104 protein-coding genes, 3 tRNA genes and 2 other RNA genes (2 of these 109 running past the window's edge) are annotated in these 115,343 nt (G+C 37.1%); 44 read left to right on the top strand and 65 right to left on the bottom strand.

The annotated features are described in order from the left end of the window. A protein-coding gene (locus ACICP9_RS02270; protein ID WP_395498505.1) for an anhydro-N-acetylmuramic acid kinase crosses the window boundary here: on the top strand, nucleotides 1-561 show its 3' portion. Its footprint begins 558 nt before the window's first position; only the last 561 of its 1,119 coding nucleotides appear in the window; its start codon lies off the left edge, out of view; its stop codon occupies nucleotides 559-561. Here ACICP9_RS02270 and erpA read toward each other — a convergent pair. The 6 genes from erpA to ACICP9_RS02240 form a co-directional block, all read right to left on the bottom strand. After that, nucleotides 558-938 carry an iron-sulfur cluster insertion protein ErpA gene (erpA, locus tag ACICP9_RS02265; protein ID WP_395498904.1) on the bottom strand — a complete coding sequence of 127 codons (381 nt, stop codon included), beginning with the start codon at nucleotides 936-938 and terminating at the stop codon, nucleotides 558-560. The genes ACICP9_RS02270 and erpA overlap by 4 nt on opposite strands. Nucleotides 939-1,095: 157 nt before the next feature. Beyond that, nucleotides 1,096-1,524: a protein YgfX gene (locus tag ACICP9_RS02260; RefSeq protein ID WP_395498503.1), complete on the bottom strand. Its 429-nt coding sequence runs from the start codon at nucleotides 1,522-1,524 to the stop codon at nucleotides 1,096-1,098. Continuing rightward, complete coding sequence (locus ACICP9_RS02255; RefSeq protein ID WP_395498501.1) at nucleotides 1,514-1,762, bottom strand: succinate dehydrogenase assembly factor 2; 249 nt, start codon at nucleotides 1,760-1,762, stop codon at nucleotides 1,514-1,516. Before ACICP9_RS02255 ends, ACICP9_RS02260 begins: the two co-directional genes overlap by 11 nt. Before the next feature lie 34 nt (nucleotides 1,763-1,796). Continuing rightward, complete coding sequence (locus tag ACICP9_RS02250) at nucleotides 1,797-2,339, bottom strand: hypothetical protein (RefSeq protein ID WP_395498499.1); 543 nt, start codon at nucleotides 2,337-2,339, stop codon at nucleotides 1,797-1,799. 84 nt (nucleotides 2,340-2,423) lie between these two features. Beyond that, nucleotides 2,424-2,822 carry a cytochrome c maturation protein CcmE gene (ccmE, locus tag ACICP9_RS02245; protein WP_395498497.1) on the bottom strand — a complete coding sequence of 133 codons (399 nt, stop codon included), beginning with the start codon at nucleotides 2,820-2,822 and terminating at the stop codon, nucleotides 2,424-2,426. Nucleotides 2,823-2,877: 55 nt separating this feature from the next. Next, a complete protein-coding gene (locus tag ACICP9_RS02240) occupies nucleotides 2,878-3,942 on the bottom strand; it encodes a GMP reductase (RefSeq protein WP_071662414.1) in 1,065 nt (354 codons plus the stop codon). Nucleotides 3,943-4,228: 286 nt separating this feature from the next. Between ACICP9_RS02240 and polA the strand changes: the two genes are divergently transcribed. From polA to ACICP9_RS02200, 8 genes are all read left to right on the top strand, one after another. After that, nucleotides 4,229-6,928, top strand: coding sequence for a DNA polymerase I (gene polA, locus ACICP9_RS02235; RefSeq protein WP_395498495.1), 2,700 nt, complete (start codon nucleotides 4,229-4,231; stop codon nucleotides 6,926-6,928). A 321-nt stretch (nucleotides 6,929-7,249) separates the two neighbouring features. Continuing rightward, the gene (hfq, locus tag ACICP9_RS02230) at nucleotides 7,250-7,531 is read left to right on the top strand and encodes an RNA chaperone Hfq (RefSeq protein WP_071662520.1); all 282 of its coding nucleotides are present in this window, start codon (nucleotides 7,250-7,252) and stop codon (nucleotides 7,529-7,531) included. Then, entirely contained in the window at nucleotides 7,524-8,732 is a 1,209-nt protein-coding gene (gene hflX, locus ACICP9_RS02225) for a ribosome rescue GTPase HflX (RefSeq protein ID WP_395498493.1), read from the top strand. Before hfq ends, hflX begins: the two co-directional genes overlap by 8 nt. Before the next feature lie 517 nt (nucleotides 8,733-9,249). Then, nucleotides 9,250-10,434 (top strand): FtsH protease activity modulator HflK, encoded by a 1,185-nt coding sequence (gene hflK / locus ACICP9_RS02220; RefSeq protein ID WP_395498491.1) that lies wholly within the window; start codon nucleotides 9,250-9,252, stop codon nucleotides 10,432-10,434. After that, on the top strand, nucleotides 10,431-11,357 hold the full coding sequence (gene hflC / locus ACICP9_RS02215) for a protease modulator HflC (protein WP_395498489.1): 927 nt from the start codon (nucleotides 10,431-10,433) through the stop codon (nucleotides 11,355-11,357). Before hflK ends, hflC begins: the two co-directional genes overlap by 4 nt. A 96-nt stretch (nucleotides 11,358-11,453) precedes the next feature. Further along, a complete protein-coding gene (locus ACICP9_RS02210) occupies nucleotides 11,454-12,740 on the top strand; it encodes an adenylosuccinate synthase (RefSeq protein ID WP_395498487.1) in 1,287 nt (428 codons plus the stop codon). Nucleotides 12,741-12,884: 144 nt separating this feature from the next. Next, nucleotides 12,885-13,682, top strand: a complete 798-nt coding sequence (locus ACICP9_RS02205; RefSeq protein ID WP_395498485.1) for a class I SAM-dependent methyltransferase — start codon at nucleotides 12,885-12,887, stop codon at nucleotides 13,680-13,682. A 14-nt stretch (nucleotides 13,683-13,696) separates the two neighbouring features. After that, on the top strand, nucleotides 13,697-14,599 hold the full coding sequence (locus ACICP9_RS02200; protein WP_395498483.1) for a class I SAM-dependent methyltransferase: 903 nt from the start codon (nucleotides 13,697-13,699) through the stop codon (nucleotides 14,597-14,599). 16 nt (nucleotides 14,600-14,615) lie between these two features. On the opposite strand, the gene ACICP9_RS02195 is transcribed toward ACICP9_RS02200, so the two are convergent. The 8 genes from ACICP9_RS02195 to ACICP9_RS02160 all read right to left on the bottom strand — a co-directional run bounded on the left by ACICP9_RS02195 (nucleotide 14,616) and on the right by ACICP9_RS02160 (nucleotide 22,575). Further along, a complete protein-coding gene (locus ACICP9_RS02195; RefSeq protein WP_395498481.1) occupies nucleotides 14,616-15,554 on the bottom strand; it encodes a transketolase family protein in 939 nt (312 codons plus the stop codon). After that, nucleotides 15,551-16,330 carry a transketolase gene (locus tag ACICP9_RS02190; protein WP_395498479.1) on the bottom strand — a complete coding sequence of 260 codons (780 nt, stop codon included), beginning with the start codon at nucleotides 16,328-16,330 and terminating at the stop codon, nucleotides 15,551-15,553. The genes ACICP9_RS02195 and ACICP9_RS02190 overlap by 4 nt, the downstream gene beginning before the upstream one ends. A gap of 14 nt (nucleotides 16,331-16,344) precedes the next feature. After that, nucleotides 16,345-17,403, bottom strand: coding sequence for an NAD-dependent epimerase/dehydratase family protein (locus tag ACICP9_RS02185; RefSeq protein WP_395498477.1), 1,059 nt, complete (start codon nucleotides 17,401-17,403; stop codon nucleotides 16,345-16,347). 15 nt (nucleotides 17,404-17,418) lie between these two features. Further along, on the bottom strand, nucleotides 17,419-18,393 hold the full coding sequence (locus tag ACICP9_RS02180; RefSeq protein WP_395498475.1) for a glycosyltransferase family 2 protein: 975 nt from the start codon (nucleotides 18,391-18,393) through the stop codon (nucleotides 17,419-17,421). A gap of 64 nt (nucleotides 18,394-18,457) precedes the next feature. Further along, on the bottom strand, nucleotides 18,458-18,865 hold the full coding sequence (locus ACICP9_RS02175; protein WP_395498473.1) for a GtrA family protein: 408 nt from the start codon (nucleotides 18,863-18,865) through the stop codon (nucleotides 18,458-18,460). 7 nt (nucleotides 18,866-18,872) lie between these two features. Next, the gene (gene rfbG / locus ACICP9_RS02170) at nucleotides 18,873-19,925 is read right to left on the bottom strand and encodes a CDP-glucose 4,6-dehydratase (protein WP_395498471.1); all 1,053 of its coding nucleotides are present in this window, start codon (nucleotides 19,923-19,925) and stop codon (nucleotides 18,873-18,875) included. A 14-nt stretch (nucleotides 19,926-19,939) separates the two neighbouring features. Continuing rightward, entirely contained in the window at nucleotides 19,940-20,743 is an 804-nt protein-coding gene (gene rfbF, locus ACICP9_RS02165; RefSeq protein WP_395498469.1) for a glucose-1-phosphate cytidylyltransferase, read from the bottom strand. A 47-nt stretch (nucleotides 20,744-20,790) separates the two neighbouring features. Next, the gene (locus ACICP9_RS02160; RefSeq protein WP_395498467.1) at nucleotides 20,791-22,575 is read right to left on the bottom strand and encodes a glycosyltransferase 87 family protein; all 1,785 of its coding nucleotides are present in this window, start codon (nucleotides 22,573-22,575) and stop codon (nucleotides 20,791-20,793) included. 214 nt (nucleotides 22,576-22,789) lie between these two features. Here ACICP9_RS02160 and ACICP9_RS02155 point away from each other — a divergent pair, with 214 nt between their 5' ends. Next, nucleotides 22,790-23,632: a methyltransferase domain-containing protein gene (locus ACICP9_RS02155; protein WP_395498465.1), complete on the top strand. Its 843-nt coding sequence runs from the start codon at nucleotides 22,790-22,792 to the stop codon at nucleotides 23,630-23,632. 38 nt (nucleotides 23,633-23,670) lie between these two features. Here ACICP9_RS02155 and rfbB read toward each other — a convergent pair whose 3' ends face one another. The 4 genes from rfbB to ACICP9_RS02135 are packed head-to-tail and all read right to left on the bottom strand — an operon-like array spanning nucleotide 23,671 to nucleotide 27,433. Beyond that, nucleotides 23,671-24,687 (bottom strand): dTDP-glucose 4,6-dehydratase, encoded by a 1,017-nt coding sequence (gene rfbB / locus ACICP9_RS02150; RefSeq protein ID WP_395498464.1) that lies wholly within the window; start codon nucleotides 24,685-24,687, stop codon nucleotides 23,671-23,673. After that, a complete protein-coding gene (rfbD, locus tag ACICP9_RS02145) occupies nucleotides 24,677-25,567 on the bottom strand; it encodes a dTDP-4-dehydrorhamnose reductase (protein WP_395498463.1) in 891 nt (296 codons plus the stop codon). Before rfbD ends, rfbB begins: the two co-directional genes overlap by 11 nt. A gap of 17 nt (nucleotides 25,568-25,584) precedes the next feature. After that, nucleotides 25,585-26,526 carry a glycosyltransferase gene (locus ACICP9_RS02140; protein WP_395498462.1) on the bottom strand — a complete coding sequence of 314 codons (942 nt, stop codon included), beginning with the start codon at nucleotides 26,524-26,526 and terminating at the stop codon, nucleotides 25,585-25,587. Between the two features lie 28 nt (nucleotides 26,527-26,554). Then, the gene (locus ACICP9_RS02135) at nucleotides 26,555-27,433 is read right to left on the bottom strand and encodes a glycosyltransferase (protein ID WP_395498460.1); all 879 of its coding nucleotides are present in this window, start codon (nucleotides 27,431-27,433) and stop codon (nucleotides 26,555-26,557) included. Between the two features lie 105 nt (nucleotides 27,434-27,538). On the opposite strand from ACICP9_RS02135, the gene rfbA reads away from it, so the two are divergent. Together rfbA and rfbC are read left to right on the top strand one after the other, a co-directional pair. Beyond that, the gene (gene rfbA / locus ACICP9_RS02130) at nucleotides 27,539-28,411 is read left to right on the top strand and encodes a glucose-1-phosphate thymidylyltransferase RfbA (RefSeq protein ID WP_395498458.1); all 873 of its coding nucleotides are present in this window, start codon (nucleotides 27,539-27,541) and stop codon (nucleotides 28,409-28,411) included. After that, nucleotides 28,408-28,956: a dTDP-4-dehydrorhamnose 3,5-epimerase gene (gene rfbC, locus ACICP9_RS02125; RefSeq protein ID WP_395498456.1), complete on the top strand. Its 549-nt coding sequence runs from the start codon at nucleotides 28,408-28,410 to the stop codon at nucleotides 28,954-28,956. The genes rfbA and rfbC overlap by 4 nt, the downstream gene beginning before the upstream one ends. Here rfbC and ACICP9_RS02120 read toward each other — a convergent pair. The 6 genes from ACICP9_RS02120 to ACICP9_RS02095 all read right to left on the bottom strand — a co-directional run bounded on the left by ACICP9_RS02120 (nucleotide 28,948) and on the right by ACICP9_RS02095 (nucleotide 34,729). After that, on the bottom strand, nucleotides 28,948-29,754 hold the full coding sequence (locus ACICP9_RS02120; RefSeq protein WP_395498454.1) for a glycosyltransferase: 807 nt from the start codon (nucleotides 29,752-29,754) through the stop codon (nucleotides 28,948-28,950). The two genes, rfbC and ACICP9_RS02120, sit on opposite strands and share 9 nt — an antisense overlap. Nucleotides 29,755-29,826: 72 nt before the next feature. After that, nucleotides 29,827-30,609, bottom strand: a complete 783-nt coding sequence (locus ACICP9_RS02115; RefSeq protein WP_395498452.1) for an ABC transporter ATP-binding protein — start codon at nucleotides 30,607-30,609, stop codon at nucleotides 29,827-29,829. Beyond that, a complete protein-coding gene (locus ACICP9_RS02110; protein WP_395498450.1) occupies nucleotides 30,584-31,393 on the bottom strand; it encodes an ABC transporter permease in 810 nt (269 codons plus the stop codon). Before ACICP9_RS02110 ends, ACICP9_RS02115 begins: the two co-directional genes overlap by 26 nt. A 62-nt stretch (nucleotides 31,394-31,455) precedes the next feature. After that, nucleotides 31,456-33,126, bottom strand: a complete 1,671-nt coding sequence (locus ACICP9_RS02105) for a CTP synthase (protein ID WP_395498448.1) — start codon at nucleotides 33,124-33,126, stop codon at nucleotides 31,456-31,458. Further along, the gene (locus tag ACICP9_RS02100) at nucleotides 33,127-33,909 is read right to left on the bottom strand and encodes a putative DNA-binding domain-containing protein (protein WP_395498446.1); all 783 of its coding nucleotides are present in this window, start codon (nucleotides 33,907-33,909) and stop codon (nucleotides 33,127-33,129) included. After that, nucleotides 33,893-34,729, bottom strand: coding sequence for a DUF692 domain-containing protein (locus ACICP9_RS02095; protein WP_395498444.1), 837 nt, complete (start codon nucleotides 34,727-34,729; stop codon nucleotides 33,893-33,895). The genes ACICP9_RS02100 and ACICP9_RS02095 overlap by 17 nt, the downstream gene beginning before the upstream one ends. A gap of 204 nt (nucleotides 34,730-34,933) precedes the next feature. Between ACICP9_RS02095 and ACICP9_RS02090 the strand changes: the two genes are divergently transcribed. Beyond that, complete coding sequence (locus ACICP9_RS02090; protein WP_071662439.1) at nucleotides 34,934-35,137, top strand: hypothetical protein; 204 nt, start codon at nucleotides 34,934-34,936, stop codon at nucleotides 35,135-35,137. A gap of 139 nt (nucleotides 35,138-35,276) precedes the next feature. Here ACICP9_RS02090 and ACICP9_RS02085 read toward each other — a convergent pair whose 3' ends face one another. The 5 genes from ACICP9_RS02085 to ACICP9_RS02065 all read right to left on the bottom strand — a co-directional run bounded on the left by ACICP9_RS02085 (nucleotide 35,277) and on the right by ACICP9_RS02065 (nucleotide 43,679). Then, complete coding sequence (locus ACICP9_RS02085) at nucleotides 35,277-36,323, bottom strand: MraY family glycosyltransferase (RefSeq protein ID WP_395498442.1); 1,047 nt, start codon at nucleotides 36,321-36,323, stop codon at nucleotides 35,277-35,279. A 171-nt stretch (nucleotides 36,324-36,494) separates the two neighbouring features. Next, a complete protein-coding gene (gene msbA / locus ACICP9_RS02080) occupies nucleotides 36,495-38,243 on the bottom strand; it encodes a lipid A export permease/ATP-binding protein MsbA (RefSeq protein WP_395498440.1) in 1,749 nt (582 codons plus the stop codon). A gap of 12 nt (nucleotides 38,244-38,255) precedes the next feature. Further along, nucleotides 38,256-39,701, bottom strand: coding sequence for a metalloprotease TldD (gene tldD, locus ACICP9_RS02075; protein ID WP_395498902.1), 1,446 nt, complete (start codon nucleotides 39,699-39,701; stop codon nucleotides 38,256-38,258). Between the two features lie 78 nt (nucleotides 39,702-39,779). Then, on the bottom strand, nucleotides 39,780-40,565 hold the full coding sequence (locus tag ACICP9_RS02070) for a hypothetical protein (protein WP_395498438.1): 786 nt from the start codon (nucleotides 40,563-40,565) through the stop codon (nucleotides 39,780-39,782). A 96-nt stretch (nucleotides 40,566-40,661) separates the two neighbouring features. After that, nucleotides 40,662-43,679 (bottom strand): YhdP family protein, encoded by a 3,018-nt coding sequence (locus ACICP9_RS02065; protein WP_395498437.1) that lies wholly within the window; start codon nucleotides 43,677-43,679, stop codon nucleotides 40,662-40,664. Nucleotides 43,680-43,936: 257 nt separating this feature from the next. Here ACICP9_RS02065 and ACICP9_RS02060 point away from each other — a divergent pair, with 257 nt between their 5' ends. Then, nucleotides 43,937-44,761 carry a glycosyltransferase family 2 protein gene (locus ACICP9_RS02060; RefSeq protein WP_395498435.1) on the top strand — a complete coding sequence of 275 codons (825 nt, stop codon included), beginning with the start codon at nucleotides 43,937-43,939 and terminating at the stop codon, nucleotides 44,759-44,761. Here ACICP9_RS02060 and ACICP9_RS02055 read toward each other — a convergent pair. The 9 genes from ACICP9_RS02055 to ACICP9_RS02015 form a co-directional block, all read right to left on the bottom strand. Next, nucleotides 44,758-45,987, bottom strand: a complete 1,230-nt coding sequence (locus ACICP9_RS02055; RefSeq protein WP_395498433.1) for an O-antigen ligase family protein — start codon at nucleotides 45,985-45,987, stop codon at nucleotides 44,758-44,760. The genes ACICP9_RS02060 and ACICP9_RS02055 overlap by 4 nt on opposite strands. Beyond that, nucleotides 45,977-46,744: a glycosyltransferase family 2 protein gene (locus ACICP9_RS02050; protein WP_395498431.1), complete on the bottom strand. Its 768-nt coding sequence runs from the start codon at nucleotides 46,742-46,744 to the stop codon at nucleotides 45,977-45,979. Before ACICP9_RS02050 ends, ACICP9_RS02055 begins: the two co-directional genes overlap by 11 nt. 140 nt (nucleotides 46,745-46,884) lie before the next feature. Continuing rightward, nucleotides 46,885-47,976: a glycosyltransferase family 9 protein gene (locus ACICP9_RS02045; protein ID WP_395498429.1), complete on the bottom strand. Its 1,092-nt coding sequence runs from the start codon at nucleotides 47,974-47,976 to the stop codon at nucleotides 46,885-46,887. A gap of 156 nt (nucleotides 47,977-48,132) precedes the next feature. Continuing rightward, entirely contained in the window at nucleotides 48,133-48,342 is a 210-nt protein-coding gene (locus ACICP9_RS02040) for a hypothetical protein (RefSeq protein WP_071662448.1), read from the bottom strand. 1 nt (nucleotide 48,343) lies between these two features. Continuing rightward, a complete protein-coding gene (locus ACICP9_RS02035; protein ID WP_071662449.1) occupies nucleotides 48,344-48,592 on the bottom strand; it encodes a hypothetical protein in 249 nt (82 codons plus the stop codon). A 596-nt stretch (nucleotides 48,593-49,188) separates the two neighbouring features. Beyond that, on the bottom strand, nucleotides 49,189-50,400 hold the full coding sequence (locus ACICP9_RS02030) for an N-acetylmuramoyl-L-alanine amidase (RefSeq protein WP_395498427.1): 1,212 nt from the start codon (nucleotides 50,398-50,400) through the stop codon (nucleotides 49,189-49,191). Between the two features lie 113 nt (nucleotides 50,401-50,513). After that, on the bottom strand, nucleotides 50,514-50,999 hold the full coding sequence (gene mreD, locus ACICP9_RS02025) for a rod shape-determining protein MreD (protein WP_395498425.1): 486 nt from the start codon (nucleotides 50,997-50,999) through the stop codon (nucleotides 50,514-50,516). Nucleotides 51,000-51,008: 9 nt separating this feature from the next. After that, nucleotides 51,009-51,806, bottom strand: coding sequence for a rod shape-determining protein MreC (gene mreC / locus ACICP9_RS02020; RefSeq protein WP_245756774.1), 798 nt, complete (start codon nucleotides 51,804-51,806; stop codon nucleotides 51,009-51,011). Nucleotides 51,807-51,902: 96 nt separating this feature from the next. Continuing rightward, entirely contained in the window at nucleotides 51,903-52,943 is a 1,041-nt protein-coding gene (locus ACICP9_RS02015; protein ID WP_071662453.1) for a rod shape-determining protein, read from the bottom strand. 228 nt (nucleotides 52,944-53,171) lie between these two features. Between ACICP9_RS02015 and gatC the strand changes: the two genes are divergently transcribed. Genes gatC through ACICP9_RS01975 form a run of 8 tightly spaced genes read left to right on the top strand, consistent with a single transcriptional unit; the run spans nucleotide 53,172 to nucleotide 61,484 of the window. After that, complete coding sequence (gene gatC / locus ACICP9_RS02010) at nucleotides 53,172-53,459, top strand: Asp-tRNA(Asn)/Glu-tRNA(Gln) amidotransferase subunit GatC (protein WP_395498422.1); 288 nt, start codon at nucleotides 53,172-53,174, stop codon at nucleotides 53,457-53,459. A 21-nt stretch (nucleotides 53,460-53,480) separates the two neighbouring features. Beyond that, nucleotides 53,481-54,938 carry an Asp-tRNA(Asn)/Glu-tRNA(Gln) amidotransferase subunit GatA gene (gatA, locus tag ACICP9_RS02005; protein WP_395498420.1) on the top strand — a complete coding sequence of 486 codons (1,458 nt, stop codon included), beginning with the start codon at nucleotides 53,481-53,483 and terminating at the stop codon, nucleotides 54,936-54,938. Beyond that, nucleotides 54,935-56,431: an Asp-tRNA(Asn)/Glu-tRNA(Gln) amidotransferase subunit GatB gene (gene gatB / locus ACICP9_RS02000; protein ID WP_084028716.1), complete on the top strand. Its 1,497-nt coding sequence runs from the start codon at nucleotides 54,935-54,937 to the stop codon at nucleotides 56,429-56,431. The genes gatA and gatB overlap by 4 nt, the downstream gene beginning before the upstream one ends. Nucleotides 56,432-56,440: 9 nt before the next feature. Beyond that, on the top strand, nucleotides 56,441-57,772 hold the full coding sequence (miaB, locus tag ACICP9_RS01995; RefSeq protein ID WP_395498418.1) for a tRNA (N6-isopentenyl adenosine(37)-C2)-methylthiotransferase MiaB: 1,332 nt from the start codon (nucleotides 56,441-56,443) through the stop codon (nucleotides 57,770-57,772). After that, nucleotides 57,769-58,749, top strand: coding sequence for a PhoH family protein (locus ACICP9_RS01990; RefSeq protein ID WP_084028717.1), 981 nt, complete (start codon nucleotides 57,769-57,771; stop codon nucleotides 58,747-58,749). The genes miaB and ACICP9_RS01990 overlap by 4 nt, the downstream gene beginning before the upstream one ends. Beyond that, a complete protein-coding gene (gene ybeY, locus ACICP9_RS01985; protein ID WP_395498415.1) occupies nucleotides 58,715-59,188 on the top strand; it encodes an rRNA maturation RNase YbeY in 474 nt (157 codons plus the stop codon). The genes ACICP9_RS01990 and ybeY overlap by 35 nt, the downstream gene beginning before the upstream one ends. Further along, nucleotides 59,169-60,026, top strand: a complete 858-nt coding sequence (locus ACICP9_RS01980; protein ID WP_071662459.1) for an HlyC/CorC family transporter — start codon at nucleotides 59,169-59,171, stop codon at nucleotides 60,024-60,026. Before ybeY ends, ACICP9_RS01980 begins: the two co-directional genes overlap by 20 nt. A 12-nt stretch (nucleotides 60,027-60,038) precedes the next feature. Further along, the gene (locus ACICP9_RS01975) at nucleotides 60,039-61,484 is read left to right on the top strand and encodes an NAD-dependent succinate-semialdehyde dehydrogenase (RefSeq protein WP_395498413.1); all 1,446 of its coding nucleotides are present in this window, start codon (nucleotides 60,039-60,041) and stop codon (nucleotides 61,482-61,484) included. 3 nt (nucleotides 61,485-61,487) lie between these two features. On the opposite strand, the gene ACICP9_RS01970 is transcribed toward ACICP9_RS01975, so the two are convergent. Then, nucleotides 61,488-62,399 (bottom strand): hypothetical protein, encoded by a 912-nt coding sequence (locus tag ACICP9_RS01970; protein WP_395498411.1) that lies wholly within the window; start codon nucleotides 62,397-62,399, stop codon nucleotides 61,488-61,490. A gap of 182 nt (nucleotides 62,400-62,581) precedes the next feature. Beyond that, on the bottom strand, nucleotides 62,582-63,040 hold the full coding sequence (gene dut / locus ACICP9_RS01965; RefSeq protein WP_395498409.1) for a dUTP diphosphatase: 459 nt from the start codon (nucleotides 63,038-63,040) through the stop codon (nucleotides 62,582-62,584). 165 nt (nucleotides 63,041-63,205) lie between these two features. Between dut and ACICP9_RS01960 the strand changes: the two genes are divergently transcribed. The 6 genes from ACICP9_RS01960 to ACICP9_RS01935 all read left to right on the top strand — a co-directional run bounded on the left by ACICP9_RS01960 (nucleotide 63,206) and on the right by ACICP9_RS01935 (nucleotide 72,551). Beyond that, nucleotides 63,206-63,445 (top strand): glycine zipper 2TM domain-containing protein, encoded by a 240-nt coding sequence (locus ACICP9_RS01960; RefSeq protein ID WP_395498407.1) that lies wholly within the window; start codon nucleotides 63,206-63,208, stop codon nucleotides 63,443-63,445. A gap of 332 nt (nucleotides 63,446-63,777) precedes the next feature. Further along, nucleotides 63,778-67,311, top strand: a complete 3,534-nt coding sequence (smc, locus tag ACICP9_RS01955) for a chromosome segregation protein SMC (protein ID WP_395498405.1) — start codon at nucleotides 63,778-63,780, stop codon at nucleotides 67,309-67,311. 161 nt (nucleotides 67,312-67,472) lie between these two features. Further along, nucleotides 67,473-68,117, top strand: a complete 645-nt coding sequence (locus tag ACICP9_RS01950) for a cell division protein ZipA C-terminal FtsZ-binding domain-containing protein (protein ID WP_395498403.1) — start codon at nucleotides 67,473-67,475, stop codon at nucleotides 68,115-68,117. Then, nucleotides 68,110-70,146 (top strand): NAD-dependent DNA ligase LigA, encoded by a 2,037-nt coding sequence (gene ligA / locus ACICP9_RS01945; RefSeq protein ID WP_395498401.1) that lies wholly within the window; start codon nucleotides 68,110-68,112, stop codon nucleotides 70,144-70,146. The genes ACICP9_RS01950 and ligA overlap by 8 nt, the downstream gene beginning before the upstream one ends. A gap of 294 nt (nucleotides 70,147-70,440) precedes the next feature. Then, entirely contained in the window at nucleotides 70,441-71,112 is a 672-nt protein-coding gene (locus ACICP9_RS01940) for a response regulator transcription factor (RefSeq protein ID WP_071662467.1), read from the top strand. After that, nucleotides 71,112-72,551 (top strand): ATP-binding protein, encoded by a 1,440-nt coding sequence (locus tag ACICP9_RS01935; protein WP_395498399.1) that lies wholly within the window; start codon nucleotides 71,112-71,114, stop codon nucleotides 72,549-72,551. Before ACICP9_RS01940 ends, ACICP9_RS01935 begins: the two co-directional genes overlap by 1 nt. A 47-nt stretch (nucleotides 72,552-72,598) precedes the next feature. Here the strand turns inward: ACICP9_RS01935 and ACICP9_RS01930 are convergent, their stop codons facing one another. Together ACICP9_RS01930 and ACICP9_RS01925 are read right to left on the bottom strand one after the other, a co-directional pair. Then, a complete protein-coding gene (locus ACICP9_RS01930; protein ID WP_395498397.1) occupies nucleotides 72,599-74,254 on the bottom strand; it encodes a hypothetical protein in 1,656 nt (551 codons plus the stop codon). A 131-nt stretch (nucleotides 74,255-74,385) separates the two neighbouring features. Further along, nucleotides 74,386-76,044, bottom strand: coding sequence for an AMP-binding protein (locus ACICP9_RS01925; RefSeq protein WP_395498395.1), 1,659 nt, complete (start codon nucleotides 76,042-76,044; stop codon nucleotides 74,386-74,388). 94 nt (nucleotides 76,045-76,138) lie between these two features. Here ACICP9_RS01925 and minC point away from each other — a divergent pair, with 94 nt between their 5' ends. Further along, nucleotides 76,139-76,855, top strand: coding sequence for a septum site-determining protein MinC (minC, locus tag ACICP9_RS01920; protein ID WP_071662471.1), 717 nt, complete (start codon nucleotides 76,139-76,141; stop codon nucleotides 76,853-76,855). A 20-nt stretch (nucleotides 76,856-76,875) separates the two neighbouring features. Here the strand turns inward: minC and ACICP9_RS01915 are convergent, their stop codons facing one another. Continuing rightward, nucleotides 76,876-78,462 carry a peptide chain release factor 3 gene (locus tag ACICP9_RS01915; protein ID WP_395498393.1) on the bottom strand — a complete coding sequence of 529 codons (1,587 nt, stop codon included), beginning with the start codon at nucleotides 78,460-78,462 and terminating at the stop codon, nucleotides 76,876-76,878. A gap of 154 nt (nucleotides 78,463-78,616) precedes the next feature. On the opposite strand from ACICP9_RS01915, the gene ACICP9_RS01910 reads away from it, so the two are divergent. The 5 genes from ACICP9_RS01910 to recR all read left to right on the top strand — a co-directional run bounded on the left by ACICP9_RS01910 (nucleotide 78,617) and on the right by recR (nucleotide 81,766). Beyond that, nucleotides 78,617-78,706, top strand: a tRNA-Ser gene (locus ACICP9_RS01910). Nucleotides 78,707-78,716: 10 nt separating this feature from the next. Further along, nucleotides 78,717-78,813: signal recognition particle sRNA small type (gene ffs / locus ACICP9_RS01905), an RNA gene on the top strand. Between the two features lie 43 nt (nucleotides 78,814-78,856). Then, on the top strand, nucleotides 78,857-80,428 hold the full coding sequence (gene dnaX, locus ACICP9_RS01900; protein WP_395498391.1) for a DNA polymerase III subunit gamma/tau: 1,572 nt from the start codon (nucleotides 78,857-78,859) through the stop codon (nucleotides 80,426-80,428). 244 nt (nucleotides 80,429-80,672) lie between these two features. After that, nucleotides 80,673-81,014, top strand: coding sequence for a YbaB/EbfC family nucleoid-associated protein (locus ACICP9_RS01895; RefSeq protein ID WP_071662474.1), 342 nt, complete (start codon nucleotides 80,673-80,675; stop codon nucleotides 81,012-81,014). Nucleotides 81,015-81,169: 155 nt separating this feature from the next. Further along, on the top strand, nucleotides 81,170-81,766 hold the full coding sequence (gene recR, locus ACICP9_RS01890) for a recombination mediator RecR (RefSeq protein WP_071662475.1): 597 nt from the start codon (nucleotides 81,170-81,172) through the stop codon (nucleotides 81,764-81,766). Nucleotides 81,767-81,817: 51 nt separating this feature from the next. Here the strand turns inward: recR and ACICP9_RS01885 are convergent, their stop codons facing one another. The 7 genes from ACICP9_RS01885 to uvrB all read right to left on the bottom strand — a co-directional run bounded on the left by ACICP9_RS01885 (nucleotide 81,818) and on the right by uvrB (nucleotide 88,215). Next, a complete protein-coding gene (locus ACICP9_RS01885) occupies nucleotides 81,818-82,633 on the bottom strand; it encodes a hypothetical protein (protein ID WP_395498388.1) in 816 nt (271 codons plus the stop codon). Nucleotides 82,634-82,817: 184 nt separating this feature from the next. Continuing rightward, on the bottom strand, nucleotides 82,818-83,174 hold the full coding sequence (gene rplT, locus ACICP9_RS01880) for a 50S ribosomal protein L20 (RefSeq protein ID WP_071662477.1): 357 nt from the start codon (nucleotides 83,172-83,174) through the stop codon (nucleotides 82,818-82,820). Between the two features lie 33 nt (nucleotides 83,175-83,207). Next, nucleotides 83,208-83,402 carry a 50S ribosomal protein L35 gene (rpmI, locus tag ACICP9_RS01875; protein ID WP_071662478.1) on the bottom strand — a complete coding sequence of 65 codons (195 nt, stop codon included), beginning with the start codon at nucleotides 83,400-83,402 and terminating at the stop codon, nucleotides 83,208-83,210. A 35-nt stretch (nucleotides 83,403-83,437) separates the two neighbouring features. Next, nucleotides 83,438-83,923, bottom strand: a complete 486-nt coding sequence (gene infC, locus ACICP9_RS01870) for a translation initiation factor IF-3 (RefSeq protein ID WP_245756779.1) — start codon at nucleotides 83,921-83,923, stop codon at nucleotides 83,438-83,440. A 98-nt stretch (nucleotides 83,924-84,021) separates the two neighbouring features. Next, nucleotides 84,022-85,950, bottom strand: a complete 1,929-nt coding sequence (gene thrS / locus ACICP9_RS01865) for a threonine--tRNA ligase (protein ID WP_395498385.1) — start codon at nucleotides 85,948-85,950, stop codon at nucleotides 84,022-84,024. An 18-nt stretch (nucleotides 85,951-85,968) separates the two neighbouring features. Further along, nucleotides 85,969-86,043 (bottom strand) — tRNA-Val (locus tag ACICP9_RS01860). Between the two features lie 162 nt (nucleotides 86,044-86,205). Then, nucleotides 86,206-88,215, bottom strand: a complete 2,010-nt coding sequence (gene uvrB / locus ACICP9_RS01855) for an excinuclease ABC subunit UvrB (protein WP_071662481.1) — start codon at nucleotides 88,213-88,215, stop codon at nucleotides 86,206-86,208. A 194-nt stretch (nucleotides 88,216-88,409) separates the two neighbouring features. On the opposite strand from uvrB, the gene ACICP9_RS01850 reads away from it, so the two are divergent. Beyond that, complete coding sequence (locus ACICP9_RS01850) at nucleotides 88,410-89,603, top strand: pyridoxal phosphate-dependent aminotransferase (RefSeq protein WP_395498383.1); 1,194 nt, start codon at nucleotides 88,410-88,412, stop codon at nucleotides 89,601-89,603. 25 nt (nucleotides 89,604-89,628) lie between these two features. Here ACICP9_RS01850 and ACICP9_RS01845 read toward each other — a convergent pair whose 3' ends face one another. Further along, nucleotides 89,629-90,900, bottom strand: coding sequence for an MFS transporter (locus ACICP9_RS01845; RefSeq protein ID WP_084028719.1), 1,272 nt, complete (start codon nucleotides 90,898-90,900; stop codon nucleotides 89,629-89,631). A gap of 102 nt (nucleotides 90,901-91,002) precedes the next feature. Beyond that, nucleotides 91,003-91,251: a 50S ribosomal protein L31 gene (gene rpmE, locus ACICP9_RS01840; RefSeq protein WP_071662484.1), complete on the bottom strand. Its 249-nt coding sequence runs from the start codon at nucleotides 91,249-91,251 to the stop codon at nucleotides 91,003-91,005. A gap of 308 nt (nucleotides 91,252-91,559) precedes the next feature. On the opposite strand from rpmE, the gene ACICP9_RS01835 reads away from it, so the two are divergent. The 3 genes from ACICP9_RS01835 (at nucleotide 91,560) to ACICP9_RS01825 (ending at nucleotide 95,512) form a co-directional block, all read left to right on the top strand. Further along, complete coding sequence (locus ACICP9_RS01835; RefSeq protein WP_071662485.1) at nucleotides 91,560-92,078, top strand: acyloxyacyl hydrolase; 519 nt, start codon at nucleotides 91,560-91,562, stop codon at nucleotides 92,076-92,078. Between the two features lie 220 nt (nucleotides 92,079-92,298). Next, nucleotides 92,299-94,560, top strand: a complete 2,262-nt coding sequence (parC, locus tag ACICP9_RS01830) for a DNA topoisomerase IV subunit A (RefSeq protein ID WP_395498380.1) — start codon at nucleotides 92,299-92,301, stop codon at nucleotides 94,558-94,560. Between the two features lie 19 nt (nucleotides 94,561-94,579). After that, nucleotides 94,580-95,512, top strand: coding sequence for a DMT family transporter (locus tag ACICP9_RS01825; protein ID WP_395498378.1), 933 nt, complete (start codon nucleotides 94,580-94,582; stop codon nucleotides 95,510-95,512). Between the two features lie 156 nt (nucleotides 95,513-95,668). Here the strand turns inward: ACICP9_RS01825 and ACICP9_RS01820 are convergent, their stop codons facing one another. Together ACICP9_RS01820 and dsbD are read right to left on the bottom strand one after the other, a co-directional pair. Further along, a complete protein-coding gene (locus tag ACICP9_RS01820) occupies nucleotides 95,669-97,138 on the bottom strand; it encodes an ankyrin repeat domain-containing protein (protein ID WP_395498376.1) in 1,470 nt (489 codons plus the stop codon). 281 nt (nucleotides 97,139-97,419) lie between these two features. Continuing rightward, nucleotides 97,420-99,069 (bottom strand): protein-disulfide reductase DsbD, encoded by a 1,650-nt coding sequence (dsbD, locus tag ACICP9_RS01815; protein ID WP_395498374.1) that lies wholly within the window; start codon nucleotides 99,067-99,069, stop codon nucleotides 97,420-97,422. 397 nt (nucleotides 99,070-99,466) lie between these two features. On the opposite strand from dsbD, the gene fis reads away from it, so the two are divergent. The 3 genes from fis (at nucleotide 99,467) to ACICP9_RS01800 (ending at nucleotide 101,980) form a co-directional block, all read left to right on the top strand. After that, nucleotides 99,467-99,754 (top strand): DNA-binding transcriptional regulator Fis, encoded by a 288-nt coding sequence (fis, locus tag ACICP9_RS01810; protein WP_084028721.1) that lies wholly within the window; start codon nucleotides 99,467-99,469, stop codon nucleotides 99,752-99,754. Between the two features lie 63 nt (nucleotides 99,755-99,817). Beyond that, nucleotides 99,818-101,689 carry a DUF3413 domain-containing protein gene (locus ACICP9_RS01805; RefSeq protein WP_395498371.1) on the top strand — a complete coding sequence of 624 codons (1,872 nt, stop codon included), beginning with the start codon at nucleotides 99,818-99,820 and terminating at the stop codon, nucleotides 101,687-101,689. A 214-nt stretch (nucleotides 101,690-101,903) separates the two neighbouring features. After that, nucleotides 101,904-101,980, top strand: a tRNA-Met gene (locus ACICP9_RS01800). Between the two features lie 49 nt (nucleotides 101,981-102,029). Here the strand turns inward: ACICP9_RS01800 and radA are convergent. Together radA and gmhB are read right to left on the bottom strand one after the other, a co-directional pair. Continuing rightward, nucleotides 102,030-103,418 carry a DNA repair protein RadA gene (gene radA, locus ACICP9_RS01795; protein WP_395498369.1) on the bottom strand — a complete coding sequence of 463 codons (1,389 nt, stop codon included), beginning with the start codon at nucleotides 103,416-103,418 and terminating at the stop codon, nucleotides 102,030-102,032. Continuing rightward, nucleotides 103,411-103,983, bottom strand: coding sequence for a D-glycero-beta-D-manno-heptose 1,7-bisphosphate 7-phosphatase (gene gmhB, locus ACICP9_RS01790; protein WP_395498367.1), 573 nt, complete (start codon nucleotides 103,981-103,983; stop codon nucleotides 103,411-103,413). Before gmhB ends, radA begins: the two co-directional genes overlap by 8 nt. Nucleotides 103,984-104,064: 81 nt before the next feature. On the opposite strand from gmhB, the gene ACICP9_RS01785 reads away from it, so the two are divergent. Further along, nucleotides 104,065-104,496, top strand: coding sequence for a hypothetical protein (locus ACICP9_RS01785; protein ID WP_395498365.1), 432 nt, complete (start codon nucleotides 104,065-104,067; stop codon nucleotides 104,494-104,496). Here the strand turns inward: ACICP9_RS01785 and ACICP9_RS01780 are convergent. From ACICP9_RS01780 to ACICP9_RS01760, 5 genes are read right to left on the bottom strand one after another with little or no spacing between them, the layout of a single operon-like run. After that, the gene (locus ACICP9_RS01780; protein ID WP_395498363.1) at nucleotides 104,486-105,688 is read right to left on the bottom strand and encodes a UbiH/UbiF/VisC/COQ6 family ubiquinone biosynthesis hydroxylase; all 1,203 of its coding nucleotides are present in this window, start codon (nucleotides 105,686-105,688) and stop codon (nucleotides 104,486-104,488) included. The genes ACICP9_RS01785 and ACICP9_RS01780 overlap by 11 nt on opposite strands. After that, entirely contained in the window at nucleotides 105,685-107,391 is a 1,707-nt protein-coding gene (locus ACICP9_RS01775; protein ID WP_395498361.1) for an NAD-dependent malic enzyme, read from the bottom strand. Before ACICP9_RS01775 ends, ACICP9_RS01780 begins: the two co-directional genes overlap by 4 nt. Nucleotide 107,392: 1 nt before the next feature. Continuing rightward, complete coding sequence (locus tag ACICP9_RS01770; RefSeq protein ID WP_395498359.1) at nucleotides 107,393-108,652, bottom strand: FAD-dependent monooxygenase; 1,260 nt, start codon at nucleotides 108,650-108,652, stop codon at nucleotides 107,393-107,395. Next, nucleotides 108,649-109,947 carry a Xaa-Pro aminopeptidase gene (pepP, locus tag ACICP9_RS01765; RefSeq protein ID WP_395498357.1) on the bottom strand — a complete coding sequence of 433 codons (1,299 nt, stop codon included), beginning with the start codon at nucleotides 109,945-109,947 and terminating at the stop codon, nucleotides 108,649-108,651. The genes ACICP9_RS01770 and pepP overlap by 4 nt, the downstream gene beginning before the upstream one ends. Before the next feature lie 25 nt (nucleotides 109,948-109,972). Beyond that, complete coding sequence (locus tag ACICP9_RS01760) at nucleotides 109,973-110,551, bottom strand: UPF0149 family protein (protein ID WP_395498355.1); 579 nt, start codon at nucleotides 110,549-110,551, stop codon at nucleotides 109,973-109,975. Between the two features lie 211 nt (nucleotides 110,552-110,762). Between ACICP9_RS01760 and ssrS the strand changes: the two genes are divergently transcribed. Continuing rightward, a non-coding RNA gene (gene ssrS, locus ACICP9_RS01755) (6S RNA) lies at nucleotides 110,763-110,961 on the top strand. Nucleotides 110,962-110,978: 17 nt separating this feature from the next. Beyond that, entirely contained in the window at nucleotides 110,979-111,566 is a 588-nt protein-coding gene (locus tag ACICP9_RS01750; RefSeq protein WP_395498353.1) for a 5-formyltetrahydrofolate cyclo-ligase, read from the top strand. Nucleotides 111,567-111,581: 15 nt separating this feature from the next. On the opposite strand, the gene dacB is transcribed toward ACICP9_RS01750, so the two are convergent. The 4 genes from dacB to dnaB all read right to left on the bottom strand — a co-directional run. Further along, nucleotides 111,582-113,042, bottom strand: coding sequence for a D-alanyl-D-alanine carboxypeptidase/D-alanyl-D-alanine-endopeptidase (gene dacB, locus ACICP9_RS01745; RefSeq protein ID WP_395498351.1), 1,461 nt, complete (start codon nucleotides 113,040-113,042; stop codon nucleotides 111,582-111,584). A 141-nt stretch (nucleotides 113,043-113,183) separates the two neighbouring features. Further along, a complete protein-coding gene (locus ACICP9_RS01740) occupies nucleotides 113,184-113,594 on the bottom strand; it encodes a hypothetical protein (RefSeq protein WP_395498349.1) in 411 nt (136 codons plus the stop codon). Beyond that, nucleotides 113,572-114,678, bottom strand: a complete 1,107-nt coding sequence (gene alr / locus ACICP9_RS01735) for an alanine racemase (protein WP_395498347.1) — start codon at nucleotides 114,676-114,678, stop codon at nucleotides 113,572-113,574. The genes ACICP9_RS01740 and alr overlap by 23 nt, the downstream gene beginning before the upstream one ends. Then, nucleotides 114,675-115,343: the final stretch of a replicative DNA helicase gene (gene dnaB, locus ACICP9_RS01730; RefSeq protein WP_071662503.1), read on the bottom strand. It continues 696 nt past the right edge of the window; 669 of the gene's 1,365 nt are visible here — the last part of the coding sequence; the start codon falls outside the window, past its right edge; its stop codon occupies nucleotides 114,675-114,677. Before dnaB ends, alr begins: the two co-directional genes overlap by 4 nt.

Genomic DNA, 115,343 nt, shown 5'->3' with positions numbered 1-115,343 from the left:
GGCTTTGATACGGGTCCTGCGAATTGTCTACTCGATCAATGGATACAATATCATCTTAAACGCTGGTTTGATGACGAGGGTGCTTGGGCAGCAAGTGCCTCTTTTGACCAAGCCTTGTTAAACCAATTTTTATCTGATCCTTATTTTCAACTAAAACCCCCAAAAAGTACTGGGCCCGAATATTTCAATTTCAAATGGATACAGACACAACTTGCTTTGCTAAATCAACCGCCCGCACCTGCTATAGTGCAAGCAACTCTTTGCGAGCTGATTGCTGTCAGTATTTCGAAAGCTATATTAAGCTTTAAAAGTACGCATGGCGTGATTTTACTCTGTGGGGGAGGAAGTAAAAATACTTATTTAAGAAAACGCATCCAACAACATTGCCGCCACCATCCTATCTTATTAACCGATGATCGAGGAGTACCCAGTGATTGGCTAGAAGCAATGGCATTCGCATGGATTGCAAAACAAACTTTAGAAGGCAAATCCAGTAACCTCCCCGAAGTAACCGGCGCTAAAAACGCAACCATACTCGGTGGAATTTACTTAAAAACTTAAGCGGCAAAAGAAGAACCGCAACCGCACGTGGTTTTAGCATTCGGATTACGGATAATAAACTGTTCCCCCGTTAAATCCGATTTATAATCTATTTCTGCACCGACTAGATAAGCAAGGCTCATAGGATCAACGAGTAACTGAATGTTGATAGGGCAATGATCTCCAGCATCTTCTTTAACGATAGCTTTGGTTATCACCGTATCATCGTCATTGATAGTCTCATCGAAACTAAATCCGTATTGAAAACCAGAACAACCACCACCCGTAATAAATACACGTAGTTTTAACTGAAAATTCCCTTCTTCAGTAATCAGCTCCCCTATTTTGTTGGCTGCATTTTCAGTCATAACAATCGGCTGCATTTCAGACAGAGACATCTCTGGAGGCAAATTTTGTGTCGATGTTATTTCTGACATAAAGACCTACTCGTATGGGGAATTGGGTAAAAATTATACATCATTTTGCGAGCTAGGCCTATCCTAAGCCTATCTATTCGTAGAAATAGCTGAGCCCTGAGAACATCCCTTTGAGCATTTAATTAACACTCTGTAATTGTCTTCTCAACTGCTTAAAATCCTTAAAATTTAAACTATCCGGCAATAAAACTAAAGAAATTTTAGTTTTTTTCTTATTTAAAGCAACAAAATTTAATAGCACAAAATAGCGGGTACAAATGCTATCATCCGCCAAATGTTGCATACTCACTTCACCAAGATTATTCCTTAATTGCCAACAACCGATGCTTTGTTGTTGCCAAAATTCAATGATAGAATAAGGATTATTTAATAAGACATATTGGCAAAAAAGCGTCACAAAACTCATCAAACAAGCCAAACTTAACAGTAATTTAGTCCACCAGGGCCAGGGCAAAAAGCACAAGCAAGCGATAGCGCCACCATGAACCACCAGGAGTAAAATAGCTAAATAATAAGAAGATTTTAAACGATAAAAATTAGCCGCCACAACTTATCCGTTCCATTAAAGCTTGCATCGCTCTATCTGTCATGGGCTGACGCTTAATTAAATAAGAATAAAGTTCTTGATCAGGATAAGTTAACAATCGTTCAAATAAATCTTGATCATCAGGCACTAAAGTTAGATAGTTTTTATCGAAAAAATCCTGTAAAATGAGATCTAATTCTAGCATTCCGCGCCGACATTGCCAACGTAAACGTTGTCGTTTTTCTTGCAAATTTTTCATAACGAGAAGTGATAATCTCTGCCAAAATCAAAAGTTAGTTAACTAGAATATCACGAATTTGCCGCTGACTACTATCACCCATAATAGCATAGCCTGCGGCATGAGGAAGTTTATCCTGATAGATTTTGGAAAAATTGCTGAGATAGTTAGGATTAAAAAAAATACTTTTCACACCTAAGCTGGATAAAGTCACATAATTAGCACGTAACCCTAAAGGCGTTTTTTTCAAAAAAAGTAATTCTAATTCTGGATAAAGAGGGTCCCTGTCTTGTATCGTATTTTTGTTAGTTTTTTCAACCAAAGCAAAAATATCACGGGTTTCAAGAAGATCATCCCGATGATCTTCTGCAGATTGGGTCGGATGAACCACTAAGAATCCAGAATTTTCAGGCAAAAAGCTAGGATAATCAGTATTTTTAATACTGAGATCCAACACTAAGGCTCGAGTTAATGGTCGAAATCCCATAAAAAAAATTTCTTCGCTGGGAAAAAATCGAGTCAATAAAATATACGCTAGACTAGCTATCGCCACTAACAAAACCGCTATCAGTATTTTTAAGCTAGTCATTTTGGTCATTTTATTTCCCTATCATTTCGACAAAAAAGATAAAAATTAATCTAGTATACTGTTCGTATCTTGATGACTACGCGTTCAATAAGTTTATTTGGCAGGCCGATATCGTTCATCATGTTTTGCCAGTACTTGTTTGGCTTGCATAATACCCCCCGGATCCAAACTCCCTTCAACCACCACTGACTGTCCCTCACGGAACAAATCCGGTAGCACCCCTTGATATTCAACTAGCACATTATGCGACGCATCACTCACTACAAAAGAAACTAACAATTGTTGCTCATTTTGTTTCACGGTGCCTTTTTTAACTTGCCCCCCTAAACGAAAAAGTCGACCTGGGGTTACGTGTCGTTCAGCGAGTTGGGTAGGTGTATAAAACAAATTAATGTTTTGTTTTAACGCATAGAGAGATAAACCAATAACAAATGCAGCCACCATTATCATGAACAAAACGAAATTTAAACGTTTTCTTTGGAGCACATTCATTGCATTTTTTTGTCCGTAGTCCTAAAAGAAATAGCGACTCTATTTTAGAGAACAACTAAGTATTAGTAATCCGTTCATTGACTTGTAACGCTGCAAAAACTTCATTGAATTGTTGAGTAACACGCAAAAAAGTGGTGCGTTTAGAAAGTTCTTTCAAACGCTGCGCACCCACATAAGTGCAGGTAGAACGTAATCCGCCTAAAATATCAAGTAGGGTATTTTCGACCTTACCTCGATAAGGAATATTAACTGAACGACCCTCACTAGCACGATAGTCATTCATCTTACCATGATGTTTATGCATCGCCTCACTTGAACTCATTCCATAAAATCGCATAAACAATTGGCCATTTTCCTCTACCTTTTCACCCGCACATTCTTCGTGACCGGCCAGCATACCCCCTAGCATAACAAAGTCTGCTCCTGCAGCAAATGCTTTAGCGACATCACCCGGTGAAACGCAGCCACCGTCTGCACACAAATGCCCGCCTAAACCATGTACTGCATCTGCACATTCTATGATAGCGGATAATTGAGGATAGCCTACACCTGTTTTCAAACGGGTTGTACAAACAGAACCCGGACCGATACCGACTTTAACAATATCAGCTCCTGCTAAAACCAATTCTTCAGCCATTTCAGCCGTCACTACATTACCCGCGATTAATGTTTTTTTAGGATATTTTTTTCGTAATGCTCGAATACTATCAACAAAACGTTGCGTATAACCATTAGCAACATCAATGCAAATAAAAGGACTCGGTGCACTTTTAATAATTTTTGCCAGCATATCGGCATCTTCCGGTTTAATTCCTGTCGTCGGGAAACAATAAGAAGTCAGTTTAGCGTGTTGAGTAGAAAATTTTTTCCAGTCTTGTAAGCTTGCAAACTTATCAATCGCGGTAAGTAATTTATGATGTGCTAAGCTTTTCGCCATAGCAAAAGTACCCGTATGATCCATATTCGAAGCAATAATAGGAATACCTTTCCATGAAAGCCGTGAGTGCTTAAAGGTATAGTCACGAGTTAAATCCACATCGGCACGCGTTTGCAACGTGCTGCGTTTCGGCCTAATTAACACGTCTTTAAAATCTAATCTTATTTCGTGCTCAATGCGCATAGTGTAACCTCATGACTTATTGACAGACTCGCTGCATAGCGCCACACAGCGAGTTTAATCACTTTTTACCAGGATCTACAAAAATAAACCGCGTGTAGATATAGTAAGCTTTAAAATGGGCTATGTTATCATATCATTGAACACGACAACGAAACTGCTAGCTTAAATTCTAACGCCTAACTTTCAATACGCATCGTTTTGGTTATGAAAATGCTGCTTTCTAAACACTAGACTTGCGCGTTTATCCGTACAAGCAAATCTATCAATACTGCTGGAAAGAAGTCTTATGAAAAAACCCCTGGTCCTAGTCGATGGCACTTCCTATCTATACCGTGCTTTTCATGCACTTCCGCCGTTAAGTAATTCTAGAGGGGAACCCACCGGCGCCGTTTATGGTGTCATTAATATGCTACGCAGATTAATTAAAGACACTAACCCAGAGTATATGGTAGTGGTTTTTGATGCTAAAGGTAAAACTTTCCGTGAAGAATTATATACGGAGTACAAAGCTCATCGCCCTACGATGCCAGATGACTTACAATTCCAAATAGAACCTCTCTATGCCATCGTGCGTGAATTAGGCTTACCACTCATTATCCATTCAGGCGTTGAAGCCGATGATGTGATAGGGACTTTAGCCGCTAAAGCAGTACAACAACAGCTACCGGTTTTAATTTCTACCGGTGATAAGGATTTTGCGCAATTAGTTTGCGAACACATTACCTTAGTGAACACCATGACCAACTCTCGATTAGACTATCAAGGTGTCGTTGATAAATTTGGTGTCACTCCAGAACAAATAACCGATTATTTAAGTTTGATTGGTGATACGGTGGATAATGTCCCTGGAATTCCCAACGTAGGACCAAAAACTGCAGCAAAATGGCTGAATCACTATGGAACTCTGGAATCACTGATAAAAAACGCCCATGAAATTAAAGGCAAAGTAGGAGAAAATCTTAAAGCCCATCTCGACAAACTCCCCTTATCGCGTCAATTAGTTACGATTAAAACTGATGTCGACCTCGAGTTTGACTTAGAAAAATTTCGGCCCCAAGCTCCTGATACTTTAGCGTTAATGAATAGCTATAAAAAACTAGAATTCAAAGGATGGATGCGCGAATTAGAAAAAAATTTAGATTTAAGCAGCCAAGCCAACGATAAAAACCTATCTACACAAACCGCTTATTCATTAATTCTCGACGAAGAAGCTTTTCAAGTACTTTTAAAACAATTAATAACAAGTAAACTCTGGGCATTCGATACTGAAACAACGAGCTTAGACGTCATGCAAGCCGAACTGGTCGGTCTATCTTTTGCCATTCAATGTAAAAAACCTGTGTATATCCCCCTGGCCCATAATTATCCAGAAGCACCCAAACAATTATCTAGAGATTGGGTTTTACAACAATTAAAACCTTTATTTGAAGATCCTAAACAACTAAAAATAGGTCATAACTTAAAATATGATAGCGGCATACTGGCGAATTATGAGATCCCACTACAAGGGCTTCACTTTGATACCATGTTAGCGTCTTATTTACTCGATAGTGCAAGTAATTCACATAGCCTCGATAGTGCGGCAATAAAACATCTGGACCATAAAACCATACGTTTTGAAGAAATCGCTGGTAAAGGGTCAAAACAAAAAACATTTAATCAAATCGATATCCAGGAAGCCGGTCCTTATGCTGCCGAAGACGCCGATATTGCTTTACGGTTACATGAAATTCTTAAACCGCAATTACAGACTTTAGCAGGTTTATCTAAAGTTTTTAGCGACATTGAAATGCCGTTAATACCCGTATTATCCCGCATTGAGCGCCACGGGGTGTTAGTCGATGCACAATTACTAGAAAAACAAAGTCGTTCGATTGCAAAACGTTTATTAAAACTTGAAGAAGAAGCCTACCAATTGGCCGGTAAAACCTTTAACTTAGGATCTCCAAAACAATTACAAACGGTGTTATTTGCGGAGCAAGGCTTACCTATTTTAGAAAAAACACCCAAAGGCCAAGCTTCAACCTCTGAAAGTGTTTTGCAAGCACTCGCTATAAAATTTCCGCTAGCTAAAGTCATTTTAAGGCATCGAAGTTTAAGTAAATTAAAATCAACCTATACAGACAAACTTCCATTACAGATTAATCCAAAAACCGGTCGTATCCATACCTCTTATCATCAAGCTGCCGTCGTAACAGGACGGCTCTCGTCCTCAGATCCTAATCTACAAAATATTCCAGCACGCACAAAAGAAGGTCGAAAAATCCGACAGGCTTTTATTGCTCCAGCGGGCTATAAAATCCTTGCTGCGGATTATTCTCAGATCGAATTACGTATTGTTGCCCACTTTTCACAAGATAAAGGCTTATTGGATGCGTTTGCACGAGGTCTTGATATTCACAAAGCCACTGCAGCAGAGGTTTTAAATATTCCCTTAGATCAAGTGTCACATGAACAGCGTCGTAGTGCTAAAGCGGTCAATTTTGGCCTCATTTATGGAATGTCTGCCTTTGGCTTAGCCAGACAACTAGGCATTTCACGTGAAGAAGCTAAAAATTATATCGATCGCTATTTTGCTCGTTACCCTGGCGTAAAAGACTATATGGAGCGAACACGGCAACAAGCTCATGAACAAGCTTATGTCACGACCTTATTTGGACGTCGTTTGAATTTAGCCTTTATTAATTCCAGTGATCCTTTACAACGTCGAGCCAGTGAACGTGCTGCAATTAATGCTCCCTTACAAGGTAGTGCAGCAGATATCATAAAAAAAGCGATGATCACTATTGATCATGCTTTAACTCAGCAAGCTCTTAAAGCACATATGATTATGCAAGTTCACGACGAACTGGTGTTCGAAGTCGCCGATGAGGATCTTAAGTCAGCAAAACAACTGATTGAAGATTTAATGGTCAATACCACACAGCTGTCCGTTCCCCTCATGGTCGATACTCAGATAGGATCGAATTGGAACAAAGCCCTTTAACTAGAAGAGCGTCATTTTATCTTAAATATACCAAAAATTACCTATTAGGTATAAAATGACGGACCTTAAAAAAATCCGAAATTCATTTTTTATCACTATTTTTATGGGAATATCCTGTTCTCTTGAGCGGATGAACCGATAGACTACACGCTTACATTCTCCCTGACTCCCCACTGACCGGACAAACTCTTAATGTTCAGGGCTATGCCCTATGCATTTCCCATGCTAAACTTACTGCGCTTGGTTATAAGCTAAATAAATTTAAGACCAAGGCTTTTTGAGATTATATTTATATTTAAAATTTGCATGGAGAAGCTAATTATGTCTAAAGGGCAACTACAAGATCCTTTTCTAAACGCATTGCGTAAAGATAAAGTTCCTGTTTCGATCTATCTTGTTAACGGGATTAAACTTCAGGGTTTAGTCGAATCATTTGATCAGTTCGTAGTGTTATTAAAAAACTCAGTTAGCCAAATGGTCTACAAACATGCTATTTCAACAGTCGTTCCAGCAAAGAATGTTAAATTAGCAAGTATTGATGAAAGCAATGATCTACAAAATTGTAATGTGACTGACGAGGAACTAGAAATCAGTAATGCTTGAACGTCCCCAAAGCGGTGAGCTAGCGCTTTTAGTCCATATTTATTTTAAAAAATATGAACAAGAAGAAATAGTAAAAGAATTTCAGGAGCTAGCTCTAGCAGCGGGCGCCCAACCGATGGCTCTCATCACTGGGCGACAACGTCGGGCTCAAGTAAAATATTTCATTGGCTTAGGTAAGCTTGAAGAAATAGTCACTGCCGCCATTGCACACCGATCGCAGTTAATTCTATTTAATCATGATCTCAGCCCCGCTCAAGAACGAAATTTAGAACAAAAATTACATTGTCGTGTATTAGGGCGCACCGGATTAATCCTCGATATTTTTGCGCGACGTGCACGTACTTTTGAAGGGAAATTGCAGGTTAAGCTTGCGCAATTAGAACATCTCTCCACTCGGCTGATCCGTGGTTGGACACACTTAGAAAGGCAACGCGGTGGTATTGGCTTACGCGGTCCTGGCGAAACACAATTAGAAACGGATAAACGTTTAATTCGACAACAAATTAAAGTGATAAAAAAACGTTTAGAAAAAGTTCGCTCGCAACGTGCGCAAAGTCAGCGTGCAAGAAGAAAATCTCACACACCCTATATCTGCTTAGTCGGTTACACCAATACCGGAAAATCTACATTGTTTAATCGGTTAACTAAATCAACCGTTTTCGTTGCCAACCAGCCTTTTGCGACATTAGATCCCAGTATACGTCGTATGCCTCTTAATGACGGACAAATAGCCATTTTGGCCGACACGGTGGGTTTCATACGTCATTTGCCTCACCCTCTAATAGCCGCTTTTCGTGCAACATTAGAAGAAACCCAACAAGCCGATCTATTATTGCATGTAGTCGATGCCACTAATACAGAAAAGAACGAATGTAACCAAGCGGTTCATGACGTTTTAAAACAAATACACACGGATCACATTACTCAATTAGTCGTCATTAATAAAATCGATCGACTTGAAAATTACTCGCCTCGCTTAGAACGCAATGCAGTAGGCCTACCGACTAAGGTTTGGATATCTGCTCAATCGGGCATAGGTATCAAGCTATTAAAACAGGCAATCATCGAATGTCTTGCATATCAAAGCAGTACCGAAAATTCTTATCGGTTTAATCTCCCGCTAGCAGATCTAGATGCCTCCCTTAGCCTCACACGACGGGATGAAAAAAACTCAATAATGCCTAAAATGCCGTTTATTTAGAGTTTATTCGGTTTTTCTAGCACCAAATTAAACGATAGCTTAAATGCCGTCTCAGACTTTTAACCACGCATTTCTGAATTAATAGTTGCTAGAATGGCTCAGCATGCCTAAAATGCTCCTCTAAGTGGAGGTTATCTATAGTTAGATTAGTCAATCCGTTAGGTTCATTAATACAAAATCTAGCGTAAAATCTAATGAAAAGTGAAAATACTTAACACCGACCGACTAAAAAGCGGTAAACTGTGCTGTAAAAACAATAGATTCGTATACTCGCCGTTATTTGGATATTTTGACAAATACCGTGAAAAAGATGACAAATTGAGCAGTAACAGACAAAAATTCAAGTGTAAAAAAGAGTATAGCTTCTTAAGTTTGTAGGTTTCTAAATATAAACTAGTTTGTTTTAAAGAATCGTATTAATGCTTCCAAAACAATTCCTAGTCAAATCGCAAGAATATTGCGATAGAAAAATATAAGCTTTGGAAAAATCTTAAAAAGCTAACAATTGGAGCATACTATGCCCTGGAACGAACCGGGTGATCCCAGCAAAAACAAAGATCCGTGGACAGGACGACCCAAACAGACTCCTCCCGATCTCGAAGCCTTTTTGCGTGATTTATTTAAAAAAATTATTGCTTTATTCAAATTAAGAATTTTGAATAATAAATCGGGACTTGCTCGCCCATTGATCCCCACAAAACTTAATGCAAAGGCAATCGGTCTAATTTCGATCTTCTGCTTACTCGCATGGCTTGTGATCGGTTTTTTTAAGGTTAATCTGGATGAGTCCGCCGTTATTACACATTTTGGAGTGTATCGCGCTACGGAAGGTTCTGGCTATCATTGGATTTTAAAGCCATTCCAACACGTTACCATAATCAATTCCGGGAAAGTCAGTAAACTTTCTACTACGGTTAAGCTGCTAACACACGATGAAAGCAAAATTGCTGTTGATGTCAACATTGATTACTCAATTGTTAATCCACACAATTATCTTTTTAACAGTGCTCATCCTTTACTCAGTTTACAAGCAATCATACACAGTGCAGTTAATCACACGCTCAGCCAATTTACTTTAAATCAACTGCTCACCACTTCACCTCTTGCATTGGCCAATAATTTACAAAAACAACTCAATACATCAATGATAAAAGAACAAACCGGCTTAGCTATCAAAAATATTGAATTAGGATCCATTCAAATTCCAAAACAACTACACGCTGCTTTTACGGATGCCGCTAATGCTAAACGGGATCAAGAGCAACTTGAAAAATTGGCTAATGTTTATGCGCTTCAAGTAGAACCACGTGCTAAAGCAGAAGCACAACGACTGATAGCGGATGCCAAAGCTTACCAACAACAAACTGTTTTAAACGCTAAGACAGAAATTATTCGTTTTTTAGCTTTATTACCTCCTTATGAAGCCTCTCCTTCATTGACAAGGAAACGGCTTTATTTAGATGTCTTACAAACGATGATGGCACATAGCAATAAACTGGTTGTTGCTAATAGTGCTCACACCAATTTTTCCTTAACACTCAATCAATCCAGTACCCTACCCTCTATAAACACAACTAAATTAAGCCCTATCAGTGCGGCAGATACTAACGATAAAAAAGAGATTACTGCTAATAAAGAACCTAGTAATAAAAAAAATAATACTATCCCCAGTAGTTACAATATTTCCGGAGGATATGAATGATCATTCTAAGAAAAAAAATTCATTTGCTCTTAGGCTTTTTAGTCTGTTTATCTTTTATTCTTTACCAAAGCATCACTATCGTACCCGAAGGCCATCGGGCTTTATTAGTGTCTGAAGAAAAATTAATGTCTAATGGACAAGAATCAGATTCGGTTCTTAAACCGGGTTTACACTTTATAATACCCTTTTTCATGCGACCGATATTGCTCGATAATCGCTTGCAAACACTAATATTTAGTGAAAAAAGTGATGAAAAGAACTCGCCAGAAAACCCCCTTACTATCGACTATTTTGCGAATTGGCACATTAGCGATCCTATACGCTATTATCAACAAACAAAAAATAATTTCCAACAAATTAAATTGTTAATCGGCCAGCAATTAGCTAGCTTATTCAATAACAAGAATACGCCTATTCCTTTTAGCCAACTTATCTTACAGGGGACAACGACGCAACAAAACTCCGTTTTGTCTGCAGCGAATAAACAACTCAAAACAGCAGGTATTCAGCTTACACAGATTGGTTTTAAACAGCTCCACTTATCTGCTAACGCCAATACACGATTACTAAACAGTATGAGTACTGAGCAGGAAAATAGTGCCATTACCCAACGTGCCGAAGGCAAAGCCCATGCCGAGTTGATTCGTGCCAACGCGGATAATTCAGTGAGCTTAATTTTAGCTAAAGCAAAAGAAGAAGCGGCACAAATTCGTGCGCAAGGAGATGCCGAAGCCGCTAAAATATATAATAAAGCCTATAATAAAAATCCAGAATTTGCTGCTTTTTATCTCAATCTACAAGCCTATCAACAAGGCTTTAATCAAACTCCAGTGAATAATTTTTTATTATTAAACACGAAAGATGAACACTTCAAATTAGAAAAAGATCAAATAAATAAAAACAAAATTAAATTAACCAATTAAACTAACCGCATGAAGAAAGTACGAATTATGCCACTATCTTTTCTCTTTAGTTTAATTAACGTATCAAAGTATTTGTTATTGGGTGTTTTTTAAATCATGACAAAAACGATCATTATAGTGGGTTGCCAATGGGGCGACGAAGGGAAAGGAAAAATTGTTGACTTGCTCACACAACATGTTAAAGCAGTCGTACGCTTTCAGGGAGGACACAACGCCGGACATACTTTAGTTATCCAAGGAAAAAAAACTATTCTACGTTTAATTCCCTCTGGAATTTTACATGCAGGAGTAGAATGTTTAATTGGGAATGGCGTGGTGATTTCACCGGAAGCTCTACTCAAAGAAATGGAAGAATTAGAACAGCAAGGCATTCCTGCACGCCAACGTCTCAAACTCAGTGCAACCTGTCCTATTATCTTACCCACACATATCGCACTCGATGAAGCACGCGAAAAAAGCGGAAAAAATGCCATTGGAACAACAAAACGTGGGATAGGACCTGCCTACGAAGATAAGGTAGCGCGACGTGGTTTACGGCTTTGTGATTTTTTCCATCCGCAGCAATTCGCTGAAAAATTAAAAATACTTTTCCACTATCACAATTTTTTACTTGATCATTATTATCAGGCTCAAACGATAGATTACGAGAAAGCTTGTACGCATTTATTAGCATTAGGTAAACAGTTAGTTCCTCTCATTACCGATATCCCTGCACTCTTAGCAAAATATCATGAAGAAAAGAAAGCCTTATTATTTGAAGGGGCACAAGGTACCTTTTTAGATATCGATCAAGGCACTTATCCATTTGTCACTTCATCGAATACCATTGCCGGTTCTGCAGCTACAGGTAGCGGTTTAGGAATCCGTTGTTTTGATTATGTATTAGGTGTCAGCAAAGCCTATAGCACGCGTGTTGGGAATGGCGTCTTTCCCACGGAATTGCAAGATCAAGACGGAGATACTCTTAGAGATCGCGGGAATGAATACGGGAGTGTTACCAAACGTCCACGTCGTTGTGGATGGTTAGATACAGTTTTATTGCGCCGTGCAATCCAGCTAAGTAGCGTCTCTGGCTTATGTCTGACTAAACTGGATGTATTGGATACATTACCTTACATTAAAATTTGCACTGCCTATCAATTAGGATCTCAGGTACTCACCGACTTACCTTTAAATCCAGAAGATCTCACACAATGCATTCCACTGTACGAAGAACTCCCTGGGTGGCAAACACCGACAACGCCGATTAAAGAATTAGCCAAATTACCAAAAAATGCCCAGACTTATTTAAATCGTATCGAAGCATTGGTTGGCGTACCGATAGTCATTATTTCCACTGGTGCAGATAGAGATGAAACAATTATTTTGGAGAAAATTGTTTAACTTCTCCAATTCTAAACTTTTTATTTTGGTTTCGGAAACTATTATGGAATCCGCTTTACTCCCAAGGAAATTGTATAATATAAGAATTTAGGAAAAAAATTTTTGGCTTCAATTTTTTATTTAAAGGATGAAATGGTAAATTGTATGCGTCTTAAAAAAAAATCTTTTAACCCTGAAGAGCAATTAAAACCCATTCCAGTCACTTCTCCCATAGATAATCCTATCCTTTTCTACATCCGTTGCTTATTTGATTTACAGCTCAAAACTATTACTGACTTTCTACGCCCTAAATTAGGTAATATTTGTAATTCAGTGCTTGACATTGGCGCTGGAAATTCTCCATGGAAAAGCTTTTTAGGTAAGGATGTTAACTATATCGGTTTGGATACTCATGCCTCTAAAGATTTCAATATGAAAAAAAATGACGAAATCATTTATTATTCGGGTGGAATTTTTCCATTTTCTGAAAACAGATTTAATCATGCGTTATGCATAGAAGTTTTAGAGCATATTTTTGATACAGAAACTTTTTTAAGTGAAATTTTTAGGTGTTTAGCCCCCAATGGTAAACTTATATTAACCGTTCCTTGGTCAGCTCGAAGGCATCACCTACCGTATGATTACTTTCGTTTTACACCTGAAGCTCTCGAGCAACTTTTCTTCGATAAAGGTTTTGCTGATATTAAGATAGAAACAAGAGGTAATGATTTTGCTGTAATTTTTAATAAAATTTTATGTGTAGTTCAAAGTATGCTTTTACCGAAAAAGAAAAAACTAATGTTACTTAGCTTTCCTATTGGATTAATTCTTTTACCCAATTTATTATTATTTTTTATTCTGGCGCACCTAACAATAAAATTGAAAATTAAATCTCACTTTGATCCACTAGGATTTTCAGTCACGGCTACCAAACCTACCAATACTACGACATTCAAACCATAGATAAGAGTTTTTTTATGTCCTCCCAACGATCTTGCCCTGTTTGTAAATCTTCTAGCAAAGATGCAATACTTTTTCAAAAAGAAAATATTGATGAAAAACGAATCTCTAGATTTAGTTACGCATCGCGTAAAGAGCCTGAATTTATGTGTCATCATTTGATTCGTTGTAAGCTCTGTGAGCTAGTTTATGCTAACCATCCACCTAATGAAAATCATTTGGCTAATGCCTATCATATTTCTGAGTATGATAGTGCCGAAGAAGCGGATGACGCAGCATTTGCTTATATTAAAACAATACAGCCTATCCTAGAAAATTTAAAAATTAAACAGAAAGTACTTGAAATCGGTTCAGGCACAGGAATATTTCTGGAATTATTAAAAAATCAGGGGTTTGTAGAACTAATCGGCATCGAACCTTCTTCTGCAGCAATTGAATCTGCCCCTAAACACCGCCAAGCTTGGTTACGAAAAGAAATTTTCCAAGAAAAAAACTTTGATCCTGGTTCATTTGATCTTATCTGTTGCTTTATGACAATGGAGCATGTCTATGATCCATTGATAATAGCGTGCGCAGCGCAACGATTATTAAAACCCAATGGGGCTTTTGTTACCGTCACTCACGACTACAATAGTTTTATAAATCGAATTCTCGGTAAGAAATCTCCAATAATCGATATTGAACATATGCAATTATTTTCCAAGAAAAGTATTTGCGAACTTTTTAAGCGTGCTAATTTTGATAACATTGGCTCAAAAGCATTTATCAACCACTATTCTTTTAATTATTGGTTACGTCTCACCCCTTTACCATTAACTATCAAAAAACAATTAAAATGGCTAAGCTCTTTAATTGGCTTTGATAAAATTAAAATTGGATTAAATGTTGGGAACCGGATAACTGCAGGATATAAATTATAATGAAAGTTAAGTAATCCTAAACTTCTAGTTTGGCAGAAATAGATAAATCCCTCAAAATAGATTCTAATAAACTTTCAGCATTTAATCCAACAGAGCAACGTAGATATGCTTGATCGCCCACTAAATGCACAACTTTTTCATCTAGGGCATAACTATGAATATGAGGACAATCTGGACCCAAACTGACAGCTAAGCTTGCCACCAAACTATTCATTCCACCAAACGGCATATGCTCTTCAATAAGAAAAATATGTCTGCTACGTCGAAGTAAATTCAAGCAGTTGCTGATTGGAAAAGGTTTTAGTAAAGGCATAGAAAACACGCCTACATTCAAATTATAACTTTCTTTTAAAAGAAGCTTTGCTTTTATAACCTCAGATAGTACCGTTCCATGACAAATAATATTAATCTCGGAAAATATATCACTTTTGAAACTTGCTTCAATATCAAAATAATCTGAATGCAGCAGAGGTTCTCCTCCCTTAGATAATCTAAGATAACTCGGACCAGAATTTTTTTTTATATAGCTCATACAAGCATCTAATTCAAAATTATCGGCAGGACTGAACACCTTCATTTTTGGTAAGGGTAACATAGCAGCCAAATCTTCTATGCCAAAATGTGTGTAACCATTTAGCCCATAAGCCAACCCTGCGCCGACAATAGTAACCACCACATTAGCGTTGTGATAACAAATATCATTGCGAATTTGCTCGAGGCAACGTAAAGTTCCAAAATTGACAATACTGTAAACAAAAACTTTTTTTCCTCTTAATGATAAGCCCGCTGCAATTCCAATCATATTTTGTTCAGCTATACCCACATTAATGAACCGCTTGGGAAATTCTTGGGAAAAAGGTTCAAGTACTGAAAAACCCAGATCGGCAGTTAAGAGATAAATAGTTTCATCTTCTCTTGCCCAGGTACATAAAAGTTGAATAAATTGATTTCTCATTGCGAAAGCTCTTTGTATGCTGCTTCATATTGCATTTCGTCAGGTGATCGATAATGCCAAATCAAAGTATTTTCCATAAAACTAACTCCTTTACCTTTAACCGTGTGAGCGATAATGACTTTAGGTAAATTCGCTTGATAAACAAAAGCTCGTTCCAATGCATCATAATTATGTCCATCCACTTCTAAAACTTCCCAGTTAAATGATCGCCATTTATTTGCAAAAGGTTCTAAATTTAATACCGCGTTAGTTAAACCAAAACTTTGTATTTTGTTATAATCAATGATAATGGTTAAGTTTTTTAAATTATGGTGAGGTGCAAATAAAGCAGCCTCCCAAATTGAGCCTTCATCACATTCTCCATCACTTAGAATGACATAAACCTTTTTATGAGTCGCTAAAGCAATTCCACAACCGACAGATAATCCATGACCCAATGCACCTGTCGATAACTCCACACCTGGAACATGAGTGGTTATATGTCCAGCAAGTCGACTACCATTCTTACAATATTCTACTAATTCTCGAATAGAAATAAAATTATAATAAGCTAAGATTGAATAGAGGGCAGCGGCCGCATGGCCTTTGCTCATGATAAGAAAATCTCGATCTGGTTTTTTAGGATATGCTGGATCAACATCCAAAATTTTCGCATATAAAATATTCAAAATATCCACTACCGAAAAGCAACTCCCTATATGAGAAGCGCGTGTAGTATAAATCATTTCTAAAATATGTTTTCTAACCGATTTTGATTGTTGAATAAGATCATGCATAAAAAATTTATAGATTAAATTAAAAATTCATTCAATTGATATTTTTTACGAAACCATTCCATAGTCAAATTTAAGGCATTCACAAAGTTAATTCGTGGTGCTAAATTTAAATGCTGTTTAATTAAAGTAATATCTGGAATGTAATTATCCTCGGCAATGCTAGATTTTATATTATTGTTAACTATCTTAATCATAACTTTTGGTTCCATACAATTCGCTATCCTATGAGCCATTTCTTCTATGGAATATTTTTCGTGGGAACCGACATTATAGGCGGTTAAATTTTTACCCTGAAAAAGAATAGTCCATAGCCAAATGCATACATCTGCGATATATAAGTAAGATCGAAAAGAGTGACCATCACCCTTTATAAGAATAGTTTCATTTTTCAAACGATTGTGAATAAAATTACCAATTGCAAAATGCAAATTCAAAGGCACATAAGGGCCAAAAAAAGAAAAACAGCGTGCAATTTTTAGATCAAATTGATACTCTCTCGCATATAAGTTACTCATATATTCAGCAATAAACTTACCTATCGCATAGGAAGGCATTAATCCAGTTGCTTCTAATCGTGAAAGATGGCTTTCATTAATTACATCCACTCCAGATTGCTTTCCATAGATAGCACCTGAACTAATAAAAAGAAATTTTTTAACACTACTATTTTTTGCAAATTCTAACGTATGTTTAGTACCCTCAATAATCGTCTCCAACATCTCCCACGAAGAAACTCTTGTATAATTGCTATCGGTTGCAGCATGTATTACATATGAAAATTTACCTTTGGGATATTTAAAATCTAGTATATTCCCTTCATAAAACTGGAGTGATTTATCATTGATTAAATGAGGACATTTTTTTAAAAAACTTTCAGCATCTCTTGTCAAAATAACTGCTTCTGCATTTAACTTTAATTTTTTATTTATCCAAACGAAACTTTCTAAAATCCAAGTTCCTAAAAATCCTGTTCCTCCAGTGATAAAAATACGTTGATCTTTTAATTCATTCCATATGGTTAATGTTTGTGAAAGTATGTCATTTAAGTCTTTACTTAGCAGATTATCAGGCATAAAAATATTTATCGATTATGAAGTGACTTTTTCATTTTGACTATTATTTTTCTGATTTATACTAAAATTAATTCGCTCTTCCTCAACCACTAAAGGTCGTTTCATTATTTTAGTATGTATCGATCCTATATATTCTCCTAATAATCCAATAAAAAATAACTGCACTGAGAAAAAAAAGAATAAGCCACATAAAATAGGCGCTATCCCCATACTAAATGCGCTCCAAAAAAATAATTTTGCCAACAAAAAAAATATCGCTAAAAAAAAGCTAAAAATTGATAAAAAAAATCCACCAATCGTCGCCAAACGAATAGGCAATTTTGAATAATTAGTAATACCCAGCATAGCCGTATCATACAAACTGTAAAAATTATTTTTTGTCACGCCATGTTTTCTAATGGGTTGAGTATAAGAAATCTCCTTTCTTACAAAACCAATATCAGATATAAAACCTCTAAAATAAGGATAAGGATCATCAATTTTTTTTATTATATTCAAAAAGGCTCGATCATATAAACCAAACCCGGTAAAATTTTTGACTAAATCAACTTCGGCAATAGCGGTAACAAATTTATAATATAGCCTTCTAATTGCAAACATAATTTTTGATTCTTCACTTTTTTCTTTAATACCAATCACAATCTTATAGCCTGACTCCCAAGCTAAAATAAAATCATAAATCATTTTCGGTGGATCTTGCAGATCCGCTGCAATTAAGATCGAAGCATCTCCATTGGTTTGTAATAATCCATAGTAAGGTGATCGGATATGTCCAAAATTACGTGTATTAATTATTATTTTCACATGGCAATCCTGAAGCGCTAGTTGTCTTAATCTATCTACCGTTTTATCTTTTGAATCATTGTCAATAAATAGATATTCATATTGGTAATGAGGGAATTGTTTAAAAATTTCTTTTATTTCCTCATATAGATAAACCACATTATCTTCTTCGTTATAACAAGGTATGACAATAGAAATTAATTTCATTGTGATCGCTGAATTATTAATTTATTAATTACTGGATAAGTCATTTTTTCTCTCCATAATTGATTTATAAAAAAACCAAATATTTATTGATTAAGTAAGATAGAGTTGCCATTAATCCACTTGCTATTAAACCACTTATATACGCATTAACTCCAAATAAACTAATAAGTTTAATTAACAAAATAAATAACAAATAAGTAATAATATTAAACACAATAAATTTTTTAATCCGTTTTATCTCTAATTTATTGAAAACTAATTTACCCATTGTAAAAAAACTAAATATAAATCCAAATAATTTTGAGAATAAACTTGCATAGAGATAATGAAATCCTATAAAAATAAAAAAAGCATAAATTCCATACCCAAATAAAGTGTTTATTCCCCCAACCACTATAAATGCTATTAACTGTTTTCTTGCTTCAAAATTTTCTTTTAGAAATTCAAAAAATAGAATCGGTTTAGCTAACATTATGAAATTAAACGAAGTTTTTCTGAAATTCATCTATTTGTGCCAGTGTGATTTCTTGCATATTTTTTTCCTTTAAATAATTTTTATACCATTCAATCGTCTTGACTATCGCTGTTTCTATAGGCCACTGACTTTTCCAAGCCAGAAACTCTTTTGCTTTAGTGGAATTTAAGCGAAGTAAACTCGTTTCATAGGGCTGTTCACTCGTATTTTGAATCCATTTTATTCCACTTTCCCAATGTTTGATGAGTGCATCAGTAAGCCAACTCACGGTTCTATCCTGCTCTTCATTAGGTCCAAAATTCCAAGCTTGAGTAAAGGAGGGTGGAGATTCAAATAATTGTTTAGCCAATGTAAGGTATCCATACAATGGCTCTAATACATGTTGCCAAGGCCGTAAAGCATTTGGATAACGTAGAAAAATATTTTTTTGTTTTATACAAGCCTTTACGACATCTGGAACGAGACGATTCTGACCCCAATCTCCGCCTCCAATAACATTCCCTGCTCGAGCAGTAGCAATATTAATTTCTTTATTTTTTAAATAGGAATAGGAATAGGCTTGTGTCACTAATTCCGAACAGGCTTTACTGCTACTATAAGGATCATAACCACCTAAACTATCTTCTTCATGATAACCTCGATCTAATTCTTGATTTTGATAACATTTATCACTAGTAACATTAACTATTGCTTTAATCGAATCTGTGAACCGTGCCGCCTCCAAAAGATTAGTCGTTCCGATGATGTTTGTGGAGTAGGTCATTAATGGTTCTTGATAGGAAAAATTAACCAATGGCTGAGCGGCCATATGGATAATAATTTCTGGCTGGTGTTTTTTTAATACCCTTTGAACTAATTCAAAATCTCTTATATCTCCAATGATACTCATCATGCTCTTGCAAAGCTGAACACTATCAAAAAGGTTAGGTTTAGTAGGCGGTTCTAGTGAAAAACCGACACAATTAGCGCCTAAAGACTGTAACCATAAAGAAAGCCAAGTTCCTTTAAAGCCCGTATGTCCTGTGATTAATACATTTTTTCCATTCCAAAATTTCATCGTAGTATCTGTCATTAGACCGAAATAGTATTTTTTGCAACCGAGGGTGTTTCCCAAATTTTCCAAGGTGCTTTGCCTTGAGACCAAAATGTTTCTAAAGTCTGTTTGTCACGTAAGGTATCCATAGGATGCCAAAATCCATTATGGAAAAAAGCCGATAACTGACCTTCTTGAGCTAACGCTTCTAAAGGTTTTTGTTCCCACGCAGTATAATCGTTATCAATATATTGAAATACTTTGGGAGATAAAACAAAAAATCCACCGTTAATCCAAGCACCTTCATCTCTTGGTTTTTCTTTAAAAGCGTTTACTTTATTACCAATAATGTCCAAAGCACCAAATCTGCCTAATGTTTGTACTGCCGTTAAGGTCGCTAAAGTTTTTTGTTGCCGATGGTAATGAATGAGAGATTGAATATCAATATTTCCAACACCATCACCATAGGTAAAACAAAAATCTTCATCATCAAGGTAAGGTAACGATTTTTTTAGACGCCCCCCCGTCATAGTATGCTCACCCGTATCCACTAAGGTTACTCGCCATGGTTCAGAATTGTTTTGATGGATTATGGTGCGATTTTGATTCATATCAAACGTAACGTCTGATGTATGCAAATAATAATTAGAAAAATATTCTTTAATTAAGTATCCTTTATAGCCTAAACAGATAACAAAATCATAGATCTCAAAAGTTGAAAAAATTTTCATGATATGCCAAATAATAGGTTTGCCCCCTATTTCGATCATCGGTTTGGGTCGCAAGCTGGTTTCTTCACTAATCCGCGTACCTGCACCTCCCGCTAATATAACCGCTTTCATAATCCTCCTTTCTATTAAAAAATATCCTTATTGCCAACTATCGTAACTTAACTATTTTCGAATCTTAATTTAAATGTAAAATCAGTATTTTGTTGAACTCCATCAACGATAGCTCCTCGTATATATTGGGGCTTTGCAGAAGCCAACCATGTAATGGCATTATTCTTAAAACTTTTGGGTGCGGTTAATCGTAAAAAATAAAGTTTTCCTTTTTTTAATTTAATCGATGTAAATGTAAATGTTTCCCAAGCATTATCTTGCAAAAGCATTTCTCGGCGTTTAAAAACAGCTAATTGTTTACGATCTCCATTCAAAATTTCTAACTGAATAAAATTATGATTCTCTCTTAAAGGAGCAGAAATAAATAAATCTATCTGTTTAAGTTTTGTTTTTTTAGCAAAAAATTTCTGTTCAAAAATTCTACCCGATGTTAGCTCACCAAAAGTTTTTCCTTTATTAGTACTTACTATATAAAAATCGTTATTATTGATATTAATTATAATCATAAAAATCGCAGGAATAAGAAAAATAAATATCCCTATATAATACCTTTGTCTAATCATACGATATGAATAAGCCGCATCGATATCTTTATTATAAATTAATTTAAATTTAAGAATCAGTTGTAAAATTAAATAACCCCAAAATAAAGATAAATAAACATTGGCACTAAATCCTTTAAATAGCTTAAATAGAACGCCTAAATTCTGAAACTGTACAAAAGATAAATTTAATAATTCAGCTCTAAACATTTCTAAATCGACATTATCTTGAAACGCTAGAACAATATAGGCTATAAAAAAAAACATAGCGCATAAATCAAAAATTAAAAATTTTGAAATTTTAAATGGGTTACTTAAAACGGTAGTCAATGCGATGGAGGGCGTAATAAATATTAGCCACTGAGGGTGCCATAACATAAATAGAAATGGATAGATACTTGAACATAGAAAAATAAATGCAGCTATTTTTTTATAATTATGAGCGTTATCTAAATAATACGAAATACCCGCTAATACCGAAAAAATTGCAAAGATATAATATATTTTTTGTCCATTATATATTAAGCCTGAAGAAAAAACACGGGCAATTACAGGAAAATCCAATACACCAGAAACATAGATTGGCGAGTGAAAATATAATATCTGAATCAAAAACGTAGGTAATGAAAAAATCAATCCACATAAAATTAACTTTAAAATTTTTTTTTCGAAAAAAAATAATAATGGAATAAAAACAAAAAAAGGGAAATATTTAAATGTAATTGCTAATCCAAATAAAAAAGAGGCCCAATAAGTTTGTTTTTTTAAAAAAGTGAAAAACCCAAATAAACTTAAAAATACATAGAAAATATCATATTGCGAAAAAATGAATTGTGAAAATATTGCTATAGGTGAAGTTAGCCAAAGCCAAGCGGCATAAATTCCCCATTTTCTACTTTGCTGATATAGTTGTGTTATTTGATAAAAAATTACGGCCGTAGCAATATAGAATAATGTGGTTAAGAGTTTAAGCCAATAAACTAAATAATAAGAGAAATAAAAGGGAGATTTTATTAGGCCTAAAAATTTAAATGGATAAAGCCACACTGCAAATATTGCATAGATGGATGGCGGATAATTAGCATACGCCAGAACACCTTGACCTTGAATTTTTTTACAGTTCTCATAAAAATCAAGTGGTTTGCCATATAAATAATTTAAGGAATTCCAGCCTGTAACAAGTATATCAACATGAAAAAAAGCAAAATAGCAGAAAAAAAGTAGCATTCCTCCCAGAAAATAATCTGTCCTACCTAATCGATAATGTGGAAAAATTGCTTTTTGATTCAATTTTTAAAATCCTTTTAGTTAAATAAAATTTTGCTAAAAAAAATACATATTTCCTGCTCTATGCTATAATTCTTATACGATGATTGCAATAATTTCCTTAAGAGCTTAACGTTAGCCAGACTAACCATTTCTTAAACGAAGTAAAATCTAGTTATTAACAATAATTAAGATTTTAAAAAATTTTAAGTTTTTTTTACCCTTGGATGAAAAAAATATGATCAAAATTTTTAAACGTTTTTTTAAATCTGCTCATAGAACACTTGGTAAATTTTTACCTTTTTTTAATTACACCCCCGATACTTCATATTCCACTATTCCCTCAAAAAACTTAAAATTTAAAGATATTTTTTATCAACACAATCAAAATGTTTCAGACAAATGGGTTAATTATTTTGATATTTATGATAGCTGCATGGAACGATATAGGGGCAATAATTCAAAAATTCTAGAAATAGGAATTCAAAATGGTGGTACTTTACAGATTTTTAATAAGTATCTGCAAAATGCTGAACTTTTTGGAGTAGATATTGATCCTAACATTGCTAATCTAAGCCTAGAAAATAACATACATATTTTTAATTTTGATATTACTGATGAACAAGCAATTGCCAAACACTTTAACAAAATAAAATTTGACATCATTATTGATGATGGTTCACACATCAGCTCAGATATCATTAAAACATTTAGATTACTTTTCTCTAAGTTAAAACCTGGCGGTATTTTTTTGATAGAAGATTTACATGCTTCTTATTGGAAAAGTCATGGTGGTTCTTACTTAGGTGACAACTCAGCAATTGAATTTTTCAAAAAATTTGCTGACTTACTTAATTTTTACCATATTAATGATCCTCAATTCGACCAAATTTTTTCTGAATCAGATAAATTTATATTTCAATGGCTACAATCTATTAGTTTTTATGACAGTGTGGTTGTAGTCCATAAGTTACTTTCTCCAAGAAAAAAACACTACGAAAGAGTCATGGTGGGTAAAATAGAACCCGTTGTGCCAGTAATTAAAATTGCAAAAGAAGAAGATTGGTACCACCATTCATAAATTGGCTAGTGATCCACCATAGGAATTGAAAAACAATATTAACATATTGCAGTTTTAGCATATTTGGACAATGTCTTTAAAATGCCTGAAGAAAAGGTCTCTTGGGGTTGCCAGTCTAATTCTTTTCTAATTTTTTCTGCATTAATTGCATAACGCCAATCATGCCCAGCCCTATCCTTTATAAAAGTTATTAGATCTGTATATTTATAGCTCATAGGTCTAATATTGCTTAATACCTTGCAGATAATACCTATTACTTCTAGATTAGTTAATTCAGTATTGCCACCAATATTGTAACTTTCTCCTAATTTACCATAACGAATCACTCTATCTATTCCACGACAATGGTCTTTTACATAAAGCCAATCCCGGATGTTAGAACCATCACCATAAACAGGAATAGATTTTTGTTGTAAGCAACAATCTATAACGGTAGGAATAAATTTTTCATTGTGCTGAAAAGGTCCATAATTATTCGAACAATTAGTTAAACTAATAGGAAGTCCATAGGTCTTATAATAAGCCCGCACCAGATAGTCAGAAGAAGCTTTGCTGGCTGAATAAGGAGAGTTAGGTCGGTAAGGCATTAGCTCAGTAAAAGCAGGCTCATCTTTCTGTAAACTTCCGTATACTTCATCAGTAGAAATATGATGAAAACGACAATCCCATTTACCTAAACCTAAATTTTCTAACCAATATTTGCGGCATGCTTCTAATAAAATAAATGTACCCGAGATATTAGTTTGTATAAATTTCTCGGGTGAGTTAATCGAACGATCGACATGAGTTTCCGCTGCAAAATGGATCACTGTATCTACTTTAAAATCGTTCAATAAACTCATCACTAAATGACTGTCGAGTATATCTCCTTGTACAAAATGATGCTGAGCAGGAAAGATTAAATTTTTTAAATAATCTAAGGATCCTGCATAAGTCAATTTATCAAGGTTAACAATAAATATTTCCGGATAATGGGTTTGATAATAACGCACAAAATGACTGGCAATAAAACCCGCACCTCCGGTGACTAAAATATTTTTAGGTTTATATACCATAGTAAGACTTTACTACCTTTTTCAAACCTAAAAACCAATTATTGGGTTTAATATCAAATACTCGTGTAATCCTATCGCAAGACAATTCAGAATTAGCCGGTCTAAGTGCAATACTAGGATAGTCTAATGTAGCAATAGGTATCACTTTTTTTACCATTAAATGATTTAGTTGTTGCGCGTCATCGATTATTTTCTTAGCAAATTCATACCAGCTCAATGCAGGTGTTCCCGTATAATGATAAGTGCCCCATTCAAACTGATTACTATATAAAAATTTTACTATTTTTAGCAAGGTTTGTGCAATATCCCCTGCATAGGTGGGAGCGCCTTTTTGGTCGGCAATGATTCTTAGCTCGGTTCGTTCGTTTGCCAAACGAAGAATAGTTTTAACAAAATTATTACCGTAAGACCCAAATACCCAACTTACTCGCAAGATGATATGCTTATGCCAAATTTCCCTTAACAAATTTTCACCACTTAATTTACTTTTACCATAAACAGACAAGGGTTGAGCCTCATCTTCTTCAAGATAAACATTTTTTTTTTGACCATCAAAAATATAATCCGTAGAAATATGCAATAAAGGTATGTCGTATTCTTGAGCAATTTTTGCTAAGTTTTCAACCCCTAAACTATTTATACTAAAAGCAAGTTTATTTTCCTTTTCAGCTTTATCAACTGCCGTATAAGCTGCAGCATTAATAATATAATGGGGTTTAATTGTCGCTAATACATACTCAATTTGTTCGAGATTTGTAATATTAAGTTGCGTGCGCGTAAAAGAATATAATTTTAAGTTACGATTTTTTGCTAAATTGACAATTTCATTACCTACTTGCCCATTTGCACCTGTTAATAATATTTTTCCAGAAAAAGACACTAAAATAATCTCACTAGTTAATTTATCTCGCTAGATTTTTTATAAATACCATCTTTTATACCTCTGATAGCAGCTAATAAACTTTTTTTAGGTTCAGGAACAAAGGGTATTTTTTTAATTTCCAATATGTTCCGAATCAATATAAAAAAACGAAAATCAAACGGATATTTTTTCTCTCTAAAAAGAAAAAAGCTATTCCGTATTGCATAATAATACCGCATGGGGTTTTGATAAAGCATAAAGCTATTTTTTTTTATTTTAATTTCACCAATAGTATGTTGAATCTGAATTTTTTTTAATCTTTCAACATGATAATCTTTAGAAAGTGCACGCAAACACCACTCTAAATCAACTAAATCAATAAAATACTCTTTTTTAGGATAGCCAATATTCTTTAAAGACTTCACTAAAACTAACATCCCAGAACTAATAATAACATTATTTACCCTATATATATTATCTATTTTGCTTGTAATTTTAAATCTTTTGTTCAATACTTTTTTCACAAATTTCTTAAATTTCTTAAATTTCTTAAATTTGTTAAATTTGTTAAATTTCTTTTGATACCAATCATAAACTCTAGGATCTTTCCATAAAGGCCCAATGGCTACCAAACGAGAATGTATTTTTTGTAATTGATAAAATTCTAATATCATACTATTAACAAAATATTCGGGAAGTTGAGTATCTTGATCTAAAAAAAGCACAAAATCAAAATTCTCTGATTCAGCCATTTCACAAGCATAATAATGTGCGCCCGCGATTCCTACATTTTTAGTACTCTTATATAAAATAACTTTTTCAGAATCAATGTAATTCAAGCTATGATTATCAGATGCATTGTCAAATAATAAAATCTTTACCTGCTCATAGTCCAAACAAATACGAATAAGCTCTAATATTTTATTTTTATCTGAATTATAAAGTACAATATTAATTAATATGCGGGGTTCAGACATGCAATTTTTTCCATGGGATAATATTTAACTATTTAGCTGATATTTTTTTTAATAAAAATCCATCCTTAATACCTCGACAAGCTGCAATAAAACTTTTTATAGGTGCCGGTGAAAAAATTATTTTTCTTAATTTAAACAAATTTCCTAGTAAAATTAAAATTTTGTAGGAGAGCAGGATATTTTTTTCATGAAACAACAACAAACTATTCCGTAGAGAATAATAATAACGAATAGGTTCTTCATATTGAACACGTAATTTACTCCATTTTTTGACTTCACCTATTCTATGCAACATCTGTACATCAGATAACATAAATATCTGGTAATTTTTGTATAAAGCCCGTAAACACCATTCGGTATCTACTAAATCGATAAAATATTCTTTTTTTGGATAGCCAATATATTTTAAAGTAGGTACCCAAATTAACATTCCTGAACTAATTAATACCTGTTTTAAATTTGGTGCTTTTAAGAAGGTTCTTATCTTATCTTTTAATAATGCTCTAGTTTTTGACTTTCCAAGCTCAGGATCACTCCATGAGGGACCAATAGCACACAAACGAGAGTGGATTTTTTGTAATCGATAAAATCCTGAAAGCATATTCTTTAAAAATCCCGAGGATAACTGACTATCCTGATCTAAAAATAGCAAAAAATCAAAATTTTCTGCTTCCGCCATTTTGCAAGCGGTATAATGTGCCCCTCCTACACCGACATTTTGGGGGCTTTTAAATAAGATAATATTCTTATTGTCATCGATCTCAAAGGATTGTGAATCTTCACTATTATCAAATAGTAAAATTTTCGTTTTTTCATATTGAGAACAAACCTCAATGAGGTCTAATATTTTGTTCTTGTCGGCGTGATAAAGGACGATATTAATTAATACCGAAGGTTTAGACATCATGGTCATAAGCTATTTTAATAAGGTTCAATATACCTTACACTAGAAAACATTTAAAACTCACGTTAAAATTTTTATTTAAGCAAAAATTAACAAGGAAAATTAGCAGTGAAAGGTATTATATTATCAGGCGGCTTAGGTACTCGTCTACATCCCATAACCAAAGGAATTAGTAAGCAATTATTACCAATTTATGATAAGCCCATGATCTATTATCCGCTTAGCGCTCTCATGTTGGCCGGCATTCAAGAAATTTTAATCATTACCACCGTTGAAGCGTTGTCCCAATATCAGAGTTTGCTTGGGACGGGTGAACAATGGGGGATCGATCTCCATTATTTAACCCAAGAAAATCCTGATGGTTTAGCCCAGGCTTTCGTTATAGGTGAAAAATTTATTGGCAAAGATTCAGTAGCACTTATTTTAGGTGATAATCTATTTTATGGAGAAAAATTTTCCGAGATCTTAAAATCTGCTGCTGGACAACAAAAGGGGGCTAAGATTTTCTGTTATTTTGTCAATGATCCCGAACGTTATGGTGTCGCGGTGTTTGACAAATACCATCACTTAATTGATATTGAAGAGAAACCCAAGCTCCCTAAGTCCAATTGGGCGGTTACGGGTCTTTATTTTTATGATAATCAAGTCATTGATATTTCTAAAAATATTAAGCCTTCTAAACGTGGTGAATTAGAGATTACCGATGTCAATCGTCAATATTTAATGCAAGGTCAACTTTCACACCAACTGATCCATCGTGGCAGTACCTGGTTAGATACCGGAACCCATGATGCTTTATTGGAAGCTTCCCATTTCGTGCAAGTAGTCGAAAAACGACAAGGCTTAAAGATAGCTTGTTTAGAAGAAATCGCTTGGCGCAAAGGGTTTATCAGTGATGAAATCCTAGAAATTTCTGCACATAAATTACTCAACAGTAGTTACGGTAATTATTTACTCGATATCCTTAAAAGAGAATTATGAAAATTATTCCCACATCGATCCAAGATTTAATTTTAATCGATCCTAAATCGTATCCAGATGAACGAGGCTTTTTTTTAGAAACTTTTCAGGCAGAGCGTTATCAACGTCTACTAAAAAAAGATATTTATTTCGTTCAAGATAATCTATCTCGTTCAAGGAAAAATGTATTACGTGGTCTACATTATCAGATTAAACAACCGCAAGACAAATTAATCACGGTCATCCGTGGAAGCGTATTTGATGTTGCTGTGGATATCCGAACTCAATCGGCTACTTTCGGGCAATGGTTTGGTGTAATTTTAAACGATGAAAACCATTACCAGTTTTTTATACCCAAAGGGTTCGCTCATGGATTTTGTGTACTGAGTGACATAGTCGATTTTCATTATAAATGTAGTGATTACTATAATCCTGACGCTGAACAAGGGATACTTTGGTCTGATCCTAATATAGCGATTGATTGGCCTTCGCAAGCACCAATAATATCCTCCAAAGATAAAAATTATACTTATTTAAAAAACTTACCGTCTACTTTATTATTTTAACAACCATTTCCAGGAGTAATATAAAGCTGATTTACTTGCAATCCATGCCATCTGTTTATCTTGATAAGCCGCTCTTTGCCAAACATGTTTAATTCTAACGCTTGGTGAATAAGCTATTTGGGAAATGCTTGCCATACGCCGACCCAAATCGGAATCATCATAATACATAAAAAATTTCTCATCAAAACCTCCTAAACGTTTGAGCAGATCCAATCGACAAAACATAAAACAACCGGTAGGATTACTTAGCTTAAACATCACTTCGTTATAATTTTTATCTTGCATTTCAAAGTGATTTAACTGTTTATGAAATATTTTTTTAAAAAAATTCGGCGCAAAACGACGCAAAAAACTTATCCAAAGACTAGGGTTATGTCGACAAAGGTGTACTCTTTTCTCGTTCATATCATAAACATCTGGAACTAACATACCAACGTACGGATGTCGTTGCATAAAATCAAATGCGTTTTTCAGTGAATCCGGCATTAAATAAACATCATTATTAAGAATAAGGTGATATTCGGCATCACTTTTAAATATAGCTTGGTTATGACCATAGCCATAACCGCCATTTTTAGAGGATACAATATAATCAATAGGTAAATTCACAAAAAAATTTTTAATGCTTATCGCCAAAGCATTATTTTTTTGTAATTCTAAAGCGCCATTATCTACTAACGTAATTTCATAAGAAATAGCTGGTGGCATTGCACTCAGTAGGCTTAAAAGACAATCTTTAATTTGTAAAAAGCTTTCTCCATACACAACAATGCTGATTGAAAGTTTGATTCGATACATTAATTTATCTATCTTCCTATTGTTTAGCCATTATGGTCGCAATAGAGGTTCTTGTTGAAACTAAGTCTAAGCTTAGTTAACTTGAGAATAAAACTTTAAGCCTTCTTCTAGGTTACCCACGTATTTAAGCTTTCCCTTTTCTAACAACACGACTTTATTACAAAGCCTTTGAATCGTTTCGTTAGAATGTGAGGCTAAAACCATAATACTGGATTGTTCAATAAACTCTGCTAAACGTGCTTCTGCTTTTATCTTGAACGCCGCATCTCCAGCCTCTATCATCTCATCCATCAATAGAATATCTGGCTTTATACAAGTTGCCACTGCAAAAGCTAAACGCAGTTGCATTCCTGCAGAATAAGTACGTATAGGTACTGACAAATATTCGCCTAACTCCGTAAAATCTGCAATTTCCTGCATTTTCGCTTTAATCTCTTTTTGACCAAGACCTAACAAAAGTCCGCGCACTAAAATATTTTCATAACCTGTTGATTCTTGATTAATCCCTAACATGACATTCAAAAGAGGAGATACGCTACCCTGTATATGGATACTTCCTTGCGTAGGCTCATATATCTTAGCAAGTACACGTAGTAAAGTGCTTTTTCCTGCGCCATTATGCCCAATCAAACCCACCCGATCTCCATGCTCTAAAGTAAAGCTGACATTATCTAAGGCTTTAACAACGACGGTATGCGCTGTCTCCTTACGTAAAGCGCCGCCCGTTAGACGCAGGAAACGTTTTCTAATTGAACGAGCATTGAGATGATAGATAGGAAAATCAACCGTTAAGGAATTAAGTTGTATTAATGCCATTACAAAATACTCATTACAACCAATAGGCAATTCTAGCACGATAGCGGCTAAAAATTATAAAGGCAGAAAAAATACCTAATATAGTCAAACCTAAAGTTGTGATTAACGTATAGTTTGAAGGTAATGCACCTAATAAAGGGCTTCTAAATAATTCCATAAATTGTGCAAAAGGATTTAAGTCAATAACGTAATGATAACGTGCGGGTAAAATACTCGGAGACCATAAAATAGGGGTTAAGAAAAAAACAACTTGTATTAAACTGGCTACTAATATCGGGATATCGCGAAACCGTGTCCCCAAAAGAGCCAATATAGCGCTATAACAAACTGCATTGATCCAGAGTATCAATAAACTGATAAATATAAAGAGTGTACTGAAATTAATTTTAAGAGAAAAAAATAATATTAAGGGAAGTAATACTAAGCTATTATGAAAAAATATAATAAAGTTTCGCGTAACAGACTGAAACAGAAAAAATGAGTACGGTTGTTTCATTTGTTTTATAAATTGATCAGCACTAACAAACGTTACTGTTGCATCATTAACGATCAATGAAATTAAATTCCAACCCAAAATTCCTGTTGCAAGAAAAGGGTAATAGACGGCTAAATTTATTTTGAATAGATGACCATAAAGTATCCCCATGGTATAGATAGTAATCGCCATACTGATGGTGATCCAAAATGGTCCTAATGTCGAACGGCGATAACGGAGTTTTACCGCATGCCAAGCAAGTAATAACCAAATTCGCCAGGATTTCAAGCCGTCTGCAATATCATTCCAAGCAAGATAATATTTTTTATACAATGCGGATTTAACCATAATTCTACTGTTATGTTATTTTAACTACATAAAATCTATGCATGAATAGAGAAGCTATTAAATTACAAAAAATTAGTGGGAGAATGGGTTGGGCTTTCAGTTAAATGTTTATGCTGCAACTTTGCTGCCTCAACAAAGCCTACAAATAATGGATGACCATCGCGTGGATTCGATGTAAATTCAGGATGAAATTGACATCCTATAAACCAAGGATGATTTTCTAACTCGATCATCTCAACCAAAGTTCCATCTTCGGAACGGCCAGAAACAACTAATCCAGCCTTTTCTAATGAAGGTAATAATTGATTGTTAACTTCATAACGATGCCGATGGCGTTCAATAATGCGATCACGACTATATAATTCTCTAGCCTGAGTTTCTTTTTTTAGACAGCAAATTTGGCCACCTAAACGCATCGTACCCCCTAAATCTGAATCTTTATCGCGTTTTTCAAGTTGGCCATCCACAGTAGTCCATTCTGTTACCAAAGCAACCACTGGATAAGGTGTATCCGCATCAAATTCAGTGCTATGGGCATTGGTTAATCCCGCGACATGACGAGCGAATTCGATCAAGGCCGTTTGCATACCTAAACAAATTCCTAAATAAGGTATGTTATTTTCACGCGCATATTGCGCCGCTAGAATCTTTCCAGCTATTCCTCGTTTACCAAAACCACCAGGTACCAAAATAGCATCCAAGGGCTCCAGTAGTTTGACGCCCTGTTGCTCTAAAGCTTCCGCGTCGATATATACCACATTCACATGCGTATGTGTTTTAATGCCTGCATGTATTAAGGCTTCACTCAAGGATTTATAGGAATCCGCTAGACCCATATATTTTCCAACCATCCCAATTTTAACTTCGGCGGTAGGATTTTCTTTGGCCGAAACGACTTCTGCCCAAGCTTTTAAATCGGCCGGCGGATAATCTTTCAAACCAAAACGTTGTAATACCCTTTCATCAACGCTTTGTTGGTGCAATAACAAGGGTATCCGATAAATATTATTCACATCGGGCAAAGATATGACGCCTGATAGTTCAACATTAGTAAATAAAGCAATTTTTTCACGTGCATGCTCTGGAATTTCTTCCTTGGAGCGACAGATAAGCATATCGGCCTGAATACCGATAGAGCGTAATTCTTTGGTGGAATGTTGGGTAGGTTTAGTTTTAATTTCACCTGCCGTACTAATATAAGGGACTAACGTCAAATGAATAAATAAGGTAAATTGACTACCCAGTTCAATACGTAATTGACGAATCGCTTCTAAGAACGGTAAAGATTCAATATCCCCGACCGTTCCACCAATTTCGACTAAAGCAATATCGGCTCCGTGCGCACCTTTTAATATTGCTTGTTTAATTTCATCGGTAACGTGTGGAATAACTTGCACAGTACCACCTAAATAATCACCGCGGCGTTCTTTACGTAATACTCGGGCGTAAATCTGCCCAGCAGTAAAATTATTGTCTTTAGTCATTTTTGCGCGAACGAAACGTTCATAATGACCTAAATCTAAATCGGTTTCTGCTCCATCTTCCGTAACAAACACTTCACCATGTTGATAAGGACTCATCGTTCCCGGATCAAGATTTAAATAGGGATCCAACTTGAGTAAGCTAACTTTCAGCCCACGAGACTCTAAAATAGCTCCTAAGGAGGCTGCAGCAATCCCTTTCCCTAAGGAAGAAACCACTCCTCCCGTAATAAATATATATCGTGTCGCCATTTAAGAGAGTTGAACCTCCGAAAATAAATGATTATTTAGCCAATTTGCTAACAAATTAGCGACAAAGCTAGCCGCTTGGGACTCACTCATAAAGCCTTTATCATAAACTGCTTCACAGACATCTGCAAAACAAAAACCTTGTTGTAATAGATGTAAAACTAATGCCTCCGCCTCAGTTAAAACCACTGCGTAAGACTGTAATCTTTTACGCCAAACTACGCAATGATTCTTAATCATCCGTACTTCTGGTAGGGGTTTTTCTTGAATTAAGGCTTGCCATATCGCATAGCTATTATAATTAAAGCTAAAATATTGTACTGAAGGATGAAATTTAAAACATAATGAGGGCCAGTTTTGTTCAGCAATATTCGCTAATACTTCAAAATTCAAACAAGGCGCATCGGCTGCTTCTAAACTCGTAATTAAGCCCTTAATTAATTGCGTTAATTCACTCAAATAGAGTTGTTCAGAATAAGGTTCTTGTTCGGTTAGAAATTGTACTAATGGCTCACTAAACTTTGCTATCGAATAAAATTGCGATGGATAGGTATCAATAAAGTCTTCTGCCAGCACGGTAAAGGCTTCATCACCTAATAGCTTAGCTAACAACCCATACTCTTGATGTAAAGCATCAATTAAACGCCAATCATAGGCATTACGATAGACGGCTAAGCGTTCGTATACCGTCCCTTTTACTGGCGATACTAGCTGGTTTAAAATTTGCTTATCTTCTCCCATTAAATGGGTTTGCAATCTATGTTGCAAATTAGCTAATGCAGACATTTTCCTTCCAAATATTTTTTGCTATCTTTTTGGCCTGTTGCAACTCAGCAAATAAAACTGGAAACTCAGGTATCTCGTCATCACGTTCTATCATGGTCGCAACTCTCCCAAATCGTTTTACTGCTTGCGCATAAAGAGACCAAACCCCATCGATAATAGGTGCATCATGTGTATCTATAATATAATCCCCACAATTTTTATGTCCTGCTAAGTGAAACTGCCGTACTCGATGGACAGGGATTGCATTTAAATAGTGTAATGGATCAAAATGATGATTTACAGAGCTCACATAAATATTGTTAATATCAAGTAAGATTAAGCAGTCCGCTTGTTCAGCGATAGTCGTTAGAAATTCCCATTCCGTTACCTTGGAATCACGATATTCGATGTAACTTGAAACATTTTCTAACAAGATCTGGCGACCTAAAAAATCTTGTACTTGTTTAACGCGATCAACCACGTGTTTCAAAGCTTCTTCAGTATAAGGTAATGGCAATAAATCATGCGTATTTAAGCCATCAACTCCTGTCCAACATAAATGATCGGAAATCCAAACAGGTTGTATTTTATCAGCCAGCGCTTTTACTTTTTTTAAATATTCCCTATTCAGGGGATCACAACTTCCTATCGACAAAGAAACGCCGTGCATCACCAACGGATAGTGCTCGCGTATACGATTAAGATAATGTAGTGGTTTACCACCGGGAACTAAATAATCTTCAGTAATTGCTTCAAACCAATCTATTTCAGGCCGATGTTCTAAAATGTAAGAATAATGTTGGGTTCGCAAACCAAGACCAAAACCTAGAAAAGCATCCATTGTGAGGAACTAACCTATAAAAAAAATCTTTTAATAAGAAAAGCCGCGTATCAATACGCGGCTTTATTGTACATAGTCATATGGCTAATGAACAGCCATAAATCACTGAAAACTAATTATTATCCATTCATTTGGCTGGTTGCATTTTCAGCGGTTCTGCAATGACGATGGTGGCGGTGATGTCTTTTTGGAGGACACGTTTGCTTGCATCGGCTCATACATTTACATGTATTACATGGAGGCACGCAAGGTGTTGCACAAGGTGTTTCACAGATTGGTGTATTTTCTGGAATGTTGCGCGCACCTGTTGCACAACCAGATAAAAATATAGCAGCTGCAGCAGCAGCGATAACTAAACCTGACTTTTTCATGATCATGATCACTATCCCCTGTAATAAAAATGGATAAGAAAAATTTTTCTGTCACTAATACCTACTGCTTATAGCATTACACCATAGAACAGCTAGTGACACTTAGTTTTTATACATAATTGTAAAAGAATGCAAGTATTTTTTAAATTTCATTAAATAAACGCACAAAAAATAAACTATTTTGAATTTTTTACTAACAAATTGCGACAATAATTGACAACAAAAAAATAAAAAATAAAAAATAGTAAAAAACTCATAAACATTACACTTTCATTAAATCGATAATAAAAAGCGCACAAGCCAACTAAACCTAATACAAAATTTGCACTCCCGAAAAGAATATTAATTTGTAAAGGAGAAAAATTTAAAGCTAATAATAAATGGTGCCCATGTTGTCTGTCTGAAAAAATAACCGATTGACCTTTTATTAACCGATAAAGCATCACGGCAGTCGCATCAAATAACGGGACCGACATAATCCACAACATCGTCACGGGCGTTATCGGCCGAAAGTTGCTTTGTGAAAGCTCAATTAAAAACCAAACTAAAGAAAAACCTAACAACATACTCCCCGCGTCACCCATAAATATTTGCGCATAGGCACGACCTGGAAAAGGAAAGTTAAAGCAAAGAAAACCTAACACACTGGCTACCAATAACAATAATAGAGTAGCCACTGGAAAATGCTGTGTCGCCATCGCGCAATAAATTAATAAGATTAATTCCACTAAAACTAAAGTTCCCGCTAAACCATCCACTCCGTCTATCATATTGATGGTATTAATAATTCCCAATCCGGCAATTAACGTCACTATTAAACTGGTGTAATGCCCTAAATAAATAGCTTTTAAAAAAAATAGATTACCGAGATAGGTAATATAAACATTCCCCCAAAAAATCATTAACAATACCGCAATAATTTGTGCAAAAAAACGACTTTTCGCTGATAACTCTCGAAAATCATCCAACATACCCACAAAAACTAATAAAGCCGATCCCGCAATAAAACTACGATAATTTTGCAGGGAAATAGGCAACGTTAACAAGCCGACTAATAAACCCATCAGCATTGCTAAACCACCAATCAAAGGAATATTTCCTTGATGTTGTTTTCGAATATCCGGCGTATCAATTAAATTTAATCGTAAAGCGAGTGGAGACAATAAAACAACACAGAAAATAGTAATAAAAAAAGTTATTATTACAGAAAAAAAAATCATCATATAATTGCCTACCTATTATAGGACTAGATCTCATTATATTTTAAAAATTAGTTGGGGATTATGATAGACTTGTATCTCATGGAGTTATTTTTCCATAGGTAGATAAATAAAATTTAGAAAAATAAATTTTATAGCAGTAATTTCTATTCCATTCCATTTTTTTTAAACTTATTAATCTCTAAACTGCATACTATAAAGTTTGGCGTAATAACCATTTTTTGTGAGTAGTTCCTGGTGTGTCCCTCTTTCTACGATACGACCCGCATCTAAAACTAAAATCTGCTTTGCTCTTTCTACCGTTGAAAGCCGATGGGCAATAACCAACGTAGTGCGATTATGCATAAGTTCTTCTAATGCCGCTTGAATATGGCGCTCAGCTTCGGTATCTAATGCAGAGGTTGCTTCATCTAAAATTAAAAAGGGGGCATTTTTAAGTAAAGCGCGTGCAATGGCAATCCTTTGTCGTTGACCGCCGGATAATAACACACCATTTTCACCAATTAAAGTATTAAGACCTTGAGGTAATTGTTCGATAAACTCAATGGCATGGGCTGCCCTAGCTGCACGTACTATCATTGACTCACTCACATCACTTAATTGTCCATAAGCAATATTATGTGCAATGGTGTCATTAAATAACGTAACGTGCTGGGATACTAAAGCAAATTGACTACGTAAATCTTTAAGTTTTAGTTCACGGATATCAACCCCGTCGATTAAAATTTTTCCTAAATAATTATCATAGAAACGGGGCAATAAATTCACCAAAGTAGATTTTCCACTCCCTGAACGCCCAACCAAGGCAATCGTTTCGCCGGGATTTATTTTAAAACTGATATCCTCTAAAATAGGTTGTTGAGATAAATAGGCAAAACTTACCTTTCGATATTCTAAACAACCTTTAAGTACGTTAAGTGTGTGTGTGCCTGCATCTAATTCATTTTTTTCATCTAATAAATTAAAAATGCTACCCGCTGCAGCAATCCCACGCTGTATGATGCTATTCACCGCCGCTAAATTACGCATGGGTTTTAGTAATAATAACATGGCCCCTACCATGGAAGTAAATCCACCCGCAGTAATATGTGTTAAATGTGAAATGGCTAAGTAAATAGTCACTACGGCAATGGCACCGGCAATAAGTTGCACACCGGAACTGGCAAGAGAATTCGTCACAACCACCTTTAATTCACGAAAACGATTCCTAGCTAATAAATTTTTAAATTTTTTAATTTCATATTCTTCGCCACCAAACGTTCTTATCACTTTATAACCATCGATAACCTCTTCTGCCACTTGCGTCATTTCACTCATTGATTCCTGAACGGCACTATTTAAGCTACGCATACGTCGACTAGAATAGCGAGCTATCCAAATCATGGTTGGAACCGTAATAAAAAACAATAGGCTCAACTGCCAACTCGCCATTAACATGACAACAATTAATCCCAGCACAAAAAAACTTTCTTGTACTAATGTAATTAACGCATCGGTACTCGCATTGGCCACCTGATCCACATTATAAATAATGGTAGAAAGTAATTGACCCGATGTTGTATTGTCATAAAATTTAGCGGGTAAACGTAATAATTTAACCAGTATGTCTTGTCGTATATTCATCACGACACTTCTTGCAACCCGTGCTAAGCAATAACTAGATGAAAAATTCGCTAAACCGCGAATTAAAAAAGCAAAAATTAAAATAAAAGGAAGGTAATGTATAAAATGTTCATCTTTATCGACAAAACCTTTATTCAGTAAGGGTTTTAAAAACCAAATAAGTCCGGCATCCGTGCTGGCTAATAAAATAGTCCCAATGATACCTAATAAAAACCAACTCCAATAATGGCGAAGGTAATACAATAAACGTCGATAACTATAAAAACCCGTATGATATTGCGATGTCTGTTGTTCTGTCATATCTTTTCTTAATTAAATGGCAGTACCACCCACGGTTAACGCATCAATTTTTAATGTAGGTTGTCCGACACCGACAGGAATACTCTGACCTTCTTTACCGCAACTGCCAATGCCATTATCTAATTTAAGATCATTACCAATCATAGAAACTTGTGTTAACACATCAGGTCCATTGCCAATCAAGGTCGCTCCTTTAACAGGCCGCGTCACTTGACCATTCTCAATTAAGTAAGCTTCACAAGCAGAGAATACAAATTTTCCTGAGGTTATATCCACCTGCCCTCCAGAAAAATTCACCGCATAAATCCCTTTTTTTACTGTCGCTATAATTTCTTCTGGAACATAAGGACCAGGCAGCATATAAGTATTCGTCATACGCGGCATCGGTAAATACGCAAACGATTCGCGACGACCATTTCCTGTCGATTGCGTTCCCATCAATCGCGCATTTAATTTATCCATCATATACGCTTTCAAAATACCCTTCTCAATTAAAACGGTACGTTGAGTAGGTGTACCTTCATCATCAATAGTCAGCGATCCGCGCCGATTAGGCATCGTTCCGTCGTCCACTACCGTACATCCCGCTGAAGCAACACGTTCACCCATTCGACCTGAAAATGCAGAGCTCCCTTTACGATTGAAGTCTCCTTCTAAACCATGGCCTACGGCTTCATGCAATAAAACGCCTGGCCAACCAGGCCCTAACACGACCGGCAGCGTACCTGCAGGAGCTTTCACTGCCTCTAAATTCAATAGTGCTAAACGGACTGCTTCTTTTGCTAAGTCAGTGGCTACCTGATCCGTAATAAAATAGCTATAACCGGTTCTACCACCCCCCCCAGCAAAACCTTGCTCACGCAGCCCTTTATCTTCTGCAATCACACTAATATTTAACCGAACTAAAGGACGAATATCAGCCGCCATACCACCCTCACTATTAATCACTAGGATCACTTCTTGTGCCCCTACTAAACTGACATTAACGTGTTTAATACGCGGATCACAAGCACGTGCCACTTCATCTACTTGACGGAGTAAGCTTAATTTTTCCTGTTCTGTCCAGGAAGAAATAGGGTTAATCGGTTGATATAATGACTTTAAAAGCGGATTTTTTTGCCAAGCGTGAATTTGGCCATGCTGTCCAACTTTAGCAATACTCGCAGCCATGGTGGCGGCAGACTCTAAAGCGGGTAATACAATATCATCGGAATAGGCAAAACCGGTCTTATCACCGCTGATGGCACGTACGCCAACACCACGTTCAATATTAAAGCTTCCATTTTTAACGATACTATCTTCTAATACCCAGCTCTCTAATTGACTGGCTTGGAAATACAGATCAGCCATATCCACTTTAGGCGTTAATAAGCGGCCTAAAATTACTTGTAATTGATTTTCAGTCAGTCCAGCGGGATCTAATAAGGTTTCACAGGCTAAAGTTAGATTATTTTTCATCATACTCGCCATCCTAACTTAGCTGAAGTCAGGATGCAATTTTACTCATCTCAACAAATTTAATAGCGATTACTCCCTCTATCTATAAGTAGATCGAGGAAATAAAATACTAGATTCAGATGGATTGAAGTTATTAATCTCTGGATAAATAAAAAAACCTCCTGTTTGGGTGTATGCAACTAATTCCAACCGATCGGTTTGTTTATCTGATTGTGTTTTTATTCTTTTAATGGGATTAATGAATTGTCTTTCATAATTTAAATATCTGAAACTACGCAAACCTATATCAATCGTTTCATTCTTTTTTACAAAGTCATTAATTTTCAATAATAAAGCTTGTTTAAAAATGGTAGGACTTTCTTTAATACACCCTTCTAATCGATCATAACCAATAACTTCTGTGACAAAAATCTCTGGGATACTAAAAAAATCGAAAGTTGAAAATAAGTATTCCAAAATTACAGTAGCTGTTATTGATTTTTTTTCTATTAATGTTGAGAATACGTGTAGTAAGTGAGGAAAATACCATTTATCGCCGTCATGACCAAATTCAGTTCTATTGAAATATCGCTTTAGCTCTGCATTTTTTAATTTTTCTAAAAGACTATCAGGGGATTTTTCTAACCAAATCGAAAAAAATTCGACTGCATCAGAAAAACTTCGATTCACATTAATACATTTCTTTAAAATAAATTTAAGATAGAATTCAAATTCAAGGTTAGAAATTTTTTTCAATTCAGTAAGCAAAAGATTAATTAATCCTTCACCTGCAGCACAATCTAGATAAAAAAAGAAACTATGCTTGTTTAGGTTTACGTTTCTATTTGGAAATAAAGAAAATTTTTTTTGTGCTCTTACTGGCATAATACCTCTTGTTAATCTTATTTTATAAAAATAAATGCAACAATTTATCGCAATATATTGTTGAGGTAAACTATGTTGGTTTTTTAGTTGATAGGCTTAAGCAGAAGTTTTAACTACATCCGGTTTACTCCAAGATCCAGTAATATGATAGGAGGTCTCAGCAATTTTTTGTACGGTAGAACCTAATACCGCATTGGCTAACCAGGTTACAACACCGGCAACCGGGCCACCTGCCAATCCAACTATCACCGGTAAACTGGATGTAAAATGCGGTACCACTTTAACCACTAAATCATAGTCCTTATTTAACATTCCAATTCGTCCAGCAATACTTATTGAAGCAACTGGACCTTCGATAGTCACATCACGCGTGATAGCATTACCATTTCTTAAAGTAAAATTACCTTGTAACTTAGTAAAATCAAAACCTTTAGTTTTTAAATCACTAAAATCCAACTGCAACCGTTTAGTTAAGCTTTGTATGCTTAAAAAAGTAAGTAATCGACCAAAGTTTAATTTAGCTTCGTTACTCGATCCAATATCAGGAATCTGACCATTGCTGGCCGTAAAAGAAAAATACCCTTTAAGTTTAGTAAAGCTCACCTGATAGGGGGCACCCTGCCAATTTAAATTAAATCGCATATGGGCCTGTTCTGCGATGATACTGGCTGGCAAACCCCAGCTGCGTAAAAAATTGCTTAAATTAGCGCTATCTAATTGTCCTCTCAATTCGGTGGAATGATCCGCATGCCATGCCCCGCTTGCTATAAGATGATAATTGGCATCCCCTGCATTTAATTCTCTAACTAACACGCCTCCAAGCATGGGACTTAATTTTAACTGCACTGCTCCAAAGCTCATCTCTTTATAACGCACTTCTCTAGCGTTTAAATGGATCTTAGGTAATTGTTTAAAATTCCACGTGTTGATTCCTTTAGACTCAATCGATGAATCTAAATTGATAATATCAAAATTGGCTACGATCGGTTGTAAACTACTTTTAGGTATCAAAACCGTGCCTTTAGCTGTTTGATTATCAATACTGAAACGCCAGCCATTTTGTTCAGGTTTTAAATGCGTCAAGAGATCATCATAATGAATCGTTATTTGCAAATTTGGTACGGAATGAATAGCCAATTCTATGGGTTTTTTCCATAATATTCCCGTCAATTTTTCGGCAGATATGCCATCCTGGTTAAAGCTGAAAGGTCCTATTAATTGTTCTAATTGAATATCATGCTTTGGAATTTTTAACTTAGCATTTTCAATCTGAGCTAGACCCAGTAATTTTAATTTTTGTTTTCCTGATTCGAGAGGAATAGCTATTTGCATACTAAGCTGCAAAGGGCCTGTTAATATTAAATTTTTTAATTGACTTAAAACTCCTTGAGCCAAAGGTGTTGCCAGCAAAAAGGCTTGGCCTTTTTCTAAACGAGTATCAATTTGACCACTAGCAATATGTAATATAGCTTGGACGTTTTTCTTAATTATCGGTATATTGGCCTTTATATTCTTCAATGCCGTATCTTGCAACTCGGCAGAATCCACTAAGACTTGCATTTGCCGGCCAGAAAAAATAAGTTCGCCATTAATTTTTTTCAAAATAGGCCAAGCTCGCTCGTAGTTTAAAGTAACCTCATTTATTTGTGTATCAATTAAAAAAGTTCCATTATGTTGATCAAAAGGAAATTGATTCACTGGCCCCTGTAATACTAAACTTCCTAAGCCTGATCCTTGACTAATAGCGGTACTAAGCCAATGATTGAGCTCTGGACCTAATAAAGTTTGCGGTAAATAATAGCTAATATGCGTTGAATGATTTATTTTCACGTGAGCTAATAAACTAATCTGGGACTGAATGGCATGTTTAGGAATTAATAACGAAAACTGTGAGTTAACCGAAATATCCTGATTAGCGGCTTCAAATTTAGGGACTTCGATTAGCCATGCATTATCTTTTTGCTGCCAATTCAATTGACTCGATAAACTATCCAAATGTATCGGAGCTTTAAATAGTTTATTAAAATCTAGGCTGAAATTGTTAGAATGCGCAATAAGATTTCCCCTGTGCGGTGTCATATGCAAATAAGCATCTAATCCTTGGATTCCTGGAGTTTTTTTCCCCGCTTGCACACCGAAATGATGAACCATCGCCCCTATACTCCAGCTATTCTGGCTAGTAACTTGCCAAAGTATATTCATGAAAAAAGGAGAAAAGGAAAGCGTGGGTTGTTTATCAATTTTTACCGATGCTGCCTGTAAGTTAGTGATCAACGCTTGAAATTGCGTAAAATGATCCCATTGCCACGTGGCCCATATTTTAAAATTTGCTCTCGCATTTTGTAGCTGCAAGCTGGGTTTCCACTGATTAAACCATCGATCCAGAAAAATATTTTGGCCGTGTATATAAATAGGTCCCCTAAGATGGTTTTGAGAAGATGATAGCAGGGAACCACTCAGATTGACTTTAAAATTTAATTCAGAAAATTTTTCTTGTAAAAAACTCAATCGCCCACTTAATTGATGTCGATCACTGCTATTTTTTAATAGTAAATTTATGTGCATTGTCGGCCATACAGGACCCGATTTTGGATAAAATTTTAAATCCGCATTTTCTAAACTTAACTGGGGTTCAGCTAAAAACCATCCTATTAATTCATTCACGGCATTCGAATTAGGCGCAGAAGTTTGATCGAATAATGTGTTAATTCCATTAAAAATTAATTGATTATCTTTAGTTTGGTGAGCAACTAACTGAATACCATTCACACTAACCGCACCTAATTTAATACCTCCACTCAGTAAACTATTGAAGATATCAATACCTATATTAAGCTGATTAACACTTAATAGAGGATGGGTTCGAGCGTCATTCCAAATAATAACTTCAGAACTATGAAAAATAGGGGTTAAGCCCTGCCATGCCACAGAAAATTGCTTAATTTGTACGGGTTTATGCAATAGTTTAGCAGCTAAGTTTGAAACCGATTGTGCTTGTTTGTTTAAATAGGGTGTTAAAATTCGTCCTGCAATGACTATCAATGCAAAAAAAACGATACTACTCGTTAAAAACACGATGAGTAAGCGTAATATTGAATACAGTAATTGTTTCATTCGATGGATGCCAAATAAAATGAAAATCGAACGTTAGCTGGCCTATAAAATATCCAAATTCAAATTGTTAAAAACAAACTTAATATAGATGTTTTCTATTAATTTAATAACGTCTCATAAGCTTGTGATTAAATATATACTCATTATACTCATTGCACCTCAAGATGCGAGTTTACATCTTCAAGTGCGCGCGATATATATTTTATATAGTAAAATTTTTATTTTTTAACGCCAATGATAATCAGCTAGGGTCTATCATGTCATCAAAATTGCCAACTATTTCTGTGATTATAACTACCTACAATCGTCCTGATGCCTTGCATTTAGTTTTATCGGCCTTAGCACAACAAACACGGTTACCGAATGAAGTCATTGTGGCTGACGATGGCTCAACCGATGAAACTCGATTATTAATTAACCAATTACGAGGTCAACTTAATTATCCCCTCAAACATGTTTGGCAAAAAGATGAAGGTTTTCAAGCAGCTAAAATCCGGAATAAAGCAGTTCTACGCGCCCATCATAATTATCTTATTTTTCTGGATGGCGACTGTGTCCCCTTCTCCGATTTTATTGAAAATCATCACTTACTAGCCGAACCTCATTGGTTTCTTTCTGGCCATCGCCTACTACTAGAGAAAAAATTGACGCAAAAAATCCTGCAAGAATTTTTACCCATTTATAAACACACAACACTACAATGGGTATTACACTATTTTCATCGCCAGTCAAATCGTTTATTTCCTTTATTACGAATTCGATTAAATAAATTACGAAAATTACAAGCGAAGCATTGGCAAGGAGCAAAAAGTTGTAACTTAGGTTTATGGAAAGAAGATTTTTTGACCGTCAATGGTTTTGATGAAAGCTTTACAGGATGGGGATATGAAGATTCGGACTTAGTCATCCGCTTAATTCGCGCAGGGATTTATCGTAAATCAGGAAAATTCGCGGTTCCCGTTATTCATTTGTGGCATCAACAAACTAATCGCGAACAAGAACCAATAAATCTTAATTTGTTAAAAAAAGTAACTGAAAACCAACGAATTCGTGCCAAAATTGGCTTAAATAATGTAAATTAATTAGATTTGAAAGTAATTTTCTCAGATTTATAGGATAATCCCGCGAACAACAAAGCGGTGAAAATAACATAAAAACAACCTTGAGTGACATCCATAAGCCAAGAATTAAACAATGAACCCACCGCAATAGAAACCAAAACCGCTTGCGCAAAATATTGACGTATACCTTGCAATCGAAAACTTGCCCAGGCATGAACAATAAACAAGCTTAACAAAATAACCATCCCTAATAAACCAAATTGCACTGCAATATTGAGATATTCATTATGGGGATTTTGAGTCGCAAATTGTTTATTTTCAGCAACTGCTAAATAGTCTTGTGCAAAACTTCCTGTACCTGTTCCTATCCAAGGATGTTCTTTAAATAACTTAAAACTATTATGATAAAACTCTAAACGTAAACCTACCGATGTAGCAAAATTTCCCTGTTTATATTGGGTCACTTCACTCTGTGCTAGATTGAAGCGTTCTTTAAAATTAGCAGGTAAAAACAACAAGCTACCACATAAAAAAAATGAGATTAATAATCCCGCCAGGAGACCTTTCCAAGCAAATTGTTGCCAAGCTAATAATAACAACAAACTAACTAACACCACATAACCCGATCGACTTAGATTAATAAATAATACGTTATAAGCTGCTACTAAAAACAGCAAAACAAAAAACCAGCGCCAAGTTTTTTTAATTGAGAAAGCTAAAACAGCATAACAATAACTGGTAAAAGCTAATAAAAATCCTGTAAAAATATGATCCTTAAAAACACCTGAATCAGCAGTAAAGCGATGTACAAAATCCCAGTGTCCAAAAAATTTAATCAAAGAAAAAAGTAACGTGAGACTAGCCGATAATAAAAATGCAAAAAAAGCATACTGGGCTGTCTTGTCATGTCGAAAGGTACTAAACAAAAAAAATCCTAGCAAAAATTTACTATATTTTATTACGGTATGGAAAGCGATTGGTCGTTGCACCGTCGTATAAGTAAGACCTATTAAAAATAGTCCAAAAAATAAAATAAACATCAATGCCATCGGGTTATAACGCAAAACTAGATATTTTTCATGCCAATTCCCCGCTAATAAACAACAAAGCACCGTCGCTGAGAAAAAAATCATCAACGCCGCAGTTGATAGTGGTAACACAAATGCAGACGCCACCGCAAAAATTTGACTAAGTCGTTGAAAATAATTTCTGAGTGGACGAGATGGAGTCAATGCATCAACTGACATGGTTTATCCTGTGATAAAGATAGATTAATTTAACATAACGATAAAAAACACCTAAAGCATTGGAAACAGCTAATATAAAACCTTCACGTCCATCCAAAAAACCTAGCCTTAATAGATAGCCACGAATAAAACACCACATTGTATGCAAAATCGCTTTAAATAGAGAGGATTTTTTGTGCTGGTGATAAGCCATTAGAGCCCCAAAGCTAGAATAATGATCTAGCTTCACTAACACTTGGCTAATAGTTTCCATTGTCTTGTGAAACATAACTTCTTTCAAGCAACCTAAATGCACATACCCATTTAATTTTTCATGTATAATTGCGGGTGTAAATTGAATATGAGATAAGCGGCGAAACAACCTTATGACTTTATCCCTACCCCAATCTCCGTAACGAATCTTTTTTCCAATAAAAAATGAGGCTCTCTTAATCGCAAAAGCATCATGTTGCTCCTGAGTATTGCTTATAATCTGTTTTATTTCTTGAATCAAGCTCGCGCTTAAGGCTTCATCTGCATCGATAGACAACACCCATTTACCTTTCGCTTTATCTAAAGCTCGATTTTTTTGTAAACCAAATCCTGGCCAATCGGTGGAAAAAATTTTCTGTGTATATTGTCGACAAATTTCTAGCGTATTATCTTGGCTACCGGAATCCAAGATAATAATTTCATCCGCCCACTTTACTGATTCCAGACAACATTGGATATCTTTTGCGGCATCTTTTACTATCACAATCACGCTTAACGCAAGCATATACTTTTAAAAACCTTGTAAAGCTAGCAGAATATACCATATACGAATTAGGGAAGTAGCGTTAAAATGTTAAATTCATCTACTTTTTTCCAACTGCAGTCTTCATTTTTATATCACAGAAAGCAAAGATAAAAGATAGTTTAAACTGAAGGTATATCCGGATAATTAATTAAAATTCTGACTTTATTAATCACTTGCTGAGCAGTTAAATTTTCTAAACAACGACTATGACTTCGAATATGTTGCTCACAACCTTCTTGAAAGCAAGGGACGCAAACGCCTAAACCTTGCATTAAATAAACATTATTTCTATGTTGCGATCCAACTCGAACAAATGGATTGCTTAATGTCCAAGCTTTGGGCCAAGGACCCCATTTTACTGGATTACTTGGACCAAATAACGCGATCGTTGGAACACCTAGAGCCGCCGCCATGTGCGTTACTACGGTGTCCGGACCAATATAAATTTTAGCCTGACTCAATAAAAAACCAAGTTGATTCAAATTTAAGTAACCTACCCTATTAATAGCGCCTTCTGGTAAGCTATCGATTAGTTCGGCTGCAATTTTTTTTTCTAATTCATTTTTATCTCCAGTTAAAACCACCGTATAGCCGACTTGTAATAACCAGGTAGCGACGCCTATCCAACCTTCTTTAATCCATTCCTTGTAAGAAAATTTAGGCTGTAGGTGTAAAATAGCTAATTTTTTATTGATATCAACGAGTTGGCTTACTTTCTGCCTATCTTTTTCCTGCCAAGTGATAACAATCTCTGCGTAAGGATTTAACTGTAAAACTTCTGCCAAACGTAAATTCATTAATACGGTATGCGTAGCAATGTTATCAAACTCTACCGTTTCCGAGAGTAAACGCTGTTTCCACCAACGACTTTTATCCGCACCTAACATGCCTAAACGATATTTCGAAGCAACAAAAGCGTATAAGTTAGCTTTATCTCCAGGCAATGTAGATACCGCCATGTCATAAGCGCGAAAAATTTTTTTTATTAACTGGCAATGCTGATAAAAATCAGCATGTTCTTCAATGGTAATAATATTTTGTATATCGGGATTGGCGTTGAGTATCGATTCAGTCCCTTTAAAGACCAAAAGATCAATCTTAGCTTCTGGCCAATGACGTTTAAAGGTTCGAATTAAAGGAGTAACGAGTAAAACATCCCCAATGCGGCGAATACAAATAATTAGAAGGCTTCTTGGCGGTAAATTGAGCATATCCTTTACAAATACTGCGATTTGCTATGCAAATAGTATGGAGAGAAAAATAAAAATCCAATCCGTTTGACTTCGCAATCAAACATCCATTCCTTGAATAGTTAATTCAACTCTATCAAATAAAAGAAAACATTAAGATTATATAATTTATAATGCTTAAGGATTATCTTTAGAAATATCGATTTTTACATCGCCAAAACATTGTATATTATAAAATTCATCTTTTATATCTTTAAACCATTTTACTCGAGAATCAATACCAATTATTTCACGAATAATTTGAAACATCTCGGCATAATGATTATTACATCCAAAATCGTGCTCAAATTCTGTACCGTCAGATAATATTATCTTTACTTTACTCATATTAAGCCTTTTTAGGATAGAATTTTGCAAGCCTCTTTGAGGGCCGACCCGTCGCTAAAGTGATGTGTATGGGTAGAATCGTACTGAGATTTTCCATCAACCACTTATTTAAACAGGCATCTTCTCCGCTTAAAGAAACATCTATTGGTTTTTCAATATGAGCTGCTATTTTTGGTGCAATACGTTTTTTGAATGCTGCATTTCCTGAATAGCTTAATAAACTGCGCTTATTACTAGCTTTACTAAACATATATCCCCCTTGGAACCATTTTCTTTAGATTGCTAGTTAATTTTTTAATTAGATGACATTAATTTTATTGGATTAAAGCAATCTAGATACTCAATCGATACTCAGTATGCTTTTAATAATTACTCTTTTTCACTTGAATTTTTGTCTGTGTTGCCGCCAACTCGTCATTTTTTTCACGGCATTGCCCAAAACACGATTACGGTGAGTATTGTTTTTAATATTTGACTTAAGTTAATCTCTTATTGGTAAGATTTTTGAAACATTCGTTTTTTTCTAAAAATTTTGATGCATAAGTAATAAAATAAGCTTCACTAAATATAGTGGTTATAATTTTTAAAACAACAATATATAGTATATATCTATTTTACTTACGTTATTTTATACAATCACGTATAACAACTTTAGCAAAAGATTGCATTATCCACAAGTTTTCAAGGGCTTTTTCACAGCTTATACAACTAGTTACGCGCGGATAAGCAAATTATTAATCATAAGAAATAGTAAACAATACGCTTGCTAGATAAAAAAATAGCTACTTAAAAAGAAATCCGGTTGACCATTTAAAAGGGTCAACCAGATAATAGTAATAAGGCTTGCTAACTAATTACGCAACAATTAAAGGAAGTCGTTGGATTTGTTTCAGAATTTGCATCACTCCCTTTACCGGAAAAGAAATTACTTTTTTTTACACTGGATGAAATAAAAGAACGAGGATAATCCGATTGCTGGCTTGGGTAATATTTTTTAATTAATGCTTCTAAGATGCTTATCGTTTTTACACTAGGTTCTCCCGAATAGTTTTCAGGTTCAAAATGCATTTGAAATGCTCTGATGACTTCTTTGGTTTGGAGATCTAATTGACCTGTCACCTCTATTTTATACCCATAATGTCGTAGATTATTTTGTATCCATTTATAATCAATTCCTTGCTCAATGTAAATTTCCTGCTCAATAGCTGATACTTGCTCTTCATTAGGCCATGCGCCTATCTCTCGATCCGCTAATTTTTTCCACAAACGTGTGCCAGGATCCGTCTTTCTACCTGGTGCAATATCAACATGACCTGTTATAAACTGAGGAGCTATTTGGTAATAAACTGCTTTTTCATCTTTGATTGTTATTTGCTCTTGAATTCCTTTAATCAGATCGACCAGTGTATCAATTTGGTGATCGGTATATTCATCCCACTTAAGCTTCCCTTCCTTTTCTAATTGATAAAGTTTTTCTTGTTCAATAGGAAGAAAAACATCGTTAGTTTTTCGCCATTCTTCAGTTAACGTTTTATATTTACTTATCAAATCTTGCGAAACCTGTTCTTTATAAACTTCACGATCAGGCGGCGGCACTAAACCGCGTGTCATGTCGGATAAAAACGCAGTGAATAATTGTTCCTTTTCTAAAAGCTGATATAAACTTTCATCCTCTTTTTTTAAAGTTTCAACAATAAATTCTTTAAGTTGATTCTCAACTTGATAGGTAAATAATACTTCTCCAGAATCTTGGACTAAACCATAACCATAATTAACGATTTCTATACCTATTGACGTATCATTTAAACCACGTCTACCCGCAAATTCACTGATACCGGCATGCCAAGCACGATTGTTTATATCTACAAATTGATAATAATCAAAGGATTCTTCTCCCTCTTTAAAGGATTGTTTTGGAATTAAAAAGTGTGCGCCAACACCGCCGCGAGTTAATGTTTCTATGGAGTCCTTTTCTTCTAAAACGGTATAATGCAATATGATAAATCGTTGGTGTCTATCAAAATTTTGTTTATCCGCCGGTATAAATTTTTCTTTCATAAATATTTCCATTTTTACTTTAATTCAAATTATATTTTACTAAATATTTTTCTTAATATAAATAAAAAAATATTTTGAATAAAATTAACCAATTAACTTTTTATATTTAAAAATTAATGGCGCATATCTAAAGGGTTTATTCTTAGTACATTACCCATCAATGGCCAGACTAAAGCACTCATTAATAAAGATATCCAAGCCCAGCGAAAATCAACCGGAAATCCAAGCCAAGCGTGTATCCAAATAAGTATCATTTGATAGATCATTAACACAACAAAGATAAATAATAGTTGTTGCAGCAATGGGAACATCCGAAATTGCAAATGAAAACGGTAAGCCAAATAAGCAACCACACATAAAGCCAAACTATGTTCGCCCAAGCAGCTACCATATAGCACATCTATAAATAATCCGAGTATCCAGGCTAAAGTAAAATGAATATGCTCCGGCAATACCACGATCCAATAAATTAAGACTAAGGGTAACCATAAAGGAAAAAATAATGCTAAAACAGGAGGTAAAGGAATAATATTCAGAATTATCGCTGCAAAAAAGCTAATCGCAATGAGCAATAAGGTAGAAAAATAAAGTGGTTTCATTCTGCTATCCTATTTTTTAACCGCGCGTGAAAGTATTTTAGCCTTCGAATTAATTTCAGAAGTGGGTGTATTGACTGACGAAATTAATAAAACCGGCCGATTTCTATTTAATTGTGCACTCGGATCAACTTGTATACTCGCAAATTGTGTTGCAACATTCGTATTAATCGCACTAACGACACCGACAGGATAGCCGGCTGGGTAACGTCCTCCTAAGCCAGAAGTCACTAATAGATCATTCACTTTAATATCCACTGTACCGGGAATATCTTTTAATAAAAGTTTTGCGAGCCGTCCTCTTCCCACTAAAATTCCACGAGCATCGCTACGTACATCTTGGACAGGAATTGCACTACGAAAATCGGTCAGTAATAGCACGCGACTACTTAAAAAATCTACACTGATGACTTGACCCATCACCCCATTGGCATCCAATACCGGTTGACCTACTCTGACCCCATCCGATTGTCCTTTATCGACGATTACTTCGTTAAGTAAAGGATCGGCATTAACCAGTAATAATCGTGCCAAACGAACATGCTGCTTTTTGAGATGTTCAGTCGCAGCTAATAATTGGTTCAATTGCCTATTTTCACTTTCTAAAGCGGCATAACGTTGCAATCGAGCTTGTAATAATACTTGCTGCGTACGTAAAACGGCATTTTCAGATTGAATTTTTTGTCGCGTTACAAAGTTGCTGCTGATAGTGTGAAATAATTGCACCGGGGCATCAACCATGTATTGCAAAGGTGCCACAACGTTATTTAAGGTGCGCCGCAGTGACGGTAAATAATGATGATAATCCAATAAAATAAGTAATAGCGATAAAAGAACAAAAAAAACTAGCCTTAACCCTAAAGAGGTTTTTCCACGGTTAAATAATAGTTTAATAGCGCTTACCTGCTAATCTTTGACTAAAAAATCCCCACCCATTTCATCGATAATCTCGAGTGCACGACCACCACCCCGCGCAACGCAGGTTAATGGATCTTCTGCTACGACGACAGGCATACCGGTTTCTTCGGTAATTAGACGATCTAAATTTCTTAATAAGGCACCGCCACCCGTCAAAACCATTCCTCTTTCTGAAATATCAGCCGCTAATTCAGGTGGCGTTTGCTCTAATCCAGTACGAATGGCACCGATAATATTGGCTAAAGGTTCTTGCAACGCTTCTAAAATTTCATTGCTATTCAAAACAAAAGCTCTAGGAACGCCTTCTGAGATATTACGTCCGCGTACTTCAATTTCGCGTACTTCAGACAGAGAAAAAGCGGTACCAATTTCGTGCTTAATTCGTTCGGCGGTAGGTTCACCAATTAAACTTCCATAACTACGTCGAACATAATTGACAATCGCTTCATCGAAACGATCACCACCAATACGCACGGATTGAGAATAAACCACGCCACCCAAAGAAATGACAGCCACTTCAGTAGTTCCACCTCCAATATCCACCACTAATGATCCACGCGCTTCGTCAACGGGCATGCCTGCACCAATAGCCGCTGCCATCGGTTCTTCGATCAAATAAACCTCTCTAGCACCGGCACCTAAAGCCGATTCACGAATCGCTCTACGCTCAACTTGCGTTGATCCACAGGGTACACAAACCAAAATTCGAGGAGCAGGACGTAAAAAACGATTTTGATGGACTTTGCTAATAAAATGCTGCAACATCTTCTCAGTGACATAAAAATCAGCGATGACTCCATCTTTTAAGGGGCGTATCGCATTAATATTACCGGGAGTACGGCCTAACATGCGCTTAGCTTCCCAGCCTACCGCAAGTACACGGCGCTGATTTCCGTCTTCTAAACGAATAGCGACTACAGATGGTTCATTAAGGACAATTCCTTCGCCACGAACATAAATTAATGAATTGGCTGTGCCTAAATCGATGGAAATGTCTTTAGAAAATAAACCGCGGAATTTGCTTAGCATAAAGTTGACCACCTACGTATGAGCGTTTACCTACACAATATAGTGTGTGCCTAAGCACTTTAGCAAATCTAGAAGATTTTATGCAAGCAACCTGACAAGATAGGAAAAATAAAATCGCAGCAAAGTCTGGAGTCACTTCAACATAATATTTTCAGATTCGCAAATTTAAGCGTAATAGGTATAATACCGAGCTTTTTATAGTATTTTAGATTTGGAGTTTTGTTCGCTATGGTGATTACACTTGAAGATGTTAATAAAATTGCTGATCTCGCTAGGATACAAATCGATCCTAAGGAAGCTACTCGATACTTAATCAGTCTACAAGACATTTTTAAGCTAGCCAGTCAAATGGATGCGGTCGATACTGTCTCGGTACAGCCCGTCGCTCATCCTTTTGGCATCACGCAACGCTTACGTCCTGATAAAATCACTGAGATTGTACATAGAAAAGATTTTCAACAACTCACTGACTCTACAGAAGCAGGACTCTATTGCGTCCCCCTTGTTTTAGAATAACTTTAGAAGAGATTAACAACTATGCATAACCATACGCTCGCTGAGTTATCTACCGCCCTTCGAGCCAAAAAAATATCAAGCAAAGAGTTAACCCAACATTTTTTAGCGCGTATCGATAAATATGATAAAACCTTAAACAGTTTTATTACGATCACACCCACTGTAGCGCTAGAGCAAGCCAAACAGGCTGATCGACAACATCAAAATGGCAGTGCGGGGCCTTTGACTGGGATTCCTTTTGCACATAAAGATATTTTTTGCACGACAGGCATTAAAACCAGTTGCGCATCTAAAATGTTAGATAATTTTATTCCTCCCTATGACGCAACATTGGTCAATCGGCTGAATCAAGCAGGAACCGTGCTATTAGGGAAAACTAATATGGATGAGTTTGCTATGGGCTCATCCAATGAAAATAGTTTTTATGGTGCAGTAAAAAACCCTTGGGATATCTCGCGTGTACCCGGCGGATCTTCTGGTGGTTCGAGTGCTGCCGTTGCTGCTCGATTAACGCCTGCCGCCACAGGTACCGATACGGGAGGTTCCATAAGACAACCCGCTGCACTATGCAATCTTACTGGACTTAAACCCACTTATGGCCGGGTTTCACGCTATGGGCTTATTGCCTTTGCCTCTAGCTTAGATCAAGCCGGTCCAATGACACAGACCGCTGAAGATGCCGCGCTCCTAATGAATGCCATGGCAGGTTTTGATGAAAAAGATTCTACAAGCATCGACCAGCCGGTTCCCAACTATTTATTGACATTGAATGATTCTCTCGAAGGCTTAAAAATTGGTTTGCCAAAAGAATATTTTTCGCAAGATCTTGATCCTAAAGTTGCAGCAACCATCCAAGCCGCTATTAAGCTCTATGAAAAATTAGGCGCAAAAGTGAGTAGCGTCAGTTTACCTAATTGTCATTTAGGTATTCCGCTTTATTATATTATTGCATCCGCTGAATGTTCTTCCAACCTTGCTCGTTATGATGGTGTGCGTTACGGTTATCGCTGTAATAATCCGACTGATTTAAAAGATCTTTATGAAAGAACCCGCGGCGAAGGATTTGGTAATGAAGTAAAAAGACGGCTGTTGATGGGTACTTATGTCTTATCCGCTGGATCTTATGATGCTTATTACGCTAAAGCACAAAAAATTCGCGCTCTTTTAATTCAAGAATTTAAAGAAGCTTTTCAGCAGGTTGATATCTTATTAGGACCTACCACACCAACAACTGCATTCAAACTAGGTGAAAAAACCAACGACCCGGTGAGTATGTATTTATCCGATATTTACACGATCGCTATCAATTTAGCAGGCCTACCTGCTGTTTCAATTCCAGTAGGCTTTCTTGATGGACTTCCCTTAGGGATGCAACTCATTGGCCGACCTTTTACTGAAGCAAAATTATTGAATGCCGCACATCGTTATCAACAAGCGACCGATTGGCATCAAAAAGTACCGGAGAGTTTTAATCTATGACCTCGGCTATACACAAAAAATCATCAAAAAATAGCAAAGTCGAGCCTGAAAAACCTGCTGATGCATGGGAATCTGTTATAGGACTTGAAGTTCACGTTCAATTATCCACACTATCAAAGCTTTTTTCAGGGGCAGCAACCGCCTATGGCGCTGAACCCAATACACAAGCGTGCGCAATCGATTTAGCTTTACCGGGTGTACTACCCGTTTTAAATGCAGAAGCCGTGAATATGGCCATTAAATTTGGTTTAAGTATCCAAGCAGACATCCCTCATTATTCAATTTTCTCACGTAAAAATTATTTTTACCCTGATTTGCCTAAAGGCTATCAAATTAGTCAGCATGAAAATCCTATTGTCGGCCCTGGACACTTAACGATAGTCTTAGAAAATGGAGAACAAAAAATTATTCGTATTACGCGCGCTCATTTAGAAGAAGACGCTGGAAAATCGCTACATGAGGGATTTGAAAATATGACGGGCATCGATCTGAATCGTGCCGGAACTCCTTTATTAGAAATTGTTTCAGAACCCGATTTAACTTCACCCAAAGAAGCGGTTATCTATCTTAAAACATTACATACCTTGGTTCGTTACTTGGATATCTCTGATGGTAATTTACAAGAAGGCTCATTTCGCTGCGATGCCAATGTCTCTGTACGTAGAGCTAACCAAAAACAACTAGGAAAACGCGTCGAAATTAAAAATCTAAATTCGTTTCGTTTTATAGAAAAAGCGATTCAATATGAAATTGAACGCCAAATTGCGGTTTTAGAAAACGGTGGCCACATTGACCAAGAAACCCGTTTATATGACACCGATAAACAAGAAACTCGCCCCATGCGCAGTAAAGAGGATGCGAAAGATTATCGCTATTTTACCGACCCGGATTTATGTCCTGTCTTTATCAATGCTGATTTTATTGAAACACTCTATCAAACTTTACCTGAATTACCACAAAAAAAATTAGCTCGCTTTCAAACAGACTATAAGTTAAGTGCTTATGATGCGAGTTTACTGACAGCTACTTGCGAATTAGCTAACTATTTTGAAGAGGTTGTTAAAGAAAATGTTCCCGCTAAATTAGCCGTCAATTGGATCATGGGAGAACTTGCAGCCGCTCTAAATAAATCAAATTTCACCATTATTGAATCTCCCATTAGTGCCAAACGATTAGCTACTCTATTGCAACGAATTGCTGACAACACGATTTCTAGCAATATCGCCAAAAACGTGTTTGAAGAATTATGGAGCAGCAACAAAACCACTGATAAAATCATTCAAGAAAAAAATCTACAACAAATTACGGATCAAACCGCCATCTTGAGAATTATTGATGAGATTTTAATAAAATATCCTGAACAATTAGCTGACTATCGATCTGGAAAAAATAAACTATTTGGTTTTTTTGTGGGTCAAGTCATGAAAGCTTCAGGTGGTAAAGTAAACCCTCAACAATTAAATCATTTATTAAAAGAAAAACTCGATCAGTAAAGAAACTTTATGTTATTACAAAAAATTTACATTGAGACGCATGGTTGCCAAATGAATGCGTATGATTCAGAAAGTCTATACAACCTCTTATCTCATTCTCATGGCTTAATCTTGACTAAGGATCCACACGAAGCAGACGTCATCGTCTTAAATACCTGTTCTATTCGTGAAAAAGCGCAAGAAAAAGTTTATTCCCAGCTAGGACAATGGCGTAAAATTAAAGCCTTGCGAGCTCATATCATCATCGCTGTAGGTGGCTGCGTCGCGAGTCAAGAAGGCGCCGGTATTATTCAACGCGCGCCTTTTGTAGACATTGTATTTGGGCCTCAGACTTTGCATCGACTTCCGGATATGATCAATCAAGTTTTAAAGAAAAAGCAAACTGTGGTTGATATTTCTTTTCCTGAAATCGAAAAATTTGATCACTTACCCGCTCCACGAGCTGAAGGTCCCCGCGCCTATGTCTCTATCATGGAAGGATGTAATAAATATTGTAGCTTTTGTGTCGTTCCTTACACACGAGGTGAAGAAATTAGTCGCCCTCTAGATGATGTTCTCGCAGAAATTGTACAACTCGGTGAACAAGGTGTCCGTGAAATTACCTTATTAGGACAAAATGTTAATGATTATCAAGGTCCTCGCCATGAAGGCGGCATAGCCGACTTAGCGGATTTAATACGCTATATCGCCACAATAGACCCTATTTTGCGTATACGATTTACTACCTCTCACCCCTTAGCATTTTCAGAACGTTTAATTCAAGCGTATGCCGATGTACCAAAATTAGCCGATCATTTACATTTACCGGTGCAAAGTGGCTCCGATCGAGTTTTAGCGGCGATGAAGCGTGGTTATACCTCACTAGAATTTAAGTCTAAAATTCGTAAATTACGCAAAGTTCGACCCAATATTGCTATTTCTTCAGATTTTATTATTGGCTTTCCTGGAGAAACTGAAGCAGACTTTCAAGCCACTCTTAATTTAGTCGAATCTATAGGTTTTGATCATTCATTTAGTTTTATTTACAGTCGCCGACCTGGTACGCCGGCAGCAGAACTTCCAGATGATGTATCTCCCCTCGTAAAAAAACAACGTTTACAGATCCTCCAAAATCTCCTAGTATTTCAAGGACAGGCCCTAAGTAAAAAAATGTGCGGTAAGGTCCATCAAATATTGGTTGAAGGTCCTTCTAAGAAAAATAAAGAGGAATTTCAAGGGCGTACAGAAAATAACCGTGTGGTTAACTTCAGAGGTCACGCGCGCTTAATAGGTCAATTAGTTCCTATTACTATTACTGAGGTATTAAGAAACTCTTTACGAGGAGAATTAATAGTAAATTGAATACTCAAGCTTATACTTTTCAACTCATGCCCGAAGATAATCATCGTTTAGCGAATCTTTGTGGTCCCTTTGATCAGCATTTACGTCAAATTGAGCAAAAACTCAACGTTTGCATTTATAATCGTGGTCATGACTTTCAAATTAACGGCCCTAACTCTGCTGTTGAAGTTGCCGCTAAAGTTTTACACCATCTTTACGCAGAAACCGGCACAAAAAAACACACACTCACGTCGAATACTATTCATCTCGTCTTGCAAACCGCTCAAACTGATCCGAATATGACACTAAAGCCCCTTCAAACACCTGGTATTGTGATTCCAACTAAACGTGGCCCTATCAAACCTCATAGCCCAAATCAAGCACTTTATATCGATCGTATTTTAAATCACGATATAAATTTTGGTTTAGGCCCCGCGGGAACCGGTAAAACTTACTTGGCTGTCGCTTGCGCAGTATCCGCGCTAGAGAAAGAACAAATTAGCCGAGTCATACTCGTTAGACCCGCCGTTGAAGCGGGTGAAAAGCTAGGTTTTTTACCGGGTGATTTTTCGCAAAAACTCGATCCTTACTTTCGCCCCCTTTATGATGCATTGAATGATATGCTCGGTTTTGAATTAGTGATGCAACTCGTCGAACAACACATTATTGAAGTCGTTCCTTTAGCTTATATGCGTGGACGTACATTAAATGATGCCTTTATTATTTTGGATGAAGCTCAAAATACCACGAAAGAACAAATGAAAATGTTTTTGACACGCATCGGTTTTAATTCCAAAGTGGTTGTGAGTGGTGATACTACACAAACCGATTTACCGCGTGGCCTAGAATCAGGTCTGTGTCATTGTTTAAATATTTTAAAAAAAATAAAGGGTATCAGCTTTACTGAATTTCAAATGCAAGATATTGTCAGACATACATTGGTACAAGCCATACTACAAGCTTATGCGCAAAACGAAAGCCAAAGAAAAGCGCATTAAAATCACGATACAAACTGTTACTAGTCACACTTTTATTCCTAGTCGTTATTTCCTGCAACAATGGGTAAACAAAGCGTTCTCAAATAAAATTGGAAGTAGCGCAGTGAATATACGGCTTGTTAGTAAAAAAGAAAGTGCTGAGCTGAATAACTTTTATCGACATAAAAAAGGACCTACTAATATCTTATCATTTCCTTTTGAGCCGCCACCTAAAATTTACTCACCGTTTCTAGGCGATTTAGTCATATGCGCCATGCTGGTTAATCAAGAAGCTAAACAACAAGCAAAAACCCGCTTAGCCCATTGGGCACATCTGGTTATTCATGGTTGTTTACATTTGATCGGTTATGATCATATTTATAACAAAGAGGCCACCCAAATGGAAACCATAGAAATTCAATTATTAAAGGAATTAGGTTATGAAAACCCCTACATCTGACGATAAACTTAAGATAAAAAAAAATCGTCAGCCCTGGCTCACTCGTGTTCATCAAGCTTTCAAGCAAGGTCCTAAAAATAGAAAACAACTGATAGAATTATTGCATTACTCACGCCAGCGCAACCTACTCAACTCACAGGCGCTCAAAATGCTTGAAGGCGTATTACAAATCTCTGACATCCATGTCAGAGATATTATGGTTCCTCATGCCAAAATTACCATTATTTCCGAAAAGGCTAATTTAGCAACCTTACTTCCTATCGTTATCGAATCGGGTCATTCGCGTTTCCCGGTTATTAATGATGAACGACGTGTTATTGGTTTATTATTGGCAAAGGACTTGCTCAAATTCAATCCATTAGACCATCAAGACAGTTTTGATATCCGTGATATCTTACGCCCTGTGGTGTTTATACCGGAAAGTAAACGCTTAAACAGTTTACTCGAAGAATTTCAACATAAACATTATCATATGGCTATTGTCGTTGACGAATATGGTGCCGTATCTGGTCTAGTGACTATTGAAGATGTTTTAGAAGAAATTGTGGGTGAAATTGAAGATGAATATGATGCTAATGAGGAAGTTTTTATACAAGAACAAAATCCTAATCAATTTATTGTCAAAGCCATGATGCCCATTGAGGATTTTAATGATTTTTTTAATTCTCATTTAGCGACCGATCAATTTGATACCATCGGTGGAGTCATCGCGAATCGTTTTGGTTATTTACCGAAACGCGGCGCCAGTACGACTATTCATCCTTTTCGATTTAAAGTTTTACGTGCTGATAATCGTCTTATTCGTCTATTGCAAGTCAATATTGAAAAAACCAACTAGGGAATGCTCCATATGAAATTAAATAATGCTTCGCTGTTTCAGCAAAGTTGTTTTATTAATGGAAAATGGATCCATGCAAAAAAAACTATCCAAGTTAACAATCCTGCTACCGAGGAAAACATTGGAACGGTTCCTGATTTAGAAACAGCAAACGTACTTGATGCCATCGCCGCCGCCGCCGCCGCCTGGCCGATGTGGCGATCAAAAACCGCCGTAGAACGTGGCGAATTACTCTATCGTTGGTACACACTTATTTTAGAAAATATCGACGATTTAGCGCGGTTGCTCACGATAGAGCAAGGAAAACCCATTAGAGAAGCTAAGGAAGAAATTCGTTACGGCGCCTCTTTTATCCAATGGTTTTCCGAAGAAGGCAAACGCATCTATGGTGACATCATACCCGCACCATTAGCCAACCAGCATTTGTTCGTCAACAAACAATCCGTAGGCGTGGTAGGTGCTATTACACCATGGAATTTTCCTAACGCCATGATCACACGTAAATGTGCACCCGCTTTAGCCGCTGGCTGTTCCATTGTACTCAAACCTTCGGGATTAACACCTTTTTCAGCCTTAGCATTAGCGGTACTCGCCGAAAAAGCCGGCATACCACCCGGTGTATTTAATATCGTTACGGGTAATTCTGAATTGATCGGCACTATTTTTACCGACAGCTCTTCAATACGCAAGCTTTCATTCACTGGCTCTACAGCTATTGGCAAATTATTAATGCAGAAAGCAGCTAATTCGGTAAAAAAAATATCCCTAGAATTAGGCGGCAATGCACCGTTTATTGTTTTTGAGGATGCCGATATCAATCAAGCAATCCTAGGCGCTATTGCATCAAAATTCCGTAATAGTGGCCAAACGTGTATATGCACCAATCGTTTTTATATTCATGAAAAAATTTATGAACGTTTTACAAAAAAATTAGCTGATGCCATTCAACAGTTAAAAGTAGGTAATGGTCTAGAAGATACTGTTCAAATAGGTCCTTTGATCAATCAAGCGGCGGTTAAGAAAGTAGAAAAACATATTACCGATGCATTGCATCAAGGAGCCGAACTGGTATGTGGCGGAAAAATACATACGTTAGGTGGGAGTTTCTTCCAACCGACACTCTTAAAAAATTGCACAGCCACTATGTTAATTGCCAAAGAGGAAACCTTTGGACCTGTCGCGGCATTATTTAAGTTTTCTGAGGAAAAAGAAGTCATCGATTTAGCCAATGCCACTGAATATGGACTCGCTGCTTATTTTTATACGAAAAATGTTGATCGGGTTATCCATGTCGCCCAACAACTCGACTATGGTATCGTCGGCGTCAACACCGGGCGCGCTTCGAATGAAGTCGCACCCTTCGGTGGTTTCAAGCAGTCTGGCATTGGGCGTGAGGGCTCAAAATATGGTATCGAAGACTATTTAGAAATTAAATATATCTGTTTAAATACAGAATAAAGATTATCTTGTTCTAAGCATATTATCGCTTGGTACTATGTCTGGAAGCAATGTATAAGCAAATTTTGCTTTGTTTTCTTTAAATGCCCCCAGTTTTAACAATTTCGTGCTTATAACAGGGCTAATAGGTCTTAACAATTTTTTAACCGCATCTCTTTGATAAGGTTTAAAGTAATTTAATAGATCGATATAAAATTCCTTTGATAGTTGGCCATTTTGTCGTTGAAAGCCTTCTATCTGATCCCTCATCAAAGGAGAGTTCAAGAACTTAATGGCATCATTTGGAGGAAAAAGTTCAATAAAATTTTTAAGATCTTCTATGTTCATAGAAGCAATGATGGCTTGATGACCATATTCCTGAACGTTTCTTTTAAAAAAATTTAATCTCGATTCAGAACACTCTTTTATAATGGATAATCTGAATTGTGCAAGTGATAATTGACTCCTCTTAGTAACCTTAGCCTGTGATTCGTTATTACTTTCTCTAGAATTCGTATTAGATTGACAGCGATTATAAATCTTATCTTCTGTTCTTTTTGGTATTGAATAGGGAGTCATTCTCTTGACATTTTGTTTAGCAGGAAAAATACCCCCAAAATTTTTTTTATCGAATGGTAATAAATCATTGAAAGCCGGATCCTGGGATAAACAAGCGCTAAGTACTTTTATTTCGAGTTCAGATAGCGCAGACAATTTAATATCAAAACGTTTTAATAAAAGTTTGAAGGCATTAAATCGATCGAGCTTAGGAAACAAAAAAAGAATCGCTTTTAATTGGATAGACTTAAGTTCAAAATTTTTTAGTTTATTTTCCTTAATTAAATTTTTTAATTCAACAATCCGTAGCTCTGAATATTTAATTTTTTTAAAATGATTTAATAAGCTTAGCTTTTTGTTATTGGTTATAGTTATCATAATCTTATTATTAGAAAAAGTGGTGGCGTGTAGTCTAACAGAAAATTTTTACTGCTCAGTATATAAAATTATTCAAGCAAAATATTTCATATTATATTTATGCACTATTAATTTTATTGATAGAATACAGCATAACCTCCCATCCTAGCTTATCAAGCATTCTATCTAAACAATTTTAAACTTTATTGCACGCCAGAATGTCCAAAGCCACCCACGCCGCGTTCGGTTTGCACAAATTCAGGAACCAATTCAAATTGTGTTCTAACGACCGGTACAAACATTAGTTGAGCAATTCTATCTCCGGGCTGGATTGCAAACTCACTATGGCCGCGATTCCAACACGAAATGAATAACTCGCCTTGGTAATCGGAATCAATGAGACCAATGAGATTTCCAAGTACAATACCATGCTTATGGCCAAGACCCGAACGCGGCAGGATCACAGCCGCTAAATTTGGCTGAGCAATATAAATCGCTAAACCAGTGGATATTAGCTCGGTCTGGTTAGGCAATAATTGTATGCCCTGCTGAGTACACGCGCGCAAATCTAATCCTGCGGATCCCTCTGTGGCGTAGCTCGGCAATGGAAATTCCTCACCTAATCGGGAGTCCAAAATTTTTAATTGGATATTTTGCATCATCAGATCCTATTAGAAATGAACTCTCATTATAACCCAATCTAACTGTACATTTATTAAACGATTTTGTCGGGTGTAACTGGTATTTACCTCCCCCACTGCCTATACTTTTTATAAGAACGATAGATAAATAGTCCAAAAATTATTTCATTTTCCATGGGGTAAAATATGAAAAAAATTAATTCATTCGCCTTAATAGGCCTTTTATTAGTCGGCCTAACAGCCTGCGATACGATGTCACCCGACCAAAGACGCGTGGCCGGAGGTTTAGGTGGTGCCGCAGTAGGTGGTCTATTAGGTAACACGATTGGTAGTGGCTCTGGTAGAACTGTAGCGACAATAGCCGGCGCAGGATTAGGTGCTGTAGCAGGAAGCCAATTAGCTGGCAGCTCAGGCAACCGCTACTAGAAGATAGAAGAATATATACTCACCGTTATTGGATTTTTGACAAGTACCTCGATTGAGTCTTGCATAGCAACACAGACAAAAATTCAAGTGTGAGAATATAACTTACCTTCGGATAGCCTAGATATACGCTCTGCATTCAAATGAGCGTATGTCTAGGCTTTTTTATACCGCTCTTTATTTCACTGAAAGCCTTAGATATCATTTTATATTGAGTCGATTTTTCTTTTAAATCACTCTCGCACTTGAAGATGCAAACTCGCACCTTGGGGCGCTATGGGTATATTCTCTATAAATGCTATACTTTTTCCTATTAAATCGATATTAATACACTTATGCGTCTAGAAAGTATCAAATTAGCAGGATTTAAGTCCTTTGTTGATCCCACTACCGTGGCTTTTCCGAGTAATCTTACCGCTATTGTAGGCCCCAACGGCTGTGGAAAATCGAATATTATCGATGCCATACGCTGGGTTATGGGCGAAAGCTCTGCCAAACAACTACGAGGTCAATCACTCGATGATGTGATATTTAACGGCTGCCATACCCGAAAACCACTAGGCAAGGCATCGATTGAACTCAATTTTGATAACTCTGATGCAAGTCTAGGAGGTCAATACAATAGCTATACGCAAATTTCGATTCGACGTGAAATCACGCGAGAAGGCCAATCGATCTATTCTCTTAATGGAACCCGTTGCCGTAGACGTGATATCCGAGATATTTTCTTAGGTACGGGTCTAGGTCCACGTAGTTATGCCATTATTGAACAAGGTATGATTTCTCGCATTGTGGAAGCTAAACCTGAAGAGCTGCGTGCTTATATTGAAGAAGCAGCTGGCATCTCAAAATATAAAGAACGACGTCGTGAAACCGAGTTACGTTTGGAACATACACAGGAAAATTTAAATCGTTTAAATGACGTAAGAGAAGAACTTAGCAAACAACTTAAGCATTTACAGCGTCAAGCCAACGCCGCGGAACGCTACAAATCACTTAAAGAAGAAGAACGTTTCCTAAAAGCTCAATTACAAACTCTTCGTTATCAAACATTTCAGGAACAACTACACACTCAATTAAATGAAATACAATCGGTTGAAGAACAACTACATGCCTCTCAACTTGAACAACAGCATTTATCCGCACAGGTAATAGCCGATCGTATTGAGCAAACTCAAGCACGACTAAATTTTAGTAACTTTCAAACTGAATATTATGAACTCGGCAATGAAGTAACCCGTTTAGAAGAAAATTTACGCACACAAACAACACAACTTCAGCAAAATCAACTCGAGCTAGCCGACTTAACCAAAAAGAAAGCGGTTCTTGAAGAACAATGCCAATCCAGCGAAGCAAATCAGATTCAGATTAATCAAAGACTTAATGAACTCCAGAAAAAACAAACTGAACTTCAGGTAGCCACTGAACAAAGCCTAGTTTCATTAAAACAAGCGGAGAAAAATTATGCCGGATGGCAAACCCAATGGGAAACCATCCAAACCTCTTTTATTGAACTAAAACAACAGCACCATAGTGTTACAACACAAAACCACTTTGATCAACAGCAATCTCACACATTAAACCTACGTATTGACCGCTTGCAACATGAGCATGATGAACAAACTAACATTTTGAATCCTCAGAATAAACAATCTGAAAATTTAAACGAAATTTTAGCCTCGATTGAAGCAAAATATACACACTGTAAAACTCAACAAGAACAGATAACTCAACGAATTCTTGAACAACGTACTCTTTTACAGCAAAACACTAAAGAATTGGATCAATTGAAAAGTCATTTACAAATGACGCAAGGAGAATACGCCTCACTCATGGCCTTGCAACAAGAAGCCTTAGGTAAACGCGAACATACCTTATTGGAATGGTTTAAAAAACATCATTTAACCGAACAACCTCGACTAGTACAGCTATTACAAGTAGAAACCGGTTGGGAGCGGGCAATAGAAGTGGCTTTGAACCAACATATCCAAGCGGTATGTTTTACCGACCGAGATTCTTTAGATGATTTTTTAAATTCTCCCCCGCCGAATACGGTTAGTTTAATGACAAAGTCGATACCCTGTGAATATTTTGCTGCGACTTTTCAGAATCAGTTAACACTAGCGCCTATTAGTAGCAAGTTTACAGCGCCATGGCCACTTGAACACTTGCTCGCAGGAGTCTATGTAGCCGAGAACGTAACAGAAGCGATGGAACATACCAAGCAATTAAAAAGTTATGAATCTATCATCACACGTGAAGGAATTTGTTTGGGTAATCATTGGATTCGTTTAACGGGTGGTGATGATCATAAAGCAGGCTTATTACAACGAGAACGTGAAATAACTCAGCTACAAAAAGTGCAACAAGACATTCAAGAACAGCTTGATAAGAAACAAATAGACTATCAGCATATTCAAACCCAATTAAAAGAACTGGAAGATACGCAAGCAAAACAACAGAAACAATCCACTGAATTAATTGCTCAACAAGCGGATTTAAGTGCACGCCAAAAAGTCCAACACGCTCGAGTATTTCAAGCGAAACAACGTCTTACAGCAATACAACAAGAATTGCAAGAAACTAAACAACACTATGCAACGATACAGGAAAAATTACAGCAAGCCTGCGAAGAGCAAAAAATAGCACATACTCAACTGCAAGAAATAGAAAAACAAAGGCTAACTCACTTAAAAGATAAAGCTATCTTGCAAAACCAACTCAATGAGTCGGCACGTGTCACTAAAGACTATGAAGCAGAACTTCATCAACATGAGTTACGTTTACAAGCGATGCATCATCAACTAAAAACCGAACTTGCCACTTTAGCTAACGTAAAACAGCAGTATAGGCAATTAGAACAACGTCTTAATCAATTGCATGAATTGATCGACGTTGCTGAAAATCCGATAAACTCACTTCAGGAACAACTCAATCTACAAATCGATAAAAAAAATAAACTGGGTTTACAACTTAAAGAACATCAAACAAAGTTAGAAATCATTGATAAAAAAATTAAAGACACCGAAACTCAATCACAAGCACTGGAAGCTCATCTTAATTTAGATCGAGATTCTTTAGAACAACAACGATTACTTTCACAAGAATTACGTATACGGGCTAAGACCTTAGAAGAACAATTGCAAGAACAGGGTTATGAACTGGAGAAACTTTTATCAGAAATTCCTTCTGGACAGATTGATATCACTGAACGTGAAACGCAACTGACTCAATTAACTCAGCGTATTGAACAGATGGGGGCAGTAAATCTCGCTGCTTTGGAAGAACAACAGATAATTTCAGAGCGTGAAAAATATCTAGAAGCCCAATATAAAGATTTAACCGAAGCCTTAGAAATGTTACAAACGGCTATTCAGAAAATGGATAAAGAAACGCGTAACCGGTTTAAAGAAACCTTCGATAAAGTCAATCAGAACTTCATTACTTTATTTCCAAGGCTATTTTCAGGCGGTGTCGCTTCATTACAACTCCAAGATCCCGACTTACTGAGTAGTGGTATTTGCATCATGGCGCAACCACCAGGAAAACGAAATAGCACCATACACTTGCTTTCAGGGGGAGAAAAAGCCTTGACGGCAACTGCTTTAGTTTTTTCATTTTTTCAGTTAAATCCTGCTCCTTTTTGCCTATTAGATGAAGTGGATGCGCCATTAGATGATACGAATGTTCTAAGGTTTTGTAAGTTAGTGAAAGAGATGTCGAATGAAGTGCAATTTATCTTTATTAGCCATAATAAAGTGGCAATTGAAATGGCCCATCACTTGACAGGAGTCACTATGCATGAACCGGGTGTTTCGCGCCTGGTCGCTGTCGATCTAGAAAAAGCCATAGCCATTGCTACTGCTTAAGCCTACAATGAACCGGTTACTTTTCTTCCTATGCGAGTGGTATATTTTTAGTTTTATTTCTTCGTATGATACGATGGAGAGCCAGACATGGAAACTTTAATAGCTCAAACGTTTTCTTTATTTAGTAAAAAACATTATTTCTTTCAAGAGGTATCGATGTGATGGACATTGACTACTTACTGATTATTTTACCTAGTATTATTTTTCTCGGTGTTTTTGGTTTAATACTTATTATTTGGCATGGAAATTTTCGCAGTAAAAAAGAAAAATTAAATGCCGAACATTCAATAACAAAACCTCCGTCTAAAACTGAGCTATCGACATCGCGACTCGAACCTACTTTCACTAAATCTAATCTGAAACAAGAAAGCACTAACAACAAGAACTCCATAACTCAATATGACCTCGATAACTATATAATCTTACAATTAATGGCCCCCAAACAAAGACCATATCGCGGATATGAACTGATCCAAACATTGACGAGTGCCGGTTTTCACTATGGCAAAATGAATATTTTTCATTTTTATGCCGATCCTTTAGCCAAACAAGAGCTTTTATTTAGTCTAGCCTCAGCTATCGAGCCTGGAACCTTTGATTTAGATAATACCGGAGAAATAGTTTGTCCCGGATTATGTCTATTTATGTCGATCCATCAGGTTAAATCCGCGCTGAACACATTTAACTTAATGTGGGAGACGGCACAAATTCTCGCACAAGACTTAGATGGTGTACTGTGTGATAAACAACTACAACCTATTGAGGATCCTTCTCGATATCACTCACAACTTCATGCTTATGCCTAAACCATCCGATAGCCTCATTAAAAAAATGGAGCGGCTTAAAAAAAAAATTAACGAACACAACTATCGGTACCACATTCTTGATGACCCATTGATTAGTGATGCCGCTTACGACAAACTGTTTCGTGAATTAGAAGATCTCGAAAAACACTATCCCGAACTGGTAAGCAATGACTCTCCCACACAACGCGTCGGTAGCACTCCGTTAACATCCTTCCAACAAGTCCAACATGCTATACCCATGCTCTCTTTGGAAAATGCTTTTTCTGAAAAAGAAGTACTCGCGTTTAATCAACGTATACAAGAGAGATTACAGACCGAAGACGATATCGAATATGCATGCGAACCCAAATTGGATGGTATTGCCGTAAGCTTAATCTACTATAAAGGACAACTCATTCGTGCCGCAACACGGGGCGATGGCCATACTGGAGAAGATATTACTTTAAATATCCGTACCATTTTAAGTATTCCCTTACAACTTCGAGGGTCGGATTACCCGACAAATTTAGAGGTACGTGGCGAAGTATACATTCCCAAAAAAGCCTTTCAACAACTTAATAATCGGTTAAAAGAAACGGGAGAAAAACCATTGGTTAATCCACGTAATGCGGCAGCAGGAAGTTTACGTCAATTAAATCCTAAAATTACTGCGCAACGTTCTTTAGCTTTTTTTACACATAGTGTCGGACAAATTAAAGAGGGTCCATTAGCAGCGACACACACAGCGATCTTAGATCAATTTAAACGTTGGGGTTTACCTCGTTGCCCACAAACTAAAACAGCGAAAAATATATCCGCCTGCTTAGCGTATTATTATAAAATAGAAAAACAACGCGTGACTCTTCCTTATGAGATTGATGGTGTCGTTTACAAAGTTAACTCTATTGCCTTACAACAGCAACTGGGCTTTGTTTCACGTGCTCCACGCTGGGCACTTGCGCATAAATTTCCCGCGCAAGAAGCATTTACACGGGTCCTAGCCATCGAGTTTCAAGTGGGCCGTACGGGTGCCTTAACCCCGGTTGCACGATTACAACCCATTTTTGTTGGAGGGGCAACGATTAGCAATGCCACTTTACATAATATGGACGAAGTTAAACGCAAAGACATACGTGTAGGGGATACCGTTATCATCCGTAGAGCAGGTGATGTTATCCCAGAAGTCGTCAGCGTCGTTCAAGAAAAACGGCCCGCTAACACCTATGATTTACAATTACCTAAACACTGCCCTATCTGTGGCTCAGATATCATTAAATTAGAAACCGAAGCAACTGCACGCTGCAGTGGCGCCCTCTATTGCCCAGCACAACGTAAAGAAGCCATCAAGCATTTTGTCTCACGCAAAGCCATGAATATTGAAGGTTTAGGCGATAAACTCGTCGATCAATTAGTCGATACTAATTTAATTAAAGATGTCTCTGACCTATACCAATTAAAGATAGAACAATTAGTCGATCTTGAACATCTGGGTGAAAAATCCGCTCAGAAATTATGCGCCGCCATACTCGCTAGTAAAAAAACCAGCTTAACCCGTTTCTTATATGGCTTAGGAATACGTGATGTGGGTATAACGACAGCCCTAAATCTCACTCAACATTTTCAAAAACTGAAATCTATCATGCAGGCGGATGAAGCGTCCCTACAAGCTATTCCCGACATAGGTCCTGTAGTCGCAGCCCATGTTAAAAAATTCTTTAGCGAAGCTCACAACCTTGAAGTAATCAAAAATCTACTGATAGCTGGGATTACTTGGCCAAAACCTCCTGGTATTAAACAGCAACACGTCTCCCTCTTAACCGGAAAAAATTTTGTTTTAACCGGCAGCTTATCTGAATTAAGTCGCGAGCAAGCCACCACTTTGCTCCAAGGACTCGGAGCAAAAGTCACTTCTAGCGTGACCAAAAAAACCGATTACGTGATTGTAGGCCAAAACGCTGGATCGAAACTCACGCATGCCCAGGAGTTAGGTCTCACTATACTGACAGAAAAAAATTTTTTATCGCTATTAAAGAAAGCAAATTTATCGTAAAATTACCTTTTTGGTAATAAAAACTAACACATACTTGCACATCAAGAGGCTAACAGGCATCTTGCTATGCAATCATCTCGCAGCGAAGATACCGTTCGCTATGAATTGAAAGATACGCATCTTTAAGTGCAAACTTAATAGATACTCACAGCAATTGGATTTTTGGCAGGGTGCCGCGAAAACGGAGCAACCGGCGTGTATAGAACATACATGAGGATTGCGAGTTGAACGGCAACACAGTCAAAAATTTCAAGTGCAAAGAGTAATAAAATAATAACAATAATGAGGCAAATTATGCGCATTCTATTAGTGGAAGATGATGGGGCATTAGGTGATGGGATTCACAAAGGTCTAAAACAATATGGCTATACGGTGGATTGGCTCACTGATGGCCGGACCGCCTTAAGTTCTATCAAAACAGAAACATTTGATGTCATCCTACTTGATTTAAATTTACCAGGCCTACCTGGATTAAGTGTCCTCCGTGAGATGCGCGCAGCAGGTATTACGATGCCTGTACTCATCTTAACAGCACGTCATGCCATCGAAGATAGAATAAAGGGATTAGACAGTGGTGCTGATGATTACTTAACTAAGCCTTTTGACTTAGATGAACTCTCTGCCAGAATCCGCGCTTTACAACGACGTTTTTCCAGCAATCGTGCCGCTCCTCTATTGACATACCGGGATATCGAATTAGATCCCAGCTCATTTACCGTTACGCTCAAAGGGCTTGCTATTAGTCTGTCTCGTCGTGAATTTAGTTTACTGCAAAAATTATTAGAAAATGCCGGTCACGTTGTTTCGCGCGACTCACTTAATCAATGCCTCTATGGCTGGGGTGATGAAATTGATAGCAATACACTCGAAGTCCATGTCCATAATTTACGAAAGAAATTAGTAGATACGCACTTTATTCGAACAATACGCGGCGTGGGTTATATGGCAGAGAAGGAAAATAATTAATGTTTACTATTTTTTCGATTAGACGGTTCTTATTGTTTAATCTATTAAGCACGGTTATCGCTACTATCATCATCACTGCTCTCGGCAATTATTATATAGACTGCCAAGCTATTAATGTGAGTTTAGATAATTTATTGGTGGAAACTGGCTCACTCCTTAAAACTATTACGAATAATCCACGTTTCTTAACGCCCGAAACACTTAGAGTCATTCAATCACAACTCAATATAGGGATAGGGAATACTCCTAAAAAATACTTTTCTTCCAGCCCTCATTTAAATATCACTCCTATCACTCAAAAACGGTTACGTTATAAATTTCAATTGTGGGATGGCGACGGTAAGCTGTTATTAAGTTCAGAAAAAACACCCGCTGCACCACTCATCAGTAAACCGGGGCTCAGCGATAAAATTATCGATGGACAAAAATGGCGTACTTTTACCATTTATGACACTAAACGCGGCGTCATCTTGGTCTTAGCAGAACAATACGCAGCGCGTTATACCATGATTCATAACATGTTAGTGAGTGATACTTATCTCACACTATTAATTTATCCTTTATCAGGAATCTTTATTTGGTTAATTATTGGTAGCGGATTAAAGAGTATCCGTTTTTTTGCTAAAGAAATGGCGGAAAGAGCGGCTGATCATTTAGATCCCGTTGATCTCAATGAAGTTCCTGTAGAAATAAGCCCTTTGGTAGATGAGCTGAATAAACTTTTTTCACGTTTACAACAAGCTTTTGAACGTGAACAACGTTTTGCCGCTGATGCCGCTCACGAATTACATACGCCTCTCGCTGCTCTAAAAACCCAAGCACAAGTAGCACTTAAAACGACCGATCCACAAGAATGTTACTTGCATTTAAAACAAGTGATTGCGAGCGTCGATCGCTGTACACATGTCATTCAACAATTACTGACATTATGTCGCTTAAGTCCTGAAACCATCATGCCAGAACACTTTACACAAGTAAATTTATCACGCATAGCTGCCGAAGTCATTGCACAACTAGCACCCCAAGCTATCCTTAAACAGATCGAAATCGAATTAATCGCAAAAGATTCTGATTATAAGCTATTAGGTAATACTACTGGCTTGCATGTATTAATTCGTAATCTAGTCGATAATGCTATTCGTTATACACCCACAGGGGGAATTATTAAGGTACTTCTCCTTAATACCTCTGATTCCATTATCTTACAAGTAATCGATAATGGGCCTGGGATTCCTAATAAATTACGCGCGCGAGTATTTGAGCGTTTTTTCCGTATCTTAGGAACAAATGCACAAGGCAGCGGTTTAGGGCTTGCTATCGTAGAACAAATTGCAAAACTACATAAAGGTTCGATAGCTTTAGATACGCCCTCAGAGGGCACCGGACTACAAATTGAAGTTCGCTTTCCAAAAAATCAGTATCGTTTTTTAAAAATCTAATATCACTTCATAATATAGGCATTGCTACTCACAATGCCTAATACCTATTAATTCATTAAAACTTGTTGATAAGAATTCAACACTCTTCCTGTATTTTCTTGATTATTAATTGGGCTGCTCCAAAATAACGGCCGCGGACAAGTTAATAGCGCAGGCTGATATAAATTAGACTCCGCTTCATCTGAAATACCACTGTCTGATTGACTATCCATGGTTGTTATAAACGCCTCATCTTTATTTAAGTCTTCTTCTTGTTCTAATTGATCCCGATTCGAAGTGACAGAAATATCAGATGAATCATCCTCCCAATCAGTATCCCAAGCATCTTCCTCTTCGTCAGAATCATACTGGCAAGGATAAATATTCTCTGCTATTTCTTTTTTTAATGCGGTTTTTAGCATTAAAACTTCCGTTAAAATAAACTGACTTAATTTAGTTAAGTCAGTTTCTAATAGCTTAGGTTCCATTTTTTTTGCGTAAATTTCTAGCTCTGCTGCAACATTTTGAAGTTTATCTAATGTCAAATATAAATGGGTACATTCTGAGTTGGAAAATGCTTGATTAGTCGTATGAAAAAATAAACTTCTATTAATATAAAAAATAGTTTCTAACTTATTTAAAATTTGATAAAAATTAGAATCGTTTCCATAACAACGATCAACTTGTTTATCTAAATTTTTCCTAAAGCCTTCATAACAAAATTGCATCTTATAAATTGATAAGCTTAACAACTGTTTAAATTCGGAAGTTAATTGATTTAAATTTTTATTTTCCAAGTTAACTTCCTCATTAAATTCATATTGAAGTTTAAATCGTTGTCTAATCCCTTCAATTAGATTGTAGATACCTCCTATTCTAACTGCATTTTTGTGAATAGATGTGTTTTTGATAAATTCTTTTATTTCACTAATTTTCTCTTCAAATAAAGAAAATTTTTTATCAAAAACAAATGCTTTAAGCTTAGTCAACTCTTTGGATAACTTAATTTTTTCATCTGATACTATGAGCAATTTAATTCTATAACTTAAATAGTTAAGTAGTGAATCTATATCTGAACACTCCTTACTGAGATCAGAAGCAGTTCCACTATATAATTTCTTCTTATAAGATGAACTCCACGCTTCAAGTAATTTATATTCATTAATAGGGGTATAAATTAAAGAGGAAACTTTATTTTCGAGAAATTTTTCTACCATAAAAGGCAGTGCCTTATAGGTTTCCATTTCTAAATTAACATCTAATAAATCATTTTCAGTATTTGCTATACGATGTTTTATATTTCTCAAAGCTTCCAATATTTTTTTCGCATCGGCTAAATTTCTAAGCTTGGGTTTAGGTTTAATAATCCAAGAAATAAACATTTGCAACCAACGCACCACTCGCCAATTTGATTTCACTGTTAATTCTGATTCAAGATATTCCGGAAAAAATCGAACAAATAAATCAGAATGACTAGTATTTTTAATCGTTAATAAAATTAAATTATATAAAGCATCTTTTTGCACTTCATTTCTATAAATATTTTCTTTATTAAAATTTTTAAAATAATTCTCAAGAATTTTTTTATCTAATTTATTTATTTCATTAAAAAAAATAATGACTGCATTACTAAGCAACAACTTATAGTCAACATCATTTTTTGAAATACAATTTAATTTATTTTTATATTCCTGTAATAATTTATTATATTTTTTTACATTCATAAATACCTCTTTTTTTATTTTTTTTATGGGTATTATTTTTAGTGAATGATAGGCTACTTTTATTAAATGAAATTGTCAATTAAATTAATTTTTTAAAAATTAATACTTAATATTTCTTTATTTAAAAAATTTTAATGTAAATTTTTTTTTAAAATTTTTCCTAATGCGGATTTTTGGAGATAATTTAAAAACACAATTTCATGCGGTAATTTATAGCTAGTCAATGCAGCACGACAATCCTTTAATAGCTCATCAGATGTTAGGCTCTGATCTTTTCTTACCACGAACGCTTTAATTGCTTCGCCGGTCTTATCCGATGGAACGCCGATAACCGCAACCTCTTTTACTTTAGGATTTTGTTGAATAACTTGTTCAATTTCTTCTGGATAAACATTAAAACCAGAAACTAAAATGAGTTCTTTTTTACGACCCATGATAAACACGAAACCCTGATGATTGATACGCGCTAAATCACCCGTTATTAACCATCCATCCGGCGTTAATGCATACTCTACATCAGCCTGCACCCAATAATTTTGCATGACTTGAGGACCTTTCACCCAGAGCTCACCCACCTCCCCTATTTTTACTTCATTTTTTTTATTATCACGAAGACAAATATCCGTGGAAGGAAGTGGTAACCCCACATGGTCCCCTGCTACCACTAAATCCCAAGGAGGGGCACAAACAACCGGAGAAGCTTCAGTTAGACCATATCCTTCTAATAATAATTTTCCTGTTATTTGTTTCCAGCAAATTTTAACGTGAGATTGTATTGGAGCACCACCACCTAAGGCGATTTTTAAATGCGTGAAATCTAAATTTGCAAATGCCTTATGTTTTAAGAGTGCCTTAAATAAAGTATTGACACCTAACAAGGTACTAAAATGGGTGTCCGCAAGCACTTGAATAAGCTGTTTTATATTGCGCGCATCGGGAATTAAACAATTCTTACCTCCTAAACGCACGCACATTAAACCATTAACCATTAAAGAAAAAATATGATACAACGGCAAAGCGGTAATAAATGTTTCTTGTCCTTCACGCAAAATAGGTCTTACCCAAGACCTTAACTGCTCTATATTCGCTAGCATGTTACGGTGAGTTAGCATTGCACCTTTAGGGACGCCTGTCGTACCGCCAGTGTATTGTAAAAAAGCAAGGTCTTCTCTATTAATTACCACCGATGATGTTTTTAAGCTTCGACCTATTTTTAGAATCGTTAAGAAATTAATCGGATGTATCGTTGGATCTTTTTGTTTTTTGTTTTTTATAACCCACCAAGCAGAGCTATTGACCATCCAAGATCGCGGCCAAGTCAGCATATCACCTAAGCAAGTCGTAATAATGTATTTTATAGGCGTGTTTTTTATTACATGAATGATATTAGGTAGAAAATTACTTAATATAATTAACACTTTGGCCTGTGAATGATCGATTTGTTGAGTGAATTCGGGTACGGTATAAAATGGATTGACATTAGTCACTACCAATCCTGCTTGCAACACCCCAAAAATAGATATCATATATTGTGGACAATTAGGTAGCATGAGCGCCACTTTAGTTCCTTTGCTCAATTTTAATTCCTGTTGCAAATAAGCGGCTAAGCGACGACTTAAATCAGCCCATTGATCATAGCTAATCGTTTGCTGAAAAAAACTTAATGCAGGCAACGAGCGAAATTTTTGACAAGCCTCTGCAAATAATCGATCGAGTGATTGATAAATATCAGGATTAATCTCAGCAGGTATTTGTTGCTGATAACGATTCAACCAAATTTTTTCCATCATTCACCACCTAGAAAATTAAAGGCGAGCATTCCCTATTAAGTTTTAGTATATAATGCCTACTTTATTTCGATATTAGTGACTAGGTGGACTATTTATGCACAGTTTGATGGGAACATCACAAGAAGCCTTTAAATTAAAGGCGAGTCTATTCACATTGACTACTTTTCATTTATTCAGCGCCGATGCACAACTAGTTCATCAACAATTAAAGCCTTTAGTAGCGCAAACTCCCCGTTTTTTCCAACAATTACCTATTATCTTAGATTTATTTTCCTTACCTGCTGTCACCGGACCTATCGATTTCCCGGGTATTATCAGTTGCCTACGTGGTTATGGGTTAATTCCTGTAGGAGTACGTGGTGGCAATGCAGAACAACAAACATTCGCTATACAATCAGGTCTCGCTATCCTTGCCAATGTAAAAACTGAATCAACTGACACTTCGCCAAAAATAAATACTGCCTCACCTGCTATTAACTCTAAGTTGATTACTCAGCCCGTACGTTCTGGCCAACAAATCTATGCAAAAAATAGTGATTTAATTGTCATTGCCTCAGTCAGCCCTGGAGCAGAATTGTTAGCCGATGGTAATATCCATATTTATGGGCGATTAAAGGGTCGAGCACTTGCGGGTGTAACCGGAAATCAACATGCACATATTTTCTGCCAAAATTTAGAAGCGGAACTTGTCGCAATTGCTGGCCATTATTGGCTAAGTGAAGATTTACAGGATTTACAACAAACGCTTAACAACGGCAGTGTGCATATTTCTTTAGAACAAGAACGTTTACAAATGAAACAACTCGCTTAAATAATCTTCTCTTAGAAAAGTTAGATCTCCTTTAATTGTGCAAAATAAATATCGGGCCAACGTTCCATAGTCAATTTCAAATTAACCCGACTGGGGGCTAAATAAATCAAATTCTCTTTAGCATCATGTGCTAAGTTGAGAGCCGCTCTATGTTGAAATTCTTTTAATTGCTTATTATCATCCGCACTCACCCAACGCGCCGCAATAATATTAACGGCTTCATAAGCGCATTCTACTCTATATTCATGTTTTAATCGGTAAGCCACCACATCAAACTGCAAAACACCCACTGCCCCTAAGATTAATTCGCTACTGTTCAAAGGCCTAAAAATTTGTATGGCGCCTTCTTCAGATAATTGCATTAATCCTTTTAACAATGCTTTAGATTTCAATGGATCTTTTAGACGAACGCGTTGAAATAATTCCGGAGAAAACGAGGGAATTCCGGTAAATTTTAGCGTTTCGCCCAGGGTAAAACTATCACCTATCTGTATCGTACCATGGTTATGTAAACCAATAATATCGCCTGGCCATGCTTTTTCCGTTTTCACTCTGTCACCCGCCATAAAAGTCAGCGCATTATGTACCGTGATTTCACGCTGAGTTCTGACATGAAATATTTTCATACCCGGTGTATATTTTCCAGAACATAATCGCAAAAAAGCAACCCGATCTCGATGTGCTGGATCCATATTCGCTTGAATTTTAAATATAAATCCACTGAAATTCGCTTCTTGTGGTTGCACTATTCGAACATCTGTTTTCCTTGGCTGCGGACAAGGTGCATACGTCACAAATGCAGCTAGTAATTCTTGCACACCAAAATTATTAATTGCTGAACCAAAAAAAACCGGTGTTAACTTTCCTGCAAGATAATCTTGCTTATTAAAATCTGAACTCGCCCCCTTAATCAGCGCCAATTCATCTTGTAATTCATCGAATAAAACACCCACTCGTTCTTTTACCTTAGGATGATTAAGACCTGTAAAACATTCACTTTCTCTACGTTTTAAATTACTTGACGAAACATAAAAATAAACCTTATCTTCTAAGGTATGATAAATACCCTTAAATTGTTTTCCCATTCCTATAGGCCAAGTGATGGGGGCACAAGCAATCCCCAAAGTCGATTCAATATCATCTAATAATTCAATAGGTGTGCGCGCTTCTCTATCCATCTTATTAATAAAAGTCAAAATGGGAATCTGGCGTAAACGACAAATCTCTAATAATTTTTTTGTTCGCGGTTCGACACCTTTAGCTGCATCAATGACCATTAAGGCAGAATCGACTGCCGTTAAAGTGCGATAGGTATCCTCAGAGAAATCAGCATGACCAGGCGTATCTAATAAATTAAAAATACAATCTTGATAAGGAAATTGCATCACGGAAGTTGTGACAGAGATTCCCCGTTCTTTTTCTAAGGCCATCCAATCCGAGGTAGCATGGTGTGCGGCTTTACGGGCTTTGACTGTTCCAGCAAGCTGTATGACACCACCCCACAACAAAAGCTTCTCTGTCAATGTCGTCTTACCCGCATCCGGATGAGAAATAATTGCAAATGTTCTTCTAGATAAAATTTCTGCCGAATACGATGCGTCTGACATATAGACCCTATGGATTTAAATATTAAAACTAACCCTTATTTTAAAAGGGTTGTTATTGTATACGAAATTACGTTGCCGTTTTCATCTAATTCATCGGTTCTTGATAATGCCAATTGCCAAATTAAGTATTCTAGTTTAACCTGGCAACTTTCTGGGAGAGGTGTCCGAGCGGCTTAAGGAGCACGCCTGGAAAGTGTGTGTAGGTTTATCCCTACCGCGGGTTCGAATCCCGCTCTCTCCGCCAATGGTGGTTATATCGGTCCCTTCGCAACGCAAAGCAGCGAACCCCGTCAGATCCGGAAGGAAGCAGCGGTAGTTGTCCATGCGGGTGCCGAGGTGTGGCTGCTATAACCGCCTCCATTAACGATCTGACGATCGGGTCAAGGTGGTTCTTATGAGTTATCAAGTCCTTGCGCGAAAATATCGACCTCAGTCATTCGAACAGTTAATTGGTCAAGAATCCACTTGTCGCATCCTAAAAAATGCACTGCATACACAACGAATCCATCATGCTTATCTTTTTACCGGTACACGTGGAGTTGGAAAAACAACCTTAGCACGTTTACTCGCCAAATGTTTAAATTGTCAAACCCAGATCACACCTGAGCCTTGTAATCAATGTGTTCCATGTCAATCGATTAATACGAATCGTTTTACCGATCTTATTGAAGTCGATGCTGCTTCACGCACCAAAGTAGAGGATACTCGTGATTTACTGGCTGATGTCCATTATGCGCCTAGTCAAGGCCGCTATAAAATTTACCTTATTGATGAAGTGCATATGCTTTCTTCACATAGTTTTAATGCCTTATTAAAAACGCTTGAAGAACCTCCACCTCATGTCATTTTTTTACTAGCGACTACCGATCCACAACGCTTACCTGCCACGATACTTTCACGTTGCCTACAGTTTCACTTAAAAATTATTTCTGTCGCACAAATTAGCGATCATCTCGCTTATGTTCTAAAAAATGAAAAAATTCCTTATGAACCCGCGGCACTGTCACCGCTTGCCAAAGCGGCACGAGGTAGTTTACGTGACGCACTAAGTTTATTAGATCAAGCGATTGCTTATACCAATCAACCTCTCACAAAACAGGATGTCCACACCTTACTCGGCCATGTTACTAACACTGAAGTCACTAGTTTACTTGAAGCCTTGATTTTAGAAGATACCTTTCAGCTCTGGTCTCTGGTCGAAAAATTAAACGAACTAGCCGTTGATTTTTCATGCGTTATTGATGAGCTCCTCATTTTTTTACATGATATGGCGCTGAGTCAACGGTTTAAGAGTGAAGCAAACTATACCCAACCCGTCATCGATTTAGCTGAAAAATTTTCACCCGAAGACATACAACTTTATTATCAAATTGCTTTATTAAGTCGACGCGATATAACGCTAGCACCCACACCACGACTGGGTTTTGAGATGATGTTACTTAGGTTGCTGGCGTTTAAACCCGCTATTCCGCAGGCAGACCCTTATCGCCTAACAAAACCAGCTCCTCCACCTACGGTAACAGCAAAAAAACAAACAACTGCGCACAAAGTAGAGAAAGTAATCGTGCAAAAATCCAAAAAAGCCTTACACTGGCCTGCACTGATTAAACAATTGAACCTAACGGGCTTAACCTATGCCCTCGCCCAGCAATGCGTCTTACAATCTTATCAAAGCAACCACATTTCTTTATGCCTAGACCCTAAACAAGCCGCACTACGCAGCATTAAACAAGAAACCAAGTTAGCGCAAGCACTTTCGGATTATTTTGAGAAACCAACCACATTAGCGATTATCCTTGGTGATGCTAGTTTATTGACTCCTGCGCGTCTCGATCAACAGCACAAATCACAGCGTTTAGAACAGACGACAGAAGCTCTGCAGAAAGATCCTGCTATTCAAGCGATTATGCAAACATTCGATGCTAAACTACAGCCTGAGTCTATTCAGCTTTTGGATGAAGATTGAATAGACTCCCATATAAACCCATTGCACTTCAAGATGCGAACCAGTATCTTGAAGTGACTTCATCTTATCGATGGAGATTCTCAAGCAGAGAGGCAAATTCTCTATTTGAGTAGCTAGTCCAAGTTGTTTAGCTTAGATAACCTATAACCAGATGTATATCGCTCAAAAAATAGTGTAAAAATTTGCATCTTCAAATACAGGTGGTATAAACCAATAAAGTTGATCCTACAAAGAGGAAAATAAGATGAATATGAAAGTTGACCTAGATACGCTTTTAAAACAAGCACAAGACATGCAATCCAAAATGCAATCTGCTCAAGCCGAACTAGCACAAATAGTGGTTACCGGAGAAGCAGGTGGTGGTATGGTTAAAGTTATCATGGATGGCCGACACATGGTGAAATCCATTTGGCTGGACCCCGCCTCATTACAAGAACCGAAAGAATTTGTAGAAGAATTGCTTGTAGGCGCATTTAATTCCGCATTAAAAGAAATTGAACAAGCATCACGTCAAAAATTAAATGACTTAACAAGTCTTATGCAAACTAAATTTAGTAGTGATATCGCAACACCGACGATTGAATAATAGACGCTTAGGCATTGGATTTTTGGCCGTATCGTGTAATAAAGCAAGCAAAATGTATTAATCCTATGTGGATTACAAGTTGAGCAGCAAACCGGACAAAAATTTACGTACAAAAAAGATAGAATTTAGTATTCGTAATATAGAAGGTGTGAAATATGGCTTTTAGCCCTTTGATAACACAATTGATTGCACAATTTTGTTGCTTGCCGGGAATAGGGCCTAAATCCGCACAGCGTATGGTTTTTCATTTGCTTGAAAGAGCACGCTCGGATGGTTTAGCGCTGGCAAAAATTATAGAACAAGCCATTCAAGAAGTTGGAAATTGCGAACAATGTAGAAACTTAAGTGAAACGCCTATTTGCACGTTATGTTCAAGTTTAAATCGAGATAGCAGTCTACTTTGTGTTGTTGAAACGCCGGTTGATGTACTTGCTATTGAACAAACGGCCAGCTATCGCGGTTATTATTTTGTTCTAATGGGACGATTGTCGCCACTCGATGGCGTGGGCCCTGAAGAGCTGGGTATTAAACATTTTATTCAGCGCATTAACACTCGACCTCCCCAAGAAATTATTTTAGCGACTAACCCCACTGTAGAAGGCGAAGCAACAGCACACTATCTCACTGAACTAATTAAGGAAAAAGGTATTAAGATCAGTCGCATTGCGCATGGTGTTCCATTAGGTAGCGAGCTAGAGTTTATTGATAATCATACGCTAGCTCGATCATTGTTTGCACGCGTCACTGTTTAACAGATTGACCATGCTGGATATGGCTAGCCTATCCAGATGACAATCCATTCATTAAAGACCCAGTGATTTTTGTGTTTCCGGGAAAAATGGAACCTCATCTTGGTTACTTTGGAAAAAAATAACGCTTCTACGATTTTGAAAAGATGAAGCAAGACAAGCTTGCTGATTACTACGCTCTTCTGCTTGCAAATAGCGCTGATAAACTTCGCTTAGAGGTAAGTCAGGATGACGAAGACGATCGCGTGTTAATAAGAAAAATTTTTCTCCGATAGTCTCTTTTATTTTTTCGCAATTAACAGTTTTCTTATAAGCGGGATTTGTGATAAAACTTTTTTCGTTAATGCCTAAAGCAAAAGCGACAAATGCGGAAGGTATAGCCCCTATAATACACCTCGGATCGACCTTAGAAATAATAGCGTAATCTACCCCCTCATTGATCTCTTCTGTATAACCTGCAACAAACTGTTTGTTTAATAAATTTTCTTCACACAAAGGAATACTTTGTATATTTTTTTCACTGGTATCGATCAAATAAATATATCCATAAGTCCCAGCAGAAAACTGCTCATATTCCAGGCCCGTTAGTTCATTGCGATTACAATAAGTATTAGATGCACAAATAAAATCAGGATAGTATCGTTTAATGTAGGGTAAACTGGCTAACACACTTATCTCATCCTGCTGCGTAAAACCATTGGTAAACACATTATTTAAGGATTCTATTAAGTGCAATTGTTTATCAAAAGCTTCTCCGCGCAATAAAAATCCATTTTTTGGGCCATAGGAAATGATAACCTTATCTTGATTATGGTGAGACAATTCAAAGGAAGTTTCAGGCAGTTGTCGATCGGCAGAAATATTTTCCATGATAATTATTATCCTTTTGTTTAAGTATAAAACACTTAAATAGGTTAACAGAATAAAAAAATATTGGGAAGATTAAAATTAAATACTTTAATTTTAAAAAAATTTAAAGATATATCCTCACCTTATTATTAATTTTAAACTTTTAAACGCGGCTAATAAAGTGAGCATACTATTTAAAGAGGATTTAAGCTAAGGCTTGCTTGGCTTTTTCAACGAGCTGTGCAAAAGTAGCTTTATCAGTAATCGCTAAATCCGCTAAAATTTTACGATCAACCGCGATTTCTGCCTTACTAAGACCCGCAATAAAGCGACTATAAATCATACCCTCTTCACGTACTGCGGCATTAATACGCACTATCCAGAGTGCACGAAAATCACGTTTCTTTTGCTTTCTATCACGATAAGCATATTGACCTGCTTTTGTTACTGCTTGCTTCGCCGCTCGGATAACACGGCTGCGTGCACCTCTATAACCTTTGGCTGCTTTTATAATTTTTTTATGTCGGGCTCTTGCAGTCACCCCACGTTTCACTCTTGGCATCGTCTTTAACCTCTTTAATAATCTTTTGTTTTCTTAAGAACCTTGTAACAGTCGTTCGACTGCACGTACGTCACTGGGATTAACTAAATTTGTATGACGCAAGTGGCGCTTGCGTTTACTATCTTTCTTAGTAAGAATATGGTTATGATGTGATTGTGCACATTTATAACCTTTAGCTGTAGGTTTAAAACGCTTTGCAGCACCTCGGTGACTTTTTAACTTAGGCATAGAATCTACTCCGCTATTACTGATATATTTTTTAGCTACTTAGTTTTTTTGGGGCTAACGACTAACACCATTTGTCGGCCTTCCATCTTAGGTTTATCATCGATCGCAGCATAATCAGCTAGATCCTTTTCTAAACGTTCAATAAGCTTAGCACCTAAATGCAAGTGAGCAATTTCACGACCTCGAAATCGTACCGTGATTTTAGCCTTATCCCCTTGTTGCAGGAAACGAATCAGGTTGCGTAGCTTGACCTGATAATCCCCTTCTTCTGTTACGGGTCGAAACTTAATTTCTTTCAATTGAATACGCTTTTGCTTTTTCTTTTGCGCTGTTTTTTGCTTACTCAATTCAAAGAGATACTTACCATAATTCATGATCCGACAAACGGGAGGAGCCGCTGTTGGCGCAATTTCTACTAAATCAAGTTCAGCCTCTTCAGCTTTTCTTAGCGCTTCATTTAAAGAAACCACACCTAACTGCTCACGATCAGGGCCTATTAACCTTACTTGGGGAACACGAATTTCGTTGTTAACCCTGACCTTTTTTGCATTGCTGGTTGCTGACCTAGGTTGAAAACCTCCTACTGGTCTATGCTGAATAACTTTTTCTGTACTAATAACTATTTCTCCGTATCGATTCGACTATGCGGCACCATAGCCTGTCGAATCATCTGATAAAACATATGGACCGACATACTACCCAAATCATCCCCTGTTTGTCTACGTACGGCGACTTGTTTCGTATTGACTTCTTTAGCTCCTATCACGAGTTGATAAGGAATCTTCTGTAAGCTATGTTCGCGAATCTTAAAGCTGATCTTCTCATTTCTCAAGTCCAACTTGACTCTTAGCCCTAAACTCTCTAATTCCTGGGCTATTTCAGTGGCATAATCTCGCTGCTTATCGGTAATCGTCATAATAACTACCTGAATAGGCGCCAACCAAACGGGGAAATGACCCGCATAATGTTCAATCAATATCCCTATAAAACGCTCTATAGAGCCTAAAATGGCTCGGTGCAGCATAACCGGTGTTTTACGCTCGCCCTGCTCGCTGACGTACTCAGCGCCTAAACGCCCTGGCATAGAAAAATCAACTTGGACCGTTCCACACTGCCAAACACGGTTTAGACAGTCTTTTAAAGAAAATTCAATTTTTGGGCCATAGAAAGCGCCTTCGCCCGGCGAATAAGTCCATTTTAGTCCTGCTCTAGCGTCTAAGGCTTGCGCCAAGGCTTTTTCTGCCTTATCCCAACTTTCATCGGAACCAACCCGCGCTTCTGGGCGTGTCGCTAATTTAAGGATAACTTCATCAAAACCAAAGTCGGCATAAACCCCGTACAACAAATCAATAAAAGCGGCCACCTCCGCTTGAATCTGGTCTTCAGTACAAAATATATGGGCATCGTCTTGCACAAAGCCGCGTACGCGCATTAAACCATGTAAAGCACCTGAGGGTTCATTACGATGACAAGAACCAAATTCCGCGAAACGCAATGGAAGATCGCGATAACTTTTTATTCCTTGATTAAAAATTTGGATATGGCCCGGACAATTCATTGGCTTAATAGCAAATTCCGTATTTTCCGTAACCGTGGTAAACATTTCTTTAAAAAATTTATCCCAATGACCTGATTTTTCCCAAAGCTGACGCGCCAATAATTGTGGTGTACGTATTTCTTGATAACCTGCACTTTGTAAACGTGAACGAATATACTGCTCAATAATTTGATAAATGGTCCAGCCATGAGGATGCCAGAACACCATACCAGGTGCTTCTTCTTGAATATGAAATAAATCTAATTGTTTCGCTAATTTGCGATGATCTCGTTTTTCAGCTTCTTCTAAGCGATATAAATAATCTTTTAAATCATTTTCGGTTAACCAAGCGGTACCATAGATACGTTGTAACATTTCATTTTTTGCATCGCCACGCCAATAAGCGCCTGCAACATGCGTTAATTTAAAGACTTTAAGCTTACCGGTACTCGGGACATGAGGCCCACGGCAAAGATCAATAAAATCTCCTTCCCGATACAGCGATAATACTTCCTCTGTTGGAATCGCAGTAATAATCTCTGCTTTGTATTCTTCTCCCAAATTCCTAAAAAATTTAATGGCCTCTTCTCTAGACATCGTAGAACGTTGTATGAGTAAATCCTGCTTGACTAATTCCTGCATACGCTTTTCAATTTTTAATAAATCATCTGGCGTAAAAGTGTGTGATAACGCAAAGTCGTAATAAAATCCATTTTCGATAACAGGTCCTATCGTCACTTGTGCCGTTGGAAATAACTGCTTGACGGCATGTGCAAGCAAATGAGCCGTCGAGTGACGAATAATGGCTAATGCTTCCGGATCACGTGCTGTCAGTATTCGGAAACGAATATCTTTCGTAATGGAATAGGATAAATCCACGAGCTGACCATCAATTTCTGCTGCTATAGCCGCTTTTGCCAAACCCGGGCCGATTTGCTCTGCCACTTGATAAGCCGTAGCGCCGCTAGCGACGGTACGTTGTGTTGTATCCGGTAAAGTAATGACAGGCATACATCTATAAAAATATATTGGTAGGCACGAGTGGGATCGAACCACCGACCACCACCATGTCAAGGTGGTGCTCTACCACTGAGCTACGTGCCTACAGGTTATAAGAGGGCGTCGTCATTCTGTGTCGACGGGTCCTGCCGCTCTCGGCAGTTTGCGCGTCACCCGTCAACAGCAATCGACACTTCCATGACGAAACAAAATAAATGCTAAAAATAAAACGAGAAAATAACATTCTTGATTTACAGACGCAACTGCTTAATCAATTCCCATTATTTTTTCTTTAAGATTTTTTAATTTATCACGTGTTTCTGCGGCTTCTTCAAACTGCAAGTTTTTCGCGTAATTAAACATTTCGCGTTCCAATTGTTTAATTTTTTTGGCGAGTTCTTCTGGAGACAAAGCCGCATAGTAAGCTTGCTCTTCGGCAACTTTAAGCAGATGTTGTTTATTTGTGGAAACATCGGATCGCGCTCCCTCAAGAATATCATGAACTGCTTTTGCAATCCCTTTCGGCGTAATATGGTGTTTTTTATTAAAGGCGAGCTGCTTAATCCGACGTCTCTCCGTTTCGGCGATAGCTTTTTGCATCGAGCCCGTTATTCTATCGGCATACAGAATAGCTCGACCATCAATATGGCGTGCTGCTCGACCTATCGTTTGGATTAAAGAACGCTCGGAACGTAAAAATCCTTCTTTATCGGCATCTAGAATCGCAACGAGTGCAACTTCTGGCATATCAAGCCCTTCACGAAGTAAATTAATTCCAACCAGTACATCAAATTTGCCTAAACGCAAATCACGAATAATTTCGACTCGCTCCACGGTATCAATATCAGAATGCAGATAACGCACTTTTACGCCATGCTCGGCAAGGTATTCAGTTAAATCTTCAGATAAACGTTTAGTTAAGGTGGTGACTAAGACGCGTTCGTTTTTTGTCACACAACGATTTATTTCAGAAAGTAAATCATCCACTTGTGTGCCTACGGGTCTTACTTCAATTAAAGGATCGACTAAGCCTGTTGGCCTGATGACTTGCTCCACTACTGCACCCGAATGTTCGAGTTCATAAGTACTCGGAGTCGCAGAAACATAAATAGTCTGAAAGACTAAATCAGAAAACTCTTGAAACTGTAAAGGTCTGTTATCCAAAGCAGAAGGTAAGCGAAAACCATACTCCACTAAAGTTTCTTTTCGTGAACGATCACCTTTATACATAGCACCCAGTTGAGGGACTGTAACGTGTGATTCATCAATCACCAACAAAGCGTCTTTTGGTAAATAATCGAGCAACGTAGGTGGCGGCTGACCGGCATCGCGACCGGATAAATAACGCGAATAATTTTCTATTCCATTACAATACCCTAACTCTAAAAGCATTTCGATATCAAATCGAGTACGTTGCTCTAAGCGTTGAAATTCTATTAATTTATTCGCGGTTTGTAGTTGCGCCAACCGGTCTTTTAATTCAATTTTAATCGACTCAACCGCGTTTAAAATTTTATCTCGCGGCGTGACATAATGAGTTTTTGGATAAATAGTTAAACGCGGTACCCGTCTCAGTAGTTCGCCTGTTAGAGGATCAAAATAACTAAGCTGTTCAATACTATCATCCAATAACTCGATACGTACTGCTTCTTCGGCAGACTCTGCAGGATAAACATCAATCACATCACCACGCACCCGGTAAGTGGCGCGACGAAAGTCTGTGTCATTACGATTATATTGCAATTCAGCTAAACGCCTTAAGATAAAACGCTGATCGATTTGATCGCCCCGGCGTACATGTAACATCATATCGATGTAAGTATTAGGATCACCTAGACCATAAATAGCCGATACCGTTGCAACAATAATGACATCTCGTCGCTCTAATAAAGACTTGGTAGCCGATAAACGCATTTGTTCGATATGTTCATTGACCGCCGCATCTTTTTCAATATACGTATCGGTCGTAGGCACATAGGCTTCCGGTTGATAATAATCATAATAAGAAACAAAATATTCTACGGCATTATGAGGAAAAAAATTTCGCATCTCACCGTACAACTGAGCGGCTAAAGTTTTATTAGGCGCCAAAATAAGAACCGGTCGTTGAATTTTTTGTATGACATGAGCAATACTAAACGTCTTACCCGAACCTGTTACACCTAACAAAGTTTGGTGCGCTAAGCCTGCCTGCAAACCATGAATCAACTCCTTGATCGCAATGGGCTGATCGCCTGCCGGTTTAAAATTGGAAGTTAATACTAAAGTTTTAGGCATGAAATAATATCAATCTCTTGGTCAATAAGTGCTAGACAAACCATGCTGGGTCTTTAACAACGAGTATCTAATCAAATATAGTGAAAAAAATAGAAATCCGTAAGTTTATCTACATAAAAAGCAGACTTGCTTTATTATTAATCTCTCGCCGATAATAGGCTCTATAATCAGTTTAACTTAACTAGACCTAATCTATGAAAATAAATCTCTCACATCGCGTTTCTCAAATTAAACCATCACCCACTTTAAGCCTGTCTGCAACAGCCAATCGACTCAAAGCCAGCGGCAAACCCATTATAAATCTGACTGTCGGTGAGCCTGATTTCGATACTCCCGAACACATTAAACAAGCCGCTCGTCTCGCTTTAGATGAAGGGTTTACCAAGTACACCGCGGTCGATGGCATGTTACGTTTAAAACAAGCCGTCGTTGCTAAATTTAAGTTAGAGAACCAACTGGATTATTCATTGGATCAAGTCATTGTTTCGAGTGGTGCGAAACAATCCATTTATAATCTGATGCAATCTTTATTAAATCCCGATGATGAAGTGATTGTCCCAGCCCCCTATTGGGTTTCTTATCCCGATATGGCTTTATTAGCAGAAGCCAAACCGGTTTTTATCCCCACGTCGATTGAATCCAGCTTGAAAATTACGCCACAGCAATTAGAAGCAGCGATTACTGAAAAAACTCGGCTTTTTATTATTAATAGCCCTTCCAACCCGACTGGAATGGTCTATACGCCCGCCGAACTCAATGAACTGGCCAAAATTTTATTACGTCATCCATCCGTCTTTATTCTTACCGATGACATTTATGAGCATATCTATTGGGGGAATGAACCTTTCAAAAATATTATCAACGTATGTCCCGAATTATATGACAGAACCTTGGTCTTAAATGGCTGTTCAAAAGCTTATGCCATGACCGGCTGGCGCATTGGTTATGCGGCTGGGCCTAAAGAAGTCATACGCGCCATGACGAATGTGCAATCACAAAGTACGTCTAATCCTAATTCTATTGCTCAATTCGCAGCAGTGGCTGCTTTAACTGGCCAACAAGACTGTGTCCAACAGATGAATGAGATTTACCATCAACGTCATCATTTTTTTTCAGAAGGACTTAATAAAATCCCCGGTGTACATTGCTTGTCTGGACAAGGCGCTTTTTATAGTTTTCCTTCGTTTCATACGTTTATTGGAACTCATAAAAAGTTTGTTTCTGATTATGAATTAGCCGATTACTTACTCAATCAAGCGAATATTGCCACCGTTCCTGGATCCGCTTTTGGTGCACCCGGTTATTTACGACTTTCCTATGCGCTTGATCATGCAAGCCTAGAAAAAGCGTTATCACAACTCAAAACAGCGTTAGCACATTTAATTTAAGGCTTACTGCTGCCTGACACATTTTTTAAGCAGAATATCGACCTATCCCGCGTGTTTCTCTTAAAAAGATAGCTAATACTGCAACAATAACAAATGCAACGGGAATAATAGATAATGCATGTTGAAAACTTTCGATTGAAAATGCCATTAAATTTCCCCTAACGTGTGTACCTGTAGATACATCTAAAATTTTTCCTATTAAGGGCTGGAATAAAGCACCTCCAGACATCACTAACAAGTTAGTCAACGCGATAGCCGTCCCCGCTAAACCTGCAACATTAATTTCTCGAGCAATAGGAAAAATAATAACTTGTGCAGAACTACACAGACCAAAAATAAATAATACAAGCCCCAAACAATGGTGAACCATAAACGGAAAATAAATAAGTAACGTAAATAATGCCGAACCTAATAAAGCACCTATAATAATGGGACGACGTCGATTACCAATTTTTTCTGAAATCCAACCCATTAAGGGACAACCAATAGCCCAACCTAAAAAAATAAAAGACACTTTCGCTGCGGCAGCAGAATTCGATAATCCATAAACCCGAATTAAATAAGGGATACCCCATACTTCTGCAAACGCAGAAAGTGATAAATAAAGTAGGGCCCCTATAACCCCCACTAACCACATTTGTGGATTCCTACATAGTTTAAAAACAGCTTGAAAAAACTCTTTATAATTTAACACTGGGTCAATAGGCTCGTGTGTGGTTTTCACCTTTTTTGTTGCCGGTATGAAATACCATAAACATATAGTTAATACTATCCCTATTGCCGCTGCAATATGGAGTGTGACGGTAGATCCTAAGGCAAATACGAGCTTTGATAAAACGATATCTCCGGTCATTGCCCCGATCATTCCTAAAGAAGTTGCCATCCCTGCAATAAGAGCAAAGCGTGACGGAGGAAACCATATCGCAGCCAGTTTAAGCACACCTACAAAAGCGAATGCTGAACCAAATCCTACTAAAAAACGACCTACTTGTGCGGTAGAAAGATAATGATGGGAAAATAAATAGGTTCCTATGGCACACACTAAACAGGCAAAAGCCAATAACTTCCGGGGGCCGAATCTATCCATCATGATGCCTACGGGTAGTTGCATCGGTGTGTAAGCGTAGTAATAAAAAGCCACTAAATTTCCGAATGCCGCACCACTGATATTGAACATTTTTAGTAAATCTTCCGTCATTACACTAGGCAAGATTCGCAAAAAATATTCATAACAGTAAAAAAGAGCCCCTAAGCCACATACCAACCAGGGAAAAAGGTCAATACGTTTTCTCGGCATAATCATACCCCCAGAGTAATAGAAATAAGCAGTATAGGCACGCGAATTAAAAATTAACGGTAATTGTAATTTTTAAGCAAGCCAAACTAAAATAGGATTAAACTAAGCCGCTTCTTTTGGGACAGACTTATCTGCAGCCTTAAGAGTGTGTTTACCGTATTTTTGTTTAAATTTATCAACACGGCCACTGGTATCAACAATTTTTTGCTTACCTGTGTAAAAGGGGTGGCATTTTGAACATACTTCTATAGTAAGAGCAGGCTCACCTAAAGTAGAACGAGTTTTAAAACTATTACCACAACTGCAAGTAACAGTGACTATGTTATAGGATGGATGGATATCTTGCTGCATAATAATTTTTATATCCCTTGAATAGAATGAGGGCGGCATTATAACAGAACAAATTATAAAACAAAATTTTTGGGGAAAACCATCGCCGAATACATTCTTTTCAATCCTAAAAAGTAAGTAATTTATGTACAAAAATTGATATTAGAATGCCTTATATTGACCTAAGCGGTGTAATCTATAAAATCGAGCCAAAAATAGGTTTATAATCAAACAAAATTAATGTGAAGGAGTGTGCTTAATTGAAAATCGTATGGATTAAAAAAAATTGTCTCTTTTTTCTATGTAGCAGTTTCATACTCATTAGCTTGATGACACAAAACAGCCATGCCTCAACCTATGGACTACAAGTAGCTTATGGAACAGGTAAACCTGACCAGTTAAGAGGGTACCGGGTGGCCATGCAACAATTTTGGCCATGGACGGGCTTCTCCCAATCTCCTATGAATTTAACCGGCTACTGGGACCTCAGCTATGCTAATTGGCATACTCATCCCCCTCTTGCGAGTCAACCTCGATCTATTAGTATTGTGGCCCTATCACCCATTATACGCCTACAAAGCCGGGAAAATTGGCTGTTAGCTGCCCAAACTTATCTCGAGCTGGGTGTAGGTGCTAGTTGGCTTTCTAACAATCATTTGGGGCATCGAAATTTGGGCAGTCAATTTGCCTTTCAGGATTTAATGGGTTTGGGTCTACGTTGGCGAAAAAGTGCAACCTCGATATGGACCTTTAGCTATCACTATTTACATTACTCAAATGCCAGCTTATTTCCTCCCAATCAAGGAATTGATGTCAAGCATTTATTTACACTAGGTTATGAGTTTTAAGCACTTATAATATCTCTCGTATTTGAAAATACTTTTCGTCCCCTTTAATGAACTATGCGCACTGAAGACTTATTTTCAAAAGATTTTTTAAAAACTATATTGTAAAATATCGTGAGCATCTTATACTGCACAAACTGTTCTTAAATGCCATCCAATACGCACGCTTTCAAAAAGAGCGAGCGTCAATGAACTAGGGATCTTTTTTAGAGGCTATAATGCAATGGCCAAAAGCAAATCACCACCCCAACATTCAACCATTGAACATCAAGCGCTACGCCTTTTCACAGAAAAGGCTTATCTTGATTATTCCATGTATGTCATTCTTGACCGAGCCTTACCACACATTGGCGATGGTTTAAAGCCTGTACAACGACGCATTATTTATGCCATGTCTGAATTAGGATTAACAGCACTTGCGAAATATAAAAAATCAGCACGAACCGTCGGTGACGTCTTAGGTAAGTTTCACCCACATGGTGATAATGCCTGTTATGAAGCAATGGTATTAATGGCACAGGCTTTTTCTTATCGCTATCCACTTATTGATGGCCAAGGTAATTGGGGATCCCAAGATGACCCCAAATCGTTTGCCGCCATGCGTTATACCGAATCGCGTTTAACACGTTATGCACACGCTTTACTCACCGAATTGTCCGATGGCACGGTCGATTGGCTGCCTAACTTTGATGCAACCCTAGAAGAACCTAAATTATTACCCGCGCGTTTACCCAATATCTTATTAAATGGTGGATCAGGTATTGCAGTGGGTATGGCGACGGATATCCCATCACATAATTTAATCGAGGTAGTCAACGGCTGCATTCGCTTATTAGACGAACCAAACACCACATTAGCAGAACTTTGTGAGTTGGTTATCGGGCCTGACTTCCCTTCTGCGGCAGAAATCATTACTCCACGCGCTGAGATTAGTCATATTTACCAACAAGGCCAAGGCGCCATTCGTGCCCGTGCAGTTTATACCGAAGAAAAAAACCAAATTGTCATTACCGATCTCCCTTATCAAGTATCCGGCGCCAAAATCATTGAACAGATTGCTGAGCAAATTCGCGATAAGAAATTACCACTGGTAGAAGATTTACGTGATGAATCGGATCATGAAAATCCAACTAGGCTGGTGATTGTACCCCGATCGAATCGAGTGGATAATGATACCTTGATGACCCATTTATTTGCAACAACAGACTTAGAACGTAGTTATCGTATTAATCTTAATATGATAGGTCTTGATGGGCGACCTAGGGTTAAAAATTTACTCGTCATATTACAAGAATGGTTAGAATATCGACAAGCTACCGTAAGAAAACGTTTAGAGTTTCATTTAAATAAAATTTTACATCGTCTTCATCTTTTAGAGGGTTTTTTAATTGTCTATCTGCATATCGATGCAGTCATAAAAATGATACGGCAATACGATGATCCCAAAATCCAGTTAATCAAGCGCTTTAAATTAAGTGCTACTCAAGCCGACGCCATTTTAGAAATACGTTTACGACAATTAGCCAAACTAGAAGAAATCAAATTGCAAACAGAACAAGAAAACTTAATCGCAGAACGTGACAAAATTCAGAAAATTTTGTCTTCTAAAGCACAATTGAAACGCCTTATTCGATCCGAATTGCAAGAAGATGCGAAACTCTATGGTGACAAACGTAAATCACCGCTCGTTGAACGTAACGCCGCGCAAGCCATGCAAAAAACTGAAATCATTCCCTCCGAACCCATGACGGTTATCTTATCGACTCGGGGTTGGATACGTGCGGCAAAAGGTCATGATTTTGATGTCAGTGGTTTAAATTTTAAAGCGGGCGACTCCTTAAAAGCAACGCTACTTGGCCGCAGTAATCAATCGCTTGCTCTCATTGATTCAACCGGACGTAGTTATTCAACCTCGATACATACGCTTCCTTCCGCACGAAGTTCCGGAGAACCTTTAACAAGTCGCTTTAATCCCCCCACAGGTGCTAATTTTGAAGGTATGATTACCGGAAATCCTGAACAGTCTGTGTTAGTCAGCGCTGATGCCGGCTATGGCTTTATTACCCAATTATCTGAATTGTATTCTAAAAATCGTAATGGAAAAGCATTATTAAAATTATCTCCTCATGCTCAAGTCCTACCCTTATTAAGCGTAGATCAGATTGATTCTAACTATATCGCATTAGCTACCAATACAGGTTACTTATTAATTATTTCTGCACAAGAGTTACCGATATTGGCGCGTGGGAAAGGTAATAAAATGATGCAAATTTCCCCTAAAAAACTCGAGCAACGTGAAGAATTTATAAATAAAATAGCTATCTTACCTTCAAAAAACAGTAAGTTAAGGCTAGTTTCTGGAAAAAAACAGTTTATTTTGAAAGGCTCAGATTTGGCCAATTATATTGGAAAAAGAGGACAGCGCGGCCATAAATTACCACGCGGTTTACAAAAATTAGATACCTTAACAATCGACTTAACCTGAATAATGATGAATTTTAATAATGAATAAAAATATAAATTATTGTTTGTTTTTCTTACTCGCCGCTTTTTGGAGCGGTTCATTTGTTGCGATTAAAGCGGTGGTATTACAGGTTCCTCCTTTCTTTGGCGCCATGCTGCGCGTAGGTTTAGCGTTAATATTCTTAAGTCTTATTTTTTGTTTTTTAAAAAAAAGCGTCGCTGTCCCTTTTAATTTACGCTGGCGCATTTGGATCATGGGGCTTTTTTCTCAAGGACTTCCTTTCTTCTTCTTGTTTTATGGTGAACAACATATTTCACCTGGTTTAGCAGGTATTTTAAATGGAACCGTACCCATTTGGACATTAATATTTAGTTTAACTTCCCCCAAAACCAGAAATTTTTCATTCTTAAAGTGCATAGGTTTATTCACCGGTTTATTAGGTATCTGTATTATTTTTTGGCCCTTACTGGATTTTAATACCGCACATTCTGCCTTATTAGGTACCGCCTCTGTATTACTCATGGCCATCAGTTATTCAGTCGGTAATTTACTTAATCAACATATGTTATCAGGTCAAACTAAATTAGATTTTTATGCCAACCTCTATCATCAGCATTGGGCCAGTCTTATCTTTCTAATGCTGGTATCACTGTTATTCGAACACTGGCCGAGCAGTAGTTTATTATTGCATACACCTATTATCTGGGTGGCAAGCATCTACATGGGTTTATTCTCCACTGCAATAGCTTGGATTATCTATTATCATTTAATTCGCGAATGGGATGCAGTACGTGCAAGTGCGGTGATGTATATCGTTCCTATCATGGCTATACTTTGGGATTTTGTTTTTTTTCACAATCGCCCGCAATGGTCAGAAGGCTTAGGCATAATAGCCATTTTATTTGGTGTGGTATTAATTCAATGGCCTAAAAATTTACCTAAGTCACTTATCTATTTTATAAAAAATAAATAGTAATTTAGTTAAACCATTTAAGCTGGATACAACTAAAAGGCAAAATAGCCGCAGAAAATAAAACTTTAGCTTATGCTTTAAGTCTTAAGTAACTAAGGTTATATTGCCTCATAGTGGCTTGCTCTATTTAACTTAAATAAAAAAATTGCTCGCAAACTAAAATGTTTTGGCTGTTACGTTAGACTCAAATGTATTTATAGAATCAATAATTCGATCCTCCCGTTCGCGACGTTCACTATCAATAACATTAGTATTTGATTTTTTTCTTGGTTTTTTATTAAATAATGTACTTGCTAAAAGTAATGTCCCATTGGCATTGCTATTATTCACTCCCCTATTATCCGCTAGGTGTGTTTCAGACATTGAACTCAGGTTGAATCCCCGAGCTTCAGCCTGCGCAGCGAGAGGATTGGTTCTAAAAAATCCCGTTGCATTCACCAAAGGCGCAAGCGACTCATTTAATTCACTCATAGCAAAAAGATCACTTTTTAATGCGGATACTTGCTCTCTGGAAGAAGTATCATGAGTTTTATGGCGTTGCCTTTTCTCCTGATCTGGATTTAATAACTCTCCATTTTGTTTTAAGAGATAATTACCTAGTTCTGCAGGATTATCTTGATGAACCCGATGAAGGCGAAAATTATCTTTATTATTTACAGATTTTATCTTGGTAACTTGCTTCAAATAGTGAACGAGATTATTATCTCCAATTTCTATTGCAATATCTATAGGCGTAGACTCATCATTATTTTTAACTTCGGTACTTGCGCCTTGCGTAAGCAAAGATCTAACAAGCTTAATATTCTCAGTTTCCACTGCCATATGTAAAGGAGTACTTCCATCAACATTTTTAGCTTCTATATTAGCACCTTGCGTAAGCAAATATTTAACCAGCCTAATATTCTCAGTTTCCACTGCCATATGTAGAGGCGTATTTCCATCACTATTTTTAGCTTCTAAATCTGCCTTGTTATCAAGAAGGTATTTTATAAGGTTTGTGCGATTATTTGAAACGGCTAAATGTAGTAACGTATTATTTTCATTATCTTTTACCGATAAATCTATTTTTTTCTCATTAACAAGATACTTAACTATTTTTGTATTACCGTTCTTAATCGCTAAAGATAAAACGGTATCACCCTCATTATTTTTAGCTTCTACATTGGCACCTTTAGAAATAAGAAACGCTATTATCTGGAAATGACCATTTTTAACCGCTGAAAGTAAGGGAGAATTCCCCTGGATATCTCTGCTTTCCAAATCAAGCCCCTGAGTAAGAAAATACTTAACTAATTTGAAGTGACCATTCCAGGCAGCCGCATGCAACAATGTCTGATCATAGTTATCTTTAGTGTTTAAATCAGAACCTTGCCCAACTAAATATTCCACACTCTTTAATTGGCCTTCCCAGGTAGCATAATGTAGTGGTGTACTTCCATATTTATTTTTGTTTTCCATCAAACTAGAATCTTTAGTGACTAAATTTCGAACTGCGTTTAAATCGCCTAAAGCCGCAGCAACATGTAATCGAGTATTGCCAAAATTATCCGATTCAAACAATTCAGATTCATGAGGTTTCAAGTTGATGGGTGATTGAGAAGTTTTAGATATATTATATTTTTCCATTTAATTTACTCCTATACTTATTATTTAATATTCTTATGAATATTTTTCAATTTAATAAGAAAGTTTATTTTTACATAAAACCACTCGATCATTCAACTTTTCTTTACTATTTCATGTCCATTTTAGTCAATTATTTTTATTATTTTATAAATAAAAATTTAGTTACGTTATTTTAATTTTTAATCATTTTAAAAAAGATATTTTACCTCTTACAATCGATCAACTCTCAGTATAAGAGATTATTTTAGGTGAATTGTATTTTATTTCAGAATAGAATCAGTCTATTTGCTCGCTAAAATCTGACGTAAATGATTCGCAAATGTTTGACTTTCTTCTTGTCCAACTATTCGAGAATCTGTTAATTCTTGCCCATTCGGTGCAAAAAATAAAAAAGTAGGGGGGGCAATCACATGAAACTGACGCTCTAAGGCTCTATCTTGGTGATCGTTCGCAGTGACATCTGCTCTTAACAAGACAAAATGTGACATTAAGGATTTAACTTGCGGTGCAGTAAAGACGACCCGTTCCATTTCCTTACATGATAAACACCAATCCGCATAAAAATCGACTAGCACGAATTTATGCTGTTGTTTTGCTTGTATTAAGGCGTGTCTTAAACCAGAAATACCTTTAATTGTTTGAAAATTATTGGTTTCAGCGCTTACGACTTGATTAGGATGAAGTAGGCGAAAGGGTCGGGAATTGCTGGGAATGATTCGTGCAAGCAGCCACGCCGCCATAACCAACATCAGTATACCTAAAACAATTTTAATTCCATTCATCCAAGGCCCTGATTTAGGCAACCATTTACCTGCCGAAGTTCCAATAACTAATAAAGGCACACCTGAACCCAAACCCAAAACAAATAAAGCAAGTCCACCCAGTATGGCATTACCGGTATTGCCAATATAGGTTAATACGCCAACTAAAGGTGCGGTGACACACGGAGAAATAACTAACGTGGACAAACAACCCATCAAAGCTACGCCAATATAATTACCTCCTCGTTGACGATTCGTGATATGAATCAGCTTTTCATGCCAACTGGCAGGCAGGCGTAACTCATAGAAACCAAATAAAGAAAAAGCGAGCGCAATAAACAACGTACAAACAATAATAATAACCCATGGACTTTGTAAAAATGCTTGTAAATAACTACCTGCTAAACCAGCAAAAACACCCGCTACCGCATAAGTAAGTGCCATAGCCAGAACGTAAGTTATTGACAAACTAAACGCTTTAGCCGTCGTCAATTGCTTTTGACCTAAAATGATAGCGGATAACACTGGAATCAACGGCAAAACACAAGGAGTCAGCGATAATAATAAACCAAACCCAAAGAAACTAATCAGTGTCCAAAAAATATTATGATTGGCTAATAAGCCTAAAATTCTACTTTGTTCGCTGGCCATTTTTTTAATTCCTTGACCTTGATTTTTTGTCAAAGAATTCTGGCTTAAGTCTGTGCTATTTTGATTAGTTTCGGTAATAGGCATTCCAGCAGAAGTTAAGCTTATGTGTTTAACTATAGGCGGATAACAAAAACCCGCTATGGCACAACCTTGATAGTGGATTGCCAAATCAAGATTTTTATCGGGGAAAGGATTAATAAATTTTAATAACGTAACCACATGCCCTTGGTAAACTTCGTATTTCCCAATAAATTGATTATGCTTAACGATCCCCTTAGGAAAAAACACTGACCTTATATGTATAGGCGCACTGTCAAAATGTATTTTACTCTTATAAAGATAATAACCAGGCTTGATAGTCCAACGTGCCGCCAACGTTTTATTATTTAAACGCTGCACTGAAACTTGAAAAACCTGATCAACGGGTAAAGGCTGTTGCATGGCATAAGCATTTAATATTCCTACACCCAAACTCAAACTAAATAATAAAACTTTTAAAAACTTAATAAAATTAAACAAAATAGTTCTTCCTATAAGTTAATTATGAGTATCAAGTACTAATATTAAATAGATCTTTTTTCCAAGCAATTTTTCTAAGAGGTATCGTCATTTAACACGGTGAGGGGGCATAAAGGCGTGGTTTTTCTGTGTTTCGTTACTCACCTACTCAAGTATACTGCGTTACAATAGTCGAAAAATCTATGCTTTCTGTCTCATCCTCACCACGTGTGACGATGCAGCCGAAAATCTCACAAAAAAAACAATATTTCGTAAAATATTTAAGAAAAATTAGGGCTTAATCTTACTTAGAGACTAAGAAATTCAAAAAATCCGCCAAAAGACGCTTGTCGCAACCTCTTAGCTACTATATTATGGAAACTCCTCTGACCTAGTCAAGTCTCAAAGGATAATGTATATGCAAAATGCACTCGATCAACTTCCTGTTCTACCTATGGTGGCTAGCGCTGGCGCACCTCAACAGCCGTTAAAAACTTATGTCGAACAGGCTTTAGAAAATTACTTTTCACAATTAGATGGAAACTCACCTTCTAATCTTTATGGTCTTGTTTTAGCCGAGGTTGAATCCCCTATGTTAGAAGTGGTATTACGCCAAACTCGCGGAAACCAAACCAAAGCAGCTAAAATGTTAGGTATCAGTCGTGGTACTTTACGAAAAAAACTCAAACAATGTGACCTTTGCTAGATCAAAAGACCAGTAAATAAACCTCTCGTGCAATTATAAAAAAAAATAACAACAAGAAAAAAAATGTCTTCAATAACAAGAAAAATCTATTTTAACTGGATATTTTGGTTTTTCGTTGGAAATGCCTTGTTATTTTGGGGAATTGGCTTGCATTATCTTGCCAGTATTATTCCCTTTCGTTTATCTGTTTCGTCACTCGCTAATCAACTGCTGGCGTGTTTGTTTTTATTCAGTGCATTTTTCGGTCAACTTGGTTTATTTGCTTGTATTGCTGCGATTATCCCCATCTTACTTGCCATTCTTTGTCCTAGAAAAAAACTCATATTTTCTGTTTCAGTTATCCTAGGCTTCTTGTTTGCTTATTTACTTAGCATTGATACATTTGTATTTGGCCAATTCCACTTCCATTTGAATGGTGTTATTTGGAAATTACTAACGGGCGGTGAAGCTAATGAGATATTTGATATTTCCTGGCTAGAATGGCTATTGATAGGATTATTAACTAGCTTATTATTTGCTTTCGAAATAGGTTTAGCCCTATTCATATGGAAAAAATTGCGGCATAAAACCTATACCTTACACTTTCCTGTTGCAATTCTAGCTTGTCTTTTATTTTCCTATTATATGCTTGCACTATTAATCAAAAACTCCACTGCACTTGCACTCAACCAGCAAGCTTACACCCTACCTCTTTATTATGAAGTCTTAGCCGAATTATTACCCGGCAAACAAGCACTGCCTGAATTAGAAAGTCTTTATCGTTCAGATTTTGTCGAAATTAATCATGCTAATCAAAAACTTGACTACCCACTTCATCCGCTCATTTATAAGCCCGTTAAAAAACCAATTAATATTGTCTTTATTCTGATCGATAGTTGGCGTTTCGATATGTTGAATGCTGTCAATACGCCGAATATTTATCGTTTTGCTCAGCAAGGTTGGCAATTTCAACAACATTTCAGTGGCGGAAATGGAACTCAACCCGGTCTATTTTCTTTATTTTATAGTTTACCTGCTACCTATTGGACAGCCACGATTAATCAACATAAAAGCCCTTTGTTTATGGATAAACTACTCGCAGAAAATTACTCTATAGGTATTTTTGCAAGCGCCGAGCTGATCGCACCGCCCTTTAACCAAAATGTATTTGTCGATGTAAAAAATCTAAACACTTCAACTATAGGGCATACCCCTTACGATAGAGATAAGCAAATTACTAAAGAGTTTAAGCAGTTTATTACGCAAACCCCATCACCTTTTTTTAGCTTTTTATTTTATGATGCAGCACATAGTTTCTGTATTGGTAATAGCCCAGTGTCTATTTTTCAACCGAGCATCCCAGTCTGTGATCGTCTCATTTACACGAATCATACGAATCCAAACCCTACGTATAATCGTTACAAAAATGCCTTATACTACATAGACCAACTGGTAGGACAAGATCTGGCTTTACTTAAAAAACGCCATTTATTAGAGAATACACTTGTCCTTATTACGGCAGATCATGGTAATGAGTTTAATGATAATCATCTCGGCTATTGGGGACATGCCAGTAATTTTACTCATTTTCAAACTCAAGTCCCATTGATCATTCATTGGCCAGGACAAAAACCAATGCGGGTAAAGCATATGACGAGCCATTACGATGTGATACCTACTTTACTAAATCGAATCTTTGGCTTGCAAAACCCTTTAACAGATTACAGTGTAGGCCAATCTTTGTTTAATAAGACCCCTCCTCCTTTTTTATTAATTCGTAGTTATACCAATTTAGGGCTGGTAACTAATAAAAAAATTATCACTCTCTTCCCTTCAGGTTATTTTCAAATCCAAAATCTACAAGCTAAGATGCTGCCCAATGAATCATTACCCGTGAAAAATATCTTAGCCGTTTTAGCTTTAACTCAGCGTTATTATGTTAAAGATAAAAATTAAGCCTTTTCTATTTTTTATCACTTGACAGACTCTGTGTGGCTTTAGCACAATAGACGGCCTTTGGCTATGTAGCTCAGTTGGGTGAGCAAGAAAATAAAAAGCGACGCTTTTTCCTTGCGAACGCTCGAAGCAGGATGCGCAGGGCCGGCTTTCAAGCGGAATTGTGTAGCGTAGAAAGGAGCACAGCAAAGTAGATCGAAGTTGAAGAAGTTTAGGCTATGTAGCTCAGTTGGTTAGAGCACAGCATTCATAATGCTGGGGTCGGTGGTTCGAGCCCACCCATAGCCACCAAAAACTAATCCGGATCCTACGTTATTAAAAAAAATCCTATCCCTATAACCTATTTTACACTTTCTACGCTACCCATTTGCCGTGCTATATCCAAGGTTTCAGTTAATTGTGCAACAGGAAATACTGTCATGCCATTAATCACTTGCTTGCTCCTATTCGCTTTAGGAATAATCGCTGATTTAAAGCCGTGTTTCGCCGCATCACGCAAACGTTCCTGACCATTGGGTACTGGACGGATTTCCCCGGACAAACCGACCTCGCCAAATACCAAACAATCTTCAGGAAAAGGTTTATCCCGTAAGCTCGATAACACCGCTAATAAAACCGGTAAATCCGCACTGGTTTCTAATAAACGCACCCCACCCACCACATTAATAAAAACATCTTGATCATACGTCATAATCCCCGCATGCCGATGCAATACCGCTAACAACATCGCTAAGCGATTACCTTCTAATCCTACGGTCACTCGACGTGGATTGCCTAAGTGACTGTTATCAACTAAGGCCTGTACTTCGACCAGTAAAGGGCGACTGCCTTGCCAAGTCGCCGTCACTAAACTACCTGAAACCGGCAAACCGGATCGTGACAATAACATCGCTGAAGGATTGCTAACTTCACGCAAACCTTTTTCGGTCATGACAAATACGCCTAATTCATTCACCGCACCAAAACGATTTTTAACCGATCGTATTAAACGATGTCGGCTATCGGCTTCACCTTCAAAATACAAAACCGTATCAACCATATGTTCTAAAACGCGAGGACCTGCAAGTACTCCATCTTTAGTGACATGGCCCACTAAAAATAAAGCGATACCGGTTTGCTTAGCTAAACGTGTCAATTGCATAGCACTTTCCCGAACTTGACCTACTGCGCCCGGCGCAGACTGAAGTAAATCAGTATGCATGGTTTGGATCGAGTCAATCACTAAAACTTGAGGCTTTTCTTGTAAAGCATGCATTAAAATACTTTCGACTCGGGTTTCAGTGAGCAAGCGAATTTTCTTTTGTGGTAATCCTAAACGCTGAGCACGTAACGCTACTTGCTGCAGTGATTCTTCTCCTGTTATATAAAGCACCGCGTGATGCTCACTTAATTGACAAAGACTTTGTAATAATAAAGTAGATTTTCCGATGCCTGGATCGCCACCCATGAGTATCACAGAACCTGGGACTATCCCTCCCCCCAGCACTCTATCAAGCTCTTTTATCCTTGACGAAAATCGTTCTATCTCACTGAATTGAATACTGTTTAAATCCGTTATTTTTGCATCGGCCGCCGCATAACCTTTAACACGGGGAAAAGTGTGTGAGGAGAGAGGCGCACTTTCTTCTAATATACTATTCCAAGCTTGGCATTCACCACATTGCCCAGACCATTGTAAAAACTGCCCTCCGCAGGATTGACAACTATAAACGCGTTTCGATTTAGACATGCTGTTTTTCCTGTAATAATTGACGCACAGCGCTTAATAGATCAGGAAAAACCGGAATTTCGTCGGCTAGTTCACGATTATTTAACAAGGTTTGTTCCCCATTACCGGTCAACACTAAAATAGGTTGGCAACCGACTTTAAGAGCTGCTTTAATATCTCGCAGAGAATCACCAATAGCGAAAATGCCCCTTAAATCGAGTTGATAATAATCAGCAATTTGTTCAAATAAGCCGATACCCGGCTTTCTACAACAACACTGATCGTCAGGAAGGTGTGGGCAGTAAAAAACCTTATCCACCTGACCTCCCAGCGCTTTTATGCTGCTCAACATTTTTTGATGGATAACCATTAAATCAGCATCGGTGTAAAATCCTCGACCTACACCCGATTGATTGGTTGCCACAGCGATGGTGTAACCTGCCTGACTTAATAAGGCAATGGCTTCTAAACTCCCCGGAATAGGTAACCACTCCTCAGGCGTCTTGATATAGTCCTTAGATTCAAAATTAATCACGCCATCCCGATCCAGGATGATAAATGCAGAGTTTTTAGCATTTTTAGCCATTTTTTACTCCCTTTAAGTCTCTCTTAACATTAAAGACTTATACTTTTCAGATATTTCATTAAAGTTTACAGTATATTTTCCATGGCCATACCACAAACTGAAAAAGAATTAGATGCTGCGTTTCTAACCGCTTGGCAACTAAAAGAAAAAATTAAAGAAAACTATATCTCAAGAACCCGTCATATTCACTTGAAAAAAGATGAAATACAAGAAGAAATCATAGAATTTATAAAATCAAATCGAGAAGTGGTTAAGCGATATATTGAAAACAAAACAACGACTGAAGATATCCTATTAGCTCAGATTATGAAACAATTTAAGGGGATACACAAGACGATAGAATCCTATAAACAACCCCGAAAGTTTTTTCAGAATAATCCAAATAATTTTATTAAGGAAATAGAAAAAAAGCTCAAAGATATTAATGAAATATTTAATATGCTTCACTGGAAATACACCGATATACCCGCTGAATCTATCAAGCTTACGACTGATCCCAGGTTTAACCGCTAAAATTCCCTATCGCATAACGAGTGATAACATTTTTCAAACAAGCTAGATTATTGATAAGACCTAATCCGTACTGGCGCGTTTTCTGTAATATCGGATTGCTAGCGGCAAATAGATATTTAATGCTATCCACACCACCCATCATGACACGATTATGAAAACGACGCTCTCTTTCATAACGGCGTAAAGTATGAAACGCACTTATCGATCGATGTTTCTGCTTTGCCTCGATGATCACCTTTGCTAAACACTGCGCATCAGCCAAACCTAAATTTGCACCCTGCCCCGCTAAGGGATGTAGTGTATGCGCCGCATCACCGATTAAAGCAACACTCGATTTTATGTACTGCTCTGCTTCTTGGATTTTTAATGGATAACTTAAACGTGGACTTGTCGAAGCAATTTGACCTAAACACTGTTCGAAAACTTTGGTTAATTCTCCACAAAAAAGTTCGTCATTTAGCGCTTCCAAGCGTCGTATTTCTTCGGGTGTATTCGACCAAACAATGGAACATTGATGTGCATCTCTTAAAGGTAAAAAAGCCAAAGGACCATTCGCTAAAAAAACCTGTCTTGCTATCTGGTCGTGCGTCAATTCAGTTTGTACCGTTGCAATGAGTGCACGCTGCACATAATCAGTCGCTTTAATTGGCAAATCAGCCCATTGTCGAACTTTAGATTGCTCCCCATCGGCACCGACTAGCAAACGGGTACTTATTTCTCCTCCAGACGCTAATGTAACTACCACTTGATTTTTTTCTATCTGCATATCGACTAATGCATCCGGTGTAAACCAAGTCAACTCACTATTCGTTTTTGCTTGTGTGTGTAGTGCTTGTTCTAAATCATAATTCTTGACGATATAACCTAAACTGGCTTGACCGATATCCGCACTATCAAAAAAAAGATGGGCTGCTTGCCCAGATTCCCATACTTGCATACTACGGAACGGCGCATCGTGTTTTCTGTTGAACCGCTGCCAAACGTTCAGTTCTTGCAAATAATGCTGCGAACCCAAAGTAATAGCAATAACGCGAAGTTGAGAAGTAAGACTGGAGGATATATTAGGAGAAGTATCTTTATTTATTAGGGCGATCTTTAAATCTTGATCCTTTAAGTGACAAGCCAGTGTTAAGCCAACAATACCTCCGCCAACAATAACGATATCATAATCAGTTTGTACTTCTAAAGTCATAATGACTCAGAATATTGATAAGTAACATATTCCGGATACCAAAATTGACGATCGATTTCTTCAGCTAAATCAATCGACTCCGAAATTTTTGCTAATCCTTCCTGGCGCGCTTTAGTTGCTACAGCGAGCGCAATACAGCGACTAATCGCATGTATGTCTTCAAAATTAGGTAATAATGCATTTTTTGTATCGGAAGTTTGGCTAACAAAACGACTTAAGGCTTTAGATGCTTCCCAAAGCATTCCCTCGCTCAAATGCGTCGCTTGAGCTATGACGACACCCAAACCTATTCCTGGATAAATAAGGGCATTATTACACTGTGCAATTGATATTTTTTCACCTTTAAAATCAACTTGACCAAAAGGACTACCCGTCGCAATGAGCGCACGTCCTTCTGTCCAATTGAGTAAATCATCCGGAGTGGCTTCTGATTTCTCAGTAGGATTGGATAAAGGAAAAATAATAGGATCGTCGACCTGTGCAGCCATGGTTTTAACAATCGCTTCAGTGAAAATTCCACCTTGGCCAGAGCAACCGATTAATACCGTGGGTTTAAATTGTTTCACCACATCATACAATTGTAACGTAGTGACTGTTTCACCCATCAAATGTTGTGCATAGGGTTTTTGAAAAATAGTCAGCCCCGACGTTGCATCATGTATCAAACCCTGTCGACCTACCAAATAAAATCGTGATAAGGCTTCTTCTCTAGATAGACCTTGTCGTACCATCCCTGCACAGAGTTGGTCAGCAATCCCGGTGCCTGCTGTTCCAGCACCCACAATAACAACACGCTGTTCAGTTAAAGGAATTTTAGTCCGATGGATAGCAGATAAAAGTGCAACCAAAGTCACCACACCCGTTCCTTGCATATCATCATTAAAAGTACACATTTGGTCATGATAGCGTTCTAAATTACGCCTAGCATTTTCCCGACCAAAGTCTTCCCAATGTAAATAAGCTCGAGGTAATTTTCGTTGTATCGCTGAGACTATGTTTTCTACCATATCATCATATTTTTGACCCGCTAAGCGTGGATGACGCCAGCCCAAATACATCGGATCATTCAGTAATTGCTCATTGTTAGTTCCGACATCGATTTGAATAGGTAATAACCGATTGGGATGAATGCCCGCGCACAAAACATAAACCATCAATTTTACAATACAGATATCCATTCCACCAATCCCTTGATCGCCAATACCTAATACCCCTTCGCCATCCGTCATCACGATAATATCCACTTCGGAATTCAAACGATTTTCCAGGATTTCATCAATATGATCTCTATTTGGATAAGCGATATACAAACCTCTTGGCTGCTGGAATTCATGGCTAAATTGCTCAACGGCTTTTCCAACCGTCGGCGTATACAAAATAGGCAACATTTCAGTTAAATGTTGACTCACTAATTTATAAAACAACACCTCATTCGTATTATGCAAACTACGTAGATAAAGATGCTTTTCTAAATTATTTTCTTTTTTTAAAAATTGTTGATAAACACGTAATTCTTGTTGCTGCAAACTTTCAATACTATACGGTAACTTACCCCGTAATCCCAATTGTTGCCGTTCTGATTCAGTAAATGCGGTACCTTTATTTAACTTAGCGGTAGTTAATAACGCTGAACCCAACGCGTTAGTTTCCAGGTAAAGAACCTTAGCATTTTTTTTATCAATGATGGATCTAAATTTTGGCATACTAATATTCTTCTTTTTGTAAAGTTAAACCACGAGTCAAACCGGGAAGTCGGCCATGAATGCCCATTAAGCGGTGAGACAAATTTCTTTTACAACGTGGAAGTAAATCCATTGCTAATAGACCATTATTGTAAATGAAAGTCAACGGCCCGAAACGGGGCTGCAATCGCGTCAATCGCTCAGTAAATCGGATGATTTGTCGCTGTGCCGTCAAACGTGCATTGAGATACGATTGAGCCAAACTCGCATCAGCCAAATCTTTATGTTGTTGCAAAGCATGTACTATCAAATCTACGCATTCAGCCATATCTTGTAAACCTAAATTTAGACCTTGGGCGGCAATCGGAAGTAAAGTATGCGCGGCATTTCCTAATAGGATCAACCCTGCTTGCGCTTGAGTTGCTGAAATACAACTTTTTAAAGGATAAATCTGTGGTGGAGTATAGTGTAATAGCTTACCAAAACGATAAGAAAAATGTTGTTGTAAATTCTCCAAAAACTCTGACGCCGTTAAATTTTGTAAGGCTTCAATCGTTTTCGGTTCTGAAGTCCAAACTAAGCCTATTTTATTAGCCAGCAAAGGTAAACAAGCAATAATGCCTTGTTTCGTAAAACGTTGATAGGCAATATGTCGATGATGGCGACTAATATCAATGAATGTCGTCAAAGCGGCCTCCGAAGTAGGCCTAATGTTTAAACCAATTTTCAGCAAACTGCGGACAGTAGAGTGTGTCCCATCCGCAGCAATAATTAAACGTGGATAAATAATTTTTTTTTCGTTTTGAAGATGACTGAATACAACCTGCCAAACCCCTTCATGTTGGTTGATTGATTCACAGAGAGCAGGATTATACAGATCTAAAATCCCTTGCGCCCTTTTGCTAGCCTCAGCCTGAAGCAAAGCCTTAGTTAATTCATATCCCAAACGATCCGCAGGGATAACGGCACCTAATTGTGGAACACCCAACTCTTTTGCATTCATTCTCGATTGAGCAAAACAAGCCTGCTGCGAAATATGCACGCTATTAATCGGATTTGCATACATTTCTAAAGCAGTCCATAGATTTAATGTCTGTAAAATACGTAGACTTGCCAAATTCAAAGCGATAGGCTTACTTTGTGCAGGTAAAGCCTCATCGAGGGACTTAAAAGAGGATTGTTCGATCAGCGCGATCCGTAATGGTAAAGAGGATAAAGCTAAAGCGAGACTACTTCCTATGATTCCCGCACCCACGATGAGAATATCGTAATCCTGTTTCATGAGGAGGTTCGCATTATATTTTCAATGTCAGCGATATCTTTGGGTGTTTGAGATGTCAACACTTCACAGGCGTCATGAGTCACTCGTACATCATCTTCAATACGGATACCAATATTCCACCATTTTTTATCAATACTCGGTGCTGGACTGATGTAAATACCGGGCTCTACCGTGAAAACCATTTCCGGTTCTAAACTGCGCCATTTTTTTTCTACTCGATAACAACCCACATCATGGACATCTAAACCTAACCAATGACTACAACCGTGCATATAAAATTTTTGATAACTTTTTTGTTGAATGAGATCACTAACATTCCCTTTCAATAAACCCAAATCTACTAAACCTTGCGTTATACACTCTACACAGATTTTCTGTAACTTGTTCCATGCAACACCTGGTTTTATCAACGCTAGGATCGCTTGCTGAGCTTTTAATACAATTTGATAAATAGCTTTTTGTTCTGAACTAAAACGACCATTGACTGGAAAAGTTCGAGTAATATCGGAGGCATAGTGTTGATATTCGCACCCGGCATCAATTAATACTAAATCACCCGATTTTAACTGAGCACGATTTTCCATGTAGTGTAAAATGCAACTATTTGCTCCACTTGCAACAATATTAGGATAAGCTAAGGCTTGACTCCCTTGTTGGTAAAATTCATAGAGTAATTCTGCTTCTAATTGATATTCATATAAACCTGGCCGACACGCTTGCATTGCTCGCTGATGAGCTTTACTGGAAATATGGGCCGCCTGGCGCAAGCTATCCAATTCAGTTGGACTTTTTCTAAGTCGCATTTCATGAACTGTATTAACTAATTTTTTAGCATACTCCACCGGAGTTTTTTTTAAGCGCGCTAATAACTTATTAATTCGTTCTAAAATTGGGTTGTGCAGTTTTTCATCCCAAAGATGATAGCAAACACGACTTAAATATTTAGGAAAATTCACTTCAAATTGATCGATAGGATAAGCTTCATCCACCCCGAATTCTTCACAAGCTCGTATTTGGCCAATACGTTCACCATTCCAAATCGCAGCGGCTGAGTCCTCTGGACGATTGAATAAAATAAACCTACCAAATTTAGTATTATCAGGTATGAGTAGCGCTATCGCCTCAGGTTCAGGAAATGCAGTTAAATAGTAAAAATCGCTGTTTTGGCGATACGGATACAGTACATCGCCATTCCGTATAGATTCTGGCGCTGCCATTAAAACAATAAGCTCATCGCTCTGTATTTGGGATAATAATTGCTTGCGCCGATGCTGTAATTCCAAAAGATTAAACATAGATCATTAGCAGTAGATGGTCTTTTTAATGAAGATACATAGAGCCTGTACTTCCTTCTACTGAGTAACGAATTAACTCTTCATAAATCAAAGGGATAGCATGAGTAATAAACTCGATTGCTTCATCATAAGCCAGTTTATCAAGTTCAGTTACTTTTAAATGGTTAATTTCAAGCTTGGCAATCTCGGCAATACAATACAAGGCCTCGTGTATAACATCAGGTGTCTCATCTTCAATAGAGCTCCCCCCTAAGCCTAACCCATATAAAAAACCCTCACACCACAAGCTTAAGGCTTCAGCACGTTCTTCTAATTCATGTTGTTCATCCGGCAACAATAATTGAAACGCTTGCAAGCCACTTAACTGACGACAGGCCGCATCATACAAGCCCACAATGGCACCTTGCGATCCCAGCATAAAGGGAGGCCTAGTGCCCAAGCGCTTTAGCAAAATATCGATCAAAAAGCCGCCGTTAAGTTTAGGGCCCACACATACAAAGCCGCATAACATACCATGTATTTCCGCTGGAGAAGTAGCTACTTCTGCTTGCGTCAATAAATGGTAAAAATCATCGAAAGCAGGGGCTTTAGCCTGAGTTTGCATGGGCGTACTCTTTTAAATAAAGTAAGTCTTAACTATATTACCATTCTAAGCAGTGTTAATACAGCTAAGCAAACCTTAACAAAAATAAAATCCGCATAAAGCCCGTCATAATGTAAGGTATTTTCTTTATTCGCGCCAATTTTGCATTAAGACTTAACGTTAAATTTTTTAATTAATAGACAGTAAGCGCTTAAAATAGATTATACTATTCAAGTATCTGACTCAGTCGATAGTTTTTCGATCGATACTTTCATAAAGTCAGGGATAGTTGATTTATTTACGGTGTGCATGCTTGCAGGGTGTGTCGTCATTCAGCGATAATGGCACACACCCTAACAAGAAGCCTAAAGTAGATAGACTTAATCCCACCTGCATCCCAGGATCAGGAAACGAGCTGAGTCAGATATTTTTAATATCATAGGAAGCTATGGATACTCGCCAATTATCTCGTAAGAAATTACAACAGCAGCGAGCCAACCTTACTTTAAACGAACAAAAAATAGCTTCTGCTATCATTACCGAACGGTTAAGTCATCATCCACTATTTTTACAAAGCCGAACGATCGCCGGCTATATAGCCATTCAACAGGAAATTGATCCCTCAGCACTCATTCAAAAAGCCTGGCACAAGAAGCAAACTTGCTATTTACCCATTTTACAAGGACAGCAATTAATATTCTGTGCTTATCAAGCGGATACGTTGTTAAAAAAAAATCGATTTAATATTCCTGAACCTCCTTTATCTTTAGATGCTTGCATTGCGCCTGACGCTATCGATTTAGTCTTAGTTCCTCTGGTAGGCTTTACCGAAAAAGGTCAACGCTTAGGAATGGGTGCGGGTTTTTATGATAGAAGCTTTGCTTTTTTATTACATTCACCTCAATCGATACGGCCTTTTTTACTTGGCCTTGCCTATGAGTGGCAAAAGTTAGCTTCTTTCAATGAAAGAAGCTGGGATGTTCCTTTAAATGCCATTATGACTGAAAAACAAATTTACTTTAGTCAGGTTAAATGAACCATTTTTGTTTCTCTACGAATACATTTGAAATAAATGATCTAAATGTTGGCTGAATTGTTTAAACAAGCTTCCATTTTTATCCTTTTCCGGGGGTGCATTAAACAAGACTGCAAACGCACCTAAGTCACCATTTTGCAATCTAAAATAACCGGCAATGGTATACACCGATTTTGGTACACTTATATGGCCTGTTTTAAAACTTGACCATTGCATCCAAGGATGCTGCGCAGTCATCATCCCACGCCAAATTTTTTGTTGTCCTGGCACAACTAAGCTTCCATAATATATCGGAAAATCACGTTTATTTTTATACATCCCTTCTAACAGAATAATAAGATCTTGGGCCGAAACACGATTTAATGGTGTTAATCCGCTCGCATTTTTGAAGAGGGGTAAACCACCCGCATTCTTAATAAGAAAATGAGTGTTTGCCACCATCGGTTTATAGCTATTAAAAAGTAATTGTGTCGCATCACTTAATTCTACTGATGCAACTAATTTTGTTTGACTGTCTCGCCATAAGTCCAGCATCAACGTATCGGCTATATAATTATTACTATAAAATAGCATGTCCTGCAAAGAATGAATCAGTGGATCACTGTCTAATTGGGTTAACAATCTATCAGTGCGTAATAAAGGCCTTGATTCAACCTTTACGTGACCATTTAAACTGACACCCGATTTTTTTAAAAAGGCTACTAATAAATTTGCAGTAGTTAAATTGGGATCGCCGACAGAACGATAAAGCGTCAATGACTTACTTCGTACACCTAATTGACCGGAAATTATTAAAATTTCTTTTTTATTCTGTGTAACTCGATTAAGTTGAATAGTACTATTTTTTCCAGAAATCGTGTGCACACTGCTTTTAAGGACGACGTTATCTAAAGCATAGGGTATAATTTTTACTATTGCGGCATCACCTACTTTCAAACCCGGTGAAATAGTAACGGCGATGCTTCCAAAATTTGTACCTGATGAAGTAAGTAAACCATTATAGGCTACACTTGAATGAGTTTTTGCTAGGATCCGATCGGGATCGTTTAGAATAACCTTACCAAAATAAGAGGTGTTAACGATTAAATAACCTGTTATTTTATTTAAACCTATTTGTTGTAGATTATTTATTAAGCTCCAAATCTTTTTATTAGTCAATTCCGGATCACCCAAACCATAAAAAACTAAATCTCCGTATAATATGCCCGCTTTAATGTGTCCTCTTATATACACTTGCGTCGAAAAAGTATGTCGATCTCCCCAGTGCGTTAATACACTCGCAGCAATAAAAAGTTTCGTTACCGATGCGGGAATTAAACGTAATTGCTCATTCTTAGCATAAAGGATCTTAGGATGGGTCAAATCAACCATTAGCTCTGAACTTTGAATATTGTCTTCATTAGCCAGTACTGTCGCACAAACAATATAAAAAAATATCAATAAATAGTTTAACAACCCATATTTTTTCTTTTTCATGTGGAATCTATTTGGTGAAGCTCAAAGCATTCATTATTAAGGCTTGAATAGACTAACAGTGATTGGATTTTTGCCCAGTGTCAGGAGGCAGATTGCAAATCAAGCAATAACACAGACAAAAATTCAAATGCGTAGAGTTTATTAATGACTGATAACTTGCCATACTCCTTGGCTATTCCGGCAGGCTATGTAGTTAAAAGAAGGGGGATCAAAGAAACCTCGAATTAACTTTATTTCATAATCTCTACATCCTTGTCCTTCAGGATTAACGAAAATTTCTTTACTAGTAAATACAAATCGAGCACCCGTAGTATCGCTAGTCCAACTAATAAACTGCGTAGGTTGCGCAGTGGCTACTAAATTTTTCAACTTACTATGATCCGTATTTCCCATAAAATGCGCAACAGAAGGATCAACAAAAATATCCTTACTATTATCTAACTGCGGTTCTACTGGTGTTTGCGGTATCTGTACGTGATGACTTGCACAGGCTGTCAAATTTAAAATAAACGTCCCAATGAATAAACATTTAATGATTTTTTTTTGCATCATTTATTTCCTCAATACGCGTACGGACTAACTGTCCTCGATTAATGCCACATAATAATTCGAAACGAAAAGATGACGTGCTTTCTGCTATTTGCTCAATAGGTAAACCCGTTCCCCATAGCACCACGGGATCGCCTATTTTAGCATCCCATTGATTCGACAAATTAACTGTCAACATATCCATAGAAACTTGACCTATCAATTCACTGAGTTTGCCATTCACCAAAATAGGGGTACCACTTTCAGCTCGATGTGGATAGCCATCGCCATATCCTATAGCCACAATTCCTACACGTAATGGTTTAGGAGCGATCCATGTTCCTCCATATCCGACTCTATCGCCTGGTTTTAATTGATGAATTGAAATAATTTCAGATTTTAAAGTCATTACTGGTTTAAGCGCATACTGTACACCCGATGATTCTGAAAAAGGTGACACACCATAGAGTATTAATCCTGGGCGGACCCAGTCGGCATGAACTTTAGGAAAAGCTAAAATCGCAGCAGAGTTAGCTAAACTGGTTGGAAATTGGCATTCTTTAAGAACCTGATCAAAGCGTTTTATTTGGTTTTTAGTCGTTGTATCCTCTGGTTTATCGGCACTTGAAAAATGTGTCATCACACAAACAATATTTAGCCAAGAACAGTGATGGAGCTTTTCTAAAACAGCTTCAAAATCATTCGGTGAAAACCCTAAACGATTCATTCCGGTATTTATTTTTAACCATACGTTAATAGTGGCGGGTAATGGACGTTCGCTCAACCAATTTAGCTGATTGCAATCATGTATGACGGTATCTAACTCATAATCAGTTAATAAAGGAATTTCATCCTTGGAAAACAAGCCTTCCATTAAAACTATCCGTTGCTTTAATCCTGCCTGACGTAAATACAATGCTTCTTCTGAACAGGAAACACCGAAACCCTCGACATCGCTTAGTGCTTTTGCGATAGAAAGTAAACCATGCCCATACGCATTCGCCTTAACCATAGCCAATAATTGGGATTGTGGTGCAATTTCACGTATGCGTTTAACATTATGACGTAGTGCACCTAAATCAAGTTCTACAGTAAAGGGTCTGCTCATGCATAATTCTCAGCATGATAACGTTGCGGAGCAAAATTTTCAAAACGAGTATATTTTCCTAAGAAGGTCAGTCGCACCTTACCGGTAGGTCCATTACGCTGTTTAGCAATAATAATTTCTGCGCTACCTTTATCTGGGCTGCCTTCATTATAAACTTCGTCACGATAAATAAAAATAATCAAATCGGCATCTTGTTCAATCGCACCTGAATCCCGTAAATCAGACATCACCGGTCTTTTATCGGCACGTTGTTCTAAACTACGGTTTAACTGCGACAATGCGATAATAGGCACATCCAATTCTTTAGCTAAAGCTTTTAAACTGCGCGAAATTTCGGATATTTCTGTCGTGCGGTTTTCCTTAGAACCTGGTACTTGCATTAATTGGATATAATCGATAACAATTAATCCTAATGCGCCTTGCTCTTTAGCCACTCTTCGTGCACGCGCACGAACTTCTCCAGGACTTAACGCTGCCGTATCATCAATAAACATCTTTGCTTCTGATAACATGCTGACTGCTGAAGTGACACGAGGCCAATCTTCATCACTTAATTTTCCTGTCCGTATTTTATGCTGATCAATTCGTCCTAATGACGACATCATCCGCATCGCTAATGCCTGACCTGGCATTTCCATGCTAAAAATCAATACGGGTTTATCCCC

The sequence above is a fragment of the Rickettsiella endosymbiont of Litargus connexus genome (assembly GCF_964277335.1).
GTDB lineage: Bacteria > Pseudomonadota > Gammaproteobacteria > Diplorickettsiales > Diplorickettsiaceae > Aquirickettsiella > Aquirickettsiella isopodorum.
This window is presented reverse-complemented; position numbering and strand designations above follow the sequence as displayed.

Coding starts and splice junctions, on each gene's coding strand:
- erpA (WP_395498904.1), bottom strand. CDS start 938: ATGTCTCTGTCTGAAATGCAGCCGATTGTTATGACTGAAAATGCAGCC.
- ACICP9_RS02255 (WP_395498501.1), bottom strand. CDS start 1,762: ATGAAAAATTTGCAAGAAAAACGACAACGTTTACGTTGGCAATGTCGG.
- ACICP9_RS02250 (WP_395498499.1), bottom strand. CDS start 2,339: ATGACCAAAATGACTAGCTTAAAAATACTGATAGCGGTTTTGTTAGTG.
- ccmE (WP_395498497.1), bottom strand. CDS start 2,822: ATGAATGTGCTCCAAAGAAAACGTTTAAATTTCGTTTTGTTCATGATA.
- ACICP9_RS02240 (WP_071662414.1), bottom strand. CDS start 3,942: ATGCGCATTGAGCACGAAATAAGATTAGATTTTAAAGACGTGTTAATT.
- polA (WP_395498495.1), top strand. CDS start 4,229: ATGAAAAAACCCCTGGTCCTAGTCGATGGCACTTCCTATCTATACCGT.
- hfq (WP_071662520.1), top strand. CDS start 7,250: ATGTCTAAAGGGCAACTACAAGATCCTTTTCTAAACGCATTGCGTAAA.
- hflX (WP_395498493.1), top strand. CDS start 7,524: ATGCTTGAACGTCCCCAAAGCGGTGAGCTAGCGCTTTTAGTCCATATT.
- hflK (WP_395498491.1), top strand. CDS start 9,250: ATGCCCTGGAACGAACCGGGTGATCCCAGCAAAAACAAAGATCCGTGG.
- hflC (WP_395498489.1), top strand. CDS start 10,431: ATGATCATTCTAAGAAAAAAAATTCATTTGCTCTTAGGCTTTTTAGTC.
- ACICP9_RS02210 (WP_395498487.1), top strand. CDS start 11,454: ATGACAAAAACGATCATTATAGTGGGTTGCCAATGGGGCGACGAAGGG.
- ACICP9_RS02205 (WP_395498485.1), top strand. CDS start 12,885: ATGCGTCTTAAAAAAAAATCTTTTAACCCTGAAGAGCAATTAAAACCC.
- ACICP9_RS02200 (WP_395498483.1), top strand. CDS start 13,697: ATGTCCTCCCAACGATCTTGCCCTGTTTGTAAATCTTCTAGCAAAGAT.
- ACICP9_RS02195 (WP_395498481.1), bottom strand. CDS start 15,554: ATGAGAAATCAATTTATTCAACTTTTATGTACCTGGGCAAGAGAAGAT.
- ACICP9_RS02190 (WP_395498479.1), bottom strand. CDS start 16,330: ATGCATGATCTTATTCAACAATCAAAATCGGTTAGAAAACATATTTTA.
- ACICP9_RS02185 (WP_395498477.1), bottom strand. CDS start 17,403: ATGCCTGATAATCTGCTAAGTAAAGACTTAAATGACATACTTTCACAA.
- ACICP9_RS02180 (WP_395498475.1), bottom strand. CDS start 18,393: ATGAAATTAATTTCTATTGTCATACCTTGTTATAACGAAGAAGATAAT.
- ACICP9_RS02175 (WP_395498473.1), bottom strand. CDS start 18,865: ATGTTAGCTAAACCGATTCTATTTTTTGAATTTCTAAAAGAAAATTTT.
- rfbG (WP_395498471.1), bottom strand. CDS start 19,925: ATGAAATTTTGGAATGGAAAAAATGTATTAATCACAGGACATACGGGC.
- rfbF (WP_395498469.1), bottom strand. CDS start 20,743: ATGAAAGCGGTTATATTAGCGGGAGGTGCAGGTACGCGGATTAGTGAA.
- ACICP9_RS02155 (WP_395498465.1), top strand. CDS start 22,790: ATGATCAAAATTTTTAAACGTTTTTTTAAATCTGCTCATAGAACACTT.
- rfbB (WP_395498464.1), bottom strand. CDS start 24,687: ATGGTATATAAACCTAAAAATATTTTAGTCACCGGAGGTGCGGGTTTT.
- ACICP9_RS02140 (WP_395498462.1), bottom strand. CDS start 26,526: ATGTCTGAACCCCGCATATTAATTAATATTGTACTTTATAATTCAGAT.
- ACICP9_RS02135 (WP_395498460.1), bottom strand. CDS start 27,433: ATGATGTCTAAACCTTCGGTATTAATTAATATCGTCCTTTATCACGCC.
- rfbC (WP_395498456.1), top strand. CDS start 28,408: ATGAAAATTATTCCCACATCGATCCAAGATTTAATTTTAATCGATCCT.
- ACICP9_RS02120 (WP_395498454.1), bottom strand. CDS start 29,754: ATGTATCGAATCAAACTTTCAATCAGCATTGTTGTGTATGGAGAAAGC.
- ACICP9_RS02110 (WP_395498450.1), bottom strand. CDS start 31,393: ATGGTTAAATCCGCATTGTATAAAAAATATTATCTTGCTTGGAATGAT.
- ACICP9_RS02105 (WP_395498448.1), bottom strand. CDS start 33,126: ATGGCGACACGATATATATTTATTACGGGAGGAGTGGTTTCTTCCTTA.
- ACICP9_RS02100 (WP_395498446.1), bottom strand. CDS start 33,909: ATGTCTGCATTAGCTAATTTGCAACATAGATTGCAAACCCATTTAATG.
- ACICP9_RS02095 (WP_395498444.1), bottom strand. CDS start 34,729: ATGGATGCTTTTCTAGGTTTTGGTCTTGGTTTGCGAACCCAACATTAT.
- ACICP9_RS02085 (WP_395498442.1), bottom strand. CDS start 36,323: ATGATGATTTTTTTTTCTGTAATAATAACTTTTTTTATTACTATTTTC.
- msbA (WP_395498440.1), bottom strand. CDS start 38,243: ATGACAGAACAACAGACATCGCAATATCATACGGGTTTTTATAGTTAT.
- tldD (WP_395498902.1), bottom strand. CDS start 39,701: ATGAAAAATAATCTAACTTTAGCCTGTGAAACCTTATTAGATCCCGCT.
- ACICP9_RS02070 (WP_395498438.1), bottom strand. CDS start 40,565: ATGCCAGTAAGAGCACAAAAAAAATTTTCTTTATTTCCAAATAGAAAC.
- ACICP9_RS02065 (WP_395498437.1), bottom strand. CDS start 43,679: ATGAAACAATTACTGTATTCAATATTACGCTTACTCATCGTGTTTTTA.
- ACICP9_RS02060 (WP_395498435.1), top strand. CDS start 43,937: ATGTCATCAAAATTGCCAACTATTTCTGTGATTATAACTACCTACAAT.
- ACICP9_RS02055 (WP_395498433.1), bottom strand. CDS start 45,987: ATGTCAGTTGATGCATTGACTCCATCTCGTCCACTCAGAAATTATTTT.
- ACICP9_RS02050 (WP_395498431.1), bottom strand. CDS start 46,744: ATGCTTGCGTTAAGCGTGATTGTGATAGTAAAAGATGCCGCAAAAGAT.
- ACICP9_RS02045 (WP_395498429.1), bottom strand. CDS start 47,976: ATGCTCAATTTACCGCCAAGAAGCCTTCTAATTATTTGTATTCGCCGC.
- ACICP9_RS02040 (WP_071662448.1), bottom strand. CDS start 48,342: ATGAGTAAAGTAAAGATAATATTATCTGACGGTACAGAATTTGAGCAC.
- ACICP9_RS02035 (WP_071662449.1), bottom strand. CDS start 48,592: ATGTTTAGTAAAGCTAGTAATAAGCGCAGTTTATTAAGCTATTCAGGA.
- ACICP9_RS02030 (WP_395498427.1), bottom strand. CDS start 50,400: ATGAAAGAAAAATTTATACCGGCGGATAAACAAAATTTTGATAGACAC.
- mreD (WP_395498425.1), bottom strand. CDS start 50,999: ATGAAACCACTTTATTTTTCTACCTTATTGCTCATTGCGATTAGCTTT.
- ACICP9_RS02015 (WP_071662453.1), bottom strand. CDS start 52,943: ATGCTAAGCAAATTCCGCGGTTTATTTTCTAAAGACATTTCCATCGAT.
- gatC (WP_395498422.1), top strand. CDS start 53,172: ATGGTGATTACACTTGAAGATGTTAATAAAATTGCTGATCTCGCTAGG.
- gatA (WP_395498420.1), top strand. CDS start 53,481: ATGCATAACCATACGCTCGCTGAGTTATCTACCGCCCTTCGAGCCAAA.
- gatB (WP_084028716.1), top strand. CDS start 54,935: ATGACCTCGGCTATACACAAAAAATCATCAAAAAATAGCAAAGTCGAG.
- miaB (WP_395498418.1), top strand. CDS start 56,441: ATGTTATTACAAAAAATTTACATTGAGACGCATGGTTGCCAAATGAAT.
- ybeY (WP_395498415.1), top strand. CDS start 58,715: ATGCGCAAAACGAAAGCCAAAGAAAAGCGCATTAAAATCACGATACAA.
- ACICP9_RS01980 (WP_071662459.1), top strand. CDS start 59,169: ATGAAAACCCCTACATCTGACGATAAACTTAAGATAAAAAAAAATCGT.
- ACICP9_RS01975 (WP_395498413.1), top strand. CDS start 60,039: ATGAAATTAAATAATGCTTCGCTGTTTCAGCAAAGTTGTTTTATTAAT.
- ACICP9_RS01970 (WP_395498411.1), bottom strand. CDS start 62,399: ATGATAACTATAACCAATAACAAAAAGCTAAGCTTATTAAATCATTTT.
- dut (WP_395498409.1), bottom strand. CDS start 63,040: ATGATGCAAAATATCCAATTAAAAATTTTGGACTCCCGATTAGGTGAG.
- ACICP9_RS01960 (WP_395498407.1), top strand. CDS start 63,206: ATGAAAAAAATTAATTCATTCGCCTTAATAGGCCTTTTATTAGTCGGC.
- smc (WP_395498405.1), top strand. CDS start 63,778: ATGCGTCTAGAAAGTATCAAATTAGCAGGATTTAAGTCCTTTGTTGAT.
- ACICP9_RS01950 (WP_395498403.1), top strand. CDS start 67,473: ATGGACATTGACTACTTACTGATTATTTTACCTAGTATTATTTTTCTC.
- ligA (WP_395498401.1), top strand. CDS start 68,110: ATGCCTAAACCATCCGATAGCCTCATTAAAAAAATGGAGCGGCTTAAA.
- ACICP9_RS01940 (WP_071662467.1), top strand. CDS start 70,441: ATGCGCATTCTATTAGTGGAAGATGATGGGGCATTAGGTGATGGGATT.
- ACICP9_RS01935 (WP_395498399.1), top strand. CDS start 71,112: ATGTTTACTATTTTTTCGATTAGACGGTTCTTATTGTTTAATCTATTA.
- ACICP9_RS01930 (WP_395498397.1), bottom strand. CDS start 74,254: ATGAATGTAAAAAAATATAATAAATTATTACAGGAATATAAAAATAAA.
- ACICP9_RS01925 (WP_395498395.1), bottom strand. CDS start 76,044: ATGATGGAAAAAATTTGGTTGAATCGTTATCAGCAACAAATACCTGCT.
- minC (WP_071662471.1), top strand. CDS start 76,139: ATGCACAGTTTGATGGGAACATCACAAGAAGCCTTTAAATTAAAGGCG.
- ACICP9_RS01915 (WP_395498393.1), bottom strand. CDS start 78,462: ATGTCAGACGCATCGTATTCGGCAGAAATTTTATCTAGAAGAACATTT.
- dnaX (WP_395498391.1), top strand. CDS start 78,857: ATGAGTTATCAAGTCCTTGCGCGAAAATATCGACCTCAGTCATTCGAA.
- ACICP9_RS01895 (WP_071662474.1), top strand. CDS start 80,673: ATGAATATGAAAGTTGACCTAGATACGCTTTTAAAACAAGCACAAGAC.
- recR (WP_071662475.1), top strand. CDS start 81,170: ATGGCTTTTAGCCCTTTGATAACACAATTGATTGCACAATTTTGTTGC.
- ACICP9_RS01885 (WP_395498388.1), bottom strand. CDS start 82,633: ATGGAAAATATTTCTGCCGATCGACAACTGCCTGAAACTTCCTTTGAA.
- rplT (WP_071662477.1), bottom strand. CDS start 83,174: ATGCCAAGAGTGAAACGTGGGGTGACTGCAAGAGCCCGACATAAAAAA.
- rpmI (WP_071662478.1), bottom strand. CDS start 83,402: ATGCCTAAGTTAAAAAGTCACCGAGGTGCTGCAAAGCGTTTTAAACCT.
- thrS (WP_395498385.1), bottom strand. CDS start 85,950: ATGCCTGTCATTACTTTACCGGATACAACACAACGTACCGTCGCTAGC.
- uvrB (WP_071662481.1), bottom strand. CDS start 88,215: ATGCCTAAAACTTTAGTATTAACTTCCAATTTTAAACCGGCAGGCGAT.
- ACICP9_RS01850 (WP_395498383.1), top strand. CDS start 88,410: ATGAAAATAAATCTCTCACATCGCGTTTCTCAAATTAAACCATCACCC.
- ACICP9_RS01845 (WP_084028719.1), bottom strand. CDS start 90,900: ATGCCGAGAAAACGTATTGACCTTTTTCCCTGGTTGGTATGTGGCTTA.
- rpmE (WP_071662484.1), bottom strand. CDS start 91,251: ATGCAGCAAGATATCCATCCATCCTATAACATAGTCACTGTTACTTGC.
- ACICP9_RS01835 (WP_071662485.1), top strand. CDS start 91,560: ATGACACAAAACAGCCATGCCTCAACCTATGGACTACAAGTAGCTTAT.
- parC (WP_395498380.1), top strand. CDS start 92,299: ATGGCCAAAAGCAAATCACCACCCCAACATTCAACCATTGAACATCAA.
- ACICP9_RS01825 (WP_395498378.1), top strand. CDS start 94,580: ATGAATAAAAATATAAATTATTGTTTGTTTTTCTTACTCGCCGCTTTT.
- ACICP9_RS01820 (WP_395498376.1), bottom strand. CDS start 97,138: ATGGAAAAATATAATATATCTAAAACTTCTCAATCACCCATCAACTTG.
- fis (WP_084028721.1), top strand. CDS start 99,467: ATGCAAAATGCACTCGATCAACTTCCTGTTCTACCTATGGTGGCTAGC.
- ACICP9_RS01805 (WP_395498371.1), top strand. CDS start 99,818: ATGTCTTCAATAACAAGAAAAATCTATTTTAACTGGATATTTTGGTTT.
- radA (WP_395498369.1), bottom strand. CDS start 103,418: ATGTCTAAATCGAAACGCGTTTATAGTTGTCAATCCTGCGGAGGGCAG.
- gmhB (WP_395498367.1), bottom strand. CDS start 103,983: ATGGCTAAAAATGCTAAAAACTCTGCATTTATCATCCTGGATCGGGAT.
- ACICP9_RS01785 (WP_395498365.1), top strand. CDS start 104,065: ATGGCCATACCACAAACTGAAAAAGAATTAGATGCTGCGTTTCTAACC.
- ACICP9_RS01780 (WP_395498363.1), bottom strand. CDS start 105,688: ATGACTTTAGAAGTACAAACTGATTATGATATCGTTATTGTTGGCGGA.
- ACICP9_RS01775 (WP_395498361.1), bottom strand. CDS start 107,391: ATGCCAAAATTTAGATCCATCATTGATAAAAAAAATGCTAAGGTTCTT.
- ACICP9_RS01770 (WP_395498359.1), bottom strand. CDS start 108,652: ATGAAACAGGATTACGATATTCTCATCGTGGGTGCGGGAATCATAGGA.
- pepP (WP_395498357.1), bottom strand. CDS start 109,947: ATGTTTAATCTTTTGGAATTACAGCATCGGCGCAAGCAATTATTATCC.
- ACICP9_RS01760 (WP_395498355.1), bottom strand. CDS start 110,551: ATGCAAACTCAGGCTAAAGCCCCTGCTTTCGATGATTTTTACCATTTA.
- ACICP9_RS01750 (WP_395498353.1), top strand. CDS start 110,979: ATGGATACTCGCCAATTATCTCGTAAGAAATTACAACAGCAGCGAGCC.
- dacB (WP_395498351.1), bottom strand. CDS start 113,042: ATGAAAAAGAAAAAATATGGGTTGTTAAACTATTTATTGATATTTTTT.
- ACICP9_RS01740 (WP_395498349.1), bottom strand. CDS start 113,594: ATGATGCAAAAAAAAATCATTAAATGTTTATTCATTGGGACGTTTATT.
- alr (WP_395498347.1), bottom strand. CDS start 114,678: ATGAGCAGACCCTTTACTGTAGAACTTGATTTAGGTGCACTACGTCAT.